General features: G+C 71.4%; 94 protein-coding genes and 4 pseudogenes (1 of these 98 cut by a window edge). 68 read left to right on the plus strand and 30 right to left on the minus strand.

Going from position 1 to position 115,054, the window contains the following annotated elements:
• Positions 1–323: 323 nt before the first annotated feature.
• The 3 genes from ACFP2T_RS05590 to ACFP2T_RS05600 all read right to left on the minus strand — a co-directional run bounded on the left by ACFP2T_RS05590 (position 324) and on the right by ACFP2T_RS05600 (position 5,537).
• Positions 324–2,615 (minus strand): exo-alpha-sialidase, encoded by a 2,292-nt coding sequence (locus ACFP2T_RS05590; RefSeq protein ID WP_377418040.1) that lies wholly within the window; start codon positions 2,613–2,615, stop codon positions 324–326.
• A gap of 251 nt (positions 2,616–2,866) precedes the next feature.
• Positions 2,867–4,036, minus strand: coding sequence for a sialidase family protein (locus ACFP2T_RS05595; protein ID WP_377418042.1), 1,170 nt, complete (start codon positions 4,034–4,036; stop codon positions 2,867–2,869).
• Positions 4,037–4,199: 163 nt separating this feature from the next.
• Complete coding sequence (locus tag ACFP2T_RS05600; RefSeq protein ID WP_377418044.1) at positions 4,200–5,537, minus strand: aspartate aminotransferase family protein; 1,338 nt, start codon at positions 5,535–5,537, stop codon at positions 4,200–4,202.
• Between the two features lie 142 nt (positions 5,538–5,679).
• On the opposite strand from ACFP2T_RS05600, the gene ACFP2T_RS05605 reads away from it, so the two are divergent.
• From ACFP2T_RS05605 to ACFP2T_RS05645, 9 genes are all read left to right on the plus strand, one after another.
• Positions 5,680–6,693 (plus strand): Gfo/Idh/MocA family protein, encoded by a 1,014-nt coding sequence (locus ACFP2T_RS05605; protein ID WP_377418046.1) that lies wholly within the window; start codon positions 5,680–5,682, stop codon positions 6,691–6,693.
• A complete protein-coding gene (locus ACFP2T_RS05610; RefSeq protein ID WP_377418048.1) occupies positions 6,690–7,562 on the plus strand; it encodes a Gfo/Idh/MocA family protein in 873 nt (290 codons plus the stop codon). Before ACFP2T_RS05605 ends, ACFP2T_RS05610 begins: the two co-directional genes overlap by 4 nt.
• A gap of 6 nt (positions 7,563–7,568) precedes the next feature.
• Positions 7,569–8,414 (plus strand): fumarylacetoacetate hydrolase family protein, encoded by an 846-nt coding sequence (locus ACFP2T_RS05615; RefSeq protein ID WP_377418050.1) that lies wholly within the window; start codon positions 7,569–7,571, stop codon positions 8,412–8,414.
• Between the two features lie 28 nt (positions 8,415–8,442).
• On the plus strand, positions 8,443–10,056 hold the full coding sequence (locus tag ACFP2T_RS05620; RefSeq protein WP_377418052.1) for an ABC transporter substrate-binding protein: 1,614 nt from the start codon (positions 8,443–8,445) through the stop codon (positions 10,054–10,056).
• A 78-nt stretch (positions 10,057–10,134) separates the two neighbouring features.
• Positions 10,135–11,094, plus strand: coding sequence for an ABC transporter permease (locus tag ACFP2T_RS05625; RefSeq protein ID WP_377418054.1), 960 nt, complete (start codon positions 10,135–10,137; stop codon positions 11,092–11,094).
• Positions 11,091–11,969, plus strand: a complete 879-nt coding sequence (locus ACFP2T_RS05630; protein ID WP_377418056.1) for an ABC transporter permease — start codon at positions 11,091–11,093, stop codon at positions 11,967–11,969. The genes ACFP2T_RS05625 and ACFP2T_RS05630 overlap by 4 nt, the downstream gene beginning before the upstream one ends.
• The gene (locus ACFP2T_RS05635) at positions 11,966–13,003 is read left to right on the plus strand and encodes an ABC transporter ATP-binding protein (protein WP_377418058.1); all 1,038 of its coding nucleotides are present in this window, start codon (positions 11,966–11,968) and stop codon (positions 13,001–13,003) included. Before ACFP2T_RS05630 ends, ACFP2T_RS05635 begins: the two co-directional genes overlap by 4 nt.
• Complete coding sequence (locus ACFP2T_RS05640) at positions 13,000–13,995, plus strand: ABC transporter ATP-binding protein (RefSeq protein WP_377418060.1); 996 nt, start codon at positions 13,000–13,002, stop codon at positions 13,993–13,995. Before ACFP2T_RS05635 ends, ACFP2T_RS05640 begins: the two co-directional genes overlap by 4 nt.
• Before the next feature lie 11 nt (positions 13,996–14,006).
• Entirely contained in the window at positions 14,007–14,858 is an 852-nt protein-coding gene (locus ACFP2T_RS05645; RefSeq protein ID WP_377418062.1) for an IclR family transcriptional regulator, read from the plus strand.
• Between the two features lie 5 nt (positions 14,859–14,863).
• Here the strand turns inward: ACFP2T_RS05645 and ACFP2T_RS05650 are convergent, their stop codons facing one another.
• Positions 14,864–15,241 carry a RidA family protein gene (locus tag ACFP2T_RS05650; RefSeq protein ID WP_377418064.1) on the minus strand — a complete coding sequence of 126 codons (378 nt, stop codon included), beginning with the start codon at positions 15,239–15,241 and terminating at the stop codon, positions 14,864–14,866.
• 34 nt (positions 15,242–15,275) lie between these two features.
• Between ACFP2T_RS05650 and ACFP2T_RS05655 the strand changes: the two genes are divergently transcribed.
• Genes ACFP2T_RS05655 through hisD form a run of 5 tightly spaced genes read left to right on the plus strand, consistent with a single transcriptional unit; the run spans position 15,276 to position 21,051 of the window.
• The gene (locus ACFP2T_RS05655) at positions 15,276–16,850 is read left to right on the plus strand and encodes an N-acyl-D-amino-acid deacylase family protein (protein ID WP_377418066.1); all 1,575 of its coding nucleotides are present in this window, start codon (positions 15,276–15,278) and stop codon (positions 16,848–16,850) included.
• A 13-nt stretch (positions 16,851–16,863) separates the two neighbouring features.
• On the plus strand, positions 16,864–17,697 hold the full coding sequence (locus tag ACFP2T_RS05660; RefSeq protein WP_377418068.1) for an amidohydrolase family protein: 834 nt from the start codon (positions 16,864–16,866) through the stop codon (positions 17,695–17,697).
• Positions 17,694–18,782 (plus strand): alanine racemase, encoded by a 1,089-nt coding sequence (locus tag ACFP2T_RS05665; RefSeq protein ID WP_377418070.1) that lies wholly within the window; start codon positions 17,694–17,696, stop codon positions 18,780–18,782. The genes ACFP2T_RS05660 and ACFP2T_RS05665 overlap by 4 nt, the downstream gene beginning before the upstream one ends.
• A 47-nt stretch (positions 18,783–18,829) precedes the next feature.
• Positions 18,830–19,672, plus strand: a complete 843-nt coding sequence (locus ACFP2T_RS05670; RefSeq protein WP_377418072.1) for a PIG-L deacetylase family protein — start codon at positions 18,830–18,832, stop codon at positions 19,670–19,672.
• A gap of 20 nt (positions 19,673–19,692) precedes the next feature.
• A complete protein-coding gene (gene hisD, locus ACFP2T_RS05675) occupies positions 19,693–21,051 on the plus strand; it encodes a histidinol dehydrogenase (RefSeq protein ID WP_377418074.1) in 1,359 nt (452 codons plus the stop codon).
• Here the strand turns inward: hisD and ACFP2T_RS05680 are convergent.
• From ACFP2T_RS05680 to ACFP2T_RS05690, 3 genes are read right to left on the minus strand one after another with little or no spacing between them, the layout of a single operon-like run.
• Positions 21,035–22,165, minus strand: a complete 1,131-nt coding sequence (locus tag ACFP2T_RS05680; RefSeq protein WP_377418076.1) for an endonuclease/exonuclease/phosphatase family protein — start codon at positions 22,163–22,165, stop codon at positions 21,035–21,037. The genes hisD and ACFP2T_RS05680 overlap by 17 nt on opposite strands.
• The gene (locus ACFP2T_RS05685) at positions 22,162–23,220 is read right to left on the minus strand and encodes a glycosyltransferase family 2 protein (protein ID WP_377418078.1); all 1,059 of its coding nucleotides are present in this window, start codon (positions 23,218–23,220) and stop codon (positions 22,162–22,164) included. The genes ACFP2T_RS05680 and ACFP2T_RS05685 overlap by 4 nt, the downstream gene beginning before the upstream one ends.
• Positions 23,217–24,230, minus strand: a complete 1,014-nt coding sequence (locus ACFP2T_RS05690; protein WP_377418080.1) for a glycosyltransferase family 2 protein — start codon at positions 24,228–24,230, stop codon at positions 23,217–23,219. Before ACFP2T_RS05690 ends, ACFP2T_RS05685 begins: the two co-directional genes overlap by 4 nt.
• A gap of 134 nt (positions 24,231–24,364) precedes the next feature.
• Here ACFP2T_RS05690 and ACFP2T_RS05695 point away from each other — a divergent pair, with 134 nt between their 5' ends.
• Positions 24,365–25,558 (plus strand): RNA-guided endonuclease InsQ/TnpB family protein, encoded by a 1,194-nt coding sequence (locus ACFP2T_RS05695; RefSeq protein WP_377418082.1) that lies wholly within the window; start codon positions 24,365–24,367, stop codon positions 25,556–25,558.
• On the opposite strand, the gene ACFP2T_RS05700 is transcribed toward ACFP2T_RS05695, so the two are convergent.
• From ACFP2T_RS05700 to ACFP2T_RS05710, 3 genes are read right to left on the minus strand one after another with little or no spacing between them, the layout of a single operon-like run.
• On the minus strand, positions 25,555–26,640 hold the full coding sequence (locus ACFP2T_RS05700) for a UbiA prenyltransferase family protein (protein ID WP_377418084.1): 1,086 nt from the start codon (positions 26,638–26,640) through the stop codon (positions 25,555–25,557). The two genes, ACFP2T_RS05695 and ACFP2T_RS05700, sit on opposite strands and share 4 nt — an antisense overlap.
• Before the next feature lie 59 nt (positions 26,641–26,699).
• Positions 26,700–27,719, minus strand: a complete 1,020-nt coding sequence (locus tag ACFP2T_RS05705; RefSeq protein WP_377418086.1) for an NAD-dependent epimerase/dehydratase family protein — start codon at positions 27,717–27,719, stop codon at positions 26,700–26,702.
• The gene (locus tag ACFP2T_RS05710) at positions 27,713–29,026 is read right to left on the minus strand and encodes an aspartate aminotransferase family protein (RefSeq protein ID WP_377418243.1); all 1,314 of its coding nucleotides are present in this window, start codon (positions 29,024–29,026) and stop codon (positions 27,713–27,715) included. The genes ACFP2T_RS05705 and ACFP2T_RS05710 overlap by 7 nt, the downstream gene beginning before the upstream one ends.
• A gap of 279 nt (positions 29,027–29,305) precedes the next feature.
• Here ACFP2T_RS05710 and ACFP2T_RS05715 point away from each other — a divergent pair, with 279 nt between their 5' ends.
• From ACFP2T_RS05715 to ACFP2T_RS05725, 3 genes are all read left to right on the plus strand, one after another.
• A complete protein-coding gene (locus ACFP2T_RS05715; RefSeq protein WP_377418088.1) occupies positions 29,306–30,307 on the plus strand; it encodes a glycosyltransferase family 2 protein in 1,002 nt (333 codons plus the stop codon).
• Positions 30,304–31,005 carry a polysaccharide deacetylase family protein gene (locus tag ACFP2T_RS05720; protein ID WP_377418090.1) on the plus strand — a complete coding sequence of 234 codons (702 nt, stop codon included), beginning with the start codon at positions 30,304–30,306 and terminating at the stop codon, positions 31,003–31,005. The genes ACFP2T_RS05715 and ACFP2T_RS05720 overlap by 4 nt, the downstream gene beginning before the upstream one ends.
• A 105-nt stretch (positions 31,006–31,110) precedes the next feature.
• Entirely contained in the window at positions 31,111–31,917 is an 807-nt protein-coding gene (locus ACFP2T_RS05725) for an AfsR/SARP family transcriptional regulator (protein WP_377418092.1), read from the plus strand.
• Positions 31,918–32,040: 123 nt separating this feature from the next.
• Here ACFP2T_RS05725 and ACFP2T_RS05730 read toward each other — a convergent pair whose 3' ends face one another.
• From ACFP2T_RS05730 to ACFP2T_RS48105, 3 genes and pseudogenes are all read right to left on the minus strand, one after another.
• Entirely contained in the window at positions 32,041–32,709 is a 669-nt protein-coding gene (locus tag ACFP2T_RS05730) for a class I SAM-dependent methyltransferase (RefSeq protein WP_377418094.1), read from the minus strand.
• Positions 32,710–32,716: 7 nt separating this feature from the next.
• Positions 32,717–34,996: pseudogene (locus tag ACFP2T_RS48100) on the minus strand (glycosyltransferase); the annotation flags it as partial.
• Positions 34,997–35,402: 406 nt separating this feature from the next.
• A pseudogene (locus ACFP2T_RS48105) lies at positions 35,403–36,281 on the minus strand (glycosyltransferase 87 family protein); the annotation flags it as partial.
• 346 nt (positions 36,282–36,627) lie between these two features.
• Here ACFP2T_RS48105 and ACFP2T_RS05745 point away from each other — a divergent pair.
• A complete protein-coding gene (locus ACFP2T_RS05745) occupies positions 36,628–37,065 on the plus strand; it encodes a hypothetical protein (protein ID WP_377418100.1) in 438 nt (145 codons plus the stop codon).
• 18 nt (positions 37,066–37,083) lie between these two features.
• Here the strand turns inward: ACFP2T_RS05745 and ACFP2T_RS05750 are convergent, their stop codons facing one another.
• Positions 37,084–38,826 carry a DEAD/DEAH box helicase gene (locus ACFP2T_RS05750; RefSeq protein WP_377418102.1) on the minus strand — a complete coding sequence of 581 codons (1,743 nt, stop codon included), beginning with the start codon at positions 38,824–38,826 and terminating at the stop codon, positions 37,084–37,086.
• Between the two features lie 307 nt (positions 38,827–39,133).
• Between ACFP2T_RS05750 and ACFP2T_RS05755 the strand changes: the two genes are divergently transcribed.
• Both ACFP2T_RS05755 and ACFP2T_RS05760 read left to right on the plus strand, forming a co-directional pair.
• Positions 39,134–39,892: a TetR/AcrR family transcriptional regulator gene (locus tag ACFP2T_RS05755; protein ID WP_377418104.1), complete on the plus strand. Its 759-nt coding sequence runs from the start codon at positions 39,134–39,136 to the stop codon at positions 39,890–39,892.
• Positions 39,876–41,315, plus strand: a complete 1,440-nt coding sequence (locus ACFP2T_RS05760; RefSeq protein WP_377418106.1) for an MFS transporter — start codon at positions 39,876–39,878, stop codon at positions 41,313–41,315. The genes ACFP2T_RS05755 and ACFP2T_RS05760 overlap by 17 nt, the downstream gene beginning before the upstream one ends.
• 33 nt (positions 41,316–41,348) lie before the next feature.
• On the opposite strand, the gene ACFP2T_RS05765 is transcribed toward ACFP2T_RS05760, so the two are convergent.
• Positions 41,349–42,572 carry an Nramp family divalent metal transporter gene (locus ACFP2T_RS05765; RefSeq protein ID WP_377418108.1) on the minus strand — a complete coding sequence of 408 codons (1,224 nt, stop codon included), beginning with the start codon at positions 42,570–42,572 and terminating at the stop codon, positions 41,349–41,351.
• A gap of 336 nt (positions 42,573–42,908) precedes the next feature.
• Here ACFP2T_RS05765 and ACFP2T_RS05770 point away from each other — a divergent pair, with 336 nt between their 5' ends.
• The 17 genes from ACFP2T_RS05770 to ACFP2T_RS05850 all read left to right on the plus strand — a co-directional run bounded on the left by ACFP2T_RS05770 (position 42,909) and on the right by ACFP2T_RS05850 (position 62,414).
• On the plus strand, positions 42,909–44,174 hold the full coding sequence (locus ACFP2T_RS05770; protein ID WP_377418110.1) for an iron-containing alcohol dehydrogenase: 1,266 nt from the start codon (positions 42,909–42,911) through the stop codon (positions 44,172–44,174).
• The gene (locus tag ACFP2T_RS05775) at positions 44,165–45,505 is read left to right on the plus strand and encodes a histidine kinase (RefSeq protein WP_377418112.1); all 1,341 of its coding nucleotides are present in this window, start codon (positions 44,165–44,167) and stop codon (positions 45,503–45,505) included. The genes ACFP2T_RS05770 and ACFP2T_RS05775 overlap by 10 nt, the downstream gene beginning before the upstream one ends.
• A gap of 9 nt (positions 45,506–45,514) precedes the next feature.
• Positions 45,515–46,579 carry a C-terminal binding protein gene (locus ACFP2T_RS05780; protein WP_377418114.1) on the plus strand — a complete coding sequence of 355 codons (1,065 nt, stop codon included), beginning with the start codon at positions 45,515–45,517 and terminating at the stop codon, positions 46,577–46,579.
• 49 nt (positions 46,580–46,628) lie between these two features.
• The gene (aepX, locus tag ACFP2T_RS05785; protein ID WP_377418116.1) at positions 46,629–47,597 is read left to right on the plus strand and encodes a phosphoenolpyruvate mutase; all 969 of its coding nucleotides are present in this window, start codon (positions 46,629–46,631) and stop codon (positions 47,595–47,597) included.
• The gene (aepY, locus tag ACFP2T_RS05790; protein WP_377418118.1) at positions 47,594–48,778 is read left to right on the plus strand and encodes a phosphonopyruvate decarboxylase; all 1,185 of its coding nucleotides are present in this window, start codon (positions 47,594–47,596) and stop codon (positions 48,776–48,778) included. The genes aepX and aepY overlap by 4 nt, the downstream gene beginning before the upstream one ends.
• On the plus strand, positions 48,775–49,530 hold the full coding sequence (locus ACFP2T_RS05795; RefSeq protein ID WP_377418120.1) for an MBL fold metallo-hydrolase: 756 nt from the start codon (positions 48,775–48,777) through the stop codon (positions 49,528–49,530). The genes aepY and ACFP2T_RS05795 overlap by 4 nt, the downstream gene beginning before the upstream one ends.
• A gap of 17 nt (positions 49,531–49,547) precedes the next feature.
• The gene (locus tag ACFP2T_RS05800; RefSeq protein ID WP_377418122.1) at positions 49,548–50,096 is read left to right on the plus strand and encodes an adenylyltransferase/cytidyltransferase family protein; all 549 of its coding nucleotides are present in this window, start codon (positions 49,548–49,550) and stop codon (positions 50,094–50,096) included.
• Positions 50,077–51,462, plus strand: coding sequence for a CMP-5'-phosphonoformate--3-phosphoglycerate phosphonoformyl transferase (locus tag ACFP2T_RS05805; protein ID WP_377418124.1), 1,386 nt, complete (start codon positions 50,077–50,079; stop codon positions 51,460–51,462). Before ACFP2T_RS05800 ends, ACFP2T_RS05805 begins: the two co-directional genes overlap by 20 nt.
• A 2-nt stretch (positions 51,463–51,464) precedes the next feature.
• Positions 51,465–52,652 (plus strand): enolase-like domain-containing protein, encoded by a 1,188-nt coding sequence (locus ACFP2T_RS05810; RefSeq protein WP_377418126.1) that lies wholly within the window; start codon positions 51,465–51,467, stop codon positions 52,650–52,652.
• Positions 52,653–52,667: 15 nt separating this feature from the next.
• Complete coding sequence (bcpA, locus tag ACFP2T_RS05815; protein ID WP_377418128.1) at positions 52,668–53,588, plus strand: carboxyvinyl-carboxyphosphonate phosphorylmutase; 921 nt, start codon at positions 52,668–52,670, stop codon at positions 53,586–53,588.
• A gap of 3 nt (positions 53,589–53,591) precedes the next feature.
• Complete coding sequence (locus ACFP2T_RS05820; protein WP_377418130.1) at positions 53,592–54,992, plus strand: aldehyde dehydrogenase family protein; 1,401 nt, start codon at positions 53,592–53,594, stop codon at positions 54,990–54,992.
• Between the two features lie 24 nt (positions 54,993–55,016).
• Entirely contained in the window at positions 55,017–56,255 is a 1,239-nt protein-coding gene (locus ACFP2T_RS05825; protein ID WP_377418132.1) for an aminotransferase class I/II-fold pyridoxal phosphate-dependent enzyme, read from the plus strand.
• Positions 56,252–57,730 (plus strand): aminotransferase class III-fold pyridoxal phosphate-dependent enzyme, encoded by a 1,479-nt coding sequence (locus tag ACFP2T_RS05830; RefSeq protein WP_377418134.1) that lies wholly within the window; start codon positions 56,252–56,254, stop codon positions 57,728–57,730. The genes ACFP2T_RS05825 and ACFP2T_RS05830 overlap by 4 nt, the downstream gene beginning before the upstream one ends.
• Complete coding sequence (locus ACFP2T_RS05835; RefSeq protein ID WP_377418136.1) at positions 57,702–58,571, plus strand: SDR family oxidoreductase; 870 nt, start codon at positions 57,702–57,704, stop codon at positions 58,569–58,571. The genes ACFP2T_RS05830 and ACFP2T_RS05835 overlap by 29 nt, the downstream gene beginning before the upstream one ends.
• A gap of 46 nt (positions 58,572–58,617) precedes the next feature.
• Complete coding sequence (locus ACFP2T_RS05840; protein ID WP_377418138.1) at positions 58,618–59,718, plus strand: amidohydrolase family protein; 1,101 nt, start codon at positions 58,618–58,620, stop codon at positions 59,716–59,718.
• On the plus strand, positions 59,715–60,104 hold the full coding sequence (locus ACFP2T_RS05845; protein ID WP_377418140.1) for a Rieske (2Fe-2S) protein: 390 nt from the start codon (positions 59,715–59,717) through the stop codon (positions 60,102–60,104). The genes ACFP2T_RS05840 and ACFP2T_RS05845 overlap by 4 nt, the downstream gene beginning before the upstream one ends.
• A gap of 102 nt (positions 60,105–60,206) precedes the next feature.
• A complete protein-coding gene (locus ACFP2T_RS05850; protein ID WP_377418142.1) occupies positions 60,207–62,414 on the plus strand; it encodes an MMPL family transporter in 2,208 nt (735 codons plus the stop codon).
• Between the two features lie 65 nt (positions 62,415–62,479).
• Here ACFP2T_RS05850 and ACFP2T_RS05855 read toward each other — a convergent pair whose 3' ends face one another.
• The 3 genes from ACFP2T_RS05855 to ACFP2T_RS05865 are packed head-to-tail and all read right to left on the minus strand — an operon-like array spanning position 62,480 to position 65,230.
• Positions 62,480–64,216 carry a hypothetical protein gene (locus ACFP2T_RS05855; RefSeq protein WP_377418144.1) on the minus strand — a complete coding sequence of 579 codons (1,737 nt, stop codon included), beginning with the start codon at positions 64,214–64,216 and terminating at the stop codon, positions 62,480–62,482.
• 29 nt (positions 64,217–64,245) lie between these two features.
• A complete protein-coding gene (locus ACFP2T_RS05860) occupies positions 64,246–64,743 on the minus strand; it encodes an LGFP repeat-containing protein (RefSeq protein ID WP_377418146.1) in 498 nt (165 codons plus the stop codon).
• 1 nt (position 64,744) lies between these two features.
• Positions 64,745–65,230: a hypothetical protein gene (locus ACFP2T_RS05865; RefSeq protein ID WP_377418148.1), complete on the minus strand. Its 486-nt coding sequence runs from the start codon at positions 65,228–65,230 to the stop codon at positions 64,745–64,747.
• 227 nt (positions 65,231–65,457) lie between these two features.
• On the opposite strand from ACFP2T_RS05865, the gene ACFP2T_RS05870 reads away from it, so the two are divergent.
• Positions 65,458–67,293: a serine hydrolase gene (locus ACFP2T_RS05870; RefSeq protein WP_377418150.1), complete on the plus strand. Its 1,836-nt coding sequence runs from the start codon at positions 65,458–65,460 to the stop codon at positions 67,291–67,293.
• Here ACFP2T_RS05870 and ACFP2T_RS05875 read toward each other — a convergent pair.
• The gene (locus ACFP2T_RS05875; RefSeq protein WP_377418152.1) at positions 67,256–70,123 is read right to left on the minus strand and encodes an AfsR/SARP family transcriptional regulator; all 2,868 of its coding nucleotides are present in this window, start codon (positions 70,121–70,123) and stop codon (positions 67,256–67,258) included. The genes ACFP2T_RS05870 and ACFP2T_RS05875 overlap by 38 nt on opposite strands.
• A 165-nt stretch (positions 70,124–70,288) precedes the next feature.
• Here ACFP2T_RS05875 and ACFP2T_RS05880 point away from each other — a divergent pair, with 165 nt between their 5' ends.
• Complete coding sequence (locus tag ACFP2T_RS05880; RefSeq protein WP_377418154.1) at positions 70,289–70,585, plus strand: hypothetical protein; 297 nt, start codon at positions 70,289–70,291, stop codon at positions 70,583–70,585.
• Positions 70,586–70,654: 69 nt separating this feature from the next.
• Here the strand turns inward: ACFP2T_RS05880 and ACFP2T_RS05885 are convergent, their stop codons facing one another.
• The gene (locus ACFP2T_RS05885) at positions 70,655–71,485 is read right to left on the minus strand and encodes a class I SAM-dependent methyltransferase (protein WP_377418156.1); all 831 of its coding nucleotides are present in this window, start codon (positions 71,483–71,485) and stop codon (positions 70,655–70,657) included.
• Between the two features lie 126 nt (positions 71,486–71,611).
• Here ACFP2T_RS05885 and ACFP2T_RS05890 point away from each other — a divergent pair, with 126 nt between their 5' ends.
• The 6 genes and pseudogenes from ACFP2T_RS05890 (at position 71,612) to ACFP2T_RS05915 (ending at position 76,854) form a co-directional block, all read left to right on the plus strand.
• Positions 71,612–72,073 carry a helix-turn-helix domain-containing protein gene (locus tag ACFP2T_RS05890; protein WP_377418158.1) on the plus strand — a complete coding sequence of 154 codons (462 nt, stop codon included), beginning with the start codon at positions 71,612–71,614 and terminating at the stop codon, positions 72,071–72,073.
• A complete protein-coding gene (locus ACFP2T_RS05895; protein ID WP_377418160.1) occupies positions 72,066–72,425 on the plus strand; it encodes a DUF4180 domain-containing protein in 360 nt (119 codons plus the stop codon). The genes ACFP2T_RS05890 and ACFP2T_RS05895 overlap by 8 nt, the downstream gene beginning before the upstream one ends.
• 65 nt (positions 72,426–72,490) lie before the next feature.
• Positions 72,491–72,997, plus strand: coding sequence for a hypothetical protein (locus tag ACFP2T_RS05900; protein ID WP_377418162.1), 507 nt, complete (start codon positions 72,491–72,493; stop codon positions 72,995–72,997).
• Positions 72,998–72,999: 2 nt separating this feature from the next.
• Positions 73,000–73,404: pseudogene (locus tag ACFP2T_RS05905) on the plus strand (ATP-binding cassette domain-containing protein); the annotation flags it as partial.
• Positions 73,405–73,451: 47 nt separating this feature from the next.
• Complete coding sequence (locus tag ACFP2T_RS05910) at positions 73,452–74,114, plus strand: ABC transporter permease (RefSeq protein WP_377418164.1); 663 nt, start codon at positions 73,452–73,454, stop codon at positions 74,112–74,114.
• A 262-nt stretch (positions 74,115–74,376) separates the two neighbouring features.
• Positions 74,377–76,854, plus strand: a complete 2,478-nt coding sequence (locus ACFP2T_RS05915) for a M14 family metallopeptidase (RefSeq protein WP_377418166.1) — start codon at positions 74,377–74,379, stop codon at positions 76,852–76,854.
• A gap of 101 nt (positions 76,855–76,955) precedes the next feature.
• Here ACFP2T_RS05915 and ACFP2T_RS05920 read toward each other — a convergent pair whose 3' ends face one another.
• Positions 76,956–77,429, minus strand: a complete 474-nt coding sequence (locus tag ACFP2T_RS05920; protein ID WP_377418168.1) for a RidA family protein — start codon at positions 77,427–77,429, stop codon at positions 76,956–76,958.
• 112 nt (positions 77,430–77,541) lie between these two features.
• Positions 77,542–78,726 carry an erythromycin esterase family protein gene (locus ACFP2T_RS05925; protein WP_377418170.1) on the minus strand — a complete coding sequence of 395 codons (1,185 nt, stop codon included), beginning with the start codon at positions 78,724–78,726 and terminating at the stop codon, positions 77,542–77,544.
• Between the two features lie 323 nt (positions 78,727–79,049).
• On the opposite strand from ACFP2T_RS05925, the gene ACFP2T_RS05930 reads away from it, so the two are divergent.
• The 7 genes from ACFP2T_RS05930 to ACFP2T_RS05960 all read left to right on the plus strand — a co-directional run bounded on the left by ACFP2T_RS05930 (position 79,050) and on the right by ACFP2T_RS05960 (position 84,745).
• Positions 79,050–79,463: an RrF2 family transcriptional regulator gene (locus tag ACFP2T_RS05930; RefSeq protein ID WP_377418172.1), complete on the plus strand. Its 414-nt coding sequence runs from the start codon at positions 79,050–79,052 to the stop codon at positions 79,461–79,463.
• Positions 79,464–79,563: 100 nt separating this feature from the next.
• Positions 79,564–80,580 carry a sulfate ABC transporter substrate-binding protein gene (locus tag ACFP2T_RS05935; protein WP_377418174.1) on the plus strand — a complete coding sequence of 339 codons (1,017 nt, stop codon included), beginning with the start codon at positions 79,564–79,566 and terminating at the stop codon, positions 80,578–80,580.
• Positions 80,580–81,431 (plus strand): sulfate ABC transporter permease subunit CysT, encoded by an 852-nt coding sequence (gene cysT, locus ACFP2T_RS05940; RefSeq protein WP_377418176.1) that lies wholly within the window; start codon positions 80,580–80,582, stop codon positions 81,429–81,431. Before ACFP2T_RS05935 ends, cysT begins: the two co-directional genes overlap by 1 nt.
• Entirely contained in the window at positions 81,424–82,257 is an 834-nt protein-coding gene (locus ACFP2T_RS05945) for a sulfate ABC transporter permease (RefSeq protein WP_377418178.1), read from the plus strand. The genes cysT and ACFP2T_RS05945 overlap by 8 nt, the downstream gene beginning before the upstream one ends.
• Positions 82,254–83,246 carry a sulfate/molybdate ABC transporter ATP-binding protein gene (locus ACFP2T_RS05950; protein ID WP_377418180.1) on the plus strand — a complete coding sequence of 331 codons (993 nt, stop codon included), beginning with the start codon at positions 82,254–82,256 and terminating at the stop codon, positions 83,244–83,246. The genes ACFP2T_RS05945 and ACFP2T_RS05950 overlap by 4 nt, the downstream gene beginning before the upstream one ends.
• An 82-nt stretch (positions 83,247–83,328) precedes the next feature.
• Complete coding sequence (locus tag ACFP2T_RS05955; RefSeq protein ID WP_377418182.1) at positions 83,329–84,174, plus strand: MOSC domain-containing protein; 846 nt, start codon at positions 83,329–83,331, stop codon at positions 84,172–84,174.
• 376 nt (positions 84,175–84,550) lie between these two features.
• Entirely contained in the window at positions 84,551–84,745 is a 195-nt protein-coding gene (locus ACFP2T_RS05960; protein ID WP_377418184.1) for a CsbD family protein, read from the plus strand.
• Positions 84,746–84,758: 13 nt separating this feature from the next.
• Here ACFP2T_RS05960 and ACFP2T_RS05965 read toward each other — a convergent pair whose 3' ends face one another.
• Entirely contained in the window at positions 84,759–86,198 is a 1,440-nt protein-coding gene (locus ACFP2T_RS05965) for a KamA family radical SAM protein (protein WP_377418186.1), read from the minus strand.
• Positions 86,199–86,351: 153 nt separating this feature from the next.
• Between ACFP2T_RS05965 and kdd the strand changes: the two genes are divergently transcribed.
• From kdd to ACFP2T_RS05995, 6 genes and pseudogenes are all read left to right on the plus strand, one after another.
• Positions 86,352–87,425 carry an L-erythro-3,5-diaminohexanoate dehydrogenase gene (kdd, locus tag ACFP2T_RS05970; RefSeq protein WP_377418188.1) on the plus strand — a complete coding sequence of 358 codons (1,074 nt, stop codon included), beginning with the start codon at positions 86,352–86,354 and terminating at the stop codon, positions 87,423–87,425.
• A 4-nt stretch (positions 87,426–87,429) separates the two neighbouring features.
• Positions 87,430–89,040 (plus strand): amidohydrolase, encoded by a 1,611-nt coding sequence (locus ACFP2T_RS05975; RefSeq protein WP_377418190.1) that lies wholly within the window; start codon positions 87,430–87,432, stop codon positions 89,038–89,040.
• Positions 89,041–89,064: 24 nt separating this feature from the next.
• Positions 89,065–90,738 (plus strand): lysine 5,6-aminomutase subunit alpha, encoded by a 1,674-nt coding sequence (kamD, locus tag ACFP2T_RS05980; protein ID WP_377418192.1) that lies wholly within the window; start codon positions 89,065–89,067, stop codon positions 90,736–90,738.
• A complete protein-coding gene (gene kamE / locus ACFP2T_RS05985; protein ID WP_377418194.1) occupies positions 90,735–91,538 on the plus strand; it encodes a lysine 5,6-aminomutase subunit beta in 804 nt (267 codons plus the stop codon). The genes kamD and kamE overlap by 4 nt, the downstream gene beginning before the upstream one ends.
• 83 nt (positions 91,539–91,621) lie before the next feature.
• Positions 91,622–91,987, plus strand: a pseudogene (kal, locus tag ACFP2T_RS05990) (3-aminobutyryl-CoA ammonia lyase); the annotation flags it as partial.
• A gap of 140 nt (positions 91,988–92,127) precedes the next feature.
• Positions 92,128–93,492, plus strand: a complete 1,365-nt coding sequence (locus ACFP2T_RS05995; protein ID WP_377418195.1) for a glutamate mutase L — start codon at positions 92,128–92,130, stop codon at positions 93,490–93,492.
• Between the two features lie 34 nt (positions 93,493–93,526).
• Here the strand turns inward: ACFP2T_RS05995 and ACFP2T_RS06000 are convergent, their stop codons facing one another.
• Positions 93,527–99,280: an SCO7613 C-terminal domain-containing membrane protein gene (locus tag ACFP2T_RS06000; protein ID WP_377418197.1), complete on the minus strand. Its 5,754-nt coding sequence runs from the start codon at positions 99,278–99,280 to the stop codon at positions 93,527–93,529.
• 742 nt (positions 99,281–100,022) lie between these two features.
• On the opposite strand from ACFP2T_RS06000, the gene lnt reads away from it, so the two are divergent.
• The 3 genes from lnt to ACFP2T_RS06015 are packed head-to-tail and all read left to right on the plus strand — an operon-like array spanning position 100,023 to position 103,108.
• Entirely contained in the window at positions 100,023–101,681 is a 1,659-nt protein-coding gene (lnt, locus tag ACFP2T_RS06005; protein ID WP_377418199.1) for an apolipoprotein N-acyltransferase, read from the plus strand.
• Positions 101,678–102,487, plus strand: coding sequence for a polyprenol monophosphomannose synthase (locus ACFP2T_RS06010; protein ID WP_377418201.1), 810 nt, complete (start codon positions 101,678–101,680; stop codon positions 102,485–102,487). Before lnt ends, ACFP2T_RS06010 begins: the two co-directional genes overlap by 4 nt.
• Positions 102,488–102,547: 60 nt before the next feature.
• The gene (locus tag ACFP2T_RS06015) at positions 102,548–103,108 is read left to right on the plus strand and encodes an FxsA family protein (protein ID WP_377418203.1); all 561 of its coding nucleotides are present in this window, start codon (positions 102,548–102,550) and stop codon (positions 103,106–103,108) included.
• 94 nt (positions 103,109–103,202) lie between these two features.
• Here ACFP2T_RS06015 and ACFP2T_RS06020 read toward each other — a convergent pair whose 3' ends face one another.
• Together ACFP2T_RS06020 and ACFP2T_RS06025 are read right to left on the minus strand one after the other, a co-directional pair.
• Positions 103,203–103,544, minus strand: coding sequence for an RNA polymerase-binding protein RbpA (locus tag ACFP2T_RS06020; RefSeq protein ID WP_101366032.1), 342 nt, complete (start codon positions 103,542–103,544; stop codon positions 103,203–103,205).
• A 244-nt stretch (positions 103,545–103,788) separates the two neighbouring features.
• Complete coding sequence (locus tag ACFP2T_RS06025; protein WP_377418205.1) at positions 103,789–104,991, minus strand: coiled-coil domain-containing protein; 1,203 nt, start codon at positions 104,989–104,991, stop codon at positions 103,789–103,791.
• A gap of 226 nt (positions 104,992–105,217) precedes the next feature.
• On the opposite strand from ACFP2T_RS06025, the gene ACFP2T_RS06030 reads away from it, so the two are divergent.
• Complete coding sequence (locus tag ACFP2T_RS06030) at positions 105,218–105,946, plus strand: class I SAM-dependent methyltransferase (RefSeq protein ID WP_377418207.1); 729 nt, start codon at positions 105,218–105,220, stop codon at positions 105,944–105,946.
• Between the two features lie 35 nt (positions 105,947–105,981).
• On the opposite strand, the gene ACFP2T_RS06035 is transcribed toward ACFP2T_RS06030, so the two are convergent.
• Together ACFP2T_RS06035 and ACFP2T_RS06040 are read right to left on the minus strand one after the other, a co-directional pair.
• A complete protein-coding gene (locus ACFP2T_RS06035; protein ID WP_377418210.1) occupies positions 105,982–106,986 on the minus strand; it encodes an NAD(P)H-dependent glycerol-3-phosphate dehydrogenase in 1,005 nt (334 codons plus the stop codon).
• A 115-nt stretch (positions 106,987–107,101) separates the two neighbouring features.
• On the minus strand, positions 107,102–107,755 hold the full coding sequence (locus ACFP2T_RS06040) for a TetR/AcrR family transcriptional regulator (protein WP_377418213.1): 654 nt from the start codon (positions 107,753–107,755) through the stop codon (positions 107,102–107,104).
• Between the two features lie 85 nt (positions 107,756–107,840).
• Here ACFP2T_RS06040 and ACFP2T_RS06045 point away from each other — a divergent pair, with 85 nt between their 5' ends.
• Positions 107,841–110,246 carry a PEP/pyruvate-binding domain-containing protein gene (locus ACFP2T_RS06045; RefSeq protein ID WP_377418215.1) on the plus strand — a complete coding sequence of 802 codons (2,406 nt, stop codon included), beginning with the start codon at positions 107,841–107,843 and terminating at the stop codon, positions 110,244–110,246.
• Positions 110,247–110,584: 338 nt separating this feature from the next.
• Positions 110,585–110,722: a hypothetical protein gene (locus ACFP2T_RS06050; RefSeq protein WP_377418218.1), complete on the plus strand. Its 138-nt coding sequence runs from the start codon at positions 110,585–110,587 to the stop codon at positions 110,720–110,722.
• 49 nt (positions 110,723–110,771) lie between these two features.
• Here ACFP2T_RS06050 and ACFP2T_RS06055 read toward each other — a convergent pair whose 3' ends face one another.
• A complete protein-coding gene (locus tag ACFP2T_RS06055) occupies positions 110,772–112,265 on the minus strand; it encodes a serine hydrolase domain-containing protein (RefSeq protein WP_377418221.1) in 1,494 nt (497 codons plus the stop codon).
• 50 nt (positions 112,266–112,315) lie between these two features.
• Between ACFP2T_RS06055 and ACFP2T_RS06060 the strand changes: the two genes are divergently transcribed.
• Genes ACFP2T_RS06060 through ACFP2T_RS06070 form a run of 3 tightly spaced genes read left to right on the plus strand, consistent with a single transcriptional unit; the run spans position 112,316 to position 114,721 of the window.
• Positions 112,316–113,452, plus strand: a complete 1,137-nt coding sequence (locus tag ACFP2T_RS06060; RefSeq protein ID WP_377418224.1) for a sensor histidine kinase — start codon at positions 112,316–112,318, stop codon at positions 113,450–113,452.
• Complete coding sequence (locus tag ACFP2T_RS06065) at positions 113,449–114,111, plus strand: response regulator (protein WP_377418227.1); 663 nt, start codon at positions 113,449–113,451, stop codon at positions 114,109–114,111. Before ACFP2T_RS06060 ends, ACFP2T_RS06065 begins: the two co-directional genes overlap by 4 nt.
• A 46-nt stretch (positions 114,112–114,157) precedes the next feature.
• Entirely contained in the window at positions 114,158–114,721 is a 564-nt protein-coding gene (locus tag ACFP2T_RS06070) for a GNAT family N-acetyltransferase (RefSeq protein ID WP_377418230.1), read from the plus strand.
• A gap of 101 nt (positions 114,722–114,822) precedes the next feature.
• On the opposite strand, the gene ACFP2T_RS06075 is transcribed toward ACFP2T_RS06070, so the two are convergent.
• On the minus strand, positions 114,823–115,054 hold the end of the coding sequence (locus ACFP2T_RS06075; RefSeq protein WP_377418233.1) for an ATP-binding protein. The gene runs 5,264 nt beyond the window's last position; the window shows 232 of its 5,496 coding nt (coding positions 5,265–5,496); its start codon lies beyond the right edge, outside the window; its stop codon occupies positions 114,823–114,825.

The following is a 115,054-nucleotide window of genomic DNA, read 5'->3' on the forward strand; positions in this document are numbered from 1 at the left end:
GTGACCACCGCGAAGCGGTTCATCATCCCCTGGCACGACTCCATCGCCAAGCAGTAGACCCGCAGGGGGTTCAGGGGGCCGCGCCCCGCCCCAGCACATCGAATGATGCGCCCGGATCACGCTGCTGGTCCAGGTCCAACGCCGCTCGGTCAGGGCGGCGGTCGGCGTGTCAAGGGTCGGGGCTGATGATGTCGATGCACCGTCGTGTCCCATGGCCGTCTCCCTGATGTGTCCGGTGGTACGGCCGTGGCCCGACGGTGGCCGGGAAGGTCACCGTCGGGCGGTCCGGGTGGGGCGTGCCGGTGCGGGTCGAACGGCGGCGGTCAGGACATGAACACGTCGTCGACCAGGTAGTCGTCCCCGCTCGTGTCCGTACCGTTGCTGGCGAAGGTGTGCCCGGTCAGCGCGGTGGCCGTCGTGCTGACCGGCACGTTGCTGGCGACGGTGACGCCGTTCACCGAGATCGTGGCCGCCGACGTGGTGGCCGTCACCCGGATCGTGTGCCAGCGGCCCTCGGTGACCACGCCGGCCGCCGTCAGGGCGATCCACTGGCTGCCGTTGTAGCGGCGGATGCTGCCGTCCGCGGCGACCGCCAGGTGGTAGGCGTTCACCGTCGATCCGGCCGAGTTCCGGCCCAGCACGGGAAACAGGAACCCGAGCAGGCTGACCGGCTTGAGTCGGAATTCGAGTGTCTTACTGGCGGTCGCGGTCCCGTTCCAGGTGACCTGGGAGTGCGCGTCGGGGTTGGTGTCCACGATTCGCAGGGCCGAGGCGCTGTCGTTACCGGCCAGGTCGCTGCTGCGCTGGGTCGCCCAGCTCTGCACGATGTTGGTGTATCCACGGGGCCGGTTGTTCACCGGGTCGTTCTCGAACGAGTTGATCGACGAGTACAGCTCCAGTTCGTTGAGAAACGCACAGCTGGAGCCGAGCCCCGCGTCGCACCCGGTGGTCGCGTCGAGCTCCACCTTGACGTACCGGGCCGACACCGGGGCGGCCTGCGGGAAATACTCCATCGCGAGATGCGTACGGTTGGTCGCGGTGGCGATCGGCTGGCCCCAGGTCACCCCGTCGGTGGAGGCGTAGACGCGACCGCTGGCGGCGCGGCCGTTGCGCAGGCTCAGGCCGACCTTGGTGAGCGGGTACGCGCGGTCGAGGTTCAGGACGAAGGTGCCGGCACCGTCGGCGTGCACGGCGCTGGACCAGTACTCGGTGCTGCCGTCGAACGCGCCGTCGACCCGGGCGCGGGGGTGGCCGGCGACCGCAGTGGTCATCGTGCCACCGACGGTGATCGTGCCGGTCCGGTACTTGGTCGCCAGGTCGATCCGGCCGACGTCCGGGGTGAGCACGTCGATCCAGCGCCGCCACACGCGGGTCTGCTTGTCGACGGTGAAGTCCGTCTCGGCGGCGGTGACGCAGCCCCAGGTCATCTCGCAGTTGTCACCGATGACGATGGCGCGGTTGGCGGACAGGTATTCGATACCGCCGTAACCGGTGGAGCCGTGCGTGCGGACGCCGTCGGACGGGCAGTTGCGGTAGGTCAGTTGACCCACCCAGCCGGTGCCCTCGCCGTTGGTGGAGATGGCCACCCAGTTGTCCGGTCGTCCGCTGCGCAGGACCAGGATGCCGTTGGGCATCAGCTTCAGGTCCGGCGCGACAGCGAGCAGTGCCTTGCTGGTGTCGTCGTAGGGGTCGTAGCCGTTGGGGAACGAGACGCTCAGCGGCTGCGGCGCGGTCCAGGTGGCACCGTTGTTCGTGGAAGTCACGTAGACCGGGGTGGCCAGCGCCTCCGACACGTGGTGGCGGAACACGGCGATGAGCTTGCCGCTGGGCAGCGCGGCGATCGAGCCCTCGTTGTAGTCGTTGGTGGCGTTGCCGTTGGCCAGGATCGCCCGACGGGTGAACGTCCGACCGCCGTCGGCGCTGGCCTGCAGTTGCGCCCGGTCGTTGGTGCCGTCGGTGAACGTTCCGTAGAGGAGGACCAGGATCGTGCCGTCGGCCAGCTCGAGCGGCTGGCCGGTCAACCGGCTCCCGTTGGCGGTCGCCCCGAGTCCGAACGTCGCCGCCTGGGCCGTCCAGGTCACGCCGTCGTCGGTGGACCGGTAGGCCGTGTAGGTGGCGGTGGATCCGCTGGTGGCGCTGGGCTTGAAGCTGTAGCCGAGCACCGTGCCGTTTCGTAGCCGCGTGACGCCGACGACCGGCGGCGCCACGACCTGGTCCTCGGTGTAGGTGCCGGCGGGGAAGGTCGCGCCACCGTCGACCGAGACGACCTGCCCGCCGCGCGCGGGCGCGGACACGGAGTCCGGGTTGAGCCCGAACCGCCCCGCGAGCCGCCGCACCGCCGTGCCGCTCGCACCCGTGGTGTCCGTGGCGATCAGGTGCGGGAACGCGACCTGGGTGTTGCTCGGCGGATCCCAGACGGTACCGAACTCACTGGCGCCGCCGACGTTCAGCGCGTAGGCGTTGGCCGGCTGTCCGGACGGCCCGGCGGGCGTGCCGTTGACCTGCGTGCCACAGGTCGGGTCGTTGGTGGGCGCGGCCTGCGCGGGCCGGGCGCCGGGCGCGACCACTGCCGCCCCGGCGATGACGGCACCCGCCGCGACGAGTCCGACAGCCATGCGTGTGCGGTTAGCCATGACAGACCCCTCTGATCGATGGAGATCGATTGCGATCATATTGAGGATCATAGTGACGTGGAACGCCGTTCCACACTATCTGGCGTCGTGCCATTTACGTGAAGCTGTGCCGGCGCGCGATCGTCGGGCAGGCGACGGTTCGCCGCCCCGGGGGTGGACGGCGCCGCTACGTAGTCCCCCGACAGAACGGACGTTCTCGCGGCCTCTGGCGGGACCGCCAGGCCGAGGTGACCTCAGCGCAAGTAGTCGCGGCGTCCGGTGTAGACGCCGACAATGGCGGCCAGGTGCGGGTCGCTGGTGATGGTGAAGAAGCGGTTCGGGCGCAGCTCGACGCTGGACGGATTGGCCTGATCGGCGGTGGCCGGGCCGTGGACGGCGGCGTCGTAGATGAGAATGTCGCGCTGGGCGTCGATGTCGCGCTCCGGGTGCTGCAGCAGGCGACCGACAGTCGGACGGCCGGGACCGAACGTCCCGGACAGGTCACCGTAGGTCAGCAACAGGTCGCCGTTGTGCAGGACGAGCTGGTGGTGCGACGACGCGGGCAGGCCCGTCGACACCGGCGTCGTCCAGGCGCGACCGCCGTCGTACGACCGGGATACGTACGCGATGTTGATCGACGTGCGGATGACCGACAGGATCGAGCCGTCCCCCAGCAGGCTCAGGTTCGGCTCCTGGAAGTCGAACGTGTCGGCTCTGCCGATCACCGACTCGTTCTCCCTCGGCCAGGTGCGCCCGCCGTCCGTCGAGCGGACGACCGTCGCCGGTCCGGCGCCGCCCTCGGGGAGCCTGCCGTAGAGGGGGACGAGCAAATCACCGTTGCGCAGCTGCAGGATCGGGCCGTGGGTCGCGGCGTGGCCGGCGTAGTAGGCGCCGACGACCACATCGGACGGTCCCTCCATCGCGGTGCCGACCTCGCTTGGCGTGCTCCACGTGCCGCCCTGGTCGGTCGACCGCGTGACGAACGTGCCGACCAGCGTCACCGGCTTGCCCGGGTATCCGGTCCAGTCGGTGCGGAAGAAGTTCATCAGCACCGTGCCGTCGCGCATCTGCATCAGCTTCGGGTCGCGGTCGTCTATCGGGGTGTCGATCGCCACCAGCGGGGTGGTCCAGGTGCGACCCTGGTCCCGGCTCTGCGTGACCATGATGCGGCCGTCCTGGTCGATGTGGGCGACGGACTCCCGGTACGCGACCAGGAGTCGTCCGTCGCCGAGCTTGATCATGTCGCCAAAGAAGGCGCGCTTGCCGCTCTCGGCCGCTGCGACGACGACCGGGTTGGTGGGCGTACCGATCGGCGGCGGTTCGGCCGCGATCGCGGCGGTTGGTGTGGCGGCGAGAGCCATGGTCGAGGCGGCGAGGGCCGCAGTGGCGCGACGCAGGAGACAACGCACGAGAACCACTCCCATCGGGCGTACGGCGGGATTCGGCGGTCGGGCCGAAGCTATTCGGAACGGCATTCCATGTCAATGTCTCTTCGACACCGACATGAAATGACGTTTCAGATGAACTGGCTGCCGTACGGTGGGCCACCCGGATGCCGCACGGACCCGGGTGGTCGGGGGTTCGGGGCTAGCGGGCCAGGGTCTTGAGGACCTCGCGGGCGGCCTCGAGGGTCCGGTCGATCTCCTCCTCCGTGTGGGCTCCCGAGACGTGGTTCCGCTTCAGGGCCATCGGAAGCATCAGGAAGCCCCGGTCGGTCATGCCGCGGTGGAAGGCGACGTAGGCGGTGTTGTCGTTGCGGAGCAGGTCGCGGTAGCCAAGGGCCGGACCGGCCAGGAAGTAGACCGCGAACACGCCGCCGAAGCCGGCCACCGTGGCCTCGATGCCGAACTCGTCCAGGATGCCGCGCAGGCCGGTGCGCATCCGCTCGCCCAGCGCGTGCGTACGCGTGTAGAACTCCGGGTTTTCGGCCAGGTAGTCGATGGTGGCCAGTGCGGCGGCGCAGCCGAGTGCGTTGCCGTTGAAGGTGCCGGCCAGCAGGACGTCGCCGGTCTGGCCGTTGAAGTGCTCCATCAGGTCGCGCCGCCCGGCGAGGCCGCCGACCGGGAAGCCGTTGGCCATCCCCTTGCCGAAGGTGGTCAGGTCCGGCGTCACCCCGATCACCTGCTGGTAGCCGCCGAGCGCGTGCCGGAAGCCGGTGATCACCTCGTCGAAGATGAGCAGCGCACCCTGCTGCTCGGTGAGCTTGCGCAGGCCGTCGACGAACTCGGTGGTGGGCAGCAGCGCGCCGACGTTGTGCGGGATCGGCTCCAGGATGACGGCGGCGATCCGGTCGCGGTGCGCGTCGAACAGCGCCGCGACCGAGTCGAGGTCGTTGAACTCCGCGATCAGCGTGGCGTCGACCGCCTGGTCGAGGATGCCCTTGGAGAGTGGGTCCCGGCCGTACGCCTTGTCCGGCGCGGAGATCACGTTGCGGGCCACCGCGTCGTGCCAGCCGTGGAAACCACCCTGGAACTTGACGATCAGGTCCCGGTCGGTGACCGCGCGGGCCAGCCGAATCGCCTGCGCGGTAGCCTCCGAGCCGCTCATCGTGGCGATCATCGACTCGGCCGACGGGATGACCTCGACGATCCGCCGCGCCAGGCGCACCTCGGCCTCGGTGACGCCGATGCCGGTCAGGTCGACGCCGTCGAGCGCGGCGCGGATCGCGTCGTTGACCACCGGTGCATTGTGGCCGAGCAGGATCGCGCCGAACGCGGCGTGGTAGTCGAGGTAGCGGCGGCCGTCGGCGTCGGTCAGGTAGGCACCGTCGGCGGCGACGAACGCGTACGGCGCGCCGATGTAGCGGGTCGAGGAGTTGACGCCACCGGGGATGACAGCCGCGGCGGCGTCCGCGATCGCACGTCCCCGGGGGGACTCGGCAGGCAACGCGCGCGGGGAATCGGGGGACGACGGGGGGGTTGACATGAGCGACCTCGTATCCAGTTGGGCTGGCCGAGCCGACGCTAGAACAACCTCACCAACATGGCAAGGCGTTCCATGTTCGACGGTACGACCTTGACAGGGCCCCGTGCCGACCACAGGATGACCGGACATGAAACATCGTTCCGTGCCTGAGGAGGTCGCGCCGATGGATCGGACCGGCATCGTGCTGGTGGGCGCCGGCTTCATCGCCGACGCGCACAGCGGTGCGATCGACGGCGACCCCCGGGCCGAACTGGTCGGGATCGTCGACGCCGACCCCGGCCGGGCCGCGGCGTTCGCCCGCCGGCAGGGCGGCATTCGGCAGGCGACGGACCTCGAGACCGCGCTGGCCTGGCCGGGCGTGCACGCGGTCGTCCTCTGCACGCCCAACGACACCCATGCGCCGCTCGGGCTGCGGGTCGCCGCCGCCGGCAAGCACCTGCTGGTGGAGAAGCCACTGGCCACCACCGTCGCCGACGCGCACCGGCTGGCCGTCGCGTTCGAGGCGGCCGGTCTGGTGCTGGTCGCGGCGCACACGCACCGCTTCTACGACTACGGCCGGGCGGTCAAGCAGACCATCTCGTCCGGCGCGATCGGGCGCCCGGTGCTGGTCCGGCTGGCCATCCTCGGCGGCTGGATCTGGCCGGACTGGAGCGCCTGGGTCGGCGACCCGGCCCGGTCCGGCGGGCACGCCCTGCACAACGGCGTACACCTGCTGGACCTGGCCACCTGGTGGCTCGGCAGCGAACCGACCGGCGTCTACGCCCGCGGCCGCAAGCAGACCGCGGCGGAGCTGCGCATCTACGACTACCTGGAGATGGTGGTGAGCTACGCCGACGGCGCGACCGCGATCTGCGAGATGAGCCGGGCGCACCGGCCCGGCTCGCTGGCGCAGCGCGAGCTGCTGGTCGCCGGCACCGCCGGCATCGTCGAGCAGGGCTGGGACGGCGAGTCCTCGCTGGTCTTCGGTGAGGCCGGCACGGCTGGCCTGCCAGCCGCCGGCGGCGACGGGTTCGTCGCCCAGCTCGGTGCCTGGCTGGACGCGATCGGCGGCGCACCACCGGCGATGCCGGTCGCCGACGCGGTCCGCGCGGTGGCCCTCGGGGTCGCGGTCGAGGAGTCGATCGCGCTCGGCAGGCCCGTGGCGGTGGCCGCATGATCCGCGTCGCGCTGGTCGGCAACGGCGGCATCGGCAGCCAGGACCACCAGAACGTCATGTACCGGCCGGCTTTCGAGCGGCACCCGAAGTTCGAGCTGGTCGACGACCCGGACGAGGCCGAGGTGTTCAGCATCGCCGTACCGCTCGCGGAGCGTGGCGCGGCCGTCGCCGACGCCGTCCGGGCCGGCAGGCACGTGCTCGCCGACAAGCCGCTGGCCGCCACGCTGGCGGAGGCGGAGGAGATCGAGCGGCTCGCCGCCGAGTACGGCGTGGTCGTCGTGCCAGCACACCACCAGCGGTTCGGTGCCGCGCTCCGGTCGGCGATCGGCGCGGTGCGGGGCGGCCGGGTGGGGCTGCCGTGGAACGTGCAGTGCGACTTCGTGGTCGCCGGTGGCGAACCGGCGCCGACCGGGGAACTGGTCAACTTCGGGCTCTACCCGGTCGACGTGCTGCGTGCGCTGCTCGGCCTGGAGGTGCGCCGGGTGCACGCCACCGGCTCGCCGGACCTGGTCACCATGCTTCTCGAGCACGACCACGCAGTGACCAGCACGGTGGTCTGTGGCCGGGTGCCGGCGCTGCGTGACGTGCCGGCGGGCGGGCTCGCGGTGCACCGCTACCGGATCAGCGGCTCGCACGGCGTGCTCGCGGTCGACGCCCGCAAACCCGCCCTCCAGGTGCGTACCGCCGCAACCAGCGGCCTGGTGTGGACGGGGCCCGGCACGGTCGACGTGCTGCTCGACGTGCTGGCGGCGGGCATCGCCGCCGGACGGGCGGTGCTCGGCCCGCACGACGCGGTGCAGGCGCAACGCGTGATCGAGGCCGCGCAGCGGTCGATGGAAACCGGTCAGCCGGTCGAGACAGGGAAGTGAGCGACGATGCGACTCGTCACCTACAACCGGGCCGGCGAGGTCCGGCACGGCCGGCTGACCGAAGACGACCGGGTGGTCGAGTTCGGCGACGGTGACCTGGAAAATTACCTGACCGGCCGGACCGGCGACCCGGAGCGGCTGGAGGTCGCCCTGGCCGACGTCGAACTGCTCGCTCCGCTGCTGCGGCCGGGCAAGCTGCTGGCGGCGGCCGCGAACTACCAGGACCACGTCACCGAGACCGGCGGCGAGCCGCTGGACAGGTCGCGGCTGAGCCCGCGACTGTTCCTCAAACCTCCGACCTCGATCGTCGGTCCCGGCGCCACGATCCCGCTCCCGTCGGTCAGTACTGAGGTCGACTGGGAGGCCGAGTTGGCCGTGGTGATCGGCCGCCGGGTCCGTGACATCGCCGAATCCGACGCGCTCGACGCGGTCGCCGGCTACATGACCTCCAACGACGTCTCCGCCCGCACGGTCGACTACGGCTTCCCGCGCGACACCGACGACCGCGCGGTCTGGTTCTTCGACTGGCTGGCCGGCAAGTGGCTGGACGGCTTCGCGCCGCTCGGGCCCTGGCTGGTCACCGCCGACGAGGTGCCGGACCCGCAGGCACTTTCCATCCACCTCGACGTCAACGGGGTGACCAGGCAGGCGGGTTCCACGAAGGACATGATCTTCAGCGTGGCGGAGCTGGTCGCGCACGCATCACGACTGATGACCCTCGAGCCCGGTGACGTGATCCTCACCGGTACGCCGTCCGGCGTGGGCGCCGCGACGGGTGAATTCCTGACGGCCGGCGACGTGATGACCGTCGTCGTCGGCCAGCTGGGCCAACTCCGCAACACGGTGGCCTAGGCGCCACCACCCCACTGAGAGGTCCACCATGTTCAGAAACCGGATACGGACGGCGGTCGTCGGGCTGACCGTCGCCACGCTCGCGGTCGGCGGCTGCACCGGACCGTCGACCGATTCCAACGGCACCACGGGCACGGCCGCCGGCCAGGCCCTCAACATCTACCTCTACCAGGAGCCGGCCGGGGTGTTCAGCCCCATCGCGCCGGTCAACGGCCCCGACGGCCAGGTGATGTCCTTCATCTACGAGGGGCTGCTCGGCGTCGACCCCGACTACAAGCTGCAGCCTCGGCTGGCCGAGAGCTACCAGGTGTCGCCGGACGCCACGACCTTCACCTTCACACTCCGCCCCGGCCTGAAGTGGAGCGACGGCACGCCCTTCACGGCGAAGGACGTGCTCTTCACCTACAACCTGATGGCCAACCCGAAGACGACCAGCTCGACCGCCGGCAACTACACCGGGGTCGCCGGCGTCCCGGACTTCGCCTCCGGCAAGGCGTCCAGCATCTCCGGCTTCTCCGCACCCGACGACAGGACGTTCGTCATCAAGGCCGCGAAGCCGAACTTCGGGCTGCTCGCGCTGATCGGCACCGTGTGGATCCTGCCCGAGCACATCCTGGGCAAGGACGGACCGGAGGCGGTCTCCAAGAACCCCTTCTTCCGTAAGCCGACCGTCGGGATGGGTCCGTACACGTTCGTCGAGTACAAGACCAACCAGTACGTGCACATCACGGCGAACGCCAACTACCGGAACCAGGCGAAGGTCAAGGACGTCTATCTCAAGCCGATGACCTCCGACAACGCCACCGCGCAGCTCGGCAACGGCGGCATCGACATCGCGTCGTACTCGCCGAGCGACATCGAGACGGTGGCCGGCTTCGGCAACGTGGCCACGCAGGAGAAGCCGGGTGCCGGCTTCGTCCGGATCGCGCTCAACCAGTCGAAGCCGTACTTCAAGGACGTCCGGGTCCGCCAGGCGTTCCTGTACGCTCTCGACCGCAAGCAGATCGTGCAGACCGTGCTCGCGGGCAAGGCCGAGGTCCGGCTCTCGAACTTCGCCAAGGCCAACGAGCCGGCCGGACTCAACGAGTACGCCCAGGACGTCAACAAGGCCAAGCAGCTGCTGGCCGCGGCGGGCTGGGACGCCAACCGCGAGATCCAGCTCCAGTGGGTGCAGGGACAGCGGGACCGGGACGCCACGTCGACGATCGTGCAGAGCCAGCTCGCGGCCGTCGGCGTCAAGGTCAAGCTGGTCAACATCCAGGCTGCGGAGATCACCAAGACGTACACCGAGAAGTCGTACGACATGGTGCTCTACGGCGGCGGCAACTACGCGGTCGACTCGTCGACGATCAACGGCATCACCGCGTGCGCCAACGCCTACCCGGCCGGCGGAAACATCAACTTCTTCTGCAACGAGCAGTTGGACCAGTTGATGGCGCAGGCCAACTCGACCGCCGACGAGGCGCAGCGCAAGTCGCTCTACGAGCAGGCGGCGAAGCTGGAGAACGAGCAGGTCGACCTGATGTGGCTGTACTCGCCGTACGGGCTCTGGGCCGTCAACAAGCGGGTGCAGGGTTTCCGGGCCGCGGGCTCGCAGGACGCCATGTTCTGGGACCCGGCCAGCTGGAGCATCTCGGGCTGACCCACGCACACCGCGGTCGGGCCGGTCAACGGCGACCGGTCCGGCCGCGGTCCGCGGTGACTGAAAGGAGTGTGAGCGTTGGCCGCCTTCCTGGTCCGGCGACTGTCGATCAACGTGCTGGTGTTCTTCCTGATCACCATCGCGATCTTCGCGCTGGTACACAAGACGCCCGGCGACCCGATCGCCATGCAGATCCCGGCCGACCAGCTCAACTCCGGCAGCGCCGAGTTCATCGCGCAGAAGCGGGCCGAGCTGGGCCTCGACCAGTCGATCCCGGTGCAGTACTGGCACTGGCTCACCAACGCGCTGCAGGGCAACCTCGGCTACTCGCTGCTCAACGGTCGCCCGGTGACGGAGGTGCTGGGGGAGCGGATCGGTCCGACCATCGAGCTGATGGGCGTCGGCCTGCTCATCTCGCTGCTGATCGCGTTTCCGCTCGGCATCCTCGCGGCCCGTCGGCGCAACTCGTGGCTCGACTACGGCGCCACCGTGGTCAGCCTCGGCTCGGTCTCGATCCCGGTGTTCTTCGTGGCGTTGATCGTGATCTACGTGTTCACCCTGAAGTTCCAGTGGTTCCCGTCGTCGGGCATCTCCGACCCGACCAACCCGAGCCTGCTGAACACCCTGCACCACCTGGTCCTGCCGGCGCTGATCCTCGGCTTCGGCAACTCCGGCCCGTTCATGAGGTACGTGCGCAGCAGCATGATCACCGAGTTGAACGCGGACTACGTGCGCACCGCGAACGCCAAGGGCGCGACACCGCGCCGGGTGGTGCTGCGGCACGCGTTCCGCAACTCGCTGATCCCGGTGCTCACCGTGATCGCCACGAACCTGCCGCAGATGCTCGCCGGCGCGGTGGTCATCGAGCAGGTCTTCGCCTGGCCGGGCATGGGCCAGCTCGCGGTCAGCGCGGTCAACCAGCACGACTACTCGGTGATCGTCGGCTTCGCCCTGCTGATCGCGATCCTCGTACTGGTGTCGAACCTGCTCGCCGACGTGCTCTATACCGTCGTCGACCCGAGAGTGAGGCTGCGATGACCGCAACCACGGTGTCCGCGCCGGCCGGGCGCTCCCCGGCGGCGGCCGCCCTGCGCCGCTTCCGCAACTATCCCGCGGCCCTGGTCAGCGTCGTCTTCATCGCACTGGTCGTGCTGGCCGCGATCTTCGCGCGACCGCTCTCCGGGCACGACCCCAACGCGATCGACCTGCTCGCCGCCCGCTCCGGCCCGTCCGGCGAGCACCTGCTCGGCACCGACTCGACGGGCCGCGACGTGCTCTCCCGGCTGCTCTTCGCCGGCCGGGTCTCGCTCGGCGTCGGCATCGCCTCGGCTGCCATCGCGGTGGTCGTCGGCACCCTGCTCGGCGCGGTCGCCGGGCTGCTCGGCGGCTGGGTCGACGGGTTGGTGATGCGGCTGGCCGACGTGTTCCTGTCGTTCCCGACGCTGGTGGTGATCGTGGTGGTGGCCGGCGTCCTCGGCCCCAGCGTGCTGACCATGGTGATCGCGATCGGGCTCTTCCAGTGGCCGGTCTGCGGCCGGATCGTCCGCGGCGTCACGCTCTCGCTGCGCGAGCAGGAGTTCGTGCTGGCCTCCCGGGCGACCGGTGCCGGCCCACTGTGGCTGATCCGCAGGCACATCATCCCGGCCGCGCTGCCGCCGGTCAGCGTCGTCGCCACGCTCGCCGTGGCGCAGGCCATCGCCCTGGAGGCGACGCTCTCCTTCCTCGGCCTCGGCGTGCAACCGCCGGCGGCGAGCTGGGGCAACATGCTCACCGACGCACAGAGCCTGACGGTGATCCGCAGCGAGCCGTGGCTGTGGCTCTCGCCCGGCATCGCGGTGGCGTTGACCGTGCTGGCGGTCAACTTCATCGGCGACGGGCTGCGCGACGCGGTCGACCCGAGGTCGGCGTCATGAGGGCAGGACGGATGCCGGCAGCGGATCCCGTTGCCGGGGGAGGCGTCGACCAGGGGCCGTTGCTGCGCATCGACGGGTTGCGGGTGGACTTCCGGACCGATGACGGGGTGGTGCACGCGGTCACCGACGTCAGTCTGACGGTCGAGCGGGGCGAGATCGTCGCGATAGTCGGCGAGTCCGGGTCCGGCAAGACCGTGACCGCGATGTCCGTGCTCCGCCTGCTGCCGAAGGCCGCGGAGGTGGCCGCCAAGGCGATCACCTTCCGGGACACGGACCTGCGTACGCTCTCCGCCGCCGAACTCCGCAGGATCCGCGGCGGTCCGGTTGGGATGATCTTCCAGGACCCGATGACCGCGTTGAACCCGGTGATGTCGGTGGGCGCCCAGGTGGCCGAGGCGGTGTTGCTGCACCAGCGCCGGCCGGACCGGAAGGCCGCCCGGCAGCGGGCCGTCGAACTGCTCCGGCTGGTCGGCGTGCCCGACCCGGCGCAGCGGGTGAAGCAGTACCCACACGAGTTCTCCGGCGGCATGCGCCAGCGCGCGATGATCGCGATGGCGATCGCCAACAACCCGGACCTGATCATCGCGGACGAGCCGACCACCGCGCTCGACGTGACGATCCAGGCCCAGGTGCTCGCGCTGCTCAAGAAGGCACAGGCGGAGACCGGCGCGGCGACCATCCTGATCACCCACGACCTGGGCGTCGTCGCCGAGCTTGCCGACCGGGTGGTGGTGATGTACGCCGGCCGCGTGGTCGAGTCCGCCGGTGTGCGGGAGCTGTTCGCGATGCCCCGCCACCCGTACACGTTGGGTTTGCTGGCCAGCCTGCCCCGGATGGACGTCGACGTCGACCAGCTCGACCCCATCCCCGGCAACCCGCCGAACATGTCCGACCCGCCTGCCGGGTGTGCGTTCCATCCGCGCTGCCCGCTGGTCCGCGAGCGGTGTCGTACCGAGCGGCCGGCGTTGCTCCAGATCGGGGCCGGCCGCAGCAGCAGGTGCCACTTCCACGACGAACTGGCGGTGACGGCGTGACGAACCTGTTGAAGGTCGAGGGGCTGCGTAAGCACTTTCCGATCCGGCGCGGCGTGCTGCGCCGGCAGGTCGGCGAGATCCGTGCCGTCGACGGCGTCGACCTCGAGTTGGACGCCGGGGAGACGTTGGGCCTGGTCGGCGAGTCGGGCTGCGGCAAGTCGACCACCGGGCGGCTGCTGGTCCGGCTGCTCGAGCCGACCGCCGGCAGGATCCTCTTCGAGGGCACCGACCTGGCCACGCTGTCCCAGCGCGAGCTGCGGGCCAAGCGGCGGGCGATCCAGATCATGTTCCAGGACCCGTACGCCTCGCTGTCGCCGCGGATGACCGTGCACGAGATCGTCGCCGAGCCGCTGCGGGTGCAGGGCCGGTACGCCGAAGGGGGTGCCGACCGGGTCCGCGAGCTGCTGGAACTGGTCGGTCTGCGGCCGGAGCACTCTCGGCGGTACGCGCACGAGTTCTCCGGCGGGCAGCGGCAGCGCATCGGGTTGGCCCGGGCGCTCGCTCTCGATCCCCGGCTGCTCGTGCTCGACGAGCCGGTCAGCGCGCTCGACGTCTCGGTGCAGGCACAGGTGATCAATCAACTCCGCGGCCTGCAGGACCGGCTCGGCCTGGCGTACGTGTTCATCTCGCACAACCTCTCGGTGGTGCGGCACATCTCGCACCGGGTCGCCGTGATGTACCTGGGCTCAATCGTCGAGACCGGCAGCCGGGCCGACATCTTCACCGCGCCCACGCATCCGTACACGCAGGCGCTGCTCGCGGCGATCCCGGTACCGGATCCGACCGGCCGGGAGGAGCGGGAGCGGATCACCCTGACCGGAGACGTACCCAGTCCGAGCAACCCACCGACCGGTTGCGTGTTCCGGACCCGCTGCTGGAAGGCTCAGGATGCGTGCGCGCAGGAGACGCCCGCGCTGATCGACCGGATCGGCGTCGGGCATCCGAGCGCGTGCCACTTCCCGGAAGTCCCAGCCACCGTCGGCGGCGCGTAGGAGAGTCCACAATGCCGAGAGCACCCCGCACCTCCGTCGACGACGCCAAGCCGGCGTCGGCCAACTACCACGCCAACGCGCTCGCGCGCGGCCTCGCCCTGCTGGAGATGCTGGCCGCGGCACCGGAGCCGCTGACACTCACCGAGTTCAGCGAGGCGACCGCGCTGCCGAAGAGCACGCTGGTCCGGCTGTTGTCAGTACTGTCCGAGATGGAATACCTGGTACGGGTCGACGACCGTCCGTCGTACCGGCTCGGCCACAAGGTCCAGCGGCTGGCGGCCGCGTACGTGTCCACCCTCGACCTGACCGTGGTCGCCGAGCGCTACCTCCAGCCGGTCGCGGCCAGCACCGGGCAGACCGCCAACCTCGGCGTGCTCGACGGTGACCAGGTGCTGCACATCTGCGTCGCCGAGCCGGACCGGCCGCTGCGGTTCACCACCGCGCTCGGCGCCCGCGACCAGACCTATGCCACCGGTCTGGGCAAGGTGCTGCTCGCCGCGCTGCCGGACGAGCAGGTCGCCGCGATCATGCCGGCCGAGCCGTTCCCGGCGTTCACCGAGAACACCCTGGTCACCCTGGCCGAACTGCGCAAGGATCTTCGGCGGGTCGTCCGGCGCGGTTACGCGCTCGACGACAGCGAGCGCAGTGCGGGCCTGCGCTGCGTCGCGGTGCCGGTACGGGTCGACGGCGACTGCCTGGCCGCGGTGAGCGTCTCGGGGCCGGCGGGCGAGTTCGGCACGGCCCGGCAGCACGCGTACGTCGCCGCCCTGGGCGAGGTGGCCGGGGCGTTGACCGACGACCCGGACTTCGTGACGGCGCTGCGGATCGTGCACCGTTCCCTCCGGGTCGCCGGTCGCTCATGAGCCGCTCAGCCGACGTAGGCGATCGCCTCGACCTCGACGCGTACGTCGGGGTGGCCGAAGGCGACCACCACGGTGGTGCGGGCCGGCGGAGCCTCCGGGAAGCGGCGTCGGTAGATCTCGTTGAACGGCGCGAAGAGCGTCGCGTTGGACAGGAACGCGCCGATCTTGACGATCTGGTCGCGGCGCGCGCCCGCCGCGGCCAGCACCGCCTCGACGTTGTCCAGGGTGCTCTCCACCTCGCGGGCGAAGTCGCCGATGTAGACCTTGTTGTCGGCGCCGGTGGCGACCTGGCCGGATACGAAGACGAAACCGCCCGCCCTGGTGGCGTGGGACAGCGGTACGGCGGGCGCGGGGAACCCCTCGGGGTGGAACCTCTCGATCATCTGCACATGGAACCATATTTCATGTTGGCTGCCCATGTCTGGTGAACTGCTGCTGCACGGCGGACTCGTGCTGGACGGCTCCGGCGGACCCGGGGTCGAGGCCGACGTGCTGGTCCGGGCGGGGCGGGTCGCGGCGATCGGCACCGGCCTGTCCGCGCCGGTGGTGCGCGACGTCACCGGTCGGGTGGTCTGCCCGGGTTTCGTCGACATCCACACCCACTCCGACCTGACCCTGCTCTCCGACCCGCGCGGGCTGAGCAAGGTGCACCAGGGCGTCACCACCGAGGTGGTCGGCAACTGCGGGCTCGGCGTGACAGCGCTGGCGCCGGGCGCGCCGGTCGAGCCGATCCGGCAGGCGGTCGGCTATCTCGACCTCGACCCCGCGGTCGCCTGGTCCTGGCCGGACCTGGCGGGTTACCTCGCCGCGCTGGCCGGGGCCGGTCCCGGGGTCAACGTGGCCACCCTCGTCGGGCACCTCGCGCTGCACGCCACGGTGGTGGGCTTCGACGACCGACCGGCCGCGCCGGGCGAGATCGACACGATGTGCGGGCTGCTCGGCGAGGCGCTCGACGCGGGCGCGGTCGGGCTCTCCACCGGGCTGGTCTACGCGCCGCTGCCGTACGTACGGGACGTCGAACTGCTGGCGCTGGCGGCGGTGGTCGCCGGACGGGACCGGATCTTCACCTGGCACGTCCGCAACTACGACGACGACCTGCTCGACTCGGTCGGCCAGGCGGTCGAGATCGCCCGGGCGACCGGTGCCCGTACCCAGATCTCCCACCTGGCCGCCGTTGGCCGCCGCAACTGGGGCAGGGTCCGGCGCGCCCTCGACCTGGTCGACGCGGCCAACGCCGACGGCTGCGACGTCGGCGTCGACATCTACCCCTACCTGCACGGCAACGCGCCGCTCTCGCAACTGCTGCCGGCACACGTCCAGGAGGGCGGCCCGCAGGCGTGGGCGCCGCGGTTGCGCGATCCGGCCGTGCGGGCGGAGGTCCGCGCCGCCTGGGCGGACCGCCCGACCGGCTGGGACGAGTTGACGCTGAGCTGGACCATCCGGCCGGCGCCGGACCCCGTGGTCGGCCAGAGCATCGCCGACCTGGCCGCGCAGGCCGGCTCCGACGGGGTCGAGGTGGCCCTCGACCTGCTGGCCGAGTTGGGCAACGGCGTGCTGATGACGGCGGGCGGGCGCAGTGCGGACGATCTGCGCGCCGTGCTGTGCCACCCGGCCGCCGTGGTCGCCTCCGACGGCCTGGCGCTCGATCCGGACGGTGTGACCGGCGCCGGCGTGCCGCACCCGCGCAGCTACGGCACGTTTCCGCGCTATCTGCACCGGTACGCCACCGACCTGCCGGACGCGGTGCGGCGCTGCACGTCGGCAGCCGCCGCCCGGGTCGGGCTGCGCGACCGCGGGCTGCTGCGGCCGGGCGGGCCGGCCGACGTGGTGGTCTTCGACCCGGCCCGGCTGACCGACCGGGCCACCTTCACCGCGCCGCACCAGCTCGCCGCCGGCGTCGAACTGGTCCTGGTCAACGGCGTGGTCACGATCGACGGGGAAGCGCACACCGGCAGCCGGGCCGGACAGGTTCTCAGGGGCGGCACAGCGTGAAAGGCAGCAGCGAATGATCGACGTACACACCCATTGCCATCTCGCCGAGCACTGGGGTTGCGAGTGGCACCGCAACTGGCAGCCGGTCTACGGCCACGAGTACGCCGACCGCACGCCGGAACAGTACGACGAGGCGATGGCGGCGGCCGGTGTCGACCTGGCGTTCGTGTTCGGCATGCGGGCCACCCGGGCCGGCGTGATCACCCCCAACGAGTACGTCGAGCAGTTCTGCGCGGGTACCTCGACCGACACGATCGGTTTCATGGCGCTCGACCTCTCCGACGCCGACGTTCTGGACCAACTCGCCGACGGCATCGCCCGTGGCCTGCGCGGCGTGAAGCTCTACCCGGTGCTGGCCCACTTCGACCCGCGCGACGAGGCGCACGACCCGTTCTTCAGGGCAGCGACCGAGGCCGGGCTGATCGTGCTCTGGCACATGGGCACCACGCCCAGCCCGGAGGGGCGGCTGGAGCTGACCAACCCGTTGCTGGTCGACGACGTGGCCCGCCGGCACCCGGACCTCAGGCAGATCATCGCCCACCTCGGCCACCCGTGGCAGCGCGAGACGATCGTGGTGCTGCGCAAGAGCCGCAACGTCTTCGGCGACGTGTCGGCGTCCTGGGCCCGCCCGCTCGACGGGTTCATGGCGCTGGTCCGGGCCCAGGAGTGGGGCGTGGCGCAGAAGCTGTTGTTCGGCTCCGACTTTCCGATGTGGACTCCGGCCGAGGCGGTGGCCGGTCTGCGGTCGCTCGCCGAGATGCGCCCGGCCGGGTTGCCGGCGATCAGGCCGGAGACCGTCGAATGGCTGCTCGACGGCGACCCGCGCGCGGCGCTGGGGCTGGCATGATCCCGCTGGCCGCGCTGCCGACCCCAGCGCTGCTGGTCGACCTCGACCGGCTGGAGCGCAACATCAACGCGATGGCCGGTGCGTTCGCGGCCGCGGGCGTCGCGCTGCGCCCGCACATCAAGACCTCGAAGTGCTGGGAGGTCGCCCGCCGGCAGCTCGCCGCCGGTGCGACCGGCTTCACCTGTTCGACCGCCGCCGAGGTGGCCTGGTTGCAGGGGCGCGGCGTCGCCGACCTGCTCTGGGCACACATCCCGATCGGGCCGCGCAAGGTCGCATTCGTGGTCGACGCGATCGCCCAGCACGGTGGTGGGCTCACCGTCTCGCTGGACTCGGTGGAGGCCGCCCGGCCGCTGTCGGCCGCGGCCACGGCCGCCGGGGTCACCGTGCCGTTCGTGCTCGAGGTCGACACCGGGCACGCCCGGCTCGGCGTACAGCCGCCGGAGGCGGTCGCGACGGCCACCGCGATCGCCGCGCTGCCCGGCCTGCGGCTGCGTGGCGTGCTGACCCACGAGGGGCACGTCTCCGCGCTCGCCGACCGGACCGCGCTCGAACGGGCCGGCGCCGCGGCCGGCACGCTGCTGGTCGGGGTCGCCGACGCGTTGCGGAGTGCGGGTTTTCCGGTCGAGATGGTCTCCGTCGGCTCGACGCCCGGCGCCACCTCGGCGCCGTTCGTGGCCGGGGTGACCGAGGGCCGGCCGGGCACCTACGTCTACTTCGACGCCAACCAGACCCGGCTCGGCAGTTGCACACCGGACCAGTGCGCGCAGACCGTCCTCGCCCGGGTGGCGTCCGTGCAGCGGCCGGGGCGGCCGATCATCGACGCCGGTGTCAAGGCGATGAGTTCCGACGCGATCGCCGCGGCGGGCGCGGTCGGCGTACTGCTCAACCGGCCCGGTGTCACCTTTACGGAAGCCAACGAGGAGCACGGCTTCCTGCACGACACCGGGGCGGTCCCGCTGGTGGTGGGCGACCTGGTGCGGTTGGTGCCCAACCATGCCTGCGGCACGACCAACATGTGGAGCCACCTGTACGCGGTCCGCGGTGCTCTCGCCGTCGAGCGGTGGGAGATCTCCGCCCGTTACTGACCCGGTTCTTCTTGACATGGAACGGCATTTCACGTTTGGTGACAGCCATGAAGGTCATGACCCTCTACGCCCACCCGGCGGACACGATCACGAACTGCGGCGGCACCCTGGCCCGGCACGCGGCCGCGGGTGACGAGGTGGTCGCGCTGATCCTCACCCACGGCGGACGGATCCACGCCAACCGTTACGCGGAGGAGTGGCGCAAGGATCGGCCGGACACTTCGATCACCGACGCCGACCTCGACCACATCGTCGCCCACAAGAAGGGCGAGCTGGAACGGGCGGCGGAGATCGTCGGCATCTCCAGGGTGATCACCCTGGACCTGGACGACAACTACGCCGCGCTGCGGGAAGACGTGATCGACCGGGTCGCCGAGCAGCTCGCGATCGAGCGGCCGGACGTGGTGATCTGCGACTACCCGGTCAACCCGGTGGCGGCGGCGAACATGCACACCGTCGCGACCGTGACCGTGCTGGCCGCGCTCGGTCGCGCTGGCGCGTTCCTGCGCAACCTGGACGACCGCGCGGAGTTCCACGTCAAGCAGGTCTTCTTCACCTCGCTGCCGGTGATGGCCGGCGACGGGCTCAGCCTCTACGGGCTGCGCAACGACGTCTACATCGACATCACGGATGTCGTCGACAAGAAGGTCGCCGCGATGGACTGCTTCGACAGCCAGGGCTACTCCGGGTTGTTCGCGCGCAAACTGATCGAGTCCAACAACGGCGAGAACGGCCGGGTGGCCGGCGTCAACTTCGCCGAGGCGTTCTACCGGATGAACAACGAGACCCACCCGCTGCTGCCGGTCACCGAGGCCGCGCGGAACGAGGACGTGCTGACCCGGCACATCAGCTACAGCCGGGTCAACCTGCGGGCGACGTACCCGCTGTAGATATCTGGAGGTTGGTGACCATGGCGGCGCGCTATCTCAAGTCGACACCCCGGGTGACCCACGACGACGCCCGGTCCCAGGGCGTACGCGAAACGGTCGCGGCGGTGATCGCGGACGTCCGGTCCCGCGGCGACGCGGCGGTCCGGGAATATTCGGAGAAGTTCGACAACTGGTCGCCCGAGTCGTTCCGGCTCGGCGATGCGGAGATCGAGCGGATCGTGGCGAGCGTGCCGGAGCAGGCGATTGCCGACATCAAGACCGTGCAGGCCCGGGTACGCGACTTCGCTTGGCGGCAGAAGGAGTCGCTGCGCGACTTCGAGGCCGAGATCGAGCCCGGTGTGTTCCTGGGCCAGAAGAACATCCCGGTCTCGGCGGCCGGAGCGTACGTGCCCGGCGGGCGCTACCCGCTGGTGGCGTCGGCGCACATGACCGTCGTGACGGCGAAGGTGGCCGGGGTCCGGCGGGTGGCCTCCTGCACGCCGCCGATCCACGGCGAGGTCCCGGCGGCGACGGTCGCCGCGCTGCACCTGGCCGGCGCCGACGAGATCTACCTGCTCGGCGGGACGCAGGCGGTGGCCGCGATGGCGCTGGGCACCGAAACGATCGGCAGGGTCGACCTGCTGGCCGGCCCCGGCAACGCCTATGTTGCGGAGGCCAAACGCCAGCTCTTTGGCGAGGTCGGCATCGACCTGTTCGCCGGCCCGACCGAGATCCTGGTCGTCGCCGACGGCGCGGCGGACCCGTTCGTGGTCGCCGTCGACCTGCTCAGTCAGGCCGAGCACGGCCCCGACTCGCCGGCCATCCTGATCACGGACTCGGAGCCGCTGGCCCTGCGGGTCATGGAACTGATCGAGCGGATCCTGCCCGGCATGCCCACCCGGGACTTCGCCGCACCGGCCTGGCGCGACCACGGCGAGGTCGCGGTGGTCGCGGACATCCCCGAAGCGTACGAGCTGGCGAACGGTTACGCCGCCGAACACGTACAGGTCCTCACCGAGTCGCCGCGTGACGCTCTCGACCACATGCGCGACTACGGTGCCCTCTTCCTCGGCGAGGGAACGTGTGTGTCGTATGGCGACAAGGTGATCGGCACCAACCACACCCTGCCCACCAGGGGCGCGGCCCGCTACACCGGTGGTCTGTGGGTCGGGAAGTACCTGAAGACGGTCACCTACCAGGAGGTCACCAGTCGCGAGTCGAGCGTCGCACTGGGCCGGCTGTGCGGCCGGGCGGCCCGGGTCGAGCTGTTCGAGGGCCATGCCCGCTCCGGCGACGTCCGCGCCCACAAGTACGCCGGCGACCCCCTGCCCTGGGCCCCGGCCGACGTCTGGACTCTGGACCATCTGGGCGAGAAAGACGAGGTCACCGGGTCGAGATGACGAGTTGCTGGGACCGGTGGTCGGACAGGCCACCGGTCCCGCCGCCGATCCGGTAGGAGTGCACCCGGACCGTCGCGGAGACGAAGGTCCAGTCCAACTGCCACCAGCGGGGCCAGCCGGAGGTGTCGGACCAGGTCGCGGGGAAGGGCGACGACGTCGCGTGGTTGGCGCTGCGTAGCCCGTCCGGCACCTTGGCCAGGTCGCCCATCACCGGGCTGGTGTTGAAGTCGCCGGCGACCAACCGTGGGTTCGGGTTGGCCGCCACGTCCCGGGCCAGTGCCCGCCACTGTGGCTCACGCTGGGCGTGCTGCTCCCGGACGATCCGGTAGAAGTCCCGGTCCAGCAGGCTGTGGTCCGGCGACAACTGCACCGGCAGGTGCAGGTTGTACGTCGACAACACCCGACCCTGTCCCAGGTCCAGGTCGGTACGCAGGACCTTGTACCGCCAGTGGTCGGCCGAGCCCGCCGCCGGTTCCGGCATGTCCGGGGCCTCCAGCGGAATCCGCCGCACGATCGGGAAGCGGGAGAGGGTGACCAGTTCGCCGACCACCGCGAGGTGGAAACCGGGGAACTCGGCCCGCAACCGGTCGAGCGCGGACTCGGCCGGGCCCGCCGAGTACGCGTACCAGTATTCCTGGAGCAGGTAGACGTCGGCGTCGGCGGTCCGCAGCAGTTCGTGCATGGCCGCGGTCTGCCCGCCCTCGTCCCAGTACCCGGTGTTCCAGCTGAACACCCGGATCGCGTCCCGGGGCGCGGGACCGTCCGCGCCCCGCAGCCCGTCGACGTTCACCCCGGACAGCGGCCCACCCAGCAGCAGCGCGGCGGCGGCGAGCAGCGCCACCGGCCGTCGCGAGCGCCGACAGGGCGCGGCGGCCGTGCCCAGCAGCAGCGGGACGACCAGGAAGGCCGGTGGCGGTACGGCGTCGACCACGAGCCAGAGCCACCACTGCCCGCTGAGCACCAGGTGCGTCACGGTGAACGCCAGCCATAGCGCCGCCGCGGCGACCAGCCCGATGTAGAGCCACCACCGCCAACCGCGCCGCCGCCGCGTCGCAGGGGCGGCCCGGGGCGCGATGCCGACCGGTACCCGGGTCTCCGGCGCGGAGACCGTCACGCCGTCCCCCGCAACGCGGTTCCCTCGACGGGGAAGGAGGCGTCGTAGAGCTGCCGGAAGGTCCGGGAGGCCAGCCACTGCACCGCTCCGGTGGCGACCCCGGCCGTGATGGTGACGTTGACCAGGAAGTGCAGCACGGCGAAGTAGAGCAGGAACGGCAGGCCGTGCCGGCGGCGGACGAAGCCGTACATGCCGGCGTCGCAACCGAGCGAGACGGCGAGCAGCGCGATCGGGACGACCGCCCCCCACGGGCCGACCAGAACCGGCACCGCCAGCGCGGGCAGCACGGCGAACGCGGCCAGGCTGCCCCAGGCCCGGGCGGCGGTCTCGAAGCCCTGCCCGAACCGGCGGGCCCGGGCGTAGAGCGGGATGCGGAGCCGGCCCCGGTGGAACAGCTTGCGGAGCAGGCCGGGTAGCCGGTGGTCGTGGTCGTGCCGGCCGCGTACCCCGGAGGTGAGCACCAGCCGGTAGCGCCGGGTCAGCCGATAGCCGTAGTCGACCTCCTCGGTGTGCCGCAGTGCCGGGTTGAACGGGCCGATCTCGTCGAACACGTCACGCCGGATCACGCACACGGCCGGAAAGAGGAACGACACGTCACCTTCCGAGCTGATCGACCAGTAGTGATATTGCAGGCCACGATATCGGGCCACCGCCGTGTCGTGCAGCAGCGGTTCGGGATCCTCGATGCCGCAGACCGCGCCGATCCGGGAGTCGGCCTGGATCAGCCGTACCGCGTTGGCCACCGCGTCCGGGGCCAGGACGAGGTCGGAGTCGACGTAGCAGAGGAGTTCGCCCCGGGTGTGCGCGGCGCCGATGTTGCGGGCCCGGCCGCACCCGCCGTTGACCCCGGTGCTCACCACCGGTACGCCGAGCGCCTCGGCGACCGCCACCGACTGGTCCGTGCTGCAGTCGTCCACCATCAGGATCTCGATGTCCGGGTACGTCTGGTCCAGAATGGACCGCAGACACAGGTCCAGCGACTCCGCGTAGTTGTAGTTCGGCACGATCACCGAGACGCGCGGTCGACCGCTGGTCGGAAAGTCCTCCGGGGTCATCGGGTAGCCACCTCCGGCCGGTCGTAGAGGCCACGGAACCGGCGCGAGGCGAGCCAGGCGACCGCCCCGGACAACGCGGCGACGGCGATCACCAGGTTCAGCAGGAAGTGCATCGCGACGAAGTATCCCAGGAAGACTGTCCCGCGCTCCCGGAAGACGAACCGGTACATCGGCAGGTCACCGGCGAGGCAGGCGGCGAAGGCCACCAGTGGCACGGCGAGGTACGCCGGACCGAGGAGGAGCGGTAGTGCCAGCGTCAGCACGGTCAGCAGGGCGGCGACGCTCACCCAGGCCCGGGGGCCACTGCTGAGCCCGCCGGGGAACTCCGGCTTGCGGGCGTACATCGGGATGTGCAGGGCGGTCCGGGTGAACACCTTGCGGATCAGCACCCCGAGGTCGTGGTCGTGGTCGTGCACGCCGCGTACCCGGGGCGAGAGCCAGATCTGGTACCGCTGGGCCAGCCGCATGCCGTAGTCCGCGTTCTCGGTCTCCCGCAGTCGCGGGTTGAACGGCCCGATCTCGGCGAAGACCCGGGCCGGAATCGCGAGCAGTGCGGTGTAGAGGGTCATGATCCGGCCCTCGTCGGCGATCAGCCAGTAGGACTGCTGGAGGCAGCGGTACTCCTCCAGCAGGCTGTCCCGGACCAGCGGTACCGGATCGTAGTTGCCGCATATCGCGCCGATCTCCGGGTCGGCGCCGAGCAGTTCCACGGCGTTGGCCACCGCGTCCGGCTTCGCGGCCACGTCGGAGTCGATGAAGAACAGGATCTCTCCCGTCGCGTTCGCCGCGCCGAGGTTGCGGGCCGCCGCCGGTCCGGAGTTCCGGGGCGTACGCAGCACCCGGGCGCCGTACGACCGCGCGACCGCGACCGAGTCGTCGGTGCTGCAGTCGTCCACCACGATGATCTCCAGGTTCGGATGGGTCTGTTCGCGGAGCGAGCCGAGGCACAGGCCGAGGGCACCGGCGTAGTTGTAGTTCGGCACGATCACCGAGACGAGTGGATTGTTCATCAAGAGCCGCCCGAGAAACCTCTGGCTTCAGCCATTGGGAGGAAAGGGCGGTCAAGCGCGGTGGTTGTTCTCGGCATGTTGTCGACTCCTCCGTGTGGGCGAAACTGTCGGATGTGGCTGGGATGGTTGCGGGTGTGGGCGAGACGGTGCGGTACACCTACCGGTTGCGTCCCGGCGCGACCGCGCAAGCCGCGCTGCTTGGCGAGTGGGGGCGGTGTCGCTGGTTGTGGAACGAGGCCGTCCACCAGTACAAGACCGGCCGTAAACCTACCTTCGGCAGGTTGTCGAAGCTGTTGACCGAGGCGCGGGCTCGTTCGTCGTGGTTGCGGGACGGGTCCCAGGTCGCGCAGCAGCAGACGCTGCGTACCTACGCTCTGGCCCTTCAGCACTCCTTCAAGGTGAAGGGACGGGGCCGGCCGAGACCGAAGCGGCGTAAGGACAGCCTGCCCAGCCTCGAATACACCACGCGTGGGTTCTCGATCCGCGACCAGCGGCTGCGGCTGCCCGGCGGCGTCAGCATTCCCGTCGTCTGGTCCCGCGAGCTGCCGGCCGATCCGACCAGCGTCCGGGTCTACCAGGACCGCCTCGGACACTGGTACGCGTCCTTCGTCGTGCGCCGCGACACCACGCCCGCGCCCGAGGTCAAGGGGGCGATCGGTGTCGACTGGGGTGTGGCGACGACCGCGACCACGACAGATGCCGTCTACGATCTGCCGTACCTCGGCCATCGGAAACGGTGTGCCGCCGAACTGGCCAAGGCGCAGCGTCGGATGGCCGGGCGTCGTCGGGTGAAGGGCGCCCGGCCGTCGAACGGCTACCTGCGCGCCAAACGCCAGGCGGCGAAGGTGGCGAAGAGGGCGGCTCGGCAGAACATCCACGACGCCCGGGTCTGGGCGAAGAAGGTCGTCGACAACCACGCGACGATCGCCGTGGAGGACTTCAAACCGAGATTCCTCGCCGGATCCCGGATGGCGCGTAAGGCCGCTGACGCGGCGATCGGGGCGGCGAAGCGGGAACTGGTCGAGCGTGGCTCGCGGGCGGGCCGGAAGGTGGTGCTGGTGCCGGCCGCCTACACCACGATGACCTGCTCGCAGTGCGGTACGAGAGCCAAGAACCGCCTCGGGCTGGGTGTCAGAGTCTTCCGGTGCGACACCTGCGGACACACCGCCTGCCGCGACCGGAACGCCGCGAGGACGATCCTCGCCACGGCAGAGCGTGACCGTGCTGGTGCCGACGACGTGAGACATGCGATCACCTCCTCGCAGGATGGTGCTCGGGTGCGGTCTGAGCCAGAAATCCCCCGGCTTCCAGCCGTGGGAAAGCGTTAAGTGTCCATCCAGTTCAGCAGGTTCGGGTAGCGGGCACCGATCTCCGCCACGGTCAGGGTGGTGGCGATCAGGACGGCGCTGGCCACGATCATCCGGTCCCGGAGCAGGGCCCGGATGGGATCGCCGCCGGCCTGGCGGACCAGCACCGTCTGGAGGTAGCGGAACGCGGCGAGCAGGCCGAGCGGTACGACGACGGCCAGGGTGACCGGGCGCCAGGCGCCGAGCGGCGCGTCGGTGTTCAGGTAGAGCAGGAACGTGGTGCTGGTCAGCGCGGCGTTGAGCCCGAGCAGGTGGTCGGCCAGGAGCAGGTTGTATCCGGCAAGTGCGGGCCGGTGTGCCACCCCGGCGACGGTCAGTTCGTGCCGCCGCTTGCCGAGGATGAGGACCAGACAGCCGCCGAAGACGGCGGTGAGCAGCAGTCCGGACGGGGCCGCGCCGCTGGCCGCGTACCCCTGGAGGACCCGCAGCACGAAGCCGGCGGCGACCACGCAGATGTCCAGCAGCGGCAGGTGTTTCCACCACCGGCTGTAGGCGACGCTGAGCCCGAGGTAGCCCAGCAGCGGCCACCACGGCAGGTCGGGCCCGGTGGTCACGACCGTCGCCAGCAGCCCGGCCAGCCCGGCCGCGAAGAGTCCGGCCACCGGCACCGTGATCCGGCCGGCGGCGATCGGGCGGTGCCGTTTGACCGGATGCGTCCGGTCGAGCCGGCGGTCGGCGATGTCGTTGACGACGTAGATCAACGATGCGGCCACCGAGAACGCCAGCACGGCCCAGCCGGTCCGCAGCAGCGTCGCTCCGGTCCAGTGCGGCGCGTCGACCAGCGCCAGCGGCACGGCCAGCAGATTCTTGACCGCGTGACCGGGCCGGGCCAGCACGATCAGGTCCCCGACCAGCGCGAGGAGGTACCGGGCCAGGTCGCGGAGTCGGCGGACCGCGGCGAGGAACCCGGCCGGCGCCCCGCTCGTGGGCCCGACGGCCCGGTCGACCACGGCCACCATGCTCTCGTCGACCACGGCAACGACGTTTCGGTCGACCGCGCTCTCGACGCCCCGCGCGATCGCGGCCTCGACGGCGGTCACCATCGCCTCCAGGTCATCATCGACTCCAGGTCATCATCGACACCCGTCACCATCGACACCGGTCAGAAGAAGATCTTGGCGAGGGCCAGGGCGCCCTGCCGCCACGGGTCACGGCTGGTCCGGCCGCCCCGGACCGGCCCCGTCCGGTGCCGTTCCGCCCGCCACCACTCGTAGGTGCGCAGGATGGCGTCCTGGTTGGAGAGCTTCGGGGTGAAACCGAGCCGTTCGTGGGCCTTGTCGACGCTGACGTACGAGTCGTGCCGGAGCTTGTGCAGCAACCGGCCGTACACCGGCGAGAGCCGGGCCCGCTCCAGCAGGCCGAGCGCGGCGAGCGCCGGCCGGGCGGGTACGCCGACCACCCGCTTGCCGTGCCCGGCGGCGTCCAGCACCGCCTGGAAGTCCTCGCGCAGGGTACGGAACCGCTGCGCGGCCAGGTTGTACGTGTCGTCGGCCACCTCGTCCGGCGCGGCCAGTACGGTGACCACCGCGTCCACCAGGTCGTCGACGGCGAACATCTGGATCCGTACGTCGCCCCGCCCCAGTACCGGAAAGTTCCGGCCCTCCTCGGCCCACTCGAAGAGCATCGCGAACAGGCCCATCCGGCCCGGCCCGAGGAAGGTCTTCGGCCGCAGGATCGCCACCGGCGGGCCGGTGCCCCGGTGCCGTTCGGCGATCTCCTCGGCTGCCGCCTTGGCCGCGCTGTACGTGTCGACCGGCTCCCGGGGATGCTCCTCCGGCGTCGGCACCTGCCGGGGCAGCCCGTACACGGCGGTCGACGAGATGTGGACGATCCGGTCCACCCGGGCCCGGCTCGCCGCGTCGAACACCGCATCCGTGCCGTCCACCACGATGGACCGGATCTGCGCGGCGGGATAGCTGGGCAGTGCCGCCGCACAGTGGATCACGACGTTCGCCCCGGCGGTGGCCCGGTCCATCACCTCGCGGTCACGGATGTCGCCGCGTACCGTGACGCCGGGTTCGGCCCGCAGGTCGACGCCGCGCACCTCGTGCCCGTCGGCGGTCAGCCGCTGGACCAGCCGGGAGCCGAGCATGCCGGCGGCACCGGTGATGGTGATCACCACAGTGTGGACCCCACCTTCTGGGCGACGAACCGGGTGACGAGCCGACTGAGCCCCTGGTCGAGCACCTCGGCGAGCGCGTCGGTGCCGCGCTGCACGTCGGCGGGATCGGTGACCAGTGACGGCCCGATGATCAGGGGGTTGCGGCCGTTGAGGGTGTAGTAGGTGAAGATGTCGTGGTCCTGGTAGAGCGCGTTGATCACCGCACAGGTGACCAGCTTCGCCTTGAATCTCGGGTCCCTGGCCATCCCGGCGGGGGCGAGCCGGGCTACCAGGTCGAGGATCTTCGGCCCGCCGTCGATCTGTACGCCCCAGAGCGCACCCGCGCCGGCGACCCGCCCCACCGCGTCCGGAAACTCCTTCGCCAGCCGGGCCAGTGCCGGCTCCAGCACCAGCTCCAGCTCGCGGGCCCGGGCCGGGTAGTCGTCCTCCACGACGATGTTGATCGCCTCGATCGCGGTGACGCATTCCTCGCCCATGCCGTAGTACGTGGTGCTGGTGCTCTGCAGGAGCGCGTCGGTCAGGTTGTCGTACGCCTTCCGGAAAACCTTCTCCCGGGCGACGAATGCAGAGATCGATGACTTTCCGCCGCCGAACGACTTTGATGTGGTAAGAACGTCCGGTACGAGTCCCGGATAGCGCATGAAGTAGAACAGGCTGCCGGTCTTACCCCAACCGGTGTAGATCTCGTCGAATATGAGCACGATGTTCTGCCGGTCGCACAGGTCGCGGACGCCACGGAGGAACTCTTCGTCGCACCACTGAATGGTGGAGGCACTGAACGGCTCGACGACAAGCGCGTAGACGTCACCGGCGTGCGCCGCCACGGCCGCACGGACGGAATCCAGGTCGCCATAGGTAAATGTTGCAATGCCCGGAATGGTGGGAAAATCGAACTGTGGCTGCCCGGTCAGACCACCCGAGCCCAGGAGCTTTCCGTGAAATCCGCAGTCCGCCCGGAGGATGGTTCCGCGGCGGCCACCGTGGTACTTGTAGGCCAGCTTCACGGCGCCCTCGACCGCCTCGGCACCCGAGTTGGGCAGGAACGACATCCGCAGGTCGCCCGGGAGCAGTTGCGCCAGGTTGTGCCCGAGCGCCGCGAGATAGGGGGAGAAGTACGTCTTGTGCACCTCCATCCGGCGGTCCCGTGCGAACCGCTGCCGGGCGGCCAGGATGCGCGGATGGTTGTGGCCGTGGTTGAGCACGCCCACGCCTCCGGTGAGGTCGAGGATGCGTCGGCCGTCGCGGAGCAGCAGATATGCGCCTTCGGCACGTTCGACCAATTCCCGGCCGAAACCGAACGAGGTCATCAGGCTGACCTGGCTGGAGTTGACGTAACGGCGATAGAGGTCGTGCACCTCGCGGACGGTGAGCCGCTCGCAATCGGACAGGCTGACCAGATTGGACATGCCGTGACGCTATCCGATTGGCGTTGAGTTTTGACTGGATCGGCACTGGACACGACCTGGATTACGTAAGGCAACGCTTGCCAGCCGACAACCCGCTAGATAACTTGGTCGCGACAAGCCAATCTCCACATGTCAATGTCCCTAACAGATTCTCCGCGTTCCGGGCTAGAGGTGCTGCACATGTCGCCGACGGTGTCGGTCATCATCCCCGTACACAACGGCTCCAAGACCCTGCGCGCCTGCCTGGCGGCGGTCTACGCACAGCGACATCCGGTCACCGAGGTGATCGTGGTCGACGACGCCAGCACCGACGACACCCGGGAGGTAGCCGCCGACTTCCCGTGCCGGTTGCTGGAGTCCGACCGGAACACCGGACCGGCCGCCGCCCGCAACCGGGGCATCCGGGCCAGCACCGGTGAGCTGCTGTTCTTCGTCGACTCCGACTGCGCGCCGGAGCCGGACGCGTTGGCCAACGCGCTGGCGATCCTCCGCGAGCACGCCGACGTCGCCTGCGTACACGGCATCTACGCGGTCCGACCACTCTTCGACGACGGGCCGGTCGAGGCGTACCGGCTGCTGCACGGGCACTACTGGCGGCTGCGCAACGTGGGCCGGGTCCGGACCACCCTGTTCGCGGTCTGCGTGATCCGCCGGTCCGTCTTCGCCGAGGTGGGGCTCTTCGACGAGAACCTCCGGGCCTCGGAGGACGTCGAGCTCGGCGACCGGATGACCGAGGAGCACGGGATCGTGCTCACCGACAGTGTGGTGTGCCGGCACGACGACGACAGCCACCTCGGCCGGCTGCTCCGCAAGCAGTTCGGGCGCTCGCAACTGCTGATCCCGGTCGCGCTGGCCGAACGCGGGCCGGCCGGGATCCGCGCCAACGGCCCCGTCGGGCTGCTCAGCGCCGGCCTGGTGCCGCCGGCCGTACCGCTCGGGCTGCTCGATCCCACACTGCTGGCCGTACCGCTCGCCCTCCTCGTCCTGTTCGTCCTCGCCGACCCGGGCCTGCTCCGGTTCGTGACCCGCCAGCGCGGCCCCGGCTTCGCGGTGTTCTTCTACGGAGTCCATCTGCTGGTCCAACTCGCCGTGCTCGCCGGTGCCGTGGTCGGTGGACTGCGCCACCTCGTGGACCGGAACTTCGGCCCAGCCCGGGTCGCCACCGCGAGACCGGGCCGATGAGCGGGCGTCTCGTACGGGTCGGGTACGCCCAGACGCTGCACTACCTGCTGTTCGGCGTCCGTGCGGTCCAGTTCCGGTGCTCTCGACCGGCCCTCGGCGCTCGGCACTGGCCGGTGTTCGGGGTGCCGGGGCAGAGCGTGGCGTTGACCATCGACGACGGCCCACATCCCGAGTGGACGCCCCGGATGCTGGACCTGCTCGCCCGGCACCGGATCCGGGCCACGTTCTTCCTCGTCGGAGCCCGGGTACGGGAACGCCCCGACCTGGCCCGACGCATCCTGGCGGCCGGACACGTCCTCGGCAACCACTCGATGTCCCATCCGCAGCCGTTCGCGGCGCTGCCCGCACCCTCGGTACGCACCGAGATCGCCGCCACCCAACGAGAGATCGAGGACGCCACCGGAGTCGAGCCACGGCTGTTCCGGGCCCCCGGCGGGAACTGGTCGCGGGACGTCCTGCGGGCGACCGCCGAGTCCGGCCTGGTGCCGGTGGACTGGACGGTCAATCCGAGCGACTGGCGAAGTCCCGGCGTCGACCGGATCACCCGGTCGCTGTGCCGGAGCCGAGCCGGCCACGTCCTGCTCTGTCACGACGGCGGCGGCGACCGGTCGCAGACCGTCGCGGCCCTGGAGGCGGCCCTGCCGCGGCTGCTCGACCGGGGACTGCGGTTCGTCATCCCGGCGGCGGCCGGTAGGTGACGCCCATGCGGATCCGCCTCGCCCCGTCGCGGCCGCCAGGTCGGCGAGGCACCGATAACTGCGAAACCGGGCAGCGCGGCCCGACGGTCTGGGGGGAGTACGGCCATGCCAGAGGATGACCTGTCGATTCTGCTGCTGGGTCCGATCAGGGCCGCCCGGGGTGGTACAGCGCTCTACCTGGGCACGCCACGGCAGCGCGAGGTGCTGGCGGTGCTGGCGCTGCGCAGCGGCATGGTGCTGTCGGTGCCGCAGATCGTGGACGCGATCTGGAGCGAACGCCGGCCCGACTCGGTGGAGAACATGGTGCACACCTACATCGGCCGGCTGCGTCGGGTGCTGGAACATCCCGGACGACCGCCCGCGCTGGCCCGGGTGCTCCGCTCCACCCGTCCCGGGTACACCCTGGAGCTGCCGGCGGAGGCGGTCGACATCACGCTGTTCGAGCGGGACGTCAAGGTGGCCCGGGCGGCCCGTACCCAGGGCGACCTGTCCCGGGCGCTCTGCTACTTCCAGCAGGGGTTGGCCCGCTGGTCCGGGCTGGCCCTCCAGGAGGCCGCCGGTCCGTTGGCGGAGGCGGAACGGATCCGCCTCACCGAACTGCGCCAGGACGCGGTGGAGGAGAGCACCGGAGTACGGCTGCTGCTCGGCGACGTCGAGAACCTCGTCTCGGAGCTGCGATGCATGCTGGCCGAGCAGCCGATGCGGGAACGGCTCTGGGAACTGCTGCTGGTCGTACTCGGCCAGACCTCGCGCCGGGCGGAGGCGTTGACCGCGTTCGAGGACGCCCGGGTCACCCTGGCCGACCGGCTCGGTGTCGAGCCCGGCCACCGGTTGCAGGACCTGCATCGCCGGCTGTTGCGCAGCGAGCCGGTCAGCGTACGGCCGTGGTGGGAGCGCCGGGTCCCGGTCTGACCGTTCCCGCCAGCCCCCGTTGCGGTCCGGCCGCGTCGACATCTGTCAGGCCGCGTCGACGTCCGGGCGGGCCGGGGCAGCCCTCTCGACGAGGGCGCCGGCCACCGTTCGCGGTGCCCGAGGTCAGGGCCGGGCGGCGTCGTCGCCCGGGTCGCCGGTGCCCCTACCCACCGTCGCGGCCGGTGCGGTCAGGACGAGGAAGACACCGGACGGCCCGGGGCCGAGGTGGGTCGGCAGTTCCTCGGCGACCGCGAGGCCACAGCTCCGGACGAGCCGTAGCAGCTCCCCGGCCTGGGCCACGTCGTAGACCTGGACCAGGATCCTGCCCCGGGCGGTGAGCATCCCGGGCAGTCGACGCAGCAGTGTCGCCGACTCGCTCTCGGACAGGTAGTAGATGACCTCGCGGAGCAGGATCGCGTCGAACCGGTCCGTGGTGTCGAAGGTACGGATGTCGGCGACCTCGAACGAGGTGTCCGGGCGACCGATCGCGCGGGCCTGGTCGATCGCCCGGCGGCTGATGTCGACCCCGTGGTAGTGCCGGTACCGCCCCGGGGCGAGTGGCAGGTTGGCGCTCGTACCGCAGCCGAGGTCCAGGATCGTCGGATCCGGCGCCCACCGCGCGATGAGCGACAGCGGCATGCCGCCATCGGACATCCCGTCGAGATAGCGCCAGAGACCCAGCGCGTACTGGGCGTTCCACAGCGCCGCGTTCATCCTCCGGTTCGGACGGACAAGTATCCGCAGCGGCATCATCGTCAGCCGGGCCACCGCCCGGACCAGGGGATTCGTCATCAGCTCACCGACCTTTCCGACTCTGGCGATCGAGCCGCCGCCGATGCAGGTACTGCGCCAGCAGCAGCCCGCCCGCACCGACCGCGACCTCGCTCAGCGCGCAGACCAGCCGGCTGGCCAGTACCACCGGGGTGGCGACCGACGCCGGCATCACGGTGACCAGGCCGACCATCAGGACGGCCTCCCGGACCCCGAGGCCGTCCGGGGCGACCATGACCAGCAGACCGGCCACGGCCGCGGCCGCGAAGCCCGCGACGCAGACCAGATAGGACCTCAGCGGTGGGGCGCCGGCGGTGACCGCGAGCAGCCAGAGATGGTGCCCGGAGATCACCCAGGACAGCGACTGCGTGACGATGGCTCGACGCACGCCGGCCCGGGACGCCGCGACCTGCGGGGGTCGGCGTCGCAGCAGCCGGGCCAGCGCGACCAGCCCTCGATTGAGCAACTCGGGCCGGACGAACAGGGCGACCAGCGGCAGTACGGCCAGCAGCAGCCATCCGGTCGCGCCGGGAAGTACGCCCGGCCCGGCGGCGAGCGCGACGGTCATCCCGGTCAGCGCCACGACCGTCCAGCTGAGGACGAAGACGCCGGCCAGCCGGACGGGGCCGACGTCGATCTCCTTACCCATCCGCAACAGCACCGGCAGGGCGACGAAACGGCCCGGCACGAACTTGGCGAGGAACCCGACGAAGAACAGCCGGGCGGCGGTCCACCGGTCCACGGCCGCGCCCAGATCGGCGAAGAGGGCCTGCCAGGAGACCAGCCCGAGCAGCAGCCCGACCGCGTTGATCAGCAGGGCGCCGAGCAGGACCACGGTGACCTGCGCCGGATCCAGCCGCTGCGCCAACGACCTGACCGGGGTCCAGTCCTGGCTCCGCAGGAACAGCACCAGCCCGGCCGCCAGCGCCAGCACGAAGACCACGGTCAGCGCCCGGTTCGCCAGCCGCCACCAGGTGCGCCCGGCGGCTCCGGCGGTCCGCCGGCCCGTCTCGGCGGGCGCGAGCGTGGTCATCGGCCCCCCTCGCTTCGCTCGGCGTCCCGACGAGCTTTCCTGAGCCGGCTGGTTCGCTCGCTGCGCTCGCTCATCGGCCCCCTCGCTTCGCTCGGCGTCCCGACGAGCTGTCCTGAGCCGGCTGGTTCGCTCGCTGCGCTCGCTCATCGGCCCCCTCGCTTCGCTCGGCGTCCCGACGAGCTTTCCTGAGCCGGACCACCGCCTGCGCCACCCCGAGCGTGAGGCCGGCGAACTCCGTGAGGTGGGTGAGGAAACGCATCAGCGCCGCGTAGAGCAGGAACCCCGGTCCGCGCTGCCGGAACGCGAACGTCAACAACTCCCGGTCGGCGGCGAGGAACCCGGCCAGCAGGGTCAGCGGTACGGCCAGCAGCCAGGGTGAGGCGACGGCGAGCGGCAGGGTGGCCACCGCCGACGCGCTGCCGAGCATGCCGGCAAGGGACCCGAGGTCGATGCGGTGCGGTTCCCGCCGCTCCGACCCGGACGCCGAGCCCGATCCGTCCGCCGGACACGCACCTCCCGCCGGCCCCCCTGCCGGGCGCGGTCCGGGCGTCGGCGACGGTGTCCACCGGGCCACCACCACCGCGCCGGCATAGGTCAGAGCCCGACGGAAAAGCTCGGAGAGGTACGGCCAGAGCCGGTCCACGTCGTCGTGCCGGCCGATCACCCGGTCACTCGTCCGGATCTCGTACGACGCCGGCAGGCGGGTGCCGAACTCCACGTCCTCGGCATCGCGGAGTCGCTCGTCGAAGCCGCCGACGGCATCGAAGACGGGCCGGGGAACCGCGGTCAGCGCGAACATGGTGCTGGAGGTCACGCCGACGGCCCGGCGCCGCCAGAAGTGCTCGAACAGCGTCTTGTAGGACTCCACCGGTCCATCGGCGAACAGCGGGTGCAGGTCGTAGATCCCCTGCACGACGCCGCACCGGGGATGCTGCCGAAGCACCCCGAGCGCGGCGGCCAGCGCGTCCGGGGCCAACGCGATGTCCGAGTCGACGAAGAACAGCACCTCGCCGGTTGCCCGGCCGGCCCCGGCGTTGCGGGCCGCCGAGACGCCCCGGTTGGCCGCGAAGGCGAGCAGGGTGCAGGGGAACCCGGCCACGATCTGTCGGGACAGGTCCGTGCTGGCGTCGTCGACGACGATCACCTCGGCCGGCGGGAGACTCTGCGCGTAGACCGCCGTCAGGCAGGCCCGGAGCGTCTTCTCCTTGTTGTAGTTGGGGATCACCACCGACACCCGTACGGCGTCGGAATCGGCGGGTGAGCGGGTTTCGCCACCGTGGTCGGGTTGGTCGAGCCGGTGCTCCCGGTCCCGCTCCGGGGCGCCGTACGCCGGTGCGCCGGTTTCCCGGGCGGTCCGGGCCGCGCGGCGCAGCGTGAACGGGAGCCAGCCGAGCAGGGCGAGCCCGGTCAGTACGTACAGGTTGCTGTAGAGCAGTCCCCAGCCGTCGAAGTGGAGATCCTGGCCCCGCAGACCCGCGAGCACCCAGCCGGTGCCCGCCACGAAGACGAGCCAGGCCAGGCCCACGGCGGCGAGCCCGATCCGGCTGCCGAGCCGCCAGGCCCGCTCGGCGAGCAGGGCCAGCGCGGGCACCGCCCAGACCCAGTGGTGGTGCCACGAGATCGGGGAGACCAACAGGCCGGTCGTCGCGCAGGCGAGCACCCCGAGCAGTTCCTCGCCGGCCCGGGCGCACCAGACCGCGACGGCGAGACCCGCGGCACCGACCAGCGCCACCGGCAGCCACCCGAGCCGCGGATCGCCGGAATCGGTCAGCCGGGCCAGTGCGCCGGGCAGGGACTGGTTCAGGATCGTCCGGAGGTCGGCGGTGACCCGGGAGGTGTCGAGGAGTGCACCGGACCAGTACCCCGACGAGTCCACCGGCCGCCACAGGAACCCGATGGCGATGGTGCCGAGGAAACCGCCGATCGCCGTCGCCGCCGCCCGTACCCGGCCGGTGGCGAGCAGGTACACCACGAAGACGAGCGGGGTGAGCTTGATTCCGGCGGCGAGGCCCACTCCGAGGCCGTACCACCAGCGGCGCGGATCGCCGGTCAGGTCGACCAGCACGACCAGCATCAGGAACAGGCCGACCTGGCCGACCTGTAGATGACCCGACACCGCGAACATCGGCAGCGCGGCGACCGTGCCGACCAGCGTCAGTGTTCCGAGACGCGGGTCCGGCACCCCGGTCGACCGCAGCACCAGCCGGAGCACCGCCGCCAGCGCGAGCATCGAGCCGAGCGTCCACACCCCGATCGCGACCTCCGGGCCGACGGCCGCGAAGGGCTGGAACAGCAGCGCCGCGAACGGCGGGTACGTGAACCCCAGCTCGATCCCGTCCGCGCCGCGCACGGTCACCTGGTAGAGGCCGCCGTCCCCGGCTTCGGCGGCGGACCCGCCCGCCCGGTAGACGGCGAGATCGCCCCAGTACCGTCCGGTGACCCGGTGCACCGCGACGGCGCCGACGGCGACCAGCGTCGCGAGCAGTGCCACGACGGCACTACCGGGCGCCGCACCGATCCGGGGCCGGAGCGGCGCGTTCGTAGCGGTAGCGGGCGCCATTACCGATCTCCCTCCGTGGCCGGCGGGCACACGCTAACAATCGACCTAACACGATTTCTGGAACGTGTCTGGATTACCCAGCGTCCACAGCGGATGGCGTCGCCGACCCGCCGCCCTGTCGACGGAGGTCGACCGGCCAGGCGTTGGCCGGCACCTGCCGGCCCGGATCCGCTGGGTGCCCGGATATCCACCCGCGAACGGTCGGCGTCCGGCACTGTCGACCGGCTACGACGCGGACACGGAAGGTAGTCAGGACCATCCGACCGTACGACGAACCGGCGGGCCCGGGCGGGAAATCATTGACGCCAACGAACCGACCGATCCTCCTTCCTCCCTGGTGGAAACGATGACGAAGCAATGGGAAGGCTCGGAACCGCCCCGGGTGATCGTGGTGGCCCGGTTCCTCGGGGTGCTCAGCGCGATCGGCGTGTTCGTCATCTACCTCGCCGGGCTCGCGGTTTCCTACCGGACAGCGGGCGGCCTCGACGTGGAGGTCTCCGACTCGCCGGCCTGGCTCTATCCCGTCGTGGTGGTCGGTCTGGTGATCGTCGGCAGCCTCGGGCTGGTCGCGGCGACCATCGATCCACAGCGGACGTCCCGGGTCTACCCCTGGCTCCTGGTCGGCATCGGCACGGTCACCCAGATCCTCTTCGGGCTGGTGCTGACCGACCAGTCGCTCGACCCCCGGAACATCGCGGTGATCGTGCTGCCGCCGTTCACCGCCGCGCTCTCCATCGCCGAGTTCGCCCGCGAGCTGCGCAACCTGCTCCGCCCGCAGTCCTGATCACCGGGTGCGACCCGGTCACTCCCGGCCGACGTCCCGATCCCGGCGTACCGTCGTCCTGCGGCCCTTGATGGTGCTCTGGCGCAGCCGGGCGATCACCTCGTCCGCGGCGGACCGTGGCACCTCGACCAGCGAGAACCGGTCGGCGATCTCGATCGAGCCGATCTCCCGGCCGCTGACCCGGGTCTCGCCGGTGATCGCACCGACCAGGTCCTGCGGCCGGATTCCGGCCCGGCGTCCGACGCCGATGAAGAGGCACGCCATGTCGCCCGGACGGGTCCGACCGGCACCGGTACGTCGTTCGTCGCGGCCACCGTCCCGACCGCCGTCCCGGCGGGGACGGCCGTCCCGGTCGCCCCGGAACGCCACCTGCGGGATGTCCTCCTCGTCGACCGTTCCGCCCGTCGACTCGTGCGCCAGCCGCACCGCGGCGAGGGCCACCTCCATCACGTCGAACTCGTCGGTGAGGGTCTCCACGATCACCCGGAACGGCTCGAGGTCGTCCTCCAGCAGGCTCTCGTGCAGCGCGGCCCGGGTCATCTCCAACCGCCGGGTCCGCAGGTCGGCCACGGTCGGTATCTTGTCGATCGAGATCCGTTGCCCGGTGGTCCGCTCGATGGTCTTGAGCATCCGGTGCTCCCGGGGCTCCGCCAGGGTGATCGCGACCCCCTGCCGGCCGGCCCGGCCGACCCGGCCGATCCGGTGCACGTACGACTCCGGCGCGGACGGCACGTCGTAGTTGACCACGTGGGTGAGCTGCTCGATGTCCAGCCCCCGGGCAGCCACGTCGGTCGCCACCAGCAGGTCCGCCGTGCCCGCCCGGAGCCGGCCCATCACCCGGTCGCGCTGCTCCTGGGTCATCCCGCCGTGCAGTGCCTCGGCCCGGTACCCCCGGCCGTTCATGGTCTCGGTGAGCCGGTCGACCTCTTCCCGGCTGCGGCAGAAGACGATGGCCGCGGTCGGCGCCTCGACGTCGAGGACCCGGCCGAGCGCCGCCGGCTTGTGCGACCGCGCGACGACGTACGCGGTCTGCCGGACCAGTGGCGCCGTGCCGGATGGGGCGGGCTGCCGGCCGATCTCGATCCGGGCCGGGTCGCGCAGGTGCTGTCGGGCCATCCCGTCGATCCGGCTCGGCATCGTCGCGGAGAACAGCACCGTCTGCCGCTGCTCGGGCACGTGCTGCAGGATCGCCTCGATGTCCTCGGCGAAGCCCATGTCGAGCATCTCGTCCGCCTCGTCCAGCACCACCGTGGCGAGGCTGCCCAGCCGCAACGTGTCCCGGGAGATGTGGTCCAACGCCCGTCCCGGGGTGGCCACCACGACGTCGACGCCGCTGTCCAGTACCCGCAACTGCCGGGCGATCGGCTGTCCGCCGTAGATCGGCAGCACCCGTACGCCGAGATCCCGGCCGTACCGGTGGATCGCCTCGGAGACCTGGACGGCCAGTTCGCGGGTCGGTACCAGGATCAGCGCCGTGGGCTCCCCGGAGCGGCGGTCCTCCGGCATCCGCTGCAGCAGTGGTAGCGCGAAAGCGGCGGTCTTTCCGGTTCCGGTGGCCGCCTGTCCGAGCAGGTCACGCCCGGCCAGCAGCGGCGGGATCGCCTCCCGCTGGATCGCGGTCGGCTCCTCGTAGCCCAGCGTGCTCAGCGCGTCGAGGAGTTCGGTCCGTAGCCCAAGGTCGGCGAAGGTGCCGGAGTCGTCGTCGGTGCCGTCGGGGCTCGTGGTGACCACCGGATCGGGTCGTGCGCTTTCGGAACTCATGCCTTCAGCCTTTCACCACGCCGGAGTGCACGGCTCGGCGACCGGCCATCCGGGCCGCCCCGGGGGTGGTCCGGGCCGGACGCCGCTCCGACCGGCTCGGGCAAACGGCTGGTGTGATCGGGGATCAGTGCTGGCGGAGCGCCCCACGCCCGGCCGGAGTCGGGTCCAGACGGGCGAAAGCTGTAACTTCACCGTAACTTCACTGCCCATCAACGGGCGTTCGGACCGCCCCGTGCACTATGCTGCCGGCAGAACCAAGTCGCCCGTAGTCGTGGAATACAACGCCGTATTGGTCAGGTGCTGGTGAATGAGTGATCGCCGTAAGGATCAGAGTGACAGGTCCGGGACCGAGTCGGGCGGGTCCGCCCGGGCACTGGGAACTCGCGACCGGCTGCTTCGGGCGGCGATGGATCTCTTCGCCGAGCAGGGCTACCGGAAGACCACCATCGGGGAGATCGAGGCGCGGGCCGGGCTGGCACCGCGATCCGGCGCGCTCTACCAGTACTTCGCCAGCAAGGAGGAGGTGCTCCGGGCCGGCATCGAGCGGCACATCGAACAGTTGAGCGTGCTCACCTCCGCGCTCGACCTGCTCCCGCTGGCCGACCTCCGGTCCGAGATCATCCTGCTCGGGCGGTGGAACCTCCAGGACCTGAACCGCCGGGAACCGCTGTACCGGCTGGTCCGGCAGGAGGGCGAGGTCGTTCCCGGCCTCCTCGACCAGCTACGGGAGGCCGTACACGACAACCCGCACCGACGGATCGCGGAGTGGATCAGCCGCAGCGCCGAGGCCGCCGGCTCCACGCACGTGGACGCCGAGGCGCTGGCCCTCATCATCGCGGGCTCGATGGGGCACTACCGCACGCTTGAGTCGATCTACGGCCGTAAACCGCTCGACATCGACGACGAACGGTTCCTTGCCACCTGGGTCGAGGTGTGCATCGCCATCGCCCAGCACTTCGGCCTCGACGCCGCCCGGGAGAGCACGTACGGCCGCGACGGTTTTCCGCGTCCCGACCCACCCAGGAGCGCCGGGGGAGAGGACTCCGCGCATGCCCGAGACACCTGACGACAGGTCCCGAGCCCGGCGAGCACTCGCCGTCTGCTCCCTCGCCGCCTTCATGGCCTTCCTGGACGTCACCATCGTCAACGTCGCCTTCCCGGACCTCCAGCGTTACTTCCCCACCGTGCGCGAGGACGAGCTGTCCTGGGTGCTCAACGGCTACAACGTGGTCTTCTCCGCGGCCCTGGTCCCGGCCGGCCGGCTCGCCGACATGGTCGGCCGGCGGCGGCTGTTCCTGATCGGACTGCTCCTGTTCACGGTGGCGTCGGCGGGCTGCGCCGCGGCCCCGTCCGTCTGGTGGCTGATCGCGGCCCGCATCGTGCAGGCGATCGGCGCGGCGGCGGTGATCCCGAGTTCGATCGCCCTGCTGCTGCACGAGTACCCGGCGGAGCGCCGGCTCGCCGCCACCTCCATGCTGGGCGCCTGCGCCGCCGCGGCCGCGGCGTTCGGGCCGACCGTGGGCGGCGTGCTGATCGAGGTTCTCGACTGGCGCCTGGTCTTCCTGGTCAACGTGCCGATCGGGGTGGCCACGATGGTCTGGGGCGCCCGCGTGCTGCGGGAGTCGGCCGACCAGCGACGGGGCAGGATGCCCGACCTGCTCGGTGCCGCCGCCCTCGCGCTGGGGCTCGGTGCGCTGGCGCTGACCATCACCAAGGGCAACGACTGGGGCTGGACCAGTCCACGTACGGTCGGCCCGTTCGCCGGGGCGTTCGCCCTGATCGGCCTGGCGCTCTGGAGATCCGCGCGACATCCGGCGCCGGTGCTGGAACTCAGCCTGCTCCGGCTCCGTCCGGTCGCGGCCGGCAACGCCGCCCTGGTCCTGTTCTCCATCGGGATCTACGGCAAAATTCTGGTGGATGTGCTCTATCTCAGTGATGTGTGGCATTTACGGCCGGTGTTGACGGGATTGGCGCTCGCGCCGGGCCCGTTGATAACCGCCGCCTGTGCGCCGGTCGCCGGCATGCTGGCCGACCGATTCGGCGGAAAACTGATCGCCGGTATCGGCGTGGTGGTGTACGGGCTTGGCTGCGTATGGTTTGCCACAGTTCCGGGAGTTGAGCCCAATTATCTGACCGAATGGTTGCCGGGTTCGTTTCTCACGGGTATCGGGAACGCGATGGCTTTTCCCGTATTGACCGGAGTTGCGGTTGCGTCGCTCCCGATATCCCGGTTCGCCACCGGCAGCGCGGTCAACGCCACGGCCCGGCAGGTGGGTGCCGCCCTCGGGGTCGCGGTGGTGGTGGCCATCCTGGGACCGCTCGGCGGGCTGGAGAGCCGGGACGCCCTGCTGAGCGGGTTCTGGTGCACGGGCGCGGCGTCCGGACTGGCCCTGTTCGCGGTGCTGGCGCTGCGTCGACCGGCGGCCGTGCCGCCCGTCGGATCGGATCCACCGCTGCCCGCACCCAGCGCGCCGGACCGGGTCGGCTGAGCCTGCGCCCGACCCGGTCCGGCGGCGGTGACCTCAGCCCCCGACCAGGATGGTCAGCACCGCCAGCACCGAGATGAACACCGCCGCGCAGCTCGCCGCCACCGTGGTGATCCGCCGGTTGACCAGCTCGCCCATCAACGACGCGTCCCTGGTGAAGAAGACCAGCGGCCAGAGCGCGAAGGGAATGCCGATGCTCAGCGTGACCTGGCTGAGCACCAGCGCTCTGGTCGGTTCCAGGCCCAGGGCCAGGATGCCGAGCGCGGGCACGATGGTGACCAGGCGGCGTACGGTCACCGGGATGGATCGGCGGAGGAAGCCGGCCAGGATGACCGAGCCGGCGTACGTGCCGACCGAGGAGGAGACCAACCCCGAGACGAGCAGGGCCAACCCGAAACAGGCCGCCGCCAGCGCACCGGACCGCTCGTCGAACAGGTGGTACGCCTGCTCGAGTTCGGTGACGCCGCTGCCGGCCAGGCTGCCCGCCGCTATCGCGATCAGCATGACGTTGGTGGCGCCGGCCACCAGCATCGCCGCCACCACGTCGATCCGGGTGGCGGCGAGCAGCCGTCGGCGGGCCGGAACGGTGCGTACCACGCCGAAGCGGTCCCGGATCAGCGCGGAGTGCAGGTAGATCGCGTGCGGCATGATCGTGGCGCCGAGGATCGCCGCCGCGAGCAGGATGGCGCCCCGGTCCGGCAGGTCGGGGAGCAGGCCGCCGGCCAGACCTCCGGGTGAGGGCTCGGCGGTGACGGCCGCGTACCCGAAGCCGATGAAGATCAGGGCCAGCATCGCCGCGGTGAGCCGCTCGAAGCTCCGTTGCCCGTGCCGGGTCTGCACGATGAGCAGGACGAACGCGACGGCCCCGGTCAGGAAACCGCCGGCCAGCAGTGGAACGCCGAACAGCAGGTAGAGGGCGACGGCGCCGCCGAGCACCTCGGCGACGTCGGTGGCGACGGCCACCACCTCGGCCTGACCCCAGAGCAGGTAGACCACCGGCCGGGGAAACCGCTCGCGGCAGAGTTCCGGCAGGGTACGACCGGTGGCGAGGCCGAGCTTCGCCGACAGGTACTGGGTCAGCACGGCGAGCAGGTTCGCGAGTACCACGACCCAGACCAGTTGGTACGCGTACTGGGAGCCGGCCGACACGTTCGTCGCCACGTTGCCGGGGTCGACGTACGCGATCGCCGCCACGAAGGCCGGACCCAACCGAATGACCAGGTGTCCGAGGGGCATCTTGCCGGTAATGGACGAGTTCAACTTCGGTGAATGATGGATGACATTACTCTGGGCGCTCGAACGGGTACCATCCTGTGACCGCACCGTGCCTCCAGTCTGCGTAGGTACGCATCCCCCGGCGGGTAAATCGCCAAGTTTCACAACTCGCCTGAGGGCCCTCAATACGGACGTTGTGACGGATCACCGTCTTGAGGTTGCTACTTATATTGTTGACTTCATGTAGTCGTAGTTTGTACGCTTCGACGCTGTCAAGGCTTTAGATTCCCGGCTGATTGGCCGCATCGGCTTGACTGATCAAGTTGCTTGTTTGGGGGCCGCATGCGACTTGCACCGCAATCTCCTTCGATCGCCGCCCCCGTGCCCGGCGCACCGGCACCGGCCCAACGCGTGATCGTCGGGCCGGGCGCCGTCGCCGCCGTGCCGGCGGAGGCCGAGGCGATCTGCGGGGTTCCGGCGACGCGGCTCCGCGCCGTGCTGGTCGTCGGCCCCGGATTCGACACCCGCCCATGGGCCGAGCGGATGGTCGCCGCGCTGCGACCGCTGCCGACCCGGCGGTACGTCCAACCGGGCCCGGTGACCCCCGACGGCGTGCTGCGGCTGGCGCGGCTGCTCCGGGAGAGCCGCCCCCGGATCGTGCTGGCGGTCGGCGGCGGCACCGTGCTCGACACCGCGAAGGCGGCGGTGGCCCTACAGCCGTACCCGCACCTCGACCAGCACGACGTGGTGCGGGGTTGCGACGACCCCGGGCTGCGGCGGCGCTGGCCGATCGACGTCCCCACCCGGCCGGCGGTGGTCGCGGTGCCCAGCACCCCGGGCACCGGAGCCGAGGCCACCCCGTTCGCCACCCTCTGGGACACCACCGGTGGCCGGAAGCTCTCCCTGGCCGGTCCCGAGCTGCTGCCCCGGGCCGTGATCCTCGATCCGGACCTGCTGCTGGGGCTGGACCGGACCGTCCTCGCCTGCGCCGTGCTGGACACGATCTGCCAGGGCGCCGAGGCGGCCTGGTCGATCCGCTCCACCCCGGCGTCGACCGCCTTCGGCCTGACCGCACTCGGCACCGCCGCCGGTGTGCTGGACCGGCTCGTCGCCGGGCGGCTGGACGACGCCGGCCGAGGAGCCCTGCTCCTCGCCGGCCACCACTCCGGCAGGGCCATCGCCGAGGCACCGACCTCGTCCTGCCACGCCATCTCGTACCCGCTGACCCTGTGGCTGGGGCTGGCGCACGGGCATGCGTGCGGGGTGAGCCTGCCGACGCTGCTGCGTCACAACGCCGATGTGACCACGGCGGACTGCGCGGACCCCCGGGGTGTCCGGCACGTCCGCGCCGTGGTCGACCGGATCGCCGTGGCCCTGGGCGCCGACGTGGCGGCGTCCAGCCCGGACGGAACCGTCGGGCCGGACGGAACCGTCGTCGCGCGGGCCGCTGCCGCCGCCGCGCGGGTCGAGCGGTTGTTCGCCGGTGCCGGCCTGACGCCCCTGGCGGAGCTGGCGGTCGACGCGCACGACCTGGCCGTCGAGGCCCTCAGCTACCCCCGATGCCACGACAACCCGCGCCGGCTGGACGTTCCCGTCCTCCGCCGGCTCCTCGGCACGCCGCTGGGACTGGAGGAGTCATGCTCGTAGACCCGTTCAAGGTCGCGCACTGGATGAACGCCCGCAAACACACCGCGACGCAGGTCGCCGAACTGGCCGGGGTCCCCGGGGGGACGCTGACCGACCTGCTCGGCGGTGGCGTCGCCGAGGTCGACGACGCGCTGCTGGGCCGCATCGCGCTCGCGCTGCGCGTCGACCCGGCCCAACTCTGCGCCCAGGGCGCCCGGGACCTCACCGTCGTGCACCAGTCGGCGGAGGGGCTGGCGGCCACCTGCCGGCCGATCCAGCGCGACGGGATCCACTTCTACAACTACTACTCCATGGCAGCGCCTCCCGGGCGGGTGGCGCCGGTGATCCTCGACATCCTCTGCCCGGCCGACCGGCTGCCCGCGCTCAACAACGGGCACCTGGAGCCGGCCATCACCGTCAACCTCGGCCCCGGGGACATCCACGGCCGCTGGGGCGAGGAACTCACCCCGCAGACCTGGCAGGTGTTGCACGCCAACTCCGGCGACGACCCGTGGATCGTCGGCGACTCGTACGTCGAACCGTCGTACTGCCCGCACAGCTACTCGCTCGCCGGTGCCGCCCCGGCCCGGATCGTCTCCTACACCGGACAGTCGAACATGGCGCCGGTGATCGAGGAGGCGAACACCTGGTCCGACAGCGCCTACGCCCGGTACCTCGAACTGCTCGACGGCGGACTGCCCCCGGGCGACCTGCTGGACCTGCTGCTGGCCCGGCGCGGCTATCAGCGGTCCTCCGCCGCCGACGCGATCGGGCTCGACCCGGCGGCGCTGGACAAGGCGGTCAGCGACCCGGTGGCCGGGATTCCCGTGCTCCGGGCCCTGGCCCGGACGGTGGGACTGGACTACCGCCTGCTGCTGCCGGCCGAGCGCAGCCACGACGCGGTCGGCAAGTCGTACCGGGACGTGCCGGACGCCCGTGCGTCGCGGCGCCGGCTCGGCCCGTACGAGGTGGCCTCGATGGCGAGCGCCCCACACCTGCCGGACCTCACCGGGCTGTACCTGCGGGTCCACTCCGACGGGTCCGAGGTGTCCGGTGCCGACCTGGTGGAGCCGGCCGAGTCGCACTACTTCGTCGCCACGGGCGTGCTCACCCTCGACTGGGACAACGCGCAGGGGCAGCGCCAGAGCACCACCCTCACCGCCGACGGCTCGGCCTGGGTCGGCCCGTTCGTCCGGCACCGCTGGTCCGGCGACGGGGCACTGCTGAAGTTCGGCTCCGGCTCCCACGTCGGCTATCTCGACCTGGTCGAACTGACCAACACGTACGCACCGGCGGCCACCGCCCGGCGGGGCCGCCGCGACCTGTCCAGCTGGGGCTACGACGAGGGATAGGGGGCAACGATGCGAGTGGTCTACACCGACCCGGCCTGGGCGCTCGACGCGAGCGGCCGACCCGATCCGAGCCGCGCCGACCTGGAACGCGGCATCCTCGGACCGGACGTCAGCGTCGAGTTCGGTCCGTTCGACGGCGGAACCGGCCTCGATCCGGCCGACGACCCGGAGGCCGCCCCGAGCGCCGACGGCGGCTTCGTGACCTCCGGCGACCAACTGCTCGACGCGGCACGGGGCGCCGACGCACTGGTGATCTACCGGTGCCAGGTCACCTCGGAACTCGTCGAGGCACTCCGGCCGAACTGCCGGGTGGTCGCCCGCAGCGGCGTCGGCTTCGACAACCTCCGTCCCGACCTGCTCGCCACGGCCGGCATCTACGGATTCAACGTGCCGGACTACTGCGGCGACGAGGTGAGTACGCACACCGTGGCGCTGTTGCTCGGACTGGAGCGGCAGATCTGCGTACAGGACCGGCTGGTCCGGGACAACCGGTGGGGGATCCACCGGGGTGGCATACCGCGCCGCACCTCGGAGCGTACGGTCGGGATCGTCGGCTTCGGCCGGATCGGCCGGGCCAGCGCCCGCAAGCTCCAGCCGTTCTACCACCAGGTCCTGGCCCACGATCCGTACGTGGCGGCCGACCTGATGGCCAGCCACGGCGTCACCCCGGTCCGGAGCCTCGGCGAGCTGTTCGCCGCGGCGGACGCCGTGGTGATCCACGCGGCGCTGACCCCGGAAACGGACGGGCTGGTCGGTGCGGCGGCGCTCGGTGCCGCCGCACCGGGAGCCCTGCTGGTCAACACGGCCCGGGGACGACTCGTCGACACCACGGCCGTGCTCGACGCGCTCGACACGGGCCAACTGGCCGGCTTCGCCTCCGACGTCTTCGCGCCCGAGGACCCGAACGCATCACCCACCGCCCGCAAGTTGCTCGCCCGGAACGACGTGATCGTCAGCTCCCATCGCGCGTTCCTGTCCGCCGAATCCGAGTTGAGCCTGCGCCGCCGGATCGCCACGGGCGTCCGCGCGGTGCTCGTCGACGACGCGCCACCGCCCGAGGGACGGCTGGCGTGAACACCACCGGTCGCCACCGCAGCCAGCTCGACACTTCTTTGGAGGAACGTTGACCACATCGGAAGAAACCGGTTCGGGCCCGACCACCGACCAGCGCCCCGGCGCGACGTCCCCCGGCGACCAACTCCGCCGGCTGCTCGTCGACGAGGCACCCTGCGTACTGATGGGGGTGCACGACGGGCTCAGCGCCCGGATCGCGGTCGAGGAGGGATTCCGCGCTCTCTGGGCGTCCGGGCTCTGCATCTCCACCGCCCTCGGGGTACGCGACAGCGACGAGGCGTCCTGGACCCAGCTGTTGAACAGCGTCGAGAGCATGGTGGACAACACCCGGGTACCGGTGCTCGTCGACGGTGACACCGGGCACGGCAACTTCAACACCGCACGCCGGTTCGCCGGCCGGGCCGAACGGATCGGTGCTGCCGGGGTCTGCTTCGAGGACAAGACCTTCCCCAAGATGAACTCCTTCTTCGGGGTGGGGCACGAGCTGGTCCCGGTGGCCGAGTTCTGCGGGAAGATCAAGGCCTGCAAGGACGGGCAGCAGGACCCCGGCTTCGTCGTCGTGGCACGCACCGAGTCGTTCATCGCCGGGCAGGGCGTCGACGAGGCGGTGGCCAGGGCCGAGGCCTACGCGGCCGCCGGAGCGGACGCCATCTTCGTGCACTCCCGGCAACCGACGGCGGTGGAGATCGCCGCCTTCTCGGCCCGATGGCACGGCGGGGTGCCGATCGTCATCGCACCGACCACGTACCACCGGACCACGCTGGACGAGTTCCACCAGCTCGGGGTCGGCGGGGTCATCTGGGCGAACCAGAGCATGCGGGCCGCGTTCAGCGCGATGCGCAAGGCCTGCCGGGACATGCGGTCGAGCGGAGTGATCAGCGGCGTCGAGGAGGAGATCGCCTCCCTGAAGGAGATCTTCGCGCTGTTGGGCTACGAGGACCTGGAGCGGGAGGAGCGGCGGTACGCCTCCTTCGACCCGCCGGTGCTGTCCACGGTGACCGGGGGGAACGCTCCATGATCCGTGCCGAAGAGCTGATGGCGGCGCTGGTCGACCACTCGGTGACGATGGTGACCGGAGTGCCGTGCTCCTTCCTCACCCCGGTCATCAACCGGGCCATCAGCGACCCGAGGGTGCGCTACCTCGCCGCCACCCAGGAGGGCGAGGCGGCGGCGATCGCGGCCGGTGCCTGGCTGGGGGGCGGGCTCGGCTGTGTCATCAGTCAGAACTCCGGCCTCGGCAACATGGTCAACCCGCTGACCTCGTTGCTGCACCCGGCCAGCATCCCGGCGCTGCTGCTGGTCACCTGGCGGGGTGAACCCGGCCGTCCCGACGAGCCGCAGCACGCTCTGATGGGGCGGATCACCCCGGGACTGCTCGACCTGATGGAGGTGCCGCACGCGACACTGCCGGCCGACCCGGACGGGTTGTCCGACGCGTTCGCGGTGGCCACCGGCGAACTGCTCCGGGCCGAGCGGCCGTACGCCTTCGTGATTCCGAAGGGGACGGTCGCGGCGGAGCCGCTGTGCGAGTCCGCGCTGCCCCGGCGTACCGGCCGGGTCGTCCGGCACCTGCCCGAGGGGCCGGCACCCAGTCGGTGGGCTGCGCTGGAGTGCCTGCTGTCCGAGTTGCCGGAGAGTGCCGCCGTCGTCTCGACCACCGGGATGACCAGTCGGGAACTGTACGAGATCGCCGACCGCGAACAGCACTTCTACCTGGTCGGCGCGATGGGTTCGGCCGGCGCGGTGGGACTTGGGGTGGCCGCGCACACCACCCGGCCGGTGGTGGTGGTTGACGGCGACGGCGCCCTGCTGATGCGGCTCGGCGGGCTGGCCACGATCGGGGCGTACGGGGGTGACAACCTCGTGCACGTCGTGCTGGACAACGGCGTACACGACTCGACCGGCGGGCAGCGCACGCTTTCGTCCACCGTGGACCTGGTGGCCGCCGCCGCCTCCTGCGGCTACCGGCAACTGCACGACTGCACCCGACCCGAGGCGTTCCGGGTGGCACTCGGGGCGGCACTGGCCGGACCCGGGCCGAGCCTGGTCCGGCTCCGTACCCGGCCGGGCTCGCGCAGTGGGCTGGGCCGGCCGGCGGTTACCCCGGCGGAGGTGGCCCGGCGGTTCCGGCGGTTCGTCACCACCGCCCCGGCCGGGGACAGGGTGGGCGCGGACGAAGTGCTGGGAGTCGGAGCATGACGGGTGTCCGGGTGACCTTCGCCGGCTCGGGTGACGCGTTCGGCAGCGGCGGTCGGTTGCAGACCTGCGTACACCTGGGTCCGGCGGGCGGCTCGCCGGTGCTGCTCGACTGTGGCGCGACCGCCCTGATCGGGCTGAAGCGGCACGGCATCGAACCGAACGACGTCGGCACGGTGGTCCTGTCCCACCTGCACGGCGACCACTTCGCCGGGCTGCCGTACCTGATCCTCGACGGTCAGTTCCGGCGCCGGACCGCACCGCTGGAGGTGGTCGGGCCACCGGGCACGGAGGAACGGCTGCGCCAGGCCATGGAGCTGCTCTTTCCCGGCTCGACCCGGATCACCCGACGCTTCGAGGTCAAGGTCCGCGAGATCGAGCCGCACGGTCGGCTCGACCTCGCGGAGCTGACGGTGCAGGCGTACCCGGCGGAGCACTTCGCCGGTGCGCCCGCGCTCTGCCTGCGGATCGGCCTCGCGGGCCGGGTCATCGCCTACAGCGGCGACACCGCCTGGACCGAGACCCTGGTCGCCGTGGCCGACGGGGCGGACCTGTTCATCTGCGAGGCCTACACCGAAACCCGGGCGGTGCCGTTCCACCTGCACCTGCCGATGCTCCGGGACAACCTTCCCCGGCTCACCTGCCGCCGCATCGTGCTCACCCACGCCGGGCCCGACGTCCTCGCCAGGGCCGGCGAACTCGACCTCGAACCGCACCTCGAACTGGCCGACGACGACCGCGTCATCGACGTGTAGACGATCTGGAGGATCCGGTGGACCACCCCTACCCACTCGGCGTCATCCACGGCAGGTTCCAGCCCCTGCACCTCGGGCACCTGGAGTACCTGCTCGCCGGCGCCGCCCGCTGCGACACGCTCGTCGTGGGCATCACCAACCCGGACCCGTCGCAGACCGCCGAGGAACCCACCGATCCGGTACGCGGGTCGGTGGAGGCGAACCCGTGCACGTACTACGAGCGGTACCTGATGGTGGAGGCCGCGCTCACCGAGGCGGGCGTGCCGCACCACCGGCTGCGGATCGTGCCGTTCCCGCACGGCTTCCCGGAACGACTGCGGTACTACGCGCCGCCGGAGGCCGTCTACCTGCTGACCATCTACGACGACTGGGGCGCGGAGAAGCTCGACCGCCTCGGCGCGCTCGGCCTGGCCACCGAGGTGATGTGGCGCCGGGTCGAGAAGCCGATCAGCGGCGGCCGGGTACGCCGGGCCATCGCCGCGAACGCCGACTGGGAGCAACTGGTCCCGCCCGCCGTTGCCGCCGTGATCAAGGAGTGTGGAATCGATGCGCGAATCCGTGGTTGAGCGGGCGGACCCGGCGGACTCCGGCGCCGGCGCCGGCCGGGTCTTCGTGGTCGCGCTCTGCGGTGGCGGTGACCGGCCGATCGCGGAGCTGGCCGACCGGACCCCGTTCGAGGCGGCCGCCACCCCGCACCTCGACGAGCTGGCCCGGGCCGGATGCAGCGGCCTGCTGGAGGTGATCCGGTCCGACGTGCCGCCGGAGTCGGACTCCGGCGCGATGGCCCTGCTCGGCTACGACCCGGTGCGCTTCTACACCGGCCGGGGGCCGTTGGAGGGGCTCGGGATGGACTTCTGGGACGCCGACGGTTTCTCGGTGGCGTTCCGGATCAACTTCGCGAGTTGGCAGCCGGACACGGGTCGGCTGGACCGGCGTACGTCCCGTGACCTGTCGGACGACGAACTCGAGGCCCTGGTGACGAGCATTCGGGCCGAGGTACGCCTTTCCGGCGACTTGTCGGTCCGGCTGACCGGCTTCGGTCGGCACCGGGGAATCCTGGCCCTGACCAGCCGGACGGTGCCGCTCTCCGGCCGGGTCACCAACACCGACCCCGGGTTCGTCGCGCGCGGCCCGTTCGGGGTGCCGGTCGCCGATCCCCCCTCGACACCGCTGCGCTGCCGTCCGGCGCCGGCCGACCAGGTGCACGGTGCCGACGGGGTGCACGGTGCCGACGAGGTGAACGGCGCCGACCGGGGACGGGCGGCAGAGGTGACCGCGCGGCTGGTGAACCAGTTCGTCGACCGTAGTGCCGCCGTCCTGGAGAACCACCCGGTCAACCTGGCCCGCCGGGCGGCCGGGCGGCGACCGGCGAATCTGATCCTGGTCCGCGACGGCGGCGACACCCTCCCGGTACTGCCGTCCTTCGCCGCCCAGCGCGGCCTGCGGCTGGCGATGTACGGGCAGGTGCCGGCCGAGCGCGGACTCGCCCGACTGATCGGGGCGAGGTTCACCGTCGCCAAGGCCGGGCCGGGGCAGGACGACCGGGCGTTCTACCGGAAGCTGGTGCCGGCCCTGCTGGACGATCCCGCCGACGTCGTCTTCGTACACCTCAAGGGGCCCGACGAGCCGGGCCACGACGGTCGGCCACACGACAAGGTGGCGGCGATCCGCGACATCGACGCCGGCTTCGTCGGTCCGCTGCGCGCCCGGCTCGGCCCGCTGGACACCCTCGTCGTCACCTGTGACCACGCCACCCCGTGCGAACTGGGCATCCACGCGCCGGACCGGGTACCGGCGGTGGTCGCCGGTCCGGGCGTACGACCGGACGGGGTGACCGAGTTCGGGGAGCGGGCCGCCGCCGGTGGCGGTCTTCCGGCCGGTCGGGCCAGCGAACTGCTGCCCTGGCTGCTCCGGCTGCGCAGGGAGAACTGACGATGCGGATCACCGGTCTGCGGCTGCGCGGCATCCTCGACTCCCAGGCCAGGGCCACGGTGGAGGCCGACGTGATCCTGGACGGCCGGTACCACGGCCGGGGGTCGAGCCCGCGCGCCATCGCACCGGGCCGGCGGGAGCGCCCGCTCGGCGAGCCGACCCTGCTGGGTCCGCTCACCCCCGGGGAACTGCACCGGGCGCTCCTCGGCCAGGACGTCGACGACCAGGCCGACCTCGACCGGCGGGTGGCCCGGCTGGACGTCGGCGCGGCCGAGACCCTCGCCGTGTCGCTGGCCTTCGCCCGGGCCGCCGCCTCGGCCCACCGGCTGGCCCTGCACCACTACCTGGCCTGGCTCGCCGGAACCACGCCGGGGGTGCCCCGGCTGCTGGTGAACGTCTTCTCCGGCGGCATCCACGGCACCGGTCCGCCGGCCGGCTTCCAGCAGGTCATGGTCATCCCGGACACCGGTGACCTCACCGGCGACATCGAACTGGCCCGTACCGTCTTCGACGAGGCAGAACGGCAGGTCCAGCAGCGGTTCGGCCCGGCCCGGTTCTCGCCGTCGAGTGGGCTGCTGGTGCCGGTCGACAGCGAGCGACAGTTGGCGTTGCTGCACGACGTGGTCGCGACGGCCGGATGCGCGGGCGCGGTGTCGTACGGGGTGGACATCGCCGCGGAACATCTCGTCGAACGGTCCGGCACCTACCGGCTCGGTCCGGACGTGCTGACCTCCGCCGAACTGGCGGGGCGGCTGTCGGCGCTGGTCGAGCGGTATCCGCTGGGCTACCTGGAGGACCCCTTCGATCCGGCCGACGAGCCCGCCTGGCGGGCGCTGCGCCGGGACCTGCCGCCGACGGCGACGGTGATCGGCGACGACCTGTTCGCCACCGACGCCGCCCGGGTGGACTCCACGCTGGCCGACGGGATCCTGCTGAAGCTGAGCCAGGCCGGCACGCTCACCGCCACCCTCGACGCGTCCCGGGCGGCCCGGGAGGCGGGACTGGTCTCCGCCGTGTCGCACCGGTCCGGCGAAACCGAGGACACCGCGATGTGCGATCTCGCCGTCGGTGTCGGCGCAGAACTGATCAAGGTCGGTGGGCCGCGTCGCGGTGACCGGCTCGCCAAGTACAACCAGCTGCTCCGGCTGGCCGAGACCGTGCCGGCCGAACCCCCCGTTGCCGTCCGCTGAACGAAGGAGTGCACCGTGTCCCGTGCAAAGCAGTTCAAGGACCTGATGAACGCGCCCGAGCTGCTCGTCGTACCCAGCGCGTACGACGCGCTGTCGGCGAAGGTGATCGAGCAGGCGGGCTTCAACGCCGTTCACATGACCGGCTCCGGCACCTCGGCGAGCATGCTCGGCCTGCCCGACCTCGGCTTCGCCACGATCACCGAGATGGCGTGGAACGCCAAGAACATCACCCTGGCCGTCGACCTTCCGGTGATCATGGACATCGACGCCGGGTACGGCAACGCGATGAACACCTGGCGCTGCGTACGGGAGTTCGAGCGGGCCGGCATCGTCGGCGGCCACCTGGAGGACCAGGTCGTGCCGAAGCGCTGCGGTCACCTGGAGGGCAAGCGGCTGATCAGCGCGAAGGAGATGGTCGGCAAGATCGCAGCCGCGGTCGAGGCGCGGGAGGACCCGGACTGGGTGCTGATCGCCCGTACCGACGCCCGGGAGAAGCTCGGCCTCGACGAGGCGATCCGCCGGTCCCGGGAGTACGTAGCCGCGGGAGCGGACTGCATCTTCCTGGAGGCGATGCTCACCGTCGACGAGATGAAGCGGGTCCGGGACGAGATCGACGCCCCGCTGCTGGCGAACATGGTGGAGGGCGGCAAGACGCCGTGGCTCACCACCAAGGAGCTGGAGGCGATCGGCTACAACCTCGCCATCTACCCGCTCTCCGGCTGGTACGCGGCCACCGCGATCCTCCGCAAGACCTTCGCCGCACTGCGCGACGAGGGTACGACGCAGAACTTCTGGGACCGGCACGGCCTGAAGATGACCTTCGACGAGCTGTTCGAGGTCTTCGAGTACTCGAAGATCTCCGAACTGGAGCGGCGTTTCGTCGTCCGGGACGGCGACACCGAGGCCGGCGACGTCGTCCGGGACGAGAAGGACTGACCCGTGTTCCTCGACGGGCAACTGCTTCCTCCGGCGGGGGACGACGTACCGGTGTACGACCCGTGGACCGGGGACGAGATCGGCCGGGTGCCCCGGGACGGCCCGGCCGAGGTGGACACCGCGGTCAGCGCGGTCGCGGGTCGGCGCCGGCCGATGCCGATCGACGAACGGGTGTCGGTGCTGACCGGGGCGGCCACCGCGTTGCAGGCGTGCGCCGGGGAGTTCTCCCGGCTGATCACCGCCGAGTCCGGCGTCTGCGTCCGGGAGACGACCCGGGAGGTCAACCGGGCGGTCGCGAACCTGCGGGTCGCCGCGGCGGAGGCGGAGCGGCTGCGCGGCGAGTCCATTCCGATCCCCGGTGCGGCCCGGCTGGCCGTCACGCTGCCGGAACCGGTCGGCGTGGTCGCCGGGATCACCCCGTTCAACCGGCCGCTCAACCAGGTGGTGGTCAAGGCCGCTCCGGCGATCGCCGCCGGCTGCGCACTGGTGCTCAAGCCGTCCGAGCGGACCCCGCTGACCGCGCTCGCCTTCGCGGAGCTGCTCACCGGGGCCGGCTATCCGAAGGAGATGCTGGCGGTCCTCACCGGTGATCCGGCCGTCGTCGGCGGGGCGCTGGCCCGGCATCCGGCGGTCGACATGGTGACCTTCACCGGCAGCGTGTCGACCGGCCGGGCGGTGGCCGCCGCCGCGGCCGGCAGGAAACTGCTGCTGGAGCTGGGGGGCAACGATCCGCTGCTGGTGCTCCCCGACGCCGACCTCGACCTCGCCGCCCGGCTGGCCGCCGACGGGGCGTTCGCCACCGCCGGGCAGTCCTGCCGGGGGGTGAAACGGATCATCGTCTGGGCCGAGGTCGCGGACCGGTTCGTCGAGCGGCTCGTCGCGGCCAGCCGGGTCAAGCGGTTCGGCGACCCGCAGCGGCCGGAGATCGAGGTGGGCCCGCTGATCGACGAGGCGGCGGCGGAACTGGTGCAGCGGCGGGTGGACTCGGCGATATCCGCCGGTGCGCTGCTGTGTCACGGGGGTGACCGGAAGGGCGCACTCGTCGCGCCGACGGTCCTCGATCGGGTGCCACCCGGTGCCGAACTGGTCCGCGAGGAGACGTTCGGTCCGGTGGCGCCGGTGCTCCGGGTGGGGGGACTGGACGAGGCGGTCGAGGTCGCCAATGGCACGGCGTACGGCCTCCAGGCGGGCGTGGTCACCAACGACAGCGCCGCGTTCTGGCAGCTCGCCGCGCGACTGCGGGTGGGGGCGGTCAACCTGCTCGAGGGGCCGCAGTTCGACTCCCCGCACATCCCCTTCGGCGGAGTGAAGGCGAGCGGACTCGGGCGGGAGGGCATCCGCTACGCGATCCGCGAGATGAGCACCACGAAGACGGTCACCGTGCCTTACGGCTGGCCGGTCTAGCAGCATCAACAGGGGAGGAAGCAAGTGGACCTGTTCGAAAAGGTCATCAACAGTCCGGGCAGTCCCATCGCACAGATGTCGCGGGACATCCACGGCAGGTACGCCTTTCCGAGGCTGACCGGCGAGATCGGCAGCCGAATGCGGTACGGCGACACGGACCAGCTCGTCTGGAGCCTCAACAACTATCTCGGGCTGGCCAACCACCCGGAGGTCCGGGCCGCCGACGCGCGGTTCGCCGCCCGGTACGGCCTGGCGGCGCCGATGGGCTCGCGGATGATGTCCGGCGAGACCGAGGACCTGGAAATGCTGGAGGCGGAACTGGCGGCGTACGCGGACAAGCCCGCCGCGCTGTTCCTGAACTTCGGCTACCAGGGCATGATCTCGTTGCTGGACTCGCTGCTCAGCCGGCGTGACTGGCTGGTCTACGACGCGGAGTGCCACGCCTGCATCATCGACGGCATCCGGCTGCACCGGGGCAAGGCAAAGTCCTTTCCGCACAACAACATCGAGCGACTCGAAGCCGTGCTGACCCGGATCGAGGCGGAGCGCGGCGACGACGAGGCGGTGCTGGTCGTCACCGAGGGCGTCTTCGGGATGTCCGGCGTGCAGGGGCGGCTGCGGGAAATCGTCGCGCTCAAGCAGCGGTTCAACTTCCGGCTCCTGGTCGACGACGCGCACGGCTTCGGGGTGCTCGGTCCGGGCGGTGGCGGCACCGGGGAGGAGCAGGGCTGCCAGGACGGCATCGACCTGTACTTCGGGACCTTCGCCAAGGCCGGTGCCAGCATCGGTGCCTTCGTCGCCTCGGACGCCGAGATCGTCTGGCGGCTGCGGTACGGGATGCGGTCGCAGATCTTCTCCAAGGGACTGCCGTGGCCGGTCGTGGCCGGTAACCGGGTCCGGCTCGACATGATGCGCAACCGCCCCGAACTGCGGCGCAAGTGCCTGGAGATCGCCGCACACCTGCGGAACGACCTGCGCGGGGTCGGACTGGAGATCGGCGATCCGTCCAGCGCGGTGACCCCGGTGTTCCTGGGACTGGAGGCCGCGCAGACCGCCATCTTCCTGGACCTGCTCCGGCACCGGTACGGGATCTTCTGCTCCGCCGTCACCTATCCGGTGGTGCCCCCGGGGGTGGTCCAGCTCCGGCTGATCGCCACCGCCACGCACGAGCACAGCGACGTCACGTACACCGTGGACGCGCTGCGCCGGGTGTACGAGGAGGTGACCGGGCGGAGCGAGATGGCGCTGTCCGTGCTCCGGTGAGCACCGACCTGGCCCGGAGCAGCGACCTGGCCCGGAGCACCGACCCGACCACCGGCACCGGACCGGCCCGTCGGCCGGGTAGCGCCCCGGCGGCGGAGATCCTGGCCCGGGCGTCGGCGATCGCCGCCCAGCCGATGCGGCGGATCGCGCCCGAGCGGCTGGAGTCGGAGCTGGCCGAGTTCCGGCGCCGTACTCCCCGGTCGGCGGCACTCTTCGCGCGGGCCCAGGGGGTGCTGGCCCGGGGGAGCGAGCACGTGGATCCGCTCTCCTCGCCGTACCCGCTGTTCCTGGACCACGGCGCCGGCGGCGAGGTGGTCGACGTGGACGGCAACCGGTACGTCGACTGCATCCTGGCCGGTGGCGCGCTCAGTCTCGGGCACAACCATCCCGGGCTCAACGCCGCGGTCGTCGACCTGCTCCGGGAGCGCACCGGCTTCCACGGCCACCTCGACGAGTTCGAGGTGCTCGCCGCCGAACGGATCATCGAGGTCTTTCCGGCGGCCGAGGCGGTCCGGTTCGTCGGCTCCGGCGCCGAGGCCGACCTCGCGGCGGCCCGGATCGCGCGGGCGTACACCGGGCGACGCAAGATCATTAAGTTCCGGGGGCACTACCACGGCTGGGGCGACCAGTTCATGGTGGACCTGGAGGTACCGGGGTCCGGCGACTTCATGGCCGGCGGGGTGCCACCGGAGCACTACGCGCACACCGTGCTGGTGCACCCGCACCGGCTGGACGACCTGGCGGCGGCACTGGCCGCCGGCGACGTCGCGGCGGTGATCAGCGAACCGTTCGGCGGCGAGTCCGGCCTGGTGCCGTTCGCCGACGACTTCCATCAACAGGCCATCGCGCTGGCCCACCAGCACGGTGCGCTGTACGTGCTCGACGAGGTCGTCACCGGCACCCGGGCCGGGATCGGCGGCGCACACGCGGTGCTGGGCATCCGCCCCGACCTGATCACCCTCGGCAAGGGACTGATGAACGGCTACCCGTCCTGCGGGGCGGTCGCCGGTCGGCGGGAGATCATCGAGGCGGCCGGGACCGGACTACCGGACGGACGGCCGTTCACCTACATCGGCGGCACCATGTCCGGCAACGTGCTGTCGGCGGCGGCCTGCTACCACACCCTCGGCGAACTGACCCGGCCCGGCGTCCTCGACAGTGCCATCGCGGTCACCGCCGACCTGGTGGTCCGGCTCAACGCGCTGTTCTCCACCGGTGGCGTGCCGTTCTTCGCGTACCACTTCGGCACGATCCTGCGGATCGAGCTGACCGCGCCGCACGCGCTGCTCGTGGAGGCCGAGCGGCTGCCGGAGATCATCGCCCGTCGGGCGCTGCTCGCCGACTACATGATTCCGGTGGTCAACGCCGGAGTGCTGTCCCGGATGGGCCGGGACATGCTGTCCTGCGGGCACACCCGGGCCGACAGCGACCGGGTGGTGAACGCGTATGCCCGACTCGTCGAACTCCTCGGCTGAACCGGTCTCCGCGGCCTCGGGCGGGCCGCCGACCGGCGCCCGGCCGGCCGGGACGGTCCTGGTCACCGGGGCCACCTCGGGGATCGGGCTCGCCGTCGCGCGGCTCTTCGTCGACCGGGGGGTGCGGGTGCTGGGCACCTCCCGGAATCCCGACGACATTCCGCTGCCGGATCGGGTCCCCGGCGTGACCTACCTGGCCCTCGACCAGTCGGATCCGGCGAGCGTACAGGCGTGCGCGAAGGCGGCCGGTCCGGTCGACTTACTGGTCAACAACGCCGGGCACAGCCAGGGCGGTGCCCTGGAGGACCTGCCGGAGGAGCACCTGGAGCAGTTGTTCCGGATCAACGTGCTGGGACCGGTCGCGCTGGCCCGCGCGGTACTGCCGGCCATGCGGGCCGCCGGGCACGGCCGGTTGATCTTCGTGGGTTCCCTGATGGCCGAGTTCCCGGTGCCGTTCCAGGGCAGCTACGCGGCCTCCAAACTGGCCCTGCGCGGCTTCGTCACGGCGCTGCGCACCGAGGTCGCGCCGTTCGGCATCCAGGCCACCCTGGTCCAGCCGGCCTACTACCGGTCGGCCATCGACCGGCACCGTGCCTGGCACACGAGGCCGGACTCGCCGTACCGGGACCGGTTGGGCGTGGTCAGCGCACGGGTCCGGGCCCAGCACCAGAGCGCGGCGGACCCCGCGGAGGTCGCCGAGCGGATCTGGCGACTGGGCCGGGCCGCCCGGATGCCGGTGGTCTCGATGATCGGCGGCAACGGCGGCACCCTGCGGTTCGTCCGGCGCTTCCTGCCGGACCGCGTCGCCGAGCGGCTGGTGGCCCGCCGGTACGGCCTCTGAACCGTTTGCACATCCCTGAGGAGAAGAAGCAGCCCGAAGGAGAACGATGACCCAGACCCTGGACCGGTCCGCCGTACCGGACAGCACGCCCAGCGCGCTGTCGGTGATCGACACGGACGTGCACGAGATGATCGGCAACCCGCTGGAGTTCCTCCAGTACGTCGAGGAGCCCTGGCGGGGACGGATCCACCCGGACAACTGGATGGGCATCTCCATCCCGTACTCCTGGCCCACCACCGGCGGGCTCGCCCGGCCGGACGCCCGACCCTCCAACGGGCTGCGGGCCGGCTCCGACTACCAGTTGATGCGCAAACAGCACCTCGACGCGTTCAACATCAAACACGCCGTACTGACCGGGCTGCTGTACCCGAGCGAGTTCAAGGTGCAGCCGGACTTCGCGGTCGGGCTGTCCCAGGCGTACAACCGGTGGGTCGTCAACGAGTGGCTGGCCAAGGACCCCCGCTTCCTCGGCTCGATCTGCGTGGCGGCGCAACGTCCGGACGACGCGGTGGCCGAGATCGAGAAGTGGGCCTCGCATCCCCAGATGGTGCAGGTGCTGCTTCCGGTGATCTCACACGACACGATGGGCCGGGACTACTACCACCGGATCTACGAGGCGGCGGTCCGGAACAAACTCGTCGTCGGCTTCCACCAGGGCGCGAACGTGGAGACCGCCGTCGGATTGCCCACCTACTTCCTGGAGTGGCACACCGCGATCTCCCAGGCCTGGCAGTGCCAGCTCATCAGCCTGGTCGTCCACGGGGTCTTCGAGAAGTTTCCCGACCTGCGGGTAGTGATGATCGAGTCCAGTTGGACCTGGCTGCCCCACCTGATGTGGCGTTTCGACCACAACTACCGGAGCCTGCGCCGGGAGGTTCCGTGGGTGAAGCGGCTGCCCAGCGAGTACATCCGGGACCAGGTCAGGTTCACCACCCAGCCGATGGAGTTCGCGGAGAACCCCGATCACCTGTACCAGATGTTCGAGATGGTGGGTAACGACGAGTTCCTGATGTTCTCCTCGGACTACCCGCACTGGGACTTCGACGCCCCGGACCGTTCGCTGCCGAGTTCCTTCCCACCCGACATCCGGCGGAAGGTGCTGCACGACAACGCGGCGAAGTTCTACCAGCTCGGGGAGGCGCGATGAGCACAACCGAGCAGACGTCGACCCGGCGTCGCCAGCGCTACGTCGTGTGCGGAGTCGACGAACTGAAGCCCGGCACCACCCGGCTGTACGCGGTCGGACACCGGCAGATCGTGGTCGGGCACGTGCCCGGGCACGGGTACGTCGCGCTGTCGAACTACTGCGCGCACCAGGGCGGTCCGCTCTCCGCCGGCTCGTTCGAGGCGATGTGGACGGCGGAGAAGGTGGGGGAGCGGATCCAGGACCCGGATCGCTGGGTGTTGATCTGCCCGTACCACAACTTCGAGATCGACACCGCCACCGGCTGCCCGGTGGCCCGGTTGGGTACCGCCCGTACCGCCACCTACCGGGTGGCGGTCGAAGCCGACGAGATCGTCGTCTACGTCTGAGGAGGTGACCACGTCCGGCCCGGCCGCCGGCAGCCGGCAACCCGGGCCGGGCGTGGTCCCGCAGGGAGGCAGTCCGAAGTGCTCCGCAACCACGGTAGGTTCGTGTCCCGCCATCCGAAGAAGATCCTCGGCGTCGCCGCCGTGCTGCTCGCCGGCGCCGTCTATCTCGGGATGGGCGCGTTCGACGTCCTGCGCAGCGGCGGGTTCGAGGACCCGGCCGCCGAGTCGACCCGGGCCCGGGACCTGATCGAGTCCGAGTTCGGCGGGCAGACCAACCTCGTCCTGCTGGTCCGGGCGAAGGAGGGGACCGTGGACAGCCCCGCCGTGCGGGAGGCCGGGGCGGCACTGACGGCTCGGCTGGCCGGGGAGCCCGGGGTGGAGAACGTCGGATCGTACTGGCAGGACAACGTGGCGGACCTCCGCTCGGCCGACGGCACGATGGCGCTGGTGCTGGGGCACGTCGCCGGGGACGACGAGCAGGTGAGCGACCGCGCCGAGGCGTTGCTGGCCCGGTTCCCCGCCGACGAGGGGCCGGTGACCGTCACCCCCGGCGGCGAGGTGGTGGCCAACCAGGACGTACGCGACGAGGTCAACCGGAGCCTGCTGCTGGCCGAGGCGATCGCCGTACCCGCGATCCTGCTGTTGCTTGTGCTGGTCTTCGGCAGCGTGATGTCGACCATGGTGCCCCTGGTCATCGCGGCCGCTGCCACCGCCGGCACCCTCGCCGAGCTGTACCTGCTGGGTTCGGTCACCGACGTCTCGGAGTTCGCGATCAACCTGGCCACCGCGCTCGCCCTCGGCCTCAGCGTCGACTACGCCCTGCTGATGGTGAGCCGGTTCCGGGAACGGCTCGCCGCCGGTGACCCGGTGCCGGAGGCGGTGGCGGTGACGATGGGCACGGCGGGCCGGACGATCGTCTTCTCCGCCGCCACCGTCGCCGCGGCCCTGGCGGCCCTGCTGGTGTTTCCGCAGTTCTTCCTCCGCTCCTTCGCCTACGCCGGGATCGGCGTGGTGCTGATCGCCGCCGCGACCGCGCTGGTGGTGACCCCGGCCCTGCTCGCATTGCTCGGCCACCGGATCAACGGAGGTCGGCTGCCCTGGTCCCGGGCGGCCCGTGGGGCCGACTCACCGGTCTGGGGCGGCCTGGCCGCCGTCGTCATGCGGCGCCCGCTGCTCACCGCGACGCCGGTGGTCGTGCTGCTGCTGCTCGCCGCGGCGCCGCTGTCGGCGGTGCACTTCGGCAGCCCGGACCAGGGGGCGTTGCCGCAGCGGGTCACCAGCCGACAGGTGGCCGACACCATCCGGGACCACTTCGACGCGAACGTCTGGACCGCGACCGACATCGTCGTACCCGGCCAGGTCGACCCGGACGACCTGGCCGGGTACGCCCGCCGGCTCGTCGCGCTGCCCGGGGTGGCCGGCACCATCACCAGCGTCGGCGCGTTCAGCCGGGACGGCGCCGGCCCCGGCGACCCCGGTCTGGGTAGCCCGGACGCGCAACGGCTGTCGGTGTTCACCACCGTCCCGCCGAAGTCCGACGTCGCGCAGGAACTCATCCGGGCGATCCGGGCCGTTCCCGGGCCCGGCGACGCGCCAACCCTGGTCAGCAGCTCGGAGGCGCGGCTGGCGGACACCAAGAAGGCGATCGGCGACCGGCTTCCGCTGGCCGGGCTGCTCGTCGGACTGACCACCTTCGTCGCGCTGTTCCTGTTCACCGGAAGCGTGATCCAGCCGGTCCGGGCGTTGCTGCTGAACGTACTCAGCCTCTCCGCGACCCTCGGCGTGATGGTCTGGGTGTTCCAGCAGGGACACCTGGCGGACTGGCTCGGCTTCACCCCGCGCCCGCTGGACACCGCCATGACCGTACTGCTGCTCTGCGTCGCCTTCGGGTTGTCGATGGACTACGAGGTCTTCCTGATCAGCCGGATCCACGAACTGCATCTCGCCGGCCACGACACCCGGACGGCGGTGGTCGAGGGCCTGGCCCGGACCGGTCGGATCGTGTCGGCGGCGGCCGCGCTGCTCGCGATCAGCTTCTTCGCCTTCGGCACCAGCTCGGTGAGCTTCCTCCAGATGTTCGGACTCGGCACCGGACTGGCGATCCTGATCGACGCGACCCTGGTACGCGGGGTGCTGGTGCCGGCCCTGATGCGCGCCTTCGGTCCACGGATCTGGTACGCGCCCCGGCTGCTGCGCCGGTTGCACGAACGGGTCGACCTCAGCGAGACCTCCCGGGACGAGCTGACCCCGCCGGCCCCGGCCGCTCTCGCGCGACCACCCACGGGCAGCCCGACCTTGCCGCGGTCCTGAACGAGGGCCGGGAACGGAGGGAGTCTGGCAGCTCGGTGACCGCTTCCACCGAGCTGCCGTCGATCTCAAACCTGCACACAGGTGATCGTGTACGTCGGCTCGACCCAGGTCCGGTCACCCGTGATGATTCCTCGGAGGGTGAGGGTCTGCGTCGTCCCGTCGCTCCGGTGGATCTGGTAGGTCGAGGTCACGTTGCGGCTGAGGACGAGGTCCGAGGACTCCATCAGCAGTGACCGGGACTTACCCTCCTGGTCGGTGACGTCCGCGAGTTCCCTGCCGAGGTAGCCCGTCAACTGGGTCTTCCGGCCCGGCTCCACGAGTACCCGGTCCAGCAGGCCCCGGAGTGCGGTCAGTTCGACCACCTCGGGGCGGCTGGTGCCGTCGGAGTAGCCGACCCGCACGTGCCGCAGCACGAGCAGTGTCAGGTACGGCTGCAACTGCTCGTAGAACTCGTAGACCCGGACCTTGTCGGTGGAGTTCTTCTCCTCGAAGATCTCCTTCTTCAGGATCTTCGCCGACTGGGCGAACTCCTCCTCGGAGTTGTACGTCTTCTGCTCGGTCTGCCTCTTGGCGTCGTCCACCTGGTTCTGGATGGAGTTGAAGGTCGCCTTGTTGAATCCCGCGCGGGCGGTGTTGGTGCCGCCCTGAACGTTGAGTGAGGCATTGGCCTCGCCGCCCCACAGGCTGTTCGCGCTGGCGTCGGCGTGCGCCTGGGCGTTCAGTTGATATTTGTAACTCTCGGTGTCCTCGCTGCTGGACGTGTTCTTGTCGACCTTCTCGTAGAAGTTCTCCACGACGCTGGCCTCCTGGCTCGCCAGCAGGCTCTGGCCCAGGGACGTCTTCGAGGTGTCGGTCGTTTCGGTGACCAGGATCCGCTTGATGGTGGAGCCCGCCCCGATCGACCTCGTGTCGATCAGCCGTCCGAGGTGTGGCGGTCCGACCAGGGTTTCCAGGGCGTAGTCCTCCACCAGGAACAGCTGTGGTCGGCCGAGGAACTGGGCGAACGCCGGAAACCGTGTCTCCACCGAACCCTGGTCGAGCACCCGGTTCTGCCGGAAGTCGTAGAGGACGTAGCGCAGGCCGGAGATGAAGAAGATGTTCTCCTCGTTCTGCCCGGTGCCGTAGAAGGCGACATCGATGGTGGTCGGGAAGTCGGCCGGCAGGTTCCAGGCATCCCTGACGGGGACCGGACCGGCATCCGTCCCACCGGTGTTGAGGTTGTGCCGGACGTACTGGCCGTCCTTGAAGAAGTGGATCATGCCGTGGAACCTCGACCCCAGTCCGTGCAGACCCACGGGCACGCCCGAGGTCCGCCACGTCCCGTCGGGGTTGGTCCACGCCCCCGTCGCCCACTGGCCGAGCACGCCCCGCGGTCCGAAGTCGACCCGCCACGTCGACTCGCCGACGGCACCGGGCGCGGCGGGCGCGGCGCCGCTGGAGTTGACCCGGACGAACATCTCGTCCTTGAACACGTACCAGAAGTGCGGAAAGGCGGGGCCACCCCAGACGGCGGAGTGGATGCCGGACCTGAACATCTGCGGCAGGGTGTCCCCGCCGAAGTTCCCCGCGATCAACCGGGGCCCGTCCTCGATCCTCCCGGTCTCCAGGTCGTAGAGGAAGTAATCGGCGCCCTTGAACAACCACAGTCCGTTGGGTCGGCTGGAATCGGTGTTCAGGACGGCGTCGAACAGCGGACCTGGCGTGCCCGTTGCGTGGAACGCCGTGACCGGCAGCCCCAGCGAGGTGAAGACCCGCCGTAGGTCGATGGTGGCGATATGCCGAAAATCGTCGTGGACACTCATGTTTCTGGGTCCTTCCTGTTGCTGGCGAATCAATCGATGTTCGACCCCACCACCGCGCCACCGGACGGCGTCCAGGTGATGGTGCCGTGCTGGAAACGGCTCGCGCTCCGGCCCGGAAAATCCCTCACGTCGCTGACCGGGTAGCCCAGCCGACCGGCCTGCCACCCGAGCTGTGCCCAGAGATCCCGGATCGGGCCGTGGACCTCGTGCGCGCCGATGTCGGCCCGCCAGTAGATTGAGCCGCCCTCGAAGTGGTTGAACCGGCCGTCCCCCGGGCCGCAGGGGCACTCGTCCGACACCGGGTACCGGAGCACACCGCGGATGCCACCGAGCTGCGCCCACTTCACACGGATGAGCCCGTGCACCTCGTGCGCACCCAACTCGGGTGTCCAGTAGATGGAGCCGTTCGCGAAGTCGCGTGCCCTGCCGCGCCCGTCCGGCAACGCCATCTCCGCACTGCCCGCGCCGGTGTCGAGCGGCGGGCCCAGCCAGGGATGCTGCCGCCACTTGTCGTCGATCGCCGACATGTCAGTCGACCCGGTAGGTGACGAAGTAGTACGAGCTCTCGACGTCGGACTTCGCGAGTTTCGCGAGCTCACCGGCGCCCTGCTCGGACTCGAAGACCGTGATCGAGCCCAGGAGGTCGTCCGCGGACACGTCGTCGAAGTCCCACAGCGAGAGGTTCTGGGAGAAGGGCACCGGGATCGTGATCCCCGGCGAGACCGACTGGTCGGCCTGGATGTCGAGCGTCGACCGGTCGGTCGGCCAGATCGAGTTCTCCAACCCACCCGACGTGTCCGTGGTGATGTAGAGGTTGTCCGGATCGGATCGGGCACTGTCGATCGCCGCGACCACGCCGGGCAGACCCTTCAGGAAGTCCTGGAGCGGGGTACCACCGAGTTCCGCGACCGCGATCGAGGGTGCGAGGCCGGCGAGTGCCTGGTTCACCCCGAAGTCGGTACCGGTGGAGTGGCGCAGGCACCAGATGTTCAGAAGCGTCGCGTTGGCCGTCATGTGATCTCCTAGGGGTTGCGTTTCGTCCACGGTGCCGAGCCGGCCTGGCGTGGAACTTGTGCCGCCCTTGTGGACCTGCCGGCCGTCCACGAGGTCTGCCCCACGCCGATCGCCACCCGCGCGCACCGAAGGCTCTGCCGGGAACTGGTCTGCAAGGTTGACGCAAGGTCGGCGGGCCACAGTTCGAGGACCGTGAACGGATGGACCATCTCACCGGGAGGAACCCAATGTCGGGGTTCGCCGCTTACCACCAGGTCGATGGCGCCAGCCACCAACGCCGGTTCGACGAGTTGGCCGGGGACGGCTTCCGTCCGGTCGGGTTGAACGTCTCCGGCGATCCGGGCGACCCCCGCTACGCCGCGGTGTGGGTACAGCGTTCGGGGCCGGCCTGGCGGGGCGTGCACGGTCTGTCGGCCCGGGAGTACCAGGCGTGTGTTGACGAGCTTTCCGACCTGGGCTTCGCGCCGACCGTGCTGAGTGTGGTCGGGGCGTCCGGTGCGGAGGTGTTCGCGGCGGTGTTCGAGCAGCGCGCGGACGAGCAGTGGTTCGCGCGGCACGGCCTCCGGTGGGGCCCGGACACCGATCCCGACTCGCTCGCCTTCCAACAGCGGCGGGCCTACGACGAGGGATATCTCCCACGGTGCCTGGCGGTGTACGGGCACGAGTCCGACCGGCGCTTCGCCGGGGTGTGGGTGCGGAACTCCGACGCGGTGCCGTGGTCCTGGTGGTGGACAGCTTCCGGGTCGTACCAGCGTTTCTTCGCCGCGCTCGTCGAGGGCGGCATGCGACCCGCCGGGCTGTCGGTGGCCGCGGACGGATGGCTGCTGTCGGTCTTCCGGGGCGACCAGGTGGGCGGGTGGTACGCGAGACACGGGATATCGGCGGCCGAGTACCAGCAGGTGTTCGACGCCCAGAACGCCGAGGGCCGGCGACCGGTCGTGGTGGCGGCCGGTGGAGCGGGCGACCGGGCCCGGTACGCGGCCGTATTCGCGGCGGACGACGTCCCGACGTCGCGGCGGTGGAGCGTGACCGGCGCGGGTTTCGCCGGTGCGGATGATCTCGACGCCGCACTACGCCGGTTCATGGTGCACCGCGGGATCCGGGCGGGAAGCGTGGCGATCGGCCGTGGCGGGACGATCGTGGGTTCCCGTGGATACACCTGGGCCGAGCCGGGCTATCCGGTCACCGCGCCCGGTACGACGTTCCGGATCGCCAGCCTCAGCAAGATATTCACCGCCGCGGCGCTCAGCCGCCTGGTCGAGGCCGGTCGGTTGGCGTGGAGTACGACGGCGTTCCCGTTCGTCGGAGTCACGTCGGCGCTGCCGTCCGGCACCGCGGTCGACCCCGCGATGAACTCGATCACCGTCGAGCAGCTCGTCTTGCGCACCAGTCGGCTGCCGAGGGACTTCGGCCGGGAGCAGCGGGAGATCGCCGCCCAGCTCGGTGTTTCGGTCGCGCCCGTGCCCCTGGACATCCTCCTCCGGTACCTGTACGGGCTTCCGCTGGTCGGCGAGGTCCCCACCGGCGGTCTCTACTCGAACGCCGCCTTCCACCTGTTGACCGCGGTCGTCGAGCGGGCGTCGGGGCTGCCGTTCATCGGCGCGCTGGACCGGTACGTACTGGCCGAGATGGACATCAGGGACGTGGCGGTGGGAGCGACGGCCGTGCGGGCGCGCCAGCCGGGGGAGGTCGTCGGCTACGACCACGCCGACGTGCACGCCTCGCAGTTGGACCTCGCGCCGGACGCCCTCGCCCCGAACGCCTACGGAGGTGACCTGGTCCTGGAAACCGCCACGGGCTCCGGCGGCCTGATCACGTCCGCGCCCTCGATCACCCGGGTGATCGCGCGGTACCCGGTGTGGAACGCCGACCGCACGCATCTCACCGGACGCGAGGTGGGCACCCGGTACGGCGCGACGGACGGAACGTCGAGCGGAGCCACCAGCCGCAGCGACGGGCTGGATTTCGCGTTCCTGTTCAACCGGCGGGTCAGCGACGCCGAACGAGGCGAGATCAGGGACGCCGTCAACGCCGTTCTCCACGTTCACGGTCCGTCGCTGTAGGTAACACTTCCGTCGGCTTGCTCTCCTGGTCCAGCTCGCGCAGTCTGGCCCGGAGCCGGTCGGCCTCCGCCCGGTTCAGGTCGTCGAGGATCGCCACCGCGTGCCGCCAGGCGGTCCGGGCGGCGTCGGTGTCGCCGTCGGTCAGGTGCGTCTCGCCGAGCCGGGTGAGCGTGGCGGCCTCCTCCTGACGGTCACCGAGGTCCCGGAACCGGTCGAGCGCCAGGCAGTAGTACACGATGGCCTGCCGGTGATGGCCGAGGTGGTGGTGGGCGTAGCCGAGGCTGTCGCAGGTGATCCCCTGCCCCAGGCGGTTGCCCAACTCCTCGTGCTGGGCGAGCGCGCGCTCGCAGAACGTCAGGGCCCGCCGGTGATCGCCGAGATGGGCGTAGTACCAGCCGATGTCGTTGAGGGCGCTGGCCTGGCCGGGGCGGTGGCCGGCCGCCTGGAACAGCGTGGCGGCGTGCCGGGCATGGTCGAGCGCCTCGGCGAAGTGCTCGCGCCGCTCCCAGACCATCGCGAGACGTACGTGGCTGTGCGCCTCCACGACGAGGTCGCCGGCCTGGGCCGCGAGGTCGAGGGCGCGCAGCAGGTGGCTCTGCGCGTCGTCGAGGCGGCCCTGCCGGTAGTACGCGCGGGCCAGGTGGTGGTGCACGAGCGCCCGGGTGGCGGGCTCGGCCAGCCGCTCGGCGGCGGCCAGCGCGACGCGTTGAACGGCGACGTTGTCGCGCCAGTGTCCCCGGCGGGTGAGGAACGTCGTGAGCGTCCAGGCCAGTTGCCAGGTGTGGACGTCGAAACCGGCCGACGACGCCTGGTCGATGGCGGCCAGCAGGACGGCGTGTTCGGCGGTGAACCAGGAGAGCGCCTGCCGGTGGTCGGCGAACCGTTCGGGGGTCACGCCCGGGCCTGGTGCGGCGAGGGTGACCGGATCCCGGGTCGGTTCCAGCACCAGTACGGCGGTGTTGGCACTGTGCAGGTAATGGTCCAGCAGTCGGTGTACGGCGGCCCGACGCTCGTCCTCGGGATCGGTGCCCTCGGCCTGTTCCCTGGCGTAGGCACGCAGCAGGTCGTGGAAGGTGTACCGGCCGGGCGTGGGCTCGCTGAGCAGGTGGGCCCGGGTCAGTTCGGCCAGCACCGGCCGCGCGGCACCCGGTGGAAGACCGGCCAGGCTGGCCGCCGCCGGTGCCGCGAGGTCGGGACCGGGGTGCAGGCCGATCAGCCGGAACAGCCGCGCCGCCGCCGGGCTCAGCTGGTGGTAGGACCAGGAGAACACCGTCCGCGCGTTGGTGGCCGGGTCCGCGCCGGTGAACTCGTCCAGCCGGCTCTGTGCCCCGGCCAGCTCGCCGGCGAGTACGACGAGTCCGAAGCCGGGGTTGGCGGCGGCGCGGGCGGCCACGATGGACAGCGCGAGCGGCAGCCGGGCGCAGAGCGTGATGATGTCCTCCACCGCCTCCGGTTCGGCCGTCACCCGCTCTGGCCCGACCCGGCGGGCCAGCAGGTCGCGGGCCTCGGCGACGCTCGGCAGCCGCACCGTCAGCGGATGCGCGCCGGTACCGGCCACCAGACCGGCGAGCTGGTTGCGGCTGGTGACCACGGCCACGCAGCCGGCCGCGCCGGGCAGCAGCGGGCGTACCTGCTCCGCGTCGCGCGCGTTGTCGAGCACCAGCAGGACCCGCCGTCCGGCCAGGAGGCTCCGGTACAGGCCGACCTGGGCGTCCAGGCCGACGGGGATCCGCTCCGGGGGCACCTCGAACGCGTCCAGGAACCCCCGCACCGCCTCGGTGGGGATGACCGGCGAGCCGGTGGGGTCGAAGCCGCGCAGGTTCACGTACAGCTGCCCGTCGCGGAACTGGCTGGCTACCCGGTGCGCCCAGTGCAGGGCCAGGGTGGTCTTGCCGATCCCGGCCGTGCCGTCGATCGCGGAGATGACCACGGTCTCGGCCGGGCCGGTCGCCGCCAGCACCAACCGGTCGAGTTCACGCAGCTCCGCCTCGCGGCCCGTGAAGCCCGCCACGTCCGGCGGTAGCTGTGCCGGTGTGGCGATCCGGATGGTCGGCGCACCGGGGTCCGGCGGCGGCGTCTGCGGGGGTTCACCACGCAGGAGCATCCGGTGCAGGTCGCGCAGTTCCGAGCCGGGATCGGTGCCGAGCGCGTCGGCCAGCCGTCGTCGGGCCCCCGCGTAGCGCTCGATGGCCTCGGCGTCCCGCCCGGTCGCGTGCAGCGCCCGCAGCAGCAGCGCTTCGAGGGGCTCCACCAGCGGGTACTCGGCGATCAGGTCGGGCAGTACGCCGATCACCGCGTCCGGGTTGCCCAGCCGCAGTTCGACCCGCGCCCACCGTACCGCCGCCTCGCACCGGAGCCGATGCATGCTGTCGCGGATCTGCCCGGCCCATTCGCCGGGAATGGCGGCCAGCGGTGATCCGGCCCAGAGGTCAAGGGCTTCGGCGAGCGCGCGAGCCCGGTCGGCGTCGGCGGACCGCGCGTCCCGACCCTGGTCCACCAGGCGGCGGAACCGGTGCAGGTCCACCCGATCCGGATCGATCTTCAGGACGTAGCCGGCGTGCCGGCGTTCGAGCCGGGGCGCCGCCGCCTCCTCCAGGACCGCTGCCCGGCCGAGCAGTTGCCGGATCCGGCTCAGGTGCGAGTACAGCACGTTGCGGGCCTCGGCGGGCGGGGCCTCGTCCCACACCCGGTCGATCAGGGTCTCGATCGCGACGGGCCGGGGCGCGTCGACGACCAGTACCGCCAGTACGGCCTGCTGCCGCGGAGCCCCCACCTCGAGCGGCTGCCCCGCTGCCCGTAGCTGCATCTCACCGAAGAGCCGCAGGTTCATGCGTCCGCCCCCGGAACAACCCGTGATCGAATTACACATATCGATACTTGTCGGAATGCAAGTTCGCCGCAAGGTAGCTGTCCAGGTTCCGATGCGAGCGTGGCTCCCGGGTCGACCGGTCCGGCGATCCCGGCGAGCATTCAGCACAGAAATGGGGGAGTCCCGATGAAGATCCTGTTCACCCGCCTACTGGTCACCGGTGTACTCGCGGCACCGCTCATCGCGGTCGGCGCGACCGCCGCCTCGGCCGAGCCGACCAACTGCACCGCGACGCCGTCGGGCAACACCACCCGGGCGCGGTGCACCGGCGGCACCGGGCTGGTGCGGGCCGGCATCCTCTGCGTGGTCAAGGGCGAGTTCGAGAACGACCACTACGGCCCCTGGGTCGGTATCGGTGCCACGTCGACCGCGACCTGTGCCGGTGGTGGTCGGGGCGTCGACTGGTGGTACGAGATCGGCTGACCGGGGCAGCGGGGGGAATCGACCGTGCCGGCGGGCCGGCCCGGCCCGCCGGCACGGTCGACCGGCGCGCTACCGCACGGCGGTGAGGGAGAAGGTCAGCGGCAGCCGCTCGTCCCCGTCGGGCAGCATCCACCCGTACGGCGTGGGTACCAGTTGCGGCAGCGCCTGCCACGGGATCGAACGATGCTCGGCGAGCGAGGTCAGCGTCAGCCCGGCGGAGAGGAGTGACTGCACGATCTCGGCGAGCGAGTGTTGCCACTCGAAGGTCGTCGCGTTGGCGAGTCGTATGGTGTCGTCGGCGTAGGTGGTCCCGTGCTCGTAGCGCAGCGGTGTGCCGGTGGCGAAGTACGGCTGGCGGAGAACGAGTTCACCGTCCGTCCGGTCGTACTCCACGGTGTTCAGCACCGGATGCGAGTCCCGGACGTAGAACAGCCCGCCCGGGCGCAGGAGTTGGGCGACGGTCCGTCCCCATCGTCCGAGGTCGGGCAGCCAGGGGAGTGCCCCGATGCCGGTGTAGACGATGTCGTACCGCTCCGGACACACCTCGGAGGCGTGGGTGACCTCGCTGTCGAGGAAGGTCGCGGTGAGCCCGGCGCGTCGGGCGGTCTCCCTGGCCGCCGCCGTCGACTCCGCCGAGAAGTCGACCCCGGTCACGGTGGCACCCAGTCGGGCCCAGGACAGCGTGTCCAGGCCGATGTGGCACTGCAGGTGCAGCAGGGACAGGCCGGCCGGTGACCCGTCCGGCAGGTGCGGGGCCATCAGCGCCAGGTCGTCCCGGACGACGTCCGTGATGGCCGAGGACGCGGCCACGAAATCCTCGACGCCGTACGCCTTGAGGTGCGAGGCTACCCGTTCATCCCAATTTGCCCGGTTTGCTGCGATGGCCTGCTCGACGTCCATCCGGGCACCTTCCTGTCCGGGGGCCTCGCCCGCAACCCGTTTCGGTCGGCAGCCCGGCCGGCGTAGCAGCCGCCCACAGTACTCGTCACTCCCTATCTGTATCTGTCATGAGTAGGATAGGGAGTTATGGAGCGTGGTTGGCATTCGGTGGAGCAGGTTGCCGAGCGGCTCGGCCTGCACGTGCGGACGGTCCGCGGCTACATCCGCGCCGGCCGGCTGAAGGCCGTCCGGATCGGCAAGCAGTACCGCATCGCCCAGGCCGACCTCGACGCGTTCACCGGTCGACCGGCCGACGCCGTCCGATCCCGGGTGGAGGTCTCCACCATCGTGGAGATCGACGACATCGGGGCCCTGGCGGCCGACCGCCTGAGCACCCTGCTCGTCGCCGGTGCCCAGCTGCCCCGGGACACCGGCGAGCCGCTGCGCATCCAGACGGTCTACGACGAGGCGCGCACCCGCTTCAAGGTCATCATCCTGGGCGGCGTCGCGACGACGGCAGAAGTCCTGCAGACCATCGACGGAATCCTCGAAACGGAGAACGGCATGTTCCTGACCGACCCCGACCGCCCGGCGGCCCCCCATGGCTGACCTCGTGACCGAGTACGGCGGCGTCCCGGTACTCGTCTGCGGCGACGAGGGCGCGCCGATCGGAGGTACCCAGGACGCGCTCGACGTGATCGGCTCCGCCTTCTCCCGGGCGGACATCGTGGCCGTCCCCGTCGGCCGGCTCGACGAGCGGTTCTTCGCCCTGCGTACCGGGCTGGCGGGGGAGATCATGCAGAAGTTCGTCAACTACCGGATCCGCCTGGTGGTCGTCGGCGACATCTCCGGGCACGTCGCGGCCAGCACGGCACTGCGCGACCTGGTGTTCGAGTCCAACCGGGGCAGCCAGGTCTGGTTCGTCGACGACCTCGGCGAACTCGACACCCGGCTGGGCTGACGGGTGGGCCGCTCGCACCGGGTGTCGACCGGTCGGTCCAGCAGGAGTCCGGTCGGTCCGTTCCGATGAACGTCATCGAGTTCACCACCTACCCGGCGCGGGAAGAGCCGCACGCTCTCGTCGTCGGCGCCCGGATCGACGGCAGCGACCTGCGGAGCATCGTCGCGGAGGTCGTGGCACCGCTGTGGGCGCTGGAGCTGGACGACGAGGACTTCGACTCGGAGATCGAACGGGATCGCTTTCTGCTGGAGGGCCACGGCGGCCTACCGGCCGAGGACGTGGCGTGGCCGTCCCGCCACTTCCTCGGCGAGGTCGAGTACCCGAACTACAGCGGCTACGAGCCCGGCGAACTCGCCCTACTGGGTTGTGGCTGCGGGATCTGGGGTTGCTGGCCACTGCTGGCCCGCATCGCCGTCGACGCGGACGCGGTCACCTGGACCGGCTTCCGGCAGCCCCTCCGCCCCGAGTGGGGCATGCTGCGACTCGGGCCGTTCCGGTTCGACCGCGCCGCCTACGTCGAGCGGCTGGCGTCGCCCACCGTCCTCGGCGCGGACCCACTGGATCCGTCGTAGCCCTGACCGGCGGACCTGGCCCCGGGGCGCGACAGCGCGCCGGCAAGTCGACGGCCCTGCGGATCCTCGTCGGGCTGTCCCGGGCCACCTCGGGCTCGGCCACCGTCCTGGGCCAGCCGTACGCCGGGCTGACCTGCCCGGGCGCCCAGGTCGGCACGCTGCTCGATGCCGGTGCCCAACATCCCGGCCGTACCGGGCGGGAGATCCTGACCCTGGGCGCGATGACGCTCGGGCGGCCGAGGTCACGGGTCGACGAGGTGCTCGACCTGGTCGGCCTGACCCGCCGGGAGGGGCGGCGGACCGTCGGCGGCTACTCGCTCGCAATGCGGCAGCGTCTCGGTATCGGTCACGCACTACTCGGCCGGCCCCAGGTGCTGATCCTGGACGAACCGGCCAACGGCCTCGACAGCTACTGGCCGTCGAGGCCCGCAAACTGTTCGACACCCGCAGCGGGATGATCATGGTCGGCATCCTGGTCATCCTGGTACTCGCCGCCATCATCGGTCGCGGCACCGTCGCCGGTCCGGCGCTGCACACCCTGATCGGCACCGCCGGAATCGGACTCGGGACCCTGCTCCCGGTACTCGGCATTCTCACGGTGACGGGCGAGTGGAGTCACCGTACGGCCCTGACCACCTTCACGCTCGAACCCCGACGCGGGCGGGTACTGACCGCCAAGTGCCTGACACCGCTGATCACCGCCGTGGCGGCCTCGCTGTTCGCCATCGCGGTCGCGGTACCGGTGACGGCCGCCGTCGCCGCCGCCCGGGACGTCCCGGCCAACTGGCAGGTGGAGCCGCTCGCCCTGCTGGGCTGGACCGCGACGAACGTCCTCGTGGTCGCGATGGGGCTCGCCCTGGGCATGCTCCTGCTCAACGCACCGGCCGCGATCGTGATCTACCTGTCGAGCACCATGCTGTGGACCGTGGTCGGCAAGCTCGGTACCACCGGTGCGCTCCTCGCCGAGTGGCTCGACCTGAACTCCACCACCGCTGCCCTGGCGGCCGGCGACATGACCGGTGGCGACGCCGCTCGACTCACCGCGTCGATCGTCTTCTGGATCGTCCTTCCGATGGCGGCCGGGGCGGTGCGGATGGTGCGCAGGGAGGTGACCTGAGCAGGCAGCCGGCTGTCGGGCGACAAGCTCAAGTAATGCTCAAGATCCCGTTCGTGCGCTCCGTCGGTGCGAAAAATGAACATACGCTCACCGCACCCAGCTCGCTCACAGCCGCACAATCCTTCTTACGACGGCGACCGTTGCCGTGTACCGAGGCTCCGCCGCTGGGCGAGCTAGCACGACCGTCCTGAACAGATCGGTCCGGCCCGCACCCGGGTCGGCCACGGCATCAACCACAGGCCGCTAAGAGAAGGAGGGGAGCATGCGACGCAGACGACTGCGCATCGCGCTTCTCGCGCTGCCCGCCCTGGTGGGGACCGTCCTCATGGCGACCGCGCCCGCAGGTGCGGTTCCCGCGGAGTCCACAGCCACGGCTGGCTCGGGACGATCCCACCTGGAGGATCGGGAGTCGGTACGTCTCGTACACATCCACCTGACCGGTGCCGACATGCTGGACAAGGTGGTCGGCGCCGGCTTCGACCTCGAGCACGGCGTCAGGCGCGTGCCGACCGGCATCGAGGGCGAGGCGGTGGTGACCGCCAAGCAGATCGCCGAACTCCAGGCGATGGGTGTCAGAATCCTCGGCAACGAGGAGAGCTTCGCGTGGAGCGACGAGGCCGACGGCGGCCTCCAGGCCCTCGGCGCGCGGGCTGTCCAGCCGCTCACCCACTCGGAGACGGTACGGGTCGTCCGCGCCGACTGGTTCACCACGAAGGGCCAGGGCTTCCTCTACGTCGAGGCACGTACCACCGAAGGGCAGCAGGAGGAGCCGGTCGTCGCGATGCAGCTCGAGAACGACTCGGGCCGGGGCACGCCGTTCGGCTTCGCCCGGACGATGAGCCGGTTCGTCGACTCCGGGCAGTACATGTTCCACCGGAACCTGTTCAAGCTCGACGCCCGCCCGAAGCAGATCCGGGTCACGAGTTCGACCGGCGGAGTCGCCATCGGCGACGTCTCCAACTGGCTCGAGGACGCTCCGCCACCGCTGACGGCGAACCCGCGCTACAAGTGGGACTTCATCGACGGTTACAAGCACCCGCAGCAGCTCTACAGCCGCGCCGAGGAGATCGCCCGCCAGTACCCGGACATCGCCGAGATCGTGTATCTGCCGAACCGGACGAACGGCTACCAGCGCAAGGCGCAGGCCACGATCGGTGGGACCGGGGAGGCGGCGGTCGTCGTCAGCTCGGCGGCGTGGGGCCACGAGGGCGGCAACGACATCACCGTCGAGTTCGTGGACCGGCCGGGGGCGGACCTTCCGCTCACCGTCGAGGTCGTGGGCAAGGCGGTCCGCGTCCTCCTCGCGAAGGACGCCTCCGGCGGGCTCGCGAGTACGGCCGCCGAGGTGGCGGCGGCGCTGCGGGCGCAGTCGCAGGGCCTCATCGACCGGTCGCACCCGTACCGCACCAGCACGGGTACCGGCATCGTCGCGTCGACGCCCGGCCCGGTCGCGCTGACCGACTTCCTCGACCAGAAGCGCGTCGGTGCACCGGAGGGTGAGGTGCCGCGCGGCCCGGCCACGATTCCCGTGCTGCGGATCGGTAAGCACCGCGACGGAAAGAAGCCAGGTGTCCTGATCCAGGCGCAGGACCACGCCCGTGAGTGGGTGCCCGCGACGACCTCGCTGGAGTCGGCCGAGCGTCTGGTGCACAACTACAGGTCCGACCGGGAGACGAAGAACATCGTCGACAACACCGACGTCTTCTTCATCCTGTCCAACAACCCCGACGGGGCGAACTACAGCTTCTACAACTTCGCCTCGCAGCGTCGGAACATGACGAACCACTGCCCGGACGAGAACGCCGATCCGGCCCGTCGCAACTCCTGGGGTGTCGACCTGAACCGGAACTACCGGGTCGGGTCGGGCCACGACGGCTACTCGGGCGCGTCGACGAGCTGCGTCAGTGACACCTACCAGGGGCCGGAGGAGCTGTCCGAGCCTGAGTCGAAGAACATCATCTGGCTGGTCGAGAAGTACTCGAACATCAAGTTCATGATGTCGGTGCACTCCAACGGCGGCCAGCTGTTCTGGCAGCCCGGCGCCTACATCGCGGACGGGCGGATCACCACCCCGCGTCCGCCGCTGGGTGACGAGGCGTTCTACTGGCAGTCGGCCGCCCGGATCCTGTCGCAGGTCAAGGCGCACCGGCAGACCGTCGTCACGCCGGAGAACGTCGGCGGCTCGTCGGACGTCCTCTACTCCTCGGCGGGCAACGTCCGCGAGGATCTGTACCACACCTACGGGATCTACGCCTTCGGCTGGGAGGTCGGCGGCTCGGTCTACAACCCGGACACCGGCAACTGGCAGGGCGGCTCGTTCCAGCCGCCGTGGGTCGGCGATCCCAACCTCGTCAGCGGGCACGCCGAGACGATGGAGTACGCCAACGGCATCATGGAGATGTTCCGGATCGCGGCGGAGTGGGGCAAGGACAAGAAGGACCCGACGTCCCGGCTCGTTCCCGGCGCCGGGAAGTACTCCAGGCCCGTCGATGTGCGCTTCGAGACCAGCGAGCCGGCCACCATCTACTACACGACGGACGGCAGCCGGCCCACCCTCAAGTCGCCACGCTACGAGGCGACCGAGTTCCGTGAGCCGGGGCAGGTGTTCCACGTGACCAGGACCACGACGTTCCGCTGGTTCTCGGTCGACAGCGCCGGCAACGTCGAGAACAACTACGACCCGGCCAAGAACGACAAGCGCAACAAGTACCGCACGGCGACGATCACGATCAGGAAGTAGCGCCTATCCGGTGACCATTGCCTCGTCGGTGCGGGCGGAACCGCACTGACGAGGCAATGGTCGCGTTTGCTCGATGTCGCTGATCTCCTCCCATCACGGCGTCAGCCGGGTACGACCGCGATGACATCGATTTCGACGAGCATGCCGTCAAGTGCCAGCGCCGGCACCGGGGCCAGCGTCCAGGCAGGCTTCCGGTCACCCCACACCTGTGCGAATTCCTCGACGATGATCTGGAACTTCTTCCTGTCGTGATCAACAACGTAGAGCGTGAACTTTGCTACGTCGGCCAACCTGGCTCCGGCGGCGGCGAGCACGATCTCCGTGTTCCGGATTGCTTGCCTGAGTTGTACGCGGAAGTCTGACGACAGAACTTGATCTTCCGTCTCTCCGCCCTGGCCCGCGGGCAGGATCATCCGCCAGCCGGCAGGGAACACCGACAGATGAGAATATCCGTTGGGGGAGGGGTCGTAGAGGCCCTCGGGATTGATGAATTCGAGGCCACCGACGTCTCCGGTGCCAATTGCCCCAGCCATGTCCTTCTCCTCGGTCGCTGCAATCGCCAGGCGTGACAACACACCCGAGTATCCCCCGACTACGGTGATAACAGGGCAACTCGGGCTTTTCTCGCCGGGTCCCGGCCGAGCGAACCACCCTCGCCACTCGAGCCACCGTCGCCACTGTGGAGGCTCAGATTTCCTTGACGAAGACGATGGCGTCGCTCCGGTCGGTGCTGGCCGGGTCGAGGGAGAAGTACGTGTGGTCGACCGGGACCCTGGGGGTCAGCTTCCGGTCGAGGACCGCGGCGAGGCGGCCGGGATCGATGACGGAACGGGCGTGGGGAAGGGTCGACAGGAGCCCTTCGAGGGTGTCGGGGTGGGGGATATCGGAGCCGCGGCTGCCGAAGGTGGTGGCGGCGTAGGCGTACTGGTCGCCGAGGCGGGTGCCGATGATGGCTCCCGCGCTCCACCACTGCTGCGGCTGGCCGGCGAAGTGCATATGACTCTTGTCGCGCTGCAGGTGGAGGTTGTGGGCGAAGGCGAGGGTGGGACCGCGACGGGCCTCCCGCCGGACAATGGCGTCGAGGTTGTCGGCCATCATCGCGTCGCGCAGACCCAGCAGCGTGCCGATGCGGGTGGGCGTGGTATCGGACATGCCGGCGTGGTAGCGCAGGAGCCCGGCGGCGGTGCGGGCGTACAGGTCGGCACGCCACCAGTCGTCGGGGGAGGTCGCGGACGTCAGGTGGGGAGCGTGCGCGGTGAGCAGGGCGCGCAGGTCGTCGGCGATCAGGCGCAGTTCCCTGGCTTCGGGGGCGCGGCCGATGGACCGGGTGGGATCCGTGAGGGCGGCCGGGTTGGTCCAGCGCTCGTCGGAGCCGATCAGTTCGTCGAGGTTCTCGCGACTCCGGTCCAGGTCGAGGTGGGCGGCGAGGTAGTCGTGCAGTGCGGTCAGGGCTGGGCGGGGGCTGGCGGGGCCGGTTATCTCCAGGGGGCCGTCGAAGCCGTAGAAGTGCAGCCGTTCGTGCGGGGGCCGATGCTCGTTGTAGGCGCGCATCCAGCGCAGGAGTTCGCGGTTGGCCGGTGAGGCGCCGAAGCCGTGGCTGAACCCGCGGCTCATCGCGTCGTCGAGGGTCCCGGTGCCGTCGGTGACGTACGCGTCGGCGGCCAGGCCCGACACGCAGTCGCTCTCGAGGGTGATCGACCGGTAGCCCTCGTGTTCGACGAGGTGGCGGAGGAGTTCGTTGCGCAGCTCGAGAAAGGCGTCGACGCCGTGGGTGGGCTCGCCGAGGCCGAGCAGGCGGGTGGCGGGGGACAGGAGCGCGGTGAGGGCGCCACCGGTGAAGGGACGGGCGGCGTCCCCGATCAAGGCCGTCATTTCTTCAACTCTATCGCTGAACCACCTGTGTAAGCTTTGCCAGCACTTCTGGCCGATGACGTGGGCGTACCCTCAAACCGGCGAGACCGCACTCGGGCGCGGGCGAGGGCGGGACTCCACACCAGATCCGTGCGTGACCGGCGGACCCCGTGGTGGTTCCTGGCGCCGCCAGCCGGTAGGCATGTTGACTCCCCGTCATCCTGAACTACAGTATCCCCATCTTCTAGATAGGAATTCCGGCGCTGGGCTCGCGGGCACGGTGATGAGCGACCGCGTGGCTCGGTTGCCCCTCGTCCCGGGTGAACCGATCGGGGGACACTGCTGTGCACATCTCGGCTCGTACCGACTATGCCGTCCGGGCGATGCTGGTCGTCGCCGACTCCCATCCGCGTCTGGTCAAGACTTCGGAGATCGCCGCGGCGGAACGGATCTCGATGAGTTTCCTGGCGGCGATCCTGACGGATCTGCGCCGTGGTGGCCTGCTGTTGAGCTTCCGGGGTACGGAGGGCGGCCACGGCCTGGCGCGGCCGGCGGAGGCGATCAGTGTGGGAGACATCCTGCGGGCCGCCGAGGGGGTTCTGGTGACCACCGTGCGCGGTCGGCCTACGGCCCTGGCCAGCTACGACGGCACCGCGAGGGGTCTGCGGAAGGTGTGGCTCTCGCTGGACCTGGCCATCACGGAGGTCGTCGACCGGACCACGTTGGCCGACCTTCTCGCCAGCGCACCCGGACCCTAGGCCTCGACGGCCGGACCGGACGGCTATTGACGCAACCGCGACGTCCCGCCTACCGTCAACCCACAAAACCGACTAACTCGATAGGAATAAGAGGGGATAGATGAACCGGATCAGAGCGACGGTCGCTCTCGCGCTTGTGGGCACCCTGGCCCTGTCGGCCTGCGGAGGCGGCGACGGGGCGACCGGAGACGCCACGACGCTCTCCATCGTCGGCTTCGCGGTTCCCGAGGCGGCGAACAAGGCCATCATCGCCGCGTGGAACAAGACCGATGAAGGCAAAGGCGTACGGTTCCAGTCCTCCTACGGCGCGTCCGGCGACCAGAGCCGCGCGGTGGTGGCCGGGCTCAAGGCCGACTACGTGCACTTCTCGGTGAGTAGCGACGTGACGCGGCTCGTCGACGCGGGCCTGGTCGACCAGAGCTGGGACGACGGTCCGAACAAGGGCATCGTGTCGTCGTCGATCGTGGTCCTGGCGGTGCGGGAGGGCAATCCCAAGAACATCCAGGGCTGGGACGATCTGATCAAGCCGGGAGTCAAGATCGTCACGCCCAATCCCGCCTCGTCCGGCGCCGCCCGGTGGAACGCGCTGGCGGCCTGGGGGCACGTTTCCGCCAATGGTGGAACAGACGCGCAGGCCGAGGAGTTCCTCACCAAGCTCTTCGGGAACGTGGTGTCGCTGCCCGGCAGCGGCCGGGACGCCACGACCGCCTTCCTCGGCGGCACCGGTGACGTCCTGCTGGCGTACGAGAACGAGGCCATTCTGGCCACCCAGAGCGGTGAGAAACTCAACTGGGTCATCCCGGCGACCACCATCCTGATCGAGAACCCGGGCGCGATCCTCAAGAACGCCGACCCGAAGGCGAAGCCGTGGTTGGACTTCGTGTTGAGCCCGGGCGGTCAGCGCCAGTTCGCGCTCAAGGGCTTCCGGCCGATCATCGACGGCATCGACACCAGTGGCATCGAGGGTGCCCGCGATCCCAATGATCCCTTCCCGACCCCGCAGAAGCTACTCACGGTCGACAAGGACTTCGAGAGTTGGTCCGCGCTGTCGAAGAAGTTCTTCGACGAGAAGACCGGCATCATCGTCAAGATCATCGCTGCGTCCGGGAAGGCGTAATGACGTCAGCGATCCTTGTTCCGGGTCGGCCGGTGCGGGGGCGCCGGTCGGCCCGGAACGGTCGGCGGCTCACCCGCACCTCCGGGTTGGGGCTCGGGGTGGCGATGCTCTGGTTCAGCCTGCTCGTCCTCATTCCACTGACCGCGGTGATCGTCACCGCGTCCGGTGCCGGGTGGGCCGAGTTCTGGCGGGCGGTCACCAACGAGCAGACCGCGGCCGCGATCCAGTTGACCGTCGGCACCGCGTTCCTGGTCACCCTCGTCAACATCGTCATGGGTACGATGATCGCCTGGGTGCTCGTGCGCGACGACCGGTTCTTCGGTAAGCGTGCCCTGGAAGTGCTGATCGACATCCCCTTCGCGCTGCCGACCATCGTCGCCGGCCTGGTGCTCCTGTCGCTGTACGGCCCGGACAGCCCGCTCGGCGTGAACATCGCGAACACCCGCGTCGCCGTCCTCCTCGCCTTCCTGTTCGTCACCCTCCCGTTCGTCGTCCGCACGGTGCAGCCGGTGCTGGCCGAACTCGACCGCGAGGCAGAGGAGGCGGCGGCCTCACTGGGGGCGAGCCGGTTCACCGTCTTCCGCCGGATCATCCTGCCGAGCCTGACTCCGGCCATCGCGGCCGGCGCCGCCCTGTCGTTCGCGCGCGGCGTCAGCGAGTACGGCTCGTTGGTCCTGCTCTCGGGCAACCTGCCGATGCGTACCGAGGTGACCTCCGTACGGATTCTCAGCAGCATCGAGAACGACAACCTGGAGAGCGCCGCGGCGGTCGCGGCGGTCCTGCTGGCGATCTCCTTTGCGGTCATCGTCGCCGTCGACGTCATTCAGCGGAGGGTGGTTCGCCGTGGCTGAGCCGACCGCTGCCCGGGTCCGCACCCGTCGACGCCCCGGCACGTACCTGTTGCGTCTGATCGTCACGGGCTACCTCGTCCTCCTGGTGGCCTGGCCGGTGTCCCTCGTCGGCAGGAACGCGTTCGCCGACGGCACGACGGATATCCGGAGCATTCTCGACGACCCCGACATCGTCCACGCGCTCCGGCTCACCGTGCTGGTCGCGATCATCGCAGTGGTGATCAACACTGTCTTCGGGGTCGGGATCTCGCTCCTGCTGGTCCGGTACACCTTTCCCGGCCGGCGACTGCTGAACGCCCTGCTCGACGTACCGCTGTCGGTCTCGCCCATCGTCGTGGGCCTCGCCCTGGTACTGGTCTACGGCGGCCGTACCGGCTGGTTCGGGCCAACCCTCCAGAATGCGGGGATTCAGATCATCTTCGCGACGCCCGGCATCGTGCTCGCCACGGTCTTCGTCGCGCTGCCATTGGTGATCCGCGAGGTGGTGCCGGTGTTGGAGGAGGTCGGTGACGAGCAGGAGCAGGCCGCGCGCAGCCTCGGCGCCAACGCCGTGCAGACCTTCCGCCGGATCACGCTGCCCGCCATCAAATGGGGCGTCATCTACGGGGTCGTCCTCAGCCTTGCCCGGTCACTCGGGGAGTTCGGCGCGGTCAAGGTCGTCTCGGGCAACGTCCTCGGACAGACCCGTACCGCCACCCTCGTGGTCGAGGAGAAGTACCTGAACTTCGACAAGGGCGGCGCCTACGCCACCGCCTTCCTGCTCGCCCTCGTCGCCGTGGCCTGCATCATCGTCGTCTCCGTCATCCGGCCGAAGGACCAGCGTTGAGCATCGAGATCAAGAACGTCGCGAAGCGTTTCGGGGGATTCGTCGCGCTCGACGACGTGTCCGTGAGCATCCCGTCCGGCCAGCTCACCGCGCTGCTGGGCCCGTCCGGCGGTGGCAAGTCCACCCTGCTGCGCATCATCGCCGGGCTGGAGCGTGCCGACAGCGGCCGGGTCGAGATCGAGGGTCTCGACGCCACGAACCTCCCGCCGCAGAAACGCAACGTCGGATTCGTGTTCCAGCACTACGCGGCGTTCAAGCACCTGTCGGTCCACCGGAACGTGGCGTTCGGGCTGGAGATCCGTAAGCGGCCCAAGGCGGAGATCCGCAGCCGGGTGGAGGAACTGCTCGCCCTCGTCCATCTCGAACAGTTCGCCGACCGGCTGCCATCCCAACTGTCCGGCGGCCAACGCCAGCGGATGGCCCTGGCCCGCGCGTTGGCGGTCCAGCCCACGGTCCTGTTGCTCGACGAGCCGTTCGGTGCCCTCGATGCCAAGGTCCGCAAGGAGCTACGGGACTGGCTGCGCCGCCTGCACGACGAGGTCCATGTCACCACCGTGTTCGTCACCCACGACCAGGAGGAGGCGCTCGAGGTGGCCGACGAGATCGTCGTGATCAACGAGGGTCGGGTGGAGCAGATCGGATCACCCGACGACCTGTACGACCAGCCGGCCAACGACTTCGTGATGCGCTTCCTCGGCCCGGTCACCCAGTTGGGCGACCGGTTGGTCCGCCCGCACGACCTGCAGATCCACACGGGTGCCGCGGATCCAGCGGACGTGACCGGCCGGATAACGAGAATCACCCGGATCGGCTTCGAGATCAGGGCCGAGATCACCACCAGCGATCAGATCGTCACGGTCACGCTCACCCGCAACGAGTTCCTGTCCCTGAACGTGGAGGTCGGGTCCACAGTGCAGGTACGACCCGCACCCCAGAGCCACTCCGACACGACCGCCGGCGACCGATCGGAGATCCTCCGAGCCACCTGATACCGCATCGGGGTTGCCCGGTAACGGATGGCCGCCGGAGCGAGGGTACCGGAGTCACGCCGCGTCGTGTCATCCTGGCCGGATGCGAATCGCCTCGATTCACACGTACCCGGTGAAGGGGTGCCGTCGGATGGACCGCGACACGGCGCGGGTCGAGCCGTGGGGTCTGGACGGCGACCGGCGCTGGCTGATCGTGGACGAACACGGGCTCGGCCTGACCCAACGCCAGCACCGGGAACTGGTGACGATGCGGGCGGTGTCCCGACCGGGCGGGCTGACCCTGGACGCGCCGGGGCTGGCTCCGCTCGATCTGGCCGAGCCGACCGGCGGCGAGGCGGTCCAGGTCCGGGTGTACCGGGGGCGGCCGCCCGCACCGGTACTCGCCGCCGGCGCCGAGGCGGACGACTGGCTCAACCGGCTGTTGGGGCGCAAGGCCCGGCTGGTCTGGCTCGGTGACCCCACCGGAAACCTCGTTCCCTGGCCGGTTCCGGCCGGGGTCGGCGCCGAGCTGAGCTTCGCCGACGGCACCCCGTTGGTGTTGACCAACACCGCGTCGCTGGAGGCGTTCAACGACTGGCTGCTGGAGTCGGGCAGCACCGAGGGGCCGCTGCCGATGATCCAGTTCCGCCCCAACCTGGTGGTCAGCGGTGCCGCGCCGTGGGCCGAGGGGGAGTGGGTCGGCCGGTGGATCAGGATCGGTGGGGCCGTGTTCCAGGGCGCCGCCGAGTGTGGCCGCTGTCTGATCGCGACGATCGACCAGGAGACCGGGCAGCGGGGGCGGGAGCCGCTATGGATGCTCGCCGCTCGGCGGAACATCGGCCAGAAGCTCCTCTTCGGTCTACAGCTGACGGTGCGGGCCGAACCGGACGGACCTTCCCGCGAAGGTCGTACGGTCAGCGTGGGTGACACCGTGGAGTTGCTGGACTGACCGGAACGGTCGGCTCGGGCAGGCGACACCGTCCACAAGGGAAGGCCCACCGGCTACGCCCCGGCCGTTCTCCGCCTGCCGTAACCCGTCCAATTCCTAGGCTAGCTTCCTAGGATGCCTTACGCAGTGTGCCGACCGGCACACTCGTATCGAAATCGAACGCACCAACCCAGAAGCGGGAGCCAAAAGCCTTGGCGCAGGGGACCAGGGCAGATGCTCACGGGCCGGATCTGGGGGACCTGGACGCAGTCGACTGCCGCCGCCACGGCGGTTGGGACTTATGGGGGGATTAGGTAGGTTTCATCTCCGGCATGTCGGGCAAATTACCAGCGGGCAGCCGCCATGAGCGGCGCCATCGAGGTGAGGAGTGTGCGACATGAGTGCTATGGACAAGATGCGCAACAAGGCGGAGGAGTTGAAGGGTGCCGCCAAGGAGCGGATCGGCGACCGGACCGACAACGAGCAGATGCGCGGCGAGGGCTCGTCGCAGCAGACGCAGGCCAAGGCGAAGCAGGCCGGCACGAACGTGAAGGAGGCCGGTCGCAACGTCAAGGAGACCTTCGACCGTTGACGGTCGTCCGTCCTCAGTGAGCAGTCTGAGCGCCGTGCCGGGCCCACCAGGCCCGGCCGGCCTCGGGCAGCGTGTCGATCGGGTCGTAGTAGGCGTAGCGTCGTTCGAGCGCCGCCAGGTCCGCGGACTCGATCGACGTACGGTAGTTCTTGGTCCAGTACGAGATCCCGCGCTCCCGGTCGTACCCGGTGAGCATGTGCACCCAGCGCTTGCCGACGAAGGGCACGTCGCAGACGATCCGGGGCGTGGCGTAGCCGGGCAGGTAACCCATCATGTCGTGCTGGAGCTGCTGGGCCTGCCAGACCGGTACCCGCCAGTGCTCCGCGTTCGGGATCATGTCGCACATGTAGAAGTAGTACGGCAGGATGCCGGCCTCGCCCTGAAGTGCGAAGCACAGGTCGAGCAGGTCGGCGGTGGTCGCGTTCACTCCACGCATCAGGACACCCTGGTTGCGCACATCGCGGACGCCGACCTCGAGAGCGGTCTGTGCGGCGCGGGCGACCAGCGGAGTCAGCGACTGGACGTGGTTGACGTGCGTGTGAATGGCCAGGTTGACGCCGCGTCGGGCGGCGGTCCGGGCGACCCGTTCCAGCCCCTCCACCACCTCCGGCTGGAGCCAGTGCTGGGGTAGACCGGCCAGCGCCTTGGTGGCGAGCCGGATGTCGCGGACGGTTTCGATCCCCAGCAGCCGCATCAGATACGACTCCAGGTTCCGCCAGGGCACGTTGGCCACGTCGCCGCCGGAGACCACCACGTCCCGTACGCCGGGATGGGCGCGCAGGTAGGCGATGTGCGCGTCGTACCGGTCGACCGGCTTGAGGGTGAGTTTGAGCTTCTCGACGGTCGGGGTGGAGTTGCCGACCAGGTCCATCCGGGTGCAGTGCCCGCAGTACTGGGGGCAGGTGGAGAGCAGTTCGGCGAGGACCTTGGTGGGGTATCGGTGGGTCAGTCCCTCGGCGACCCACATGTCGTGTTCGTGCAGCGAGTCCCGGGTGGCGTACGGGTGTGACGGCCAGTCGGTGCGCCGGTCGGTGGCGAGCGGCAGCATGTACCGCCGGATCGGGTCGGCGCGGAAGGCGTCGGAGGTCATCGGTGCGTGCGGCACGACCGTGTTGAGCATCTGTGGCGGTACGAGCATCGACATGGTGGCCTGGGTCGCCTGGTCGGTGGTCAGGTCGGCGTAGCAGGCGTCGTCGATGGTGTCGCCGAGGACGGCGCGGAGCTGTCGGACGTTCTTCACGCAGTTGGCCCGCTGCCATTGGGCCGATTCCCACTGGTCCCGGGTCACGTCCCGCCAGCCGGGGAAGCGGGTCCAGTCGGGTTCGGTCAGGGCGCGGCGCCGGTATTCGTACGGCTGGCCGGGGGTGGTGGCGTGGTCCGGGCTCTCGGACTGGGCCGGGGTGGGTGCGCTGCGGGGCGCGAGCACCGTGGTAGCCGGTTCGACCTGGGTCACGGGTCCTCCTCAGGTGTCGGGTGCCGTAGCCTCGATCCGAAACGCTACTGGAAGATTTCCCGTAGAGGAAATATTCTGCCGGAAGTTTTCCTGTCAACTGCGGTAGTGGATGGCTGAGCGCCGGTCTGCCGATGATGAGGAGGTGGTCCGGGCATGACATCGCGGGACGCTGTGGTGGCGCCGTGGGACGCCACGCCGACGTCGGCGGTCGGGCTGGGACGGGTGGTCGAACCCGCCGGGGTGCTGCCGCAGGCGGCGTACCGGCTGGACGCCCGCCCGGAGATCCGTCGCGACGAGGTGCGGATCACGGTCGAGCGGCTCAACCTGGACGCTGCCAGCTTCCGGCAGTTGTCGGAGAAGCACGGCGGGGACGGGGCCGCGGTACGGGCCGAAGTCCTCGACATCGTCCGTGACCGGGGCAAGATGCATAATCCGGTCACCGGTTCGGGTGGGATGCTCGTCGGCACCGTGGACGAGGTCGGACCGGACTCACCGCTGGGGGTGAGTCCGGGTGACCGGGTGGCGACGTTGGTCTCCCTCACCCTGACCCCGTTGGCGATCAGCGACGGGCTCGCGGATTGGGACGGCCGGACCGAGCAGGTGCCGTGTGCCGGGCACGCGATCCTGTTCGCCCGCTCGATCGTGGCCGTACTCCCGGACGACCTCGACCCGCGGCTCAGCCTGGCGGTGCTCGACGTCTGCGGCGCCCCGGCCCTGACCGCCCGCACGGTGGGCCGGTACGACGCCCCCACGGTCGCGGTGATCGGCGGTGCGGGCAAGAGCGGTTCGCTGTCCCTGGCCGCCGCCCGTCGGGCGGGCGCCCGCCGCACGGTCGGGGTGGTTCCGATGGCGGCGGAGCGGGACGCGCTGCTCGCCGCCGATCTGGCCACCGACGTCGTGCTGGCCGACGCCCGGGATCCGGTGGCGCTGGCGGCGGCGGTGACCGGGGCGCTGGGCGGGCCGGCGGACGTCACGGTGGTCTGTGTCGACGTGCCCGGTTGCGAGCACGGGGCGATCCTGGCGACCGCGGACGGCGGGTCGGTGGTGTTCTTCTCGATGGCGACGAGTTTCGCCGCCGCCGCGCTCGGCGCCGAGGGGCTGGCCGCCGACGTGACGATGCTGATCGGCAACGGCTACCTGCCGGGACATGCCGAGGTGGCGCTGTCTCTGCTGCGTACGGTGCCTGGAGTGCGTGCGTTGTTCGAGGCCCGGCTCGCGGCAGACTGATGTCATGACGAACCCCTCGACGCTGTACCGCGGCGGCCGGCTGTACTGCCCGGCCGATCCGCGGGCGACGGCGCTGCTGGTCCGGGACGGGCGGATCGCCTGGCTCGGCACCGACGGCGACGCCCCCGCTGCCGACCGTTCGGTGGACCTGGACGGCGCACTGGTCACGCCGGCTTTCGTGGACGCCCACGTGCACGCCACGTCGACCGGACTGGCGCTGTCCGGACTGGATCTGTCCGGGGCGGCCTCCGGCGACGAGGTGTGCGCCTCGGTGGCCGGGTTCGCGGCCGACCTGCCGGCCGACGCGGTGGTGCTCGGCCACGGCTGGGACGAGTCGGGTTGGCCGGACCGGCGGGTGCCGGACGCCATGGAGTTGGACCGGGCCGCCGGGGGCCGGCGGGTGTACCTGTCCCAGGCGTCGATCCATTCCGCGCTCTGTTCGTCGGCGCTGCTGGCGGCGGTTCCGGAGGTGGCCGGTGCGCCGGGTTACGACGTGTCCGGGTGGCTGCGTCGGGACGCACACCACCTGGTCCGCGAGGTGGCACTCGGGTCGGTGAGTACGGACCAGCGGGCGGCCGCGCAGCAGGTGATGTTGCGCCGGGCGGCCTCGTTGGGCATAGCGGCGGTGCACGAGTGCGGTGGACCGGACATCTCCAGCGAGGCCGACTTCACCGCCGTGCTGGCCCGCTCCGGTGTCGACGGCCCCGAGGTGTACGGCTACTGGGGCGAGCTGATGGGTGCGGCCCGGGCACGTGAACTGGGTGCCGTCGGTGCCGGTGGGGACCTGTTCGCCGACGGGGCGCTGGGGGCCCGTACGGCGCATCTGTCGGTGCCGTACGCCGATGGTGAGCCGGACGGGTGCGGGCACGGCTACCTGACCGCGGAGCAGGTCCGCGACCATCTGCTGGACTGCGCCGCGCAGGGGATGCAGGGCGGCTTCCACGCGATCGGGGACGCGGCGATCGGCACGGTGCTGACCGGGTTCGCCGGCGCGGCCGGGGTGCTCGGGTTGGAGCGGCTGCGGGCGGCCCGGCACCGGGTGGAGCATGCCGAGATCATCGACAAGCCGCTGATCGCCGGGTTCGTCGAGCACGGCATCGTGGCCAGCATGCAGCCGGCGTTCGACCGCCTGTGGGGTGGCGAGCGGCGGATGTACGCGACGCGGTTGGGGGTGCGGCGGTCGCTGGCGTCCAACCCGATGGGCGCGATGCACGCCGTGGGGGTGACGTTGGCGTTCGGGTCGGATTCGCCGGTGACGCCGTTGGATCCGTGGGGTTCGGTGCGGGCGGCGATGGCGCACTTCAACCCGGTGCACCGGATGACTGCGCGGGCGGCGTTCGCCGCGCACACCCGCGGCGGGTGGCGGGCGCTGCCGGACGGGGTGCGGCGGCCGGGGGTGGCGGGTCGGGACCGGGCGGTGGCGGAGGGCGTGCTGGCTCCGGGTGCGGCGGCGACCTTCGCGGTCTGGTCGACCCCGGCCGGGGTCGACGGCGGGTTGCCGGTGCTGCTGTCGGCGAGTCCGGAGTTGCGGGGGCCGGAGGATCCGACGCCGCTGCCCCGGTGCCGACGCACCGTGCTGCGCGGCTCGGTGATCTACGAGGAGGGTACGCCGTGAGCGGATGTGGGTGGGCGGTCGTCGATGGTGACCGGTAGCGGGGTGCGGCCCGGTTCGGCCGGCGGCAAGCTGGGGCTGGATCCGAGGCTGGTGCGGCGGGCCCGGGAGCTGGCTCGCCGGGCGGGTCAGCCGGTGGTCGAGTTGGCCCGTGGTCACACGACGGTGTCGGTGGAGCGGGCGGTGCTGCGGCTGGCCGGAGTCACCGGCGCGGATCCGGACGGGATCCCGTGGGTGAACCGGCTGGTCGACGCCGTGGTCGCGGAGGTGGGCCTGGCACACGGGGTGGCGTTGCCGGTGTTCGACGCACTGGTCCGGGAGCTGGGCCCGCCGGTGCGTGGCGCCCGGTCGACCGCGAACGGGGTGGCGTCGGCCGGTACCGGCGCTGCGGACGTCGGCGCCGCGCTGACCCTGCTGGCCCAGAAGGCGGCGGCCGGTTCGGTCCGGTTCGGCGTGCCGTCGGGGCGTGCGGCCGGCTCGGCCCGGTCGGCGGCGCGGCGGGCGGTCGGGGCGGGCCTGCGGCGGATCGACCGGCGCCGGGCGGAGCGGGACCGGTTGGTACGTCGGCACGGCGATCCGCGCCAGCGGCCGTGGATCTATCTGATCGTCGCGACCGGCGACATCTACGAGGACATTCCGCAGGCGCAGGCGGCGGCCCGGGCCGGCGCGGACGTGATCGCGGTGATCCGGTCGACCGGGCAGTCGCTGCTGGACTACGTGCCGGAGGGGGCGACCCGGGAGGGGTTCGCCGGTACCTACGCCACGCAGGAGAACTTCCGGCTGATGCGGGCGGCGCTCGACGCCTCGTCGAAGGAGCTGGGCCGGTACGTGCGGCTGACCAACTACGCCTCCGGGTTGTGCATGCCGGAGATGGCGGTGCTGGCCGGCCTGGAGCGGCTGGACATGATGCTCAACGACTCGATGTACGGGATCCTGTTCCGGGACATCAACCCGGTGCGTACCTTCGTGGACCAGCGGTTCTCCCGGCAGGTGCACGCCCGGGCCGGCATCATCATCAACACCGGTGAGGACAACTACCTCACCACCGCCGACGCGGTCGACGAGGCGCACACCGTGACGGTGTCGCAGTTGCTCAACGAGTTCTTCGCGCACGAGGCGGGGTTGGCCGACCGGCAGTTGGGGCTGGGGCACGCGTTCGAGATCGATCCGGCGGTGCCGGAGTCGTTCCGGCTGGAGTTGGCGCACGCGTTGCTGGCCCGGGAGCTGTTCCCGGACGCGCCGCTGAAGTGGATGCCACCGACCCGGCACATGACCGGCGACGTGTTCCGGGGAAATCTGCTCGACGGCTTCTTCAACCTGGTGGGCACGATGACCCGGCAGGACATTCTGCTGGTGGGGATGATGACCGAGGCGGTGGTGACCCCGTGGTTGAGCGACCGGGACATCGCCCTGCAGAACGTGCGGTACGTGCTGGGCGCGGCCGGCGGGCTGCACGAGGACTTCGTGCCGGCGCCGGGCGGGTTCATCCAGCAACGGGCGGGCCGGGTCCTCGGTGAGGCGGTGGAGTTGTTGGAGCGGATCGTCGACGACGGGTTGTTGACGGCGATCGCGGACGGCACGTTCGGGATCACGAAGCGGCCGGCGGACCGGGGGCGCGGGCTGGACGGGGTGGCGGCGCACGCCGACGACTACTACAACCCGGCGACCGAACTGCTGGAGTCGGCGGAGGAGGGGTCGTGACGGGGCCGGTGGTGCGGCCGTACGGGGACAGCACCGGGGACGGGATGGTGCAGGTGTCGTTCACCCTGCCGGTGCCGCACGACAAGCGGGCCGAGGGTGCGGCACTGCAACTGGCGGCGAAGATGGGGCTCGAGCCGGCGATGGTGGTGCACGCCCGCCAGATGGGTGACGGGTTCACCTTCTTCGTGGTGTACGGCCGGGTCGGTCACCTGGTGGACCTGGCCGCGGTGCGGGTGGTGGAGCGGGACTATCCGCTGCTGTCGGCGAAGGAGGTCAACGGTCTGATCCGGCGGCGGCTGCGGCGCAAGTTGTCGGTGGTGGGCGCCTGTATCGGCACCGACGCGCACACGGTCGGGATCGACGCGATCCTGAACGTGAAGGGCATCGCGGGGGAGAAGGGCCTTGAGTACTACCGGGAGTTGCGGGTGACGAACCTGGGTGCCCAGGTGAGCGTGCCGGACCTGGTGGCGGCGGCGCGGGCGGAGAAGGCGGATGCGGTGCTCGTGTCGCAGGTGGTGACGCAGCGGGATGCCCATCTGCACAACACCCGGGAGATGTCGGCGGCGTTCCGGGAGGCGTTGCCGGCGGGCCGGCGTCCGCTGCTGGTCGTCGGTGGGCCCCGGTTCGACGAGTTGATGGCCGACGAGCTCGGGGTGGACCGGATCTTCGGCCGGGGTACGACGCCCGGAGAGGTGGCGAGTTTTCTGGTGCACCGGCTGGTACCCGCCGGGTCGGGTGGCGCGGGTGCGCGGGACCGGCGTGGGGCGACGAACGGTGTCGACGCGGAGGTGGGCGGATGACCGGCAGGCCGGACGGACCGGCGGAGGGCGGCGGTCGCGCGGAGCGGGTCGGTGATCCGGGCGGGTCGGCCGGTGACCCTCGGCTGGGGCTGACGGTGCGGCACCGCCGGTACGTGCCGTACTCGCACGCGCATTACGCGGGCAATCTGGTCGACGGTGCGTACGCGCTGGCGTTGTTCGGCGACGTGGCGACCGAGGTGTGCATCCGGACCGACTCGGACGAGGGGTTGTTCGCCGGGTACGCGGACGTGCGGTTCCGGGCGCCGATCCGGGCCGGGGACGTACTGGAGGTGGTGGCGACGGTGACCCGGGTGGGTACCCGGAGCCGCACGCTGGATCTGGAGTGCCGGGTGGTGTGTCGGGGCCGTCCGGACCGGGGCGAGTCCGCCGCCGAGGTGCTGGATCCGCCGGTGGTGGCGGTGACCGCCGTCGGCACCGTCGTGGTGCCGGTCCCCGCGTCGCCGCCTCCGCCGGTCGCCACACCGACGGGGCAGGGCACCGCCACACCGACGGCGCAGGGCACCGCGTCGACCCCTCCGCCGGTGTGGCGACCGTCGGCGGGGTCGCCGGATCCCGGCCCGCCGTCCCGGTGACCCGCGCAGCGGCCCTGACAACGCCGTACGCGGTCTGTGCGGACGTCGGGTCCACCTGGACCAAGGTGGCGGTGGTGGATCTCGTCAGCGGCGCGTTGCTGGCGTCCGCGGCGCGGCCGAGCACGGTCGGCACCGATGTGCTGCACGGCCTGGACGCGGCGGTCGCCGGGGCCACCGACGGGTTGTCCGGGGTGGCGTCCGCGCCGTGGTACGTCTGTTCGTCGGCCGGTGGTGGGTTGCGGCTCGCGGTGCTCGGCTACGAAGAGTTGATCACGGCGCGGGCCGGGCACCAGGTCGGGTTGTCCGCCGGCGCCCGGGTGGTGCACGTCGGCGCCGGCCGGCTCGACGCGGCGGGGCTGTCCGAGTTGCGGGCCGCCCGGCCGGACGTGGTGCTGCTGGTCGGCGGGACCGACGGCGGCGACGCGGAGGTGTTGACCCACAACGCCGGGCGGCTGGCCCGGGCGCGGTGGCGGATTCCGGTGGTGGTGGCCGGTAACGCGCTGGCCGGTCCGGCGGTGCGGGACGTCCTCGCCGAGCGGGGGGTCCCGGTGACGGTGACCGGTAACGTGCTGCCGCAGATCGGCGTGCTCGATCCCGGGCCCGCCCGGGCGGCGATCCGGGACGTCTTCCTGCGGCACGTGATCGGCGGCAAGCGGCTGTCCCGGGGGCCACGGTTCGGGCGGCTGGTCCGGTCGGCGACCCCGGACGCGGTGCTCAGCGGGGTGGAGCTGCTCGCCGACCTGCTCGGCGGTGATCTCGCGGTGGTGGATGTCGGTGGGGCCACCACGGATGTCTACTCGGTGCTGGTGCCGGACGAGCGGGTCGGCGGTCCGGGGCGACCGGCCGCCGGCGTGCTGTGGCGGGCCCGCACCGTCGAGGGCGATCTGGGCATGCGGTGGAGCGCGCCGGGGGTGGTCGCCGCGGCGTCGGCCGAGCGGCTGCTGGCCCCTGGCGAGGAGGGCCCGCTGGCCGCCGCCGCGGCGACGTTGGCTGCCGAGCCGGGACGGTTGGTGGCCGAGTCGGCGGGGCGGGCGGTGGAGTTGCGGATCGCGGCGCTCGCCGCCGTCGTCGCGGTACGCCGGCACGCCCGGGGCGGTGGGGTGGCCGGTCAGCCGGCCCGGGACCTGCGGGACGTACGGCTGCTGATCGGTTCCGGTGGTGTGCTCCGGTACGCCGATCCGGCGGCCGGGATCGGGATTCTCGAGGGCGTGTCGACGGATCACGCCGGTGGCTGGCCGTTGCCGCGTACGGCCCGGCCGGTGATCGACGTCGACTATGTGCTGATGGCGGCCGGTCTGCTGGCGGCGGCGGAGCCGGCGGCGGCCTCGGCGCTGCTGCGCCGGCACCTGTTGGCGCGGTGACCGGGGCAGGGGCCGGGTCGGTTCGGCGGTGTGTTCAGATCATCCGCGCCACCGCCTGACGCAGGCGCCGCAGGTCACGCCGTCGCCGCTCGTAGGTGGCGCCAAGGACGATGAGGATGATGCCCCCGATGCCCATCGGCAGCCATCGGGGCAGTTCGTCCCAGTACCGCACCACCTCGTAGGCGGTGATCACGACGACGACCACGGCGCCGGCCACGACGGGGGCCTGGCGGCGGCGGGCCGCCCCGAGGATCAGCACGAGGAGCCCGCCGGCACCGAGCAGGAGTCGGCGGGCCGGGTGCTCCGCGCCCGCGAACAGCAGCGCGAGGCTCGGCAGGAAGGTGGCGGCCAGCGCCGGCCCGTACGCCAGCCAACTGTGCAGGTGTGGACGGCGGCGGAGTTCGAGCGCACCGCCGAGGAGCGCGAGCAGTGCCGCCGGCAGCGTGTAGGCCTCGACCACGCCGACGCTGTCGGCGAACAGCAGTAGCCACCAGGCGAGCAGTTCGCACCCGACGCCGGCCACCGCGAGCCACCTGCGGTGGGGTCGTAGCGCCGACAGCCCGAGAGCCGCGCCGTACCCGACCAGGATCAGCGCGGTGGCCCGCAGGTCGACGACGCAGACGCTGAGCACCGCCAGACCTGCGACGAGACCGGAGAGGGTTTCCGTGCCGGCGATCTCGGTCCGTTGGCGGTGCGGCAGCAGGGCCGCCGCGAGCAGCAGCAGGACCGCCAGGACGACGAGGCTCGTCGAGAACTGCCCGGTGGTCAGGTCGGCGCCCGTCGCCACGGCGGCGACCAGCGCGACCGACGCCACGCCGACGGTCAGCCAGCCGGCCAGCCGGCCGCCGGTCTGCCGCCCGAGCACTGCCACGGCGAGTCCGGTCGACACCGTGAGGGCCAGGCCGGCGTACGTCATGGGCGTGGTCGCCAGCCCACCGGTGAGCCCGGCGGCGGCAAACGATCCACACAGGACGATCATGGCGACGGTGGTGGACCGGCCCCGGGCCGGTTCCGGCCAGCCCCGGCGAGCCGCCCAGACCCCGGACGCGGCGGCGAGGACGAGCGCCGTGGCGGGGGCGGCCGGCCACGGGGCGGCCCAGGAGACGGGTGCCACCAGCGCCGCCAGCGCACCGCAGCACAGGACCACCGGCCGGAGCCGGGGGGCGGCACGCCCGCCGAGTCCGCGTACGCATGTTCCGGCGGCGAGCGCGAGCAACAGCAGGACGACCGGATGCCAGGCGGTGCCGGGCCAGCCGTTAACGCCCGGTGCGAGACCGTCGACCGAGCCGCTCGGCTCCGCGTCCCACGGCGCCAGGAGCCAGGTGTACGGACGGAACAGCGTCGTGGCGACGGCAGGCAGGACGGCGACCACGGCGATCAGGGCCGGTGGGGCCGCCGCGGCCGACACCGTGACGTACCGCCGATCGACCGGTGTCAGCAGCCCCGCGCCCACGCCCAGCAGGACGGCGACAGCGGCGTACACGCCGGTCGGTTCGGCCGATGTCAGTGTCGCGAGGGCTACCACCGTGGCGCCGACCGGGACGGCGGTGATCGCGTACGGCAGGTATGCCGGCCACGCCCGCCGCAACCACGCCGCCACGCCGAGCGCGACCGCTGCGGTGGCCAGGGCGCCGCGCAGGAGCGGGCCGGCGTCCAGTCCGAGGGTCGCGCCGACGGCGGCCGCCGCGCCGGGCAGCGCGGTGAGCGCACCGGCGGTCGCGGCGCCGCCGACGAGTCGACGCGGTGCGGTGTCGGTGTCCTGGCCGCCGCCTGTCCGCTCGCGGACCGACACAAGCGCTGCGACGATCGCCCCGCAGACGACCACCCCGCCGAGCACGGCCGCGGTCAGGGTCGGTCGGGCCACGGCGGCGGCCGCGGCGTACAGGCCGAGCAGCGCAGCCACTGCGGCGCAGCGTAGACCGGCCCGAGCGGTCCGGATCCAGGCCGCGGACAGCCCACCGCAGAGGGCCACGGCACCGGCCAGGGTGGCTGGCGCCCACCAGGACAGTCGCAGTGAGACCGGCGCGTCGATGACGGCGAGGACCAGTGCGACGGCGGCCGCGTCCCACGCCAGACGGGCGTTCCACCATCGCGCGACCGGGCTGCCGGCCAACGCGAGCGCGGCGCCCGCCAGCAGGATCAGGACCGGAAGCGGCTGCCAACCGACGACCTCGCCCGCGAGGGGGCCGTCGATCGACCAGCGATTCACGTCGGCCCGCCAGGCCGGCGTACCGGCAAGCAGAACCTGTAGCGCGCGTGCGACTGCCAGGGCCGAGGTCACGGCCGCCACCGCCGCGAGCGCGATCCCGGTGGCGCTGGCCGGGCCACGCCGCCAGGCCGTCGGCAGCAGGCGGACGCCGAGCGCCACCAGCAGGACCACGGCCGCGGTGGTCAGCAGTGCGAACCCGGGCAGCAGCACCGCTGCCAGCCGGGAGAGGGACACGACGAGCGCGAGGGTGGCACCCCAGCCCTCCTGACCGGCACCCCAGCCCTGCTGACCGGCGCCCCGGGCCGCTCGCCCGGCAGCTCGGCGACGGGGCACCAGTCGTAGCCCCGCGGTGAGGAACAGGAACGCGACAGCCAGGTGGTCGGCCAGGGTGAGGCCGCCGATGCTCCAGATGATCCCGCCGGTCAGCACCGCGCCCAGCGCCGCGCCGAGGGCCGGGGCCCCGGTCTTCCGGGCCAGCCGTACCACCGACCCCACCGTGAGCGCCACGCTGGCCGTTGCCAGCCCGATTGCCACCACGGTCGCGGAGGAGAGCCCGGCCACGGCCGCGGCGCTCACCGCCGCGCCGGTCAGCGCCGCGAGTCCGCCGCCGATCGCCGCGTCGGCGATCCGCCGGGCATGGCCGCCGCGCGGCGCCACATGCCCGAGCGCGCCCACCGCGGCACAGACGACGACCGTCGCGCCGAGTACCAGCAGGGTGCTCCAGGACCGCCCCGACGCGGCTCCGGCGGCATGCACCCCGAACAGCGCCGCGACGGTGGCCAGTGCCCGGGCCGGGCGGGAATCCCGGACCCGGATCGCGGCGAGGGCGAGCAGCGTCGCGGTCGCCCCGCTCAGCGCCGCCGGTGTCCACCAGGGCAGGCCGAAGGCGGTGGGCGCGGCCAACAGCGACAGGGAGGCGACGGCGAGGGCTGCCGGTTCGCGGTACCGCTCCGGTAGCGCGAAGGCGCCGGGGATGAGCAGCGCCAGCGCGAACGGCAGCTGCCGGCCGTACGCGGCGACGAGGGCGACGAGATCGGGCCACCGGGTCAGGTCGGCGGCCCAGGGCTGGGGACTCATCGCCGCGACCACCGCGGCGGCGCCCTCGACGAGGGCGATCAGGCCGCCCGTGCCGGCCAGGACGGCACCCGCGGCGAGGGCGCCCGCCGCCGGCCCCCGATGTGCCGGCCCGGCACGCCGGACCGCGGCGTACCCGATCGCACTGGTCAGGACCGCGGCCGTGACCAGGCCGCAGCCCGGCATCGCCACCGAGGCCAGGCTGGCGATCGACACCAGGGCGGCCAGGGTCGTCCCGGCCTGCGCGACCACCAGGACCGGATCCTCGGCGGGGCGTGGTTCGGGCCGTCGGACCGCGACGACGAGCAGCGCGGCGGACAGGCCGAGGAGGACAGCGGCACCGGTTTCGGCGAGCGTCGGCACGGGCCCGGCCAGGACGTTCGCGGCGGCGGTGAGCAGCGCCCCGCAGGCCGCACCGACGGCGACGGTCGAGGCCCGTGGGTGCCGGGCGACCGCGATGGCTCCGGCGGCCAGGCACAGGGCGGCGACCGCACCGGTGGTCGTGCGTACCGTGCCGGCGTTCGCGCCGAGGGCGGCGAGCCCGGAGCCGGCGATGCCCGTCAGCGCGGCGAGCGAACCGCCGACGGCGGCGTCGGCGATCCGTGCCGGACCTCCCTCGGCCCGCCGTACCGACAGCGAATAGCCGAGGCGGGCCACCACGACACAGCCGGCGGCGAGCGCCGTCAGGACCGCTGCGGTGAGCCAGGCCGATGGAAGCGCCGTGACGAAGGCGTATCCGCCGAGGGCGGCGGCGACCACGGCGCGTAGGTATCTGGGGTCGGCGGACATCTGCGGCGCGGCCGGTTCGACCGGTTCCGCCGGCCGTCCGGCCCCGGCCAGGCTGGCGAGGCCGAGCAGGAGCGCGGCACCGACCCCGGTCCACGGCCGGACCCAGCCGGGCATGTCCGACGAGGCCGGAGCGACGATCGCGGCCAGGGCGAATCCCGCGAGGATCGCGTGGTGGCGTGCCCGGCGCCCGAGCAGTACCGCCCCGGCGGCGGCGAGGATCAGGACGGCGACCGGCAGTTGCCATCCGACGAGGCGGTCGCCGGCCAGCTGCCATCCGGCCGTTCTCCAGGCAGGGAAGGCAGCCGCCAGGGCACGGATGGCGACGACCAGGCTCCAGCCTGTGACGAGAATGCCGAGCAGGACCGTCATGGCCGCGCTCGCGGCGGCCGGGCCGCGTCGGGCGATCGGTGGCAGCCTGCGGGCGACGACGACGGCCATGAGTACCGCACCGGCCGGGACGACCAGGGCACCCGGCGGCCACACCAGGGCCAGCACCCGAGATACGCCGCATACCGCCGCGATGGTCGCCGCGCCGGTGGCCACGTCGCGTAACGTGGCCCGCCCGGCCACCGTCGCCGAACGGACGGCCAGGCCGGCGGCGAGCAGGAGAGCGGCGGTGGCGAGCATCCCCGGTAGCGGGGTGGCCGCGGCGGCCAGCGCGACGGCGGCGAGAGCCCCGGCGGTGCCGAGGGCCAGAGCGTGCAGTGCCCAGGCGAACGCCCGCAACGGTGGTGGCTCCGGTCCGGTCCGGCCGAGACGGACGGCCACCACGAGGTTCTGGACCGAGACCGCGCTGGCGAGCAGGGACGCGCCGGCGAGGCCCACCGTGAGACGGGACAGGTCGGTGAGGGTGAATTCGGTCTCGCTGGTCGCTGGGCCGCCGCCGTCGAGCACGCCCAGAGCGATCATCGGCAGTACCGGCTGCGCCGCGATGAGCGCGACATAGCGCGGTACGGTCAACCGGGTCACCGTCCGGTAGCCCGTCGCGATCGCGCTGGTGACCAGGAAGGTGAGCCCGGCATAGGCCGAGGCGGGCAGTGCCCGGTCCACTCCGAACAGACCCAGTGACCAGACGGCGAAGCCGTCCAGCGCGACGAGCAGCAGCGCTACCGCACTGATCGTCTCGGCGGTGGCGACCAGCCCTCGACGGGCCAGCAGCATCGGGATGGTTACCGCGAGGGTGGTGCCGCCCGCAAGGATCAAAGCCTGGCCGGCCTGCCCGAAGGTCGTCCACGCCACCACGCTGAACGTGATGGCGGCCGCGCCCAGCAGGACGCCGCCGAGGGCGAGCAGGACGTTCTGCATCTGCAGTACGGAGGCTTCCGGCCGGGCGGCCGGGGCCGTCGCCGTGGCCTCCCGCGCCGGTTCCCGGATGCCGGGCGGCGGCGCCGGGGGCTGCGGTGGGCCGACGTGCGTGGGCCGCGCAGCCGGGGCACCGCCCGCGGCCGGGTGGCTGTTCGGGGCCGGCACCCGGTCCCCGCCGGACGTAGCCGGGCGCCTCGGGGTCGGCGGGGCCACCGGGGGCATGGCCGGCGGTTGGCTCAGCACCGCGAGCCGGGTCCGCTCGGCGGCGAGCAGCGCCTCCCGCTGCGCCACGGCCGCCTGGCGCTGGCGGCGCACCTGCTCCTGCTGGTCCCGCAGGTATTCCGCTCGTGCGTCACACTGGGCGATCACCCAGTTCAATCTGGCCAGGGTGGCGGCATCGTCCCCACGCATCCCGGAATCATCCACCAAGATCGAGATTTGTGACGCCCGTGAGCGCGGCGGTGGGGGAGGCCGGGCCACGGATTCTGCGGCTGGGTGACGCGTGTCCCACCGGCATCCCCGAGGGGGAGACGACTACACATATCGCCCGGCCGGCGATGATCCCGACATCTGTACGTCACGGACCGGACACGACACGCCGCATCGAACGGCGCGACTGGCCCGGGGCGGTTGACAGTGCCCGGGGGGTACCACGTACCGTCTTTGAGTCCTACAACGGGAAGCGGCTGTTGTTCGCTTCGTCCCTTCGTCCGCTGGCCGAGCGACATTTTTTGGTTCGTCGCAGCGGCCAGGTCCAGCGGGCGGGGGTCGGCGGGGCGGCGCGAACCGGCCGCGGTTACCGGTGCACGGGCAGGGTGGTGCGGACGGCCAGTAGACAACGGCCCGACGGGAACAGCCAGTTCACGTCCGGTCGGTCCGAAGGTCGTCGTGCAGTGCCCTACCACACCGGCCGGGGAGGGCCTGGGAGCATCGGGGCGCGGCGTATGCCGCGCCCCGATTTTCGTGTCCGCCCCGATTTTCGTGTCCGCCCTGGGGTTGGTCCGACGCGTCGACGGGGGTCCGGTCGGGGTTCGATCGGGGAACCAGCCGTGGTGGTCGGCGACTGCCGGACGTACCGGCCGGGCCGGTAGCCTTCCGCAGGTGGGTCCGCCCGCCGCCGGGGTCGGTGGCTTCGATGGAACGTGAGGCACGCGTGACAGTGGTTGACACGGCCGAGACGACGGTTGCCGCCGATGGCGCGGGGCGGCCACCCGGACCGGCTGGAAAGCCCGTCCCGCTGGGCCTGGGGCTGCTGGCCGCCGTACTGGCCGGGCTGACCCTGCTGGTGTCGTTTCCGCCGTACGGGCTGTGGTGGGCGGCTCCGGTCGGGGTGGCGCTGCTGACGGTCGCGGTGCACCGCCGCCGGATGCGCGCCGGGTTCGGGCTGGGCGTGATCGCCGGGCTGGCGCTGTTCCTGCCGATGCTGAGCTGGACCAATCTCTACACCGGTCAGCTGCCGTGGCTGCTGTTGTCCGGGTTGCAGGCGTGCTATCTGGGGCTGTTGGGTGGGGCGGTCGCGGCAACGAGCCGGCTGGTGGACCGGGTGCGCTGGTCGTGGCCGCTGGTGACCGGGGTGCTGTGGGTGGCGCAGGAGGCGTTGCGGGACCGCACCCCGTTCGGTGGGTTCCCGTGGGGGCGGTTGGCGTTCAGTCAGGGTGACTCCCCGTTGCTCCGGCTGGCGACGCTCGGCGGCGCCCCGCTGGTCACCTTCGGCGTGGCGTTGGCCGGTGGTCTGCTGGTCACGGCGGTCTGGCGGCCGTGGCGGGCGGCCGGGGCCGGTGGCTGGGCCCGGGCGGCCGGCTTCGTCGCGGGCGCGGCGGCGGTCTCGGTGCTGGGGCTGCTGCTGCCGGTCGGGATCGCCGGCGCCGGTGCCGGTACGGCCACGGTGGCGATCGTGCAGGGCAACGTGCCGCGGATGGGGCTCGACTTCAACGCCCAGCGGCAGGCGGTGCTGGAGAACCACGTCAGCGCCACCATCGACCTGGCCGGTCAGGTGGCGACGGGTGCGGCGCGGCAGCCGGATCTGGTGGTCTGGCCGGAGAACGCCAGCGACGTCGACCCGGTCCGTAACGAGGAGGCCGGGCGACGGATCTCCGACGCGGCGGACGCGATCAACGCACCGATCCTGGTCGGTGCGGTGCTGCTCGGGCCGGGCGAGGGGCAGGTGCGCAACGCGGGGCTGGTGTGGCTGCCGAAGACGGGTGTGGACCAGTCGCAGCTGTACGTCAAGCGCCATCCCGTGCCGTTCGCCGAGTACGTGCCGCTGCGGAGCATCGCCCGGAAGGTCAGCAAGGAGGTCGACCGGGTCCGGAACGACTTCGTCGCGGGCAGCGAGCCGGGCGTGCTGCGGGTCGGCGGGGTGTCGTTGGGAGACGTGATCTGCTTCGAGGTCGCCTACGACGAGGTGGTCCGGGACACCGTGACCAATGGGGCGCAGGTGCTTGTCGTGCAGACCAACAACGCCACCTTCAACGAGGCCGAGGCGGAGCAGCAGTTGGCGATGGTCCGGCTGCGGGCGGTGGAGCACGGCCGGGAGGCGCTGATGGCGTCCACGGTCGGTGTTTCGGGGTTCGTCGGTGCCGATGGGCGGGTAACCGGGGCGACCGGGTTCAACACCGAGGCGGTGGTGACCCGGGAGATGCACCTCGGGGATGCCCGTACGGTCGCCACCCGGGTCGGTCTGTGGCCGGAGATGGCCCTGCTGGCCATGGCCGTCGCGGCGCTCGTCGCGGCGGCGCTGATCCGTCGGCGTTCGCTCCCCGGGGACGGTACGGCGACGGCCGGCGACCCGGCGGATGCGGAGGAGCGGTGAATGAGTTCTTCGGGGCGGAGGACCAGGGGGACGGCTATCCGGGGGTGGGCCGGGTCCTGATCGTGATCCCGACCTACAACGAGGCGGACAACGTCGGGGTGATCGTCGACCGGGTGCGCCGGGCGGCACCGCCGGTGGAGGTCCTGATCGTCGACGACAACAGCCCCGACGGCACGGGGGAGATCGCCGATCGGATGGCCGAGGCGGATCCTCGGGTGCACGTGCTGCACCGGGCCGGTAAGCAGGGTCTGGGCGCCGCCTATGTCGCGGGGTTCGGCTGGGCCGGGGAGCACGGCTACGACGCCGTGGTCGAGATGGACGCCGACGGCTCGCACGCCCCGGAGGAGCTTCCCCGGCTGCTGGACGCGGCCCGGGACGCGGACGTGGTGATCGGTTCCCGGTGGACCTCCGGTGGGCAGGTGGTGAACTGGCCGTGGCACCGGCAGTTGCTGTCCCGGGGCGGCAACCTCTACACGAGGGTGGCGTTGGGAATGCCGCTGTCCGACGCCACGGGGGGTTTCCGGGTGTACCAGGTGCCGGCACTGGAGCGGCTCGATCTCGACTCGGTCGCCTCGCAGGGCTATTCGTTCCAGGTGGAGCTGTCCTGGCGGGCGCACCGGGCCGGTCTCCGTACGGTGGAGGTGCCGATCACGTTCGCCGAGCGGGAACGGGGAACGAGCAAGATGAGCCCGGTGATCATCGGCGAGGCGTTGTGGCGGGTGACCATGTGGGCGACGCTGGACCGGCGGACGGCCCCGGGTGGCCCGCGTCGGGGTGCCGGCGACCATCAGCTCCGTTGGCCGTGACGGGCGGCGTGTCATGCTGGACGGACGGAGTTTGCGGGCCGGACATCCGGATGGGGTGACATGCGCCGAGGGTTGAGGTTCGTGCCACTGGCACTGCTGCTGACCGGGATCGTGGAGGTCGCGGTCTTCGTGCTGCTGGGTCGGTGGATCGGGTTCGCGTGGACGATTTTGCTGGTGGCTGCCGTCTCGGTGCTGGGACTGGTGCTGCTTCGCCGGGAGGGGATGCGGGCCTGGCGCGGCTTCCGGGCCGCGGCCGAGGGTGGCCGTCCGCCGGGACCGCAGGTCAGCGACGGCCTGGTCGGGCTGCTCGCCGGGGCGCTGCTGGCGGTGCCGGGCCTGGTCACCGGGGTCGTCGGGTTGTTGCTCACGGTGCCGTTGGTGCGCCGGCTGGCCCGGTACCGGGTGCAGCGCGCGGCCGAGCGCCGGATCTCCGCCGCGGCCGCCGGTGACCTCTTCGGTCCTCGGCGGGTAAGGGTGCGTCGAGGCCAGTCGCGTCCCACCGGTCCGACGACGGTCGACCCTGCCGCCGGACCGGCGGAGTCGACGGGTGGGGCGGCGCCCCGGTCCGGTGGGCCGGGCCCGGCCATCGAGGGCGAGATCGTGGAGCCCCGGCCGCACTGAACCGGCGGCTCGTTCCACGTTCGGGTGGACCTCACATGACACCGCCCCCACGGCGGGTGCCGTGGGGGCGGTGTCGGACGGTGTTTCTGGTCGGTCAGGCCCGGCCGCGTCGGGTCCGAACCTCTTCGAGCCGTTCCGCGAGGATGCTCTCCAGTTCGGCGATCGAACGGCGCTCCAGCAGCATGTCCCAGTGGGTACGTGGCGGCTTGGCCTTCTTCTGCTCCGGCTCGCTGCCGTCGACCAACCGGGCGACGCTGCCGTCGAACTTGCATTCCCAGGTCATCGGCACTTCGGCATCGACGGCGAACGGCACCTCGAACTGGTGGCCCTTGGCGCAGAGGTACTCTCGGGTCTGTCGCGGGGCAAGCTCGGTGTTGCGGTCGGACTCGTAGCTGACTGCTCCCAGACGGCTCCCGCGCAGCATGCGCTCGCCCATGATCGGCTTTCCCCTCGGTCGTGATGCTGGTTCTTATCGGTGTAACGACAGGTGCCGGGTGGGCGATTCCCGCCGCCGGCAGAAACGTACAGATGGTTAAACGCTCCGAGCGTAGCCGGATCACCTGGGTGGTGATCCGGGTCACCTGTCCGCGACGCGAGTTGTCGCGAAATGTGGCAATGATCCGGCCTCATCGTCCCCGTCCGTCCGCCGGATCCGCCTCTGGATCCGGGAATGGGCGGGCTCACGGGTCGCCGGTCGCGTCGGCCCGGCCGGACCCACTCGCCGTCCCGCCGCCGGACCCCGCCGCTGCGGCAGCGCCGGGCGCCCCGGAAGGCGCGGTCCGGGCGCCGAGGCTGGCCAGTGCGGCGGCCAGATCGCTGACCTGGGCGGAGAGTTGCCCGGCACGGTCCCGGGCCGCGTCGCGATCGGCTTCCGCGGCGGCCGACCGTACCGTCAGCTCCGCCAGCCGGCCCTCGGCGGCGGTCGCGGCCTGCCGCGCGGCCTGGAGTTCGGCGCGCAGCCGGTCCCGCTCGGCGGAGGCACTCGCGGCCTCCGCCCGGGCCTGTGTGGCGGCGGCCTCCGCCCGGTCGGCCGAGGCCGTGGCCGCCGCCGTGTCCCGCGCGGCGCTGTCCGCGGCGTCGCGGGCCTCGGCGCCCTCGATCCGGGCCCCCGCCTCGGCGATCCGGGCCTCGGCGGCCATGGCTCGGAACCGTTCGGCCTGGGACACCGCCTCGGCGGCCGACCGGGTGGCCCGGTCGGCTTCCGTGCGCGCCGTGTCACGCTCCCGGGTGACCTCGGCCAACTGCCGTCGGTCGGCGTCCGCCTCGGCACGCAGCGTGCGCAGGTCCCGGCGGGCTCCGTCGCGGTCCTGCTCGGCCTGGGTACGCAGGGCGACCGCCGCGCTCTCCGCCTGCCGTGCCGCGTCCCGGGCGGCGAGGGCGGCGCTCGTCTCGGCGTGAGCCCGCTCGACGGTCCGGGCGGCCCGTTCGGACTCCTCCCGGGCGGCGGCCCGTTCGGCGACCGCCTCGGCGGCGGCCTGCTGCGCCTGGCGGAGGGTGACCGCCGCCGCCTCGGCCGCGTGGCGTGCCTCGTCCCGTTCGGTCTGCGCCGCGGCGATCTGGGTGGCCGCCTCGGCCCGGACCTCGGCGACCTGCCGTTCCACCCCGGCCGGCGACAATTCGGCGTGCAGCGCCTCGCTGAGCGCCTCGGCCATCTGGTCGAGCCGGTCGACGACCTCCCAGGTCCTGGCCACCTGCCCGGCCAGCCCTGGGGCGTTACGGTGCCGCATCCGCTGGTTGCGGGACGCTCGCTGACAGGCGCCGTCGTTGTCGCGGCAGTACCGGAACGGTCGCCCCGCGGCCGCCCGCTGCGGAACCGGCCGTCCACAGTGGGCGCAGGGTCGGCTCTCCGCCTGGAGATCGCTGGTGGGGTTCTGGTTGTCCATCGCCGGGGAAGTCTAGTGCCGGGCCGGGGCCGGTTCGCGCGGCTCGTCCGCTCCGCCGGCAGGTCCGGGCCGTCGAGCCCGACCGCGACCGCACCTGCCGCGCGCAGGGGGTGACGTCGCCGTCCCGTAATTGCCGGGCCCGTTACGGCTCGGTCCGCCAGAATGGGGGCCGCCGTCGTTGCGGGAGAGACGCGGCGAGGGGTCGAGGCGGGGGAGCGTGGGTGCGGTGTCGGAACGGACGAGCGGCTCCGGTCGGCAGCCCGACTGGTGGCTCGACGAACTGACCCACGCCGGAAACGAGCATCTGGATCCGGGGTACGTCGCCGGCTACGACCGAAAGGCCGGGCATGATCCGCAGGCCGATCTCGACATCCTGTGCCGGCTCGGGCTCGACGCGGACAGCACGCTCGTCGACCTCGGGTCGGGTACCGGCCGCCTCGCCCTGGCCGCCGCGCGGATCTGCCGGCGCCTCGTCGCCGTGGACGTCTCGACGGCGATGCTCGGCCGGCTGCGCGAGGGCGTGGTCCGCGCCGGGCTGGCCAACGTCGAGGTCGTGCAGGCAGGCTTCCTGAGCTACGTACACCAGGGGCGGGCCGCCGACTTCGTCTACACCCGACACGCGCTGCACCAGCTGCCCGACTTCTGGAAGGCGATCGCCCTCGCCCGGACCGCCGCCATCCTGCGGCCGGGTGGGGTGCTGCTGCTCCGCGACCTGATCTACACCTTCGATCCGGCCGAGACGGCGGGGCAGTTCGAGACCTGGCTGGCCTCGGCGGCCGGATCCACCGCCGACGGGTGGACCCGGGCCGAGCTCGCCACCCACGTACGCGAGGAGCACAGCACCTTCAGCTGGCTGCTGGAGCCGATGCTGGAGAAGGCCGGTTTCCGGATCGCCGAGGTCACCCCGAGCCGGCATCCGGCCACCTACGCCAGCTACGTCTGCGTCAGGCGCTAGTTACTAGCCGGTTCCCCGGCGACCCCTGGGGCGGATCATCGGCGTTCGGGCTTCGCCGATCGCGACATCAGCTCCTTGACGACGAGCGGGGGCGGCTTTCCGTCGTGCACGACGTCGACGACCATCTGGGCGATCGGCATCTCGATGTCGTGGCGTCGGGCGAGGTCCAGCACCGCCCGGCAGGAGGTGACCCCCTCCGCGGTCTGCCGGGTCGCGGCGATGGTCTCCGCCACCGTCATGCCCCGCCCCAGGTTGGCGCCGAAGGTGTGGTTGCGGGACAGCGGCGAGGAGCAGGTGGCGACCAGGTCACCCATGCCGGCCAGGCCGGCGAAGGAGAGCGGGTCGGCACCCATTGCCAGGCCGAGGCGGGCGGTCTCGGCCAGACCCCGGGTGATCAGCGACGCCTTGGTGTTGTCGCCGAGCCCCATCCCTTCGGCGATGCCGACGGCCAGGCCGATGACGTTCTTCACCGCCCCGCCGACCTCGCAGCCCACCACGTCGACGTTGGTGTAGGGGCGGTAGTAGGCGGTGTGGCAGGCGTGCTGGAGCCGTTCGGCGACGGTCTCGTCCCGGCAGGCCACGACTCCCGCGGCGGGCTCCCGGCGGACGATCTCGGGCGCCAGGTTGGGTCCGGACACCACCGCGATCCGGTTCGGGCCGGCGCCGGTGATCTCCGCGATGACCTCACTCATCAACTTGGCGGTGCCGAGTTCGACGCCCTTCATCAGGCTCACCAGCACGGTGTCCGGGCCGATCCGGGGAGCCCAGGCGGCCAGGTTCGCCCGTAGGGTCTGCGACGGCACCGCGAGCACCACGAACTCGGCGCCCGCGATGGCCGCGGCCGGGTCCGTCGTCGCGCTGATCCCGTCCGGAAGTTCGATCCCGGGGAAGTAGTCCGGATTGGTGTGCGTGCGGTTGACGGCGTCGACGAGTTCGGGGCGGCGCGCCCAGAGGGTGACCCGGGATCCGGCGTCGGCGAGGATCATCGCGAAGGCGGTGCCCCAGGAGCCGGCTCCGAGGACCGCCATACGGGTCGTCACCGATCAGCCTCCTGTCCTCCGGCGCCGGTCCGCCCGGCGCGCGTTGTCGTAGCGTACGGCTGTCGTGGGCGGGGCCGTGCCGGCCGAAGGTGTCGGTGGTGCCCGAACCGGCAGTTCACGCCCGGGTCGACGGGGTCCGATCGATGGCGTCGCCAGGCTCCGGCGCGTCGTCGGCGGAGCCGAACAGGAGCCGGAGGTGCGTGTCGAGGACGGCGACCGCCTCGTCCGGGGAGTAGTGCTGGCCGAGGACCTGGAGGCCGAGCCCGTCGACGAGCGCGAGCAGGCCCATTGCCGCGTGGGCGGGGTCGATCCGCAACGCGCTGTCGGAGTTCTCCTGCGCGGCCCGGATCTGCTCCGCGACGAACGTCCGCATCTGGTCGACGCTGCCCCGCAGGCCCGCGGCGATGGCCGGCTTGACGGCGGCGTAGGCGAGGAACGCGAGGACGACGTGGTTCTCGAGCCGTCGGAGCTCGTCCAGCGGCAGGATCTGCAGCAGTAGCGTCCGGACGATGCCGCCGGGCCCGGCGGGCTGCGCCGACGCGGCCTCGGCGACGGATCGGGCCTGGACGTTCTGCATGACCATGTCCAGGGCGAAGATCATCATCTCGTCCTTGGTGCGGAAGTAGTGCTGCACCATGCCGGTGGACACTCCGGCCTCGGCCGCGACGTGCCGGAGGCTGACGGCCTCCAGGCCCTGGGTGGCGGCGAGGCTCATCAGGGCGTCGGCGAGCTGCTTCCGGCGCGCGTGGTGGTCGACTTTCCTGGGCACCCCGCCACTTTACATTGCAGTCGTATTGACATGGGCCGTCCGGCGCCGTACATTTCAGTCGTATTGTAAAAGAGGGGAGTCCGGGGTGAACGTGATCGCGCTGTCCGAGACAGCCGCCGGGATGGTGGATCTGGTCGGCGGCAAGGCCGCTGGGCTCGGCGAGCTGATCCGGCTGGGCGAACGCGTCCCGGACGGCTTCTGCCTGACCACCGCCGCACACCGGCTCGGCGTGGTCCCGGAAGCCGAGGTCGTCGCGGCGTACCAGCGACTCGGCGGCGGACCCGTCGCGGTCCGCTCCAGCGCGACCGCCGAGGATCTGCCGCACGCCAGCTTCGCCGGCCAACAGGACACCTTTCTCCACGTCACCGGTGCCGACGAACTCGTCGACGCCATCCACCGGTGCTGGAACTCCCTGCACGCCGAGCGGGCCGTCGCCTACCGCGAGGCCAACGAGATCGACCACAACACGGTACGGATGGCCGTCGTCGTGCAGCGCATGGTCGACCCGACGGTCGCCGGGGTGATGTTCACCGCGAACCCGGTCACCGGATGCCGCACCGAGATGGTCGTCGACGCCGCCCCCGGCCTCGGTACCGCCGTCGTCGACGGCACCGTCGTGGCCGACCACTACGTCCTCGACGGCACCCGGTCCGACGAGCGGGGCTGCCTGACCCCGGACCAGTTGGCCGAGCTGTGGCAGGTCGGCCAGCGCCTCCAGGACCACTTCGGATACCCGCAGGACGTCGAGTGGGCGATCGACCACGACGGGACGCTGTGGCTGCTCCAGTCCCGCCCGATCACCACGCTGTTCCCGCTGCCGCCGCAGACCGACCGGCCGCTACCCCGGATCTACCTGGAATTCGGGCACGTGCAGGGCATGCTCGCCCCGGTCACCCCGATGGGGATGTCGACGCTGAAGGCGATGCTGGCGGCCATGCTCGAATCCTTCGGCATCAAGGCAGACATCGTCGACATCGGTGGACGCCTCTACGGCGACCTGACCGATCTGGTACGGGGCAGGTCGACCCGGAAGAGGCTGGTGAAGCTGATGGCGGTGGACTTCGGCCCACGTGCCCAGGCGGTGGTCGAGCACATCCTGACCGATCCCCGGTTCTCGCCGTTGCCCGGCAACCCGGCCGGGATGAACGCGTCGCTCGGGTCGGCACTGCGGACCGCCCCGCGGGCGGTGGCCGGGGTCCTCGGCGCGCTGGCCCGGCCGGACGCGGCGCGTGCCCGGATGTTCCGCGAGATCGAACAGCTCAAGCACCGTTCGGTCGCCCCCGCCGGACTGGAGACCGCCACCGAGCGGCTCGACTTCATCGAGGCTCAGGACCAGTCCACCCGGTACGACGCGATCATCTGGCCGATCGTCGCCGGCATCCTCGTGGCGGCGGTTCCACCGGAACTGCTCAAGGGGATCGCCAGCAAGGCGGAGGTCAATACCGTCCTCGGCGGCATGCCGCACAACGTCACCATCGAGATGGACCTGGCCCTGTGGAGGCTGGCCGCAGCCGCCACCGAACACCGCGACCTGCTGCTGAAGACCCCACCGGACGAACTCGCCGCGAGCTACCTCGCCGGCACCCTTCCGGACATCGGCCTGGCCGGATTCCTCGACGCGTACGGCCACCGGGCTGCCGCCGAGGTCGACATCGGCGTACCGCGCTGGGCCGAGAACCCGACACCGGTCTTCGCCATGATCGCGAACTATCTGCGGGTCACCGATCCGGAGCAGGCGCCCGACCGGCGGTTCGCCCGCGCCGGGGCGGAGGCGGAGGAGAAGCTCGCCGAACTCGTCCGGCGGGCCCGCCGACGCAGGCCGATCCGTGGCCGGCTCGCCGGGTTCCTCCTGCGCCGGGCCCGGGTGCTGACCGGCCTTCGGGAGGCGGGCAAGTTCGCCGGCCTGTACCCGCTGCGTGAGACGCGCCGGCAACTGTTGCTGGTCGGCGCCGAACTCGCCGGGCAGGGGCTGCTGGCGCACGCCGACGACATCATGTTCCTGACCCTCGCCGAGGCCCGCGCCACCGTGGAGCAGCGGATCGACCGCCGGGCGATGGTCACCGACCGTAGGGCCGTACACCGGCGGGAACTGCGCCGCCGACGGGTTCCGGTCTCCGTACTGTCCGACGGCACCGACGTCGAGGCGCTGATCCCGGCGGCGGCGTCCGGGGACGGAACGCTGCGCGGGGTCGGGGCGGCGTCGGGTACGGCCACCGGACCCGCCCGGGTGGTGCACGACCCCGCCACCGCGCACATCGAGCCCGGCGAGATCCTGGTCGCCGCGACCACCGATCCCGGCTGGACACCGCTGTTTCTGACCGCCGGCGGACTGGTGACCGAGACCGGTGCCGCGATGGCACACGGCCCCACGGTGGCCCGGGAGTACGGCATCCCCGCCGTGATCTGCGTCCCGGACGCCACCGAGAAGATCCGGACCGGCCAGCTCGTCACGATCGACGGAGCGGCCGGAACGGTGACGGTCACCGGGTGACGCCGACGCCGGCCGCGAACGTCCGGAGCCGCCTGACGCGGCGGCGCCCGCGTACTGCTCGATCGTCTCGACGGCCGGGTGGCCGAGTTGGTCGACCGGCAGGCCACCCCGACCCCGGACGAGGCGACGGCGTGGGCTCGGGAGGCGCTCGACGGCTACCTCAACCAGATCTACCGGGCCGCCAAGAGCCGGCGGGACGGCCAGCTGGTGGCGGCCCGGCTGGACGAGATGGAAAGCGTCCCGTGGCTGCTGACGACGGTGTTCGCACTGCACGGGCGGCGGCGCCCGTACAACAAGTACCTGCGGTGGGAGTTGCGGCATCACCCGCTGGGCCACCCGTGGGATCCGGAGACGCTGCCGGAACGCATCGCCGCAGCCCCGCCGGCCTGTTCGGCGACGTCGAGGCGCTGGCCCGCACTCGCGGGCTCGGGCCCGTGGTGGACGCCTGGGGCGCGGATCTCGACCTACTGCGTTGACCGGGAAAGTGTCGGCTGCGCCTGCGCGGGACGCGTCCGGCCGAGTCCGCTACGCCAACGGCGACGTCGGGGTTCGGGCTGTCCGGGTATGGGGTTGCCGATCGGCCACCACCGACTGCGTCGATCGAAGCAGCCGCGCGACGAGGACCGCGATACCCCCCGTTGCCGCGACGACGAGCAGCAGCGTGAAGGTCGGATACAGGTAGGCGGCCTGTAGCCACGAGACGTCGCGGCCCCGGTAGAGGAAGCTCACCACTTCGTGCATCGTCAGCAGGAACACCAGCGGGAGCAGGTACGGCAGCAGCCGAGCCACGGTGGCGGGACGGAGTCGGCGGTGGCTGGCCCAGCGACGTGAGCGCCGGACCCCACGGACGGACAGGAACACGACGCCGAGCGCGAGCAGGAGCAGAACGACGTCGATCCAGATGAGGGGTGTGGGTGATACCGGCGGGGAGACCGGCCGGCCTTCGAGCAGTTCGATCAGACGGGCGCCGAGGGCGGGGGCGTCGCCGTACTGACTGCCGGCGTTCGCCATGATGGCGATGCCGTAGCCACTCGTCGGCAACAGGGCCTGGTACGCGGTGACGGTGATCAGTCCACCGGTGTGTTCGATGAGTGGCGCGCCGGATGGGGTTCTGCCGATGTCCCAGCCCAGGCCGTAGGAGCCTGCCGCTGTGGGGCGGTGCATCTCGGTGACGCTGGCGGGTGAGACGATCGGCGTACCGTCGGGGCCGTGGCCCTGGTCGTTCTGGGTGATCAGCCAGGCGGCCATGTCCCGCGCGGTGCTCAGCACGCCGCCTGATCCGTTGCCGAAGGCCGGCGGCTCGGGCAGGGCGACGGGTATGCCGCCGATCATCAGATGGCCGCGACCGCTCGGCGGCAGGTCGTCGGCGGTGTTGCCGGTGCTGCTGTCGGCCATGCCGAGTGGCCGGAACACGCGGTGACGCAGGTATTCGTCGAACGACTGCCCACTGACCACCTCGACGAGGCGGGCCGCGACCTGGTAGTTCGGGTTGTGGTACTCGTAGCGGGTGCCCGGGTCGGCGGCCAGTCGGGCGTCCCGCATCGACGCGACCGCCTCCCGCAGGGTGTGCAGTGGGGGACCGCTGAAGGAGTGGTACGTCCGGTCGGACATCCCGGAGGTCTGGTCGAGCAGCTGTCGCACGGTGATCGCGGCGGCGCGGTCGTCGGCCATGGTGAACTCCGGCAGGTAGTCGCGGGCCGGTACGTCCAGCCCGACCCGGCCGGCGTCCACCAGTTGCATCACGGCGAGCGCGGTAACGGATTTGCTGAGCGAGGCGACGGCCATGACGGTGTGGTCCGTGACGGCATCGCCCTCCGCGGTGTGACCGTAACCGGCCGTGTGCACCACCTCGCGGCCGAGGGTGACGGCCACCGCCACTCCGGGAATGCGGGTCACGTCGCGGTACGCGCGGACGACGGCGTCGATCGAGGTGGCGTCGACCCCCGGAGCGTGGGCCGGAACGGGAACGGGAACCGCCGCGGCGGTGAGGACGAGGGCGGTGAGGGCGTGGATCAGCACCACCCGAGCGTCGGACCTGGGCGGGTCGTTCCGCATCGGACCGTGGTCCGATGCGTCGCCCGCGCCCGCGTCGCTACGGTGGGGCCGTGGTGTTGTGGCGGTGGGCCCTGATCGGGGTCGACGCGCTGGTCGCGGCCGGGGTCGTGGCCGCCGTCGTGCTGATGCGACCCGTCTCGGGTGGCTGGGTATGGTGCCTGGCGGCGCTACTCGGGCTGCCGCTGGCGGTTCGCCGGTGCTGGCCGGTTCCGGTCCTCGGGGTCGTGCTGGCGGCCGCGGGCACGACGCTGATCGTGGGGGTCGGCACCGAGGTGATGGTGTACGCGGTGGCGTTCGCGCTCTACCCGGTCGCGCTGTCGTCGGCCCGGGCCGCGTCCTGGGGTTTCGCCGGGGCCCTCGCCGCCGTTCTCGTCCCGGGCCTCGTGGACGCCCTCGTGGCCGGGATCCCGGTCGTTCCGGCCCGCGACGGTGTGGAGTCGTTCACGACCACGCCCGTGACCGTTGCCGCCTACAGCACGGCGGTGATCGCCGGCTCGTGGGCGCTGGCCTGGGCGCTCCGCACCCGTCGCGGACACGCCGTCCAGCTAACGGAGCTGCACACCGCCCGGGCGGTGGCCGAGGAACGGCTCCGCATCGCCCGAGACGTCCACGACGTCGTCGGACACAACCTCAGCCTGATCGCGATGAAGTCGGCGGTCGCCAACCATCTCGACGCCGATCCGCAGGCGGCGCTGCGGACGATCGAGCAGGTCAGCCGGGCCGCGCTGGACGACGTCCGAGCGGTGCTGGGCGGGCTGCGGGACACCGGTGGCCCGCCTGACACGGCCGACCTGGACCGGCTCGTCGAACAGACCCGGGCCGCCGGCATCGCCGTCGCGATCGACCGGGCGGACCTGTCGTCCGCGCCGGCCGGCGTGCGGGTGTCGACGCACCGGATCCTGCAGGAGGCGCTGACGAACGTGCGACGCCACGCCGGCGCCACCCATTGTCGGGTCACCGTAACGGTCGCGCCCGACACCCTCAGCCTGACCGTCCTGGACAACGGTGCCGCACCGCGCGAGGCCAACCCACCCGGGCACGGGCTGCTGGGCATGCACGAGCGGGTCGCCGTGCACGGCGGCAGCCTGTCCGCCGGTCCGGAACCGGGCGGCGGATTCGCCGTCCGCGCGACGCTTCCGTTCCCGACATGACGGGTGACCCGACCCGCGTCCTGCTGGCGGACGACGAACCTCTGTTCCGCGGCACGGTACGGGAACTCCTGGATGCGACATCGGGCCTGACGGTGGTAGCGGAAGCCGCCACCGGTCACGAGGCCGTCACACTCGCCGCCACCCGTCGACCGGACGTCGTGCTGATGGACGTACGGATGCCTGACCTCGACGGCATCGCCGCTACCGCGCAGATCACCGCGACCGGCCGCGCTCCCCGGGTTCTCGTGCTCACCACCTTCGACGTGGACGACTACGTCTACCGGGCGCTGCGAGCCGGTGCGAGCGGTTTCGTCCTCAAGGACATCACCCCGCCCCGCCTGCTCGACGCGATTCACACGGTCGCTGCCGGCGAGGCGCTGCTCGCCCCCAGCGTCACCCGCCGACTCATCGCCGCGTCGGTGCGGCGGTCCGCGCCCCGCCGCACACTCGACGGCGTGACACCCCGCGAACGAGACGTCCTCACCCTCATCACACGTGGGCTCTCCAACGCCGAGATCGAGGCGGCCCTGCACGTGAGCCGCGGCACCCTCAAGACCCACATCGGCAATCTGCTGACCAAACTGGCGGCCCGGGACCGGGCACAGCTGGTGATCGCCGGGTACGAGACCGGTCTGGCCGACGCGTACGGTCAGCGCTGATCGCAGGGCGGTCAGTGGCGTCGCTGGCGGGGACTACCGTGTCGAGGTGAGCCAACGGACCGATGTCGGTGTATCCGCTGATCCGAACCCCGTCGTGATCGGGCATGCGACCGAGGACGACCTCCCGGGGATCGTGGAGATCCTCAACTACACGGCCGCGAACTCGATCGCTTCGTTCGCCACCCGGCCGACCAGCGTGGCCGAGCGGCGTGACTGGTTCGAGCAGTTCTCCTCGACCGGGCGGTACCAACTGCTCGTCGCTCGACGCGGCAACCTGGTCCTGGGCTACGCCGGCAGCCAGCGCTACCGCGACCACGAGGCCTTCGCGGAGACGGTCGAGCTGAGCGTCGGGCTGGATGTCAGTTGCCGGGGCCAGGGCCTTGGCACGCTGCTGTACGGCGCACTGTTCGATCGCCTGGCCGACGAGCCGGTGCACGTTGTCCTCGCGGGTATTGCCATGCCCAATGACGCGTCGGTCGCGCTGCATCGGAAGTTCGGCTTTACCGAGGTCGGCACCTTCCGCGAGTATGCGGTCAAGAACGGTCAGTACATCAGTTCGCTGTGGATGCAGCGGGTGTCACCTACGGTCGCCCAAGGCCATCGAGAGTGATGGCCGCACCACCGTCGCCGAACGGCGCCGGCCCGTGTGTCTGCGGGAACGGCGGGCGCCGGCCCGTGGATCTGGCCGTTCCAGATCCACGGGCCAGTGCGTCAATCCCGGTGCCAGCGCTTCATGCCGTGCTCGATGGCCTCGATGATCCGGGGCCGCAGCTCGGCAGCGCTGATGATCGCGTCCACCGAGCCGACCTCGACCGCGCGCTGGATACTGTGCACCCGGTCGAACTCGGCGGCGACCTCGCCGAGCTTCTCCGCCCGGACGGCGGACTGCATCTCGGCGAGCTGGGCGTTCAACGCCGCCCGCTCGGCACCGCTGGCCGCCGAG

The sequence above is a fragment of the Plantactinospora solaniradicis genome (genome assembly GCF_042658085.1).
In the GTDB taxonomy this organism is placed as follows: domain Bacteria; phylum Actinomycetota; class Actinomycetes; order Mycobacteriales; family Micromonosporaceae; genus Plantactinospora; species Plantactinospora solaniradicis.

What these genes read in the sequence shown, in the direction of transcription:
- aepY (WP_377418118.1), top strand. Translation starts at nt 47,594, where the DNA reads ATGATCCGTGCCGAAGAGCTGATGGCGGCGCTGGTCGACCACTCGGTG.
- ACFP2T_RS05760 (WP_377418106.1), top strand. Translation starts at nt 39,876, where the DNA reads ATGCCCGAGACACCTGACGACAGGTCCCGAGCCCGGCGAGCACTCGCC.
- ACFP2T_RS05725 (WP_377418092.1), top strand. Translation starts at nt 31,111, where the DNA reads ATGCCAGAGGATGACCTGTCGATTCTGCTGCTGGGTCCGATCAGGGCC.
- ACFP2T_RS05780 (WP_377418114.1), top strand. Translation starts at nt 45,515, where the DNA reads ATGCGAGTGGTCTACACCGACCCGGCCTGGGCGCTCGACGCGAGCGGC.
- ACFP2T_RS05615 (WP_377418050.1), top strand. Translation starts at nt 7,569, where the DNA reads ATGCGACTCGTCACCTACAACCGGGCCGGCGAGGTCCGGCACGGCCGG.
- ACFP2T_RS05935 (WP_377418174.1), top strand. Translation starts at nt 79,564, where the DNA reads ATGAACCGGATCAGAGCGACGGTCGCTCTCGCGCTTGTGGGCACCCTG.
- ACFP2T_RS06060 (WP_377418224.1), top strand. Translation starts at nt 112,316, where the DNA reads ATGCGTCGCCCGCGCCCGCGTCGCTACGGTGGGGCCGTGGTGTTGTGG.
- ACFP2T_RS06015 (WP_377418203.1), top strand. Translation starts at nt 102,548, where the DNA reads ATGCGCCGAGGGTTGAGGTTCGTGCCACTGGCACTGCTGCTGACCGGG.
- ACFP2T_RS05755 (WP_377418104.1), top strand. Translation starts at nt 39,134, where the DNA reads ATGAGTGATCGCCGTAAGGATCAGAGTGACAGGTCCGGGACCGAGTCG.
- ACFP2T_RS05955 (WP_377418182.1), top strand. Translation starts at nt 83,329, where the DNA reads ATGCGAATCGCCTCGATTCACACGTACCCGGTGAAGGGGTGCCGTCGG.
- ACFP2T_RS05860 (WP_377418146.1), bottom strand. Translation starts at nt 64,743, where the DNA reads ATGTCGGCGATCGACGACAAGTGGCGGCAGCATCCCTGGCTGGGCCCG.
- ACFP2T_RS05670 (WP_377418072.1), top strand. Translation starts at nt 18,830, where the DNA reads ATGAAGGTCATGACCCTCTACGCCCACCCGGCGGACACGATCACGAAC.
- ACFP2T_RS05840 (WP_377418138.1), top strand. Translation starts at nt 58,618, where the DNA reads ATGACCCAGACCCTGGACCGGTCCGCCGTACCGGACAGCACGCCCAGC.
- ACFP2T_RS05915 (WP_377418166.1), top strand. Translation starts at nt 74,377, where the DNA reads ATGCGACGCAGACGACTGCGCATCGCGCTTCTCGCGCTGCCCGCCCTG.
- ACFP2T_RS05835 (WP_377418136.1), top strand. Translation starts at nt 57,702, where the DNA reads ATGCCCGACTCGTCGAACTCCTCGGCTGAACCGGTCTCCGCGGCCTCG.
- ACFP2T_RS05590 (WP_377418040.1), bottom strand. Translation starts at nt 2,615, where the DNA reads ATGGCTGTCGGACTCGTCGCGGCGGGTGCCGTCATCGCCGGGGCGGCA.
- ACFP2T_RS05685 (WP_377418078.1), bottom strand. Translation starts at nt 23,220, where the DNA reads ATGACCCCGGAGGACTTTCCGACCAGCGGTCGACCGCGCGTCTCGGTG.
- ACFP2T_RS05610 (WP_377418048.1), top strand. Translation starts at nt 6,690, where the DNA reads ATGATCCGCGTCGCGCTGGTCGGCAACGGCGGCATCGGCAGCCAGGAC.
- ACFP2T_RS05910 (WP_377418164.1), top strand. Translation starts at nt 73,452, where the DNA reads ATGATCATGGTCGGCATCCTGGTCATCCTGGTACTCGCCGCCATCATC.
- ACFP2T_RS05865 (WP_377418148.1), bottom strand. Translation starts at nt 65,230, where the DNA reads ATGACGGCCAACGCGACGCTTCTGAACATCTGGTGCCTGCGCCACTCC.
- ACFP2T_RS05690 (WP_377418080.1), bottom strand. Translation starts at nt 24,230, where the DNA reads ATGAACAATCCACTCGTCTCGGTGATCGTGCCGAACTACAACTACGCC.
- ACFP2T_RS06025 (WP_377418205.1), bottom strand. Translation starts at nt 104,991, where the DNA reads ATGGACAACCAGAACCCCACCAGCGATCTCCAGGCGGAGAGCCGACCC.
- hisD (WP_377418074.1), top strand. Translation starts at nt 19,693, where the DNA reads ATGGCGGCGCGCTATCTCAAGTCGACACCCCGGGTGACCCACGACGAC.
- ACFP2T_RS05925 (WP_377418170.1), bottom strand. Translation starts at nt 78,726, where the DNA reads ATGACGGCCTTGATCGGGGACGCCGCCCGTCCCTTCACCGGTGGCGCC.
- ACFP2T_RS05700 (WP_377418084.1), bottom strand. Translation starts at nt 26,640, where the DNA reads ATGGTGACCGCCGTCGAGGCCGCGATCGCGCGGGGCGTCGAGAGCGCG.
- ACFP2T_RS05750 (WP_377418102.1), bottom strand. Translation starts at nt 38,826, where the DNA reads ATGAGTTCCGAAAGCGCACGACCCGATCCGGTGGTCACCACGAGCCCC.
- ACFP2T_RS05795 (WP_377418120.1), top strand. Translation starts at nt 48,775, where the DNA reads ATGACGGGTGTCCGGGTGACCTTCGCCGGCTCGGGTGACGCGTTCGGC.
- ACFP2T_RS05900 (WP_377418162.1), top strand. Translation starts at nt 72,491, where the DNA reads ATGAACGTCATCGAGTTCACCACCTACCCGGCGCGGGAAGAGCCGCAC.
- kamD (WP_377418192.1), top strand. Translation starts at nt 89,065, where the DNA reads ATGGTGACCGGTAGCGGGGTGCGGCCCGGTTCGGCCGGCGGCAAGCTG.
- ACFP2T_RS05745 (WP_377418100.1), top strand. Translation starts at nt 36,628, where the DNA reads ATGACGAAGCAATGGGAAGGCTCGGAACCGCCCCGGGTGATCGTGGTG.
- ACFP2T_RS05845 (WP_377418140.1), top strand. Translation starts at nt 59,715, where the DNA reads ATGAGCACAACCGAGCAGACGTCGACCCGGCGTCGCCAGCGCTACGTC.
- ACFP2T_RS05635 (WP_377418058.1), top strand. Translation starts at nt 11,966, where the DNA reads ATGAGGGCAGGACGGATGCCGGCAGCGGATCCCGTTGCCGGGGGAGGC.
- ACFP2T_RS05645 (WP_377418062.1), top strand. Translation starts at nt 14,007, where the DNA reads ATGCCGAGAGCACCCCGCACCTCCGTCGACGACGCCAAGCCGGCGTCG.
- ACFP2T_RS05960 (WP_377418184.1), top strand. Translation starts at nt 84,551, where the DNA reads ATGAGTGCTATGGACAAGATGCGCAACAAGGCGGAGGAGTTGAAGGGT.
- ACFP2T_RS05885 (WP_377418156.1), bottom strand. Translation starts at nt 71,485, where the DNA reads ATGGACGTCGAGCAGGCCATCGCAGCAAACCGGGCAAATTGGGATGAA.
- ACFP2T_RS06065 (WP_377418227.1), top strand. Translation starts at nt 113,449, where the DNA reads ATGACGGGTGACCCGACCCGCGTCCTGCTGGCGGACGACGAACCTCTG.
- ACFP2T_RS05650 (WP_377418064.1), bottom strand. Translation starts at nt 15,241, where the DNA reads ATGATCGAGAGGTTCCACCCCGAGGGGTTCCCCGCGCCCGCCGTACCG.
- ACFP2T_RS05975 (WP_377418190.1), top strand. Translation starts at nt 87,430, where the DNA reads ATGACGAACCCCTCGACGCTGTACCGCGGCGGCCGGCTGTACTGCCCG.
- ACFP2T_RS05630 (WP_377418056.1), top strand. Translation starts at nt 11,091, where the DNA reads ATGACCGCAACCACGGTGTCCGCGCCGGCCGGGCGCTCCCCGGCGGCG.
- ACFP2T_RS06020 (WP_101366032.1), bottom strand. Translation starts at nt 103,544, where the DNA reads ATGGGCGAGCGCATGCTGCGCGGGAGCCGTCTGGGAGCAGTCAGCTAC.
- ACFP2T_RS05715 (WP_377418088.1), top strand. Translation starts at nt 29,306, where the DNA reads ATGTCGCCGACGGTGTCGGTCATCATCCCCGTACACAACGGCTCCAAG.
- ACFP2T_RS05895 (WP_377418160.1), top strand. Translation starts at nt 72,066, where the DNA reads ATGGCTGACCTCGTGACCGAGTACGGCGGCGTCCCGGTACTCGTCTGC.
- ACFP2T_RS05870 (WP_377418150.1), top strand. Translation starts at nt 65,458, where the DNA reads ATGTCGGGGTTCGCCGCTTACCACCAGGTCGATGGCGCCAGCCACCAA.
- ACFP2T_RS05660 (WP_377418068.1), top strand. Translation starts at nt 16,864, where the DNA reads ATGATCGACGTACACACCCATTGCCATCTCGCCGAGCACTGGGGTTGC.
- ACFP2T_RS05730 (WP_377418094.1), bottom strand. Translation starts at nt 32,709, where the DNA reads ATGACGAATCCCCTGGTCCGGGCGGTGGCCCGGCTGACGATGATGCCG.
- ACFP2T_RS05665 (WP_377418070.1), top strand. Translation starts at nt 17,694, where the DNA reads ATGATCCCGCTGGCCGCGCTGCCGACCCCAGCGCTGCTGGTCGACCTC.
- ACFP2T_RS05655 (WP_377418066.1), top strand. Translation starts at nt 15,276, where the DNA reads ATGTCTGGTGAACTGCTGCTGCACGGCGGACTCGTGCTGGACGGCTCC.
- ACFP2T_RS05880 (WP_377418154.1), top strand. Translation starts at nt 70,289, where the DNA reads ATGAAGATCCTGTTCACCCGCCTACTGGTCACCGGTGTACTCGCGGCA.
- ACFP2T_RS05875 (WP_377418152.1), bottom strand. Translation starts at nt 70,123, where the DNA reads ATGAACCTGCGGCTCTTCGGTGAGATGCAGCTACGGGCAGCGGGGCAG.
- ACFP2T_RS05890 (WP_377418158.1), top strand. Translation starts at nt 71,612, where the DNA reads ATGGAGCGTGGTTGGCATTCGGTGGAGCAGGTTGCCGAGCGGCTCGGC.
- kdd (WP_377418188.1), top strand. Translation starts at nt 86,352, where the DNA reads ATGACATCGCGGGACGCTGTGGTGGCGCCGTGGGACGCCACGCCGACG.
- ACFP2T_RS05600 (WP_377418044.1), bottom strand. Translation starts at nt 5,537, where the DNA reads ATGTCAACCCCCCCGTCGTCCCCCGATTCCCCGCGCGCGTTGCCTGCC.
- ACFP2T_RS05710 (WP_377418243.1), bottom strand. Translation starts at nt 29,026, where the DNA reads ATGACCTCGTTCGGTTTCGGCCGGGAATTGGTCGAACGTGCCGAAGGC.
- ACFP2T_RS05620 (WP_377418052.1), top strand. Translation starts at nt 8,443, where the DNA reads ATGTTCAGAAACCGGATACGGACGGCGGTCGTCGGGCTGACCGTCGCC.
- ACFP2T_RS05810 (WP_377418126.1), top strand. Translation starts at nt 51,465, where the DNA reads ATGCGGATCACCGGTCTGCGGCTGCGCGGCATCCTCGACTCCCAGGCC.
- ACFP2T_RS05805 (WP_377418124.1), top strand. Translation starts at nt 50,077, where the DNA reads ATGCGCGAATCCGTGGTTGAGCGGGCGGACCCGGCGGACTCCGGCGCC.
- ACFP2T_RS05595 (WP_377418042.1), bottom strand. Translation starts at nt 4,036, where the DNA reads ATGGGAGTGGTTCTCGTGCGTTGTCTCCTGCGTCGCGCCACTGCGGCC.
- ACFP2T_RS05855 (WP_377418144.1), bottom strand. Translation starts at nt 64,216, where the DNA reads ATGAGTGTCCACGACGATTTTCGGCATATCGCCACCATCGACCTACGG.
- cysT (WP_377418176.1), top strand. Translation starts at nt 80,580, where the DNA reads ATGACGTCAGCGATCCTTGTTCCGGGTCGGCCGGTGCGGGGGCGCCGG.
- ACFP2T_RS05775 (WP_377418112.1), top strand. Translation starts at nt 44,165, where the DNA reads ATGCTCGTAGACCCGTTCAAGGTCGCGCACTGGATGAACGCCCGCAAA.
- ACFP2T_RS05720 (WP_377418090.1), top strand. Translation starts at nt 30,304, where the DNA reads ATGAGCGGGCGTCTCGTACGGGTCGGGTACGCCCAGACGCTGCACTAC.
- ACFP2T_RS06000 (WP_377418197.1), bottom strand. Translation starts at nt 99,280, where the DNA reads ATGCGTGGGGACGATGCCGCCACCCTGGCCAGATTGAACTGGGTGATC.